This window comes from Novosphingobium sp. (assembly GCF_037133355.1).
Taxonomy (GTDB): Bacteria; Pseudomonadota; Alphaproteobacteria; order Sphingomonadales; family Sphingomonadaceae; genus Novosphingobium.
In genome coordinates, this window is the sequence record NZ_JBAXOI010000005.1 from 1 (window position 1) to 111425 (window position 111425).

The 111425-nt window shown below is 65.7% G+C and carries 112 protein-coding genes and 1 other RNA gene (1 of these 113 running past the window's edge); 48 read left to right on the forward strand and 65 right to left on the reverse strand.

Annotated features, from left to right (window positions below; all coding sequences use genetic code 11):
* Nucleotides 1-598: 598 nt before the first annotated feature.
* The 4 genes from WCL10_RS06545 (at nucleotide 599) to WCL10_RS06560 (ending at nucleotide 6213) form a co-directional block, all read left to right on the forward strand.
* Nucleotides 599-1651: a glycosyltransferase family A protein gene (locus WCL10_RS06545; RefSeq protein ID WP_336894840.1), complete on the forward strand. Its 1053-nt coding sequence runs from the start codon at nucleotides 599-601 to the stop codon at nucleotides 1649-1651.
* Nucleotides 1648-3171, forward strand: a complete 1524-nt coding sequence (locus WCL10_RS06550; RefSeq protein WP_336894841.1) for a lipopolysaccharide biosynthesis protein — start codon at nucleotides 1648-1650, stop codon at nucleotides 3169-3171. Before WCL10_RS06545 ends, WCL10_RS06550 begins: the two co-directional genes overlap by 4 nt.
* 81 nt (nucleotides 3172-3252) lie before the next feature.
* Complete coding sequence (locus WCL10_RS06555) at nucleotides 3253-4191, forward strand: retroviral-like aspartic protease family protein (RefSeq protein WP_336894842.1); 939 nt, start codon at nucleotides 3253-3255, stop codon at nucleotides 4189-4191.
* Between the two features lie 189 nt (nucleotides 4192-4380).
* Nucleotides 4381-6213 carry an ABC transporter ATP-binding protein/permease gene (locus WCL10_RS06560; RefSeq protein WP_336894843.1) on the forward strand — a complete coding sequence of 611 codons (1833 nt, stop codon included), beginning with the start codon at nucleotides 4381-4383 and terminating at the stop codon, nucleotides 6211-6213.
* On the opposite strand, the gene WCL10_RS06565 is transcribed toward WCL10_RS06560, so the two are convergent.
* Nucleotides 6194-6661 (reverse strand): N-acetyltransferase, encoded by a 468-nt coding sequence (locus WCL10_RS06565; protein WP_336894844.1) that lies wholly within the window; start codon nucleotides 6659-6661, stop codon nucleotides 6194-6196. The two genes, WCL10_RS06560 and WCL10_RS06565, sit on opposite strands and share 20 nt — an antisense overlap.
* Complete coding sequence (locus WCL10_RS06570) at nucleotides 6658-6858, reverse strand: DUF1737 domain-containing protein (RefSeq protein ID WP_336894845.1); 201 nt, start codon at nucleotides 6856-6858, stop codon at nucleotides 6658-6660. Before WCL10_RS06570 ends, WCL10_RS06565 begins: the two co-directional genes overlap by 4 nt.
* Before the next feature lie 94 nt (nucleotides 6859-6952).
* Here WCL10_RS06570 and WCL10_RS06575 point away from each other — a divergent pair, with 94 nt between their 5' ends.
* Complete coding sequence (locus WCL10_RS06575) at nucleotides 6953-8323, forward strand: peptide MFS transporter (RefSeq protein ID WP_336894846.1); 1371 nt, start codon at nucleotides 6953-6955, stop codon at nucleotides 8321-8323.
* Here the strand turns inward: WCL10_RS06575 and hslU are convergent.
* The 3 genes from hslU to bamE form a co-directional block, all read right to left on the reverse strand.
* Nucleotides 8320-9621, reverse strand: a complete 1302-nt coding sequence (gene hslU / locus WCL10_RS06580) for an ATP-dependent protease ATPase subunit HslU (protein WP_336894847.1) — start codon at nucleotides 9619-9621, stop codon at nucleotides 8320-8322. The genes WCL10_RS06575 and hslU overlap by 4 nt on opposite strands.
* A 65-nt stretch (nucleotides 9622-9686) precedes the next feature.
* Nucleotides 9687-10262: an ATP-dependent protease subunit HslV gene (gene hslV / locus WCL10_RS06585; RefSeq protein ID WP_336894848.1), complete on the reverse strand. Its 576-nt coding sequence runs from the start codon at nucleotides 10260-10262 to the stop codon at nucleotides 9687-9689.
* 44 nt (nucleotides 10263-10306) lie between these two features.
* Complete coding sequence (gene bamE, locus WCL10_RS06590; protein ID WP_336894849.1) at nucleotides 10307-10816, reverse strand: outer membrane protein assembly factor BamE; 510 nt, start codon at nucleotides 10814-10816, stop codon at nucleotides 10307-10309.
* A 195-nt stretch (nucleotides 10817-11011) separates the two neighbouring features.
* Between bamE and WCL10_RS06595 the strand changes: the two genes are divergently transcribed.
* The 3 genes from WCL10_RS06595 to WCL10_RS06605 all read left to right on the forward strand — a co-directional run bounded on the left by WCL10_RS06595 (nucleotide 11012) and on the right by WCL10_RS06605 (nucleotide 13639).
* A complete protein-coding gene (locus WCL10_RS06595) occupies nucleotides 11012-11527 on the forward strand; it encodes a ubiquinol-cytochrome C chaperone family protein (protein ID WP_336894850.1) in 516 nt (171 codons plus the stop codon).
* Nucleotides 11524-12051 (forward strand): DUF177 domain-containing protein, encoded by a 528-nt coding sequence (locus WCL10_RS06600; RefSeq protein WP_336894851.1) that lies wholly within the window; start codon nucleotides 11524-11526, stop codon nucleotides 12049-12051. The genes WCL10_RS06595 and WCL10_RS06600 overlap by 4 nt, the downstream gene beginning before the upstream one ends.
* Nucleotides 12052-12175: 124 nt before the next feature.
* Nucleotides 12176-13639 (forward strand): MATE family efflux transporter, encoded by a 1464-nt coding sequence (locus tag WCL10_RS06605; RefSeq protein ID WP_336894852.1) that lies wholly within the window; start codon nucleotides 12176-12178, stop codon nucleotides 13637-13639.
* 34 nt (nucleotides 13640-13673) lie between these two features.
* Here the strand turns inward: WCL10_RS06605 and WCL10_RS06610 are convergent, their stop codons facing one another.
* The 6 genes from WCL10_RS06610 to WCL10_RS06635 all read right to left on the reverse strand — a co-directional run bounded on the left by WCL10_RS06610 (nucleotide 13674) and on the right by WCL10_RS06635 (nucleotide 20818).
* The gene (locus WCL10_RS06610; RefSeq protein WP_336894853.1) at nucleotides 13674-14492 is read right to left on the reverse strand and encodes a glycoside hydrolase family 75 protein; all 819 of its coding nucleotides are present in this window, start codon (nucleotides 14490-14492) and stop codon (nucleotides 13674-13676) included.
* Between the two features lie 184 nt (nucleotides 14493-14676).
* Nucleotides 14677-16413: a DUF87 domain-containing protein gene (locus WCL10_RS06615; RefSeq protein WP_336894854.1), complete on the reverse strand. Its 1737-nt coding sequence runs from the start codon at nucleotides 16411-16413 to the stop codon at nucleotides 14677-14679.
* Nucleotides 16414-16542: 129 nt separating this feature from the next.
* Nucleotides 16543-17304, reverse strand: a complete 762-nt coding sequence (locus tag WCL10_RS06620) for a TIGR02186 family protein (RefSeq protein WP_336894855.1) — start codon at nucleotides 17302-17304, stop codon at nucleotides 16543-16545.
* Nucleotides 17301-18215: a sulfite exporter TauE/SafE family protein gene (locus WCL10_RS06625; protein WP_336894856.1), complete on the reverse strand. Its 915-nt coding sequence runs from the start codon at nucleotides 18213-18215 to the stop codon at nucleotides 17301-17303. Before WCL10_RS06625 ends, WCL10_RS06620 begins: the two co-directional genes overlap by 4 nt.
* Before the next feature lie 63 nt (nucleotides 18216-18278).
* Nucleotides 18279-19364: a hypothetical protein gene (locus WCL10_RS06630; protein ID WP_336894857.1), complete on the reverse strand. Its 1086-nt coding sequence runs from the start codon at nucleotides 19362-19364 to the stop codon at nucleotides 18279-18281.
* Nucleotides 19365-19438: 74 nt separating this feature from the next.
* On the reverse strand, nucleotides 19439-20818 hold the full coding sequence (locus WCL10_RS06635; protein ID WP_336894858.1) for a glycosyl transferase family protein: 1380 nt from the start codon (nucleotides 20816-20818) through the stop codon (nucleotides 19439-19441).
* Between the two features lie 101 nt (nucleotides 20819-20919).
* Between WCL10_RS06635 and nhaA the strand changes: the two genes are divergently transcribed.
* From nhaA to WCL10_RS06650, 3 genes are all read left to right on the forward strand, one after another.
* Nucleotides 20920-22092: a Na+/H+ antiporter NhaA gene (gene nhaA / locus WCL10_RS06640; RefSeq protein ID WP_336894859.1), complete on the forward strand. Its 1173-nt coding sequence runs from the start codon at nucleotides 20920-20922 to the stop codon at nucleotides 22090-22092.
* A 102-nt stretch (nucleotides 22093-22194) separates the two neighbouring features.
* Nucleotides 22195-22650: a DNA starvation/stationary phase protection protein gene (locus WCL10_RS06645; protein WP_336894860.1), complete on the forward strand. Its 456-nt coding sequence runs from the start codon at nucleotides 22195-22197 to the stop codon at nucleotides 22648-22650.
* A gap of 3 nt (nucleotides 22651-22653) precedes the next feature.
* Complete coding sequence (locus WCL10_RS06650) at nucleotides 22654-23151, forward strand: NUDIX domain-containing protein (RefSeq protein ID WP_336895068.1); 498 nt, start codon at nucleotides 22654-22656, stop codon at nucleotides 23149-23151.
* Here the strand turns inward: WCL10_RS06650 and dinB are convergent.
* Nucleotides 23140-24276, reverse strand: a complete 1137-nt coding sequence (dinB, locus tag WCL10_RS06655; protein WP_336894861.1) for a DNA polymerase IV — start codon at nucleotides 24274-24276, stop codon at nucleotides 23140-23142. The genes WCL10_RS06650 and dinB overlap by 12 nt on opposite strands.
* A 121-nt stretch (nucleotides 24277-24397) precedes the next feature.
* Between dinB and WCL10_RS06660 the strand changes: the two genes are divergently transcribed.
* Nucleotides 24398-25633 (forward strand): multidrug effflux MFS transporter, encoded by a 1236-nt coding sequence (locus WCL10_RS06660; RefSeq protein ID WP_336894862.1) that lies wholly within the window; start codon nucleotides 24398-24400, stop codon nucleotides 25631-25633.
* A gap of 15 nt (nucleotides 25634-25648) precedes the next feature.
* Here WCL10_RS06660 and WCL10_RS06665 read toward each other — a convergent pair whose 3' ends face one another.
* From WCL10_RS06665 to apaG, 3 genes are all read right to left on the reverse strand, one after another.
* On the reverse strand, nucleotides 25649-27568 hold the full coding sequence (locus WCL10_RS06665; protein WP_336894863.1) for an EAL domain-containing protein: 1920 nt from the start codon (nucleotides 27566-27568) through the stop codon (nucleotides 25649-25651).
* 187 nt (nucleotides 27569-27755) lie between these two features.
* Nucleotides 27756-28568: a LysR family transcriptional regulator gene (locus WCL10_RS06670; protein WP_336894864.1), complete on the reverse strand. Its 813-nt coding sequence runs from the start codon at nucleotides 28566-28568 to the stop codon at nucleotides 27756-27758.
* Between the two features lie 17 nt (nucleotides 28569-28585).
* Nucleotides 28586-28984 carry a Co2+/Mg2+ efflux protein ApaG gene (gene apaG, locus WCL10_RS06675; RefSeq protein ID WP_336894865.1) on the reverse strand — a complete coding sequence of 133 codons (399 nt, stop codon included), beginning with the start codon at nucleotides 28982-28984 and terminating at the stop codon, nucleotides 28586-28588.
* A gap of 113 nt (nucleotides 28985-29097) precedes the next feature.
* Here apaG and WCL10_RS06680 point away from each other — a divergent pair, with 113 nt between their 5' ends.
* The 3 genes from WCL10_RS06680 to WCL10_RS06690 are packed head-to-tail and all read left to right on the forward strand — an operon-like array spanning nucleotide 29098 to nucleotide 31918.
* Nucleotides 29098-29709 carry a recombination protein O N-terminal domain-containing protein gene (locus WCL10_RS06680; protein ID WP_336894866.1) on the forward strand — a complete coding sequence of 204 codons (612 nt, stop codon included), beginning with the start codon at nucleotides 29098-29100 and terminating at the stop codon, nucleotides 29707-29709.
* 20 nt (nucleotides 29710-29729) lie between these two features.
* Entirely contained in the window at nucleotides 29730-30785 is a 1056-nt protein-coding gene (gene leuB, locus WCL10_RS06685; RefSeq protein WP_336894867.1) for a 3-isopropylmalate dehydrogenase, read from the forward strand.
* A gap of 11 nt (nucleotides 30786-30796) precedes the next feature.
* Nucleotides 30797-31918, forward strand: coding sequence for a glycosyltransferase family 2 protein (locus WCL10_RS06690; RefSeq protein WP_336894868.1), 1122 nt, complete (start codon nucleotides 30797-30799; stop codon nucleotides 31916-31918).
* A 142-nt stretch (nucleotides 31919-32060) separates the two neighbouring features.
* On the opposite strand, the gene WCL10_RS06695 is transcribed toward WCL10_RS06690, so the two are convergent.
* Entirely contained in the window at nucleotides 32061-33368 is a 1308-nt protein-coding gene (locus WCL10_RS06695) for a phospholipid carrier-dependent glycosyltransferase (protein WP_336894869.1), read from the reverse strand.
* An 86-nt stretch (nucleotides 33369-33454) separates the two neighbouring features.
* Between WCL10_RS06695 and WCL10_RS06700 the strand changes: the two genes are divergently transcribed.
* A complete protein-coding gene (locus tag WCL10_RS06700; RefSeq protein WP_336894870.1) occupies nucleotides 33455-34663 on the forward strand; it encodes an aminotransferase class I/II-fold pyridoxal phosphate-dependent enzyme in 1209 nt (402 codons plus the stop codon).
* A 198-nt stretch (nucleotides 34664-34861) separates the two neighbouring features.
* Here the strand turns inward: WCL10_RS06700 and WCL10_RS06705 are convergent, their stop codons facing one another.
* From WCL10_RS06705 to WCL10_RS06715, 3 genes are all read right to left on the reverse strand, one after another.
* The gene (locus tag WCL10_RS06705) at nucleotides 34862-35110 is read right to left on the reverse strand and encodes an accessory factor UbiK family protein (RefSeq protein WP_336894871.1); all 249 of its coding nucleotides are present in this window, start codon (nucleotides 35108-35110) and stop codon (nucleotides 34862-34864) included.
* A gap of 80 nt (nucleotides 35111-35190) precedes the next feature.
* Complete coding sequence (locus WCL10_RS06710; RefSeq protein ID WP_336894872.1) at nucleotides 35191-35745, reverse strand: TspO/MBR family protein; 555 nt, start codon at nucleotides 35743-35745, stop codon at nucleotides 35191-35193.
* Between the two features lie 68 nt (nucleotides 35746-35813).
* Complete coding sequence (locus tag WCL10_RS06715; RefSeq protein ID WP_336894873.1) at nucleotides 35814-36626, reverse strand: TlyA family RNA methyltransferase; 813 nt, start codon at nucleotides 36624-36626, stop codon at nucleotides 35814-35816.
* 25 nt (nucleotides 36627-36651) lie between these two features.
* On the opposite strand from WCL10_RS06715, the gene WCL10_RS06720 reads away from it, so the two are divergent.
* From WCL10_RS06720 to WCL10_RS06730, 3 genes are all read left to right on the forward strand, one after another.
* Entirely contained in the window at nucleotides 36652-37242 is a 591-nt protein-coding gene (locus WCL10_RS06720; protein ID WP_336894874.1) for a hypothetical protein, read from the forward strand.
* A gap of 430 nt (nucleotides 37243-37672) precedes the next feature.
* Nucleotides 37673-38776, forward strand: coding sequence for a branched-chain amino acid aminotransferase (locus WCL10_RS06725; protein ID WP_336894875.1), 1104 nt, complete (start codon nucleotides 37673-37675; stop codon nucleotides 38774-38776).
* An 82-nt stretch (nucleotides 38777-38858) separates the two neighbouring features.
* Entirely contained in the window at nucleotides 38859-39767 is a 909-nt protein-coding gene (locus WCL10_RS06730) for an SDR family NAD(P)-dependent oxidoreductase (RefSeq protein ID WP_336894876.1), read from the forward strand.
* Between the two features lie 250 nt (nucleotides 39768-40017).
* On the opposite strand, the gene WCL10_RS06735 is transcribed toward WCL10_RS06730, so the two are convergent.
* Genes WCL10_RS06735 through WCL10_RS06750 form a run of 4 tightly spaced genes read right to left on the reverse strand, consistent with a single transcriptional unit; the run spans nucleotide 40018 to nucleotide 43071 of the window.
* Nucleotides 40018-40389: a DUF2794 domain-containing protein gene (locus tag WCL10_RS06735; protein WP_336895069.1), complete on the reverse strand. Its 372-nt coding sequence runs from the start codon at nucleotides 40387-40389 to the stop codon at nucleotides 40018-40020.
* Between the two features lie 5 nt (nucleotides 40390-40394).
* Nucleotides 40395-41120, reverse strand: coding sequence for a serine O-acetyltransferase EpsC (epsC, locus tag WCL10_RS06740; protein ID WP_336894877.1), 726 nt, complete (start codon nucleotides 41118-41120; stop codon nucleotides 40395-40397).
* Nucleotides 41121-41147: 27 nt separating this feature from the next.
* Nucleotides 41148-41774 (reverse strand): DnaA/Hda family protein, encoded by a 627-nt coding sequence (locus WCL10_RS06745; protein WP_336894878.1) that lies wholly within the window; start codon nucleotides 41772-41774, stop codon nucleotides 41148-41150.
* A gap of 16 nt (nucleotides 41775-41790) precedes the next feature.
* Nucleotides 41791-43071, reverse strand: coding sequence for a heavy-metal-associated domain-containing protein (locus WCL10_RS06750; protein WP_336894879.1), 1281 nt, complete (start codon nucleotides 43069-43071; stop codon nucleotides 41791-41793).
* A 107-nt stretch (nucleotides 43072-43178) separates the two neighbouring features.
* On the opposite strand from WCL10_RS06750, the gene purM reads away from it, so the two are divergent.
* The 3 genes from purM (at nucleotide 43179) to WCL10_RS06765 (ending at nucleotide 46575) form a co-directional block, all read left to right on the forward strand.
* Nucleotides 43179-44303 carry a phosphoribosylformylglycinamidine cyclo-ligase gene (purM, locus tag WCL10_RS06755; protein ID WP_336894880.1) on the forward strand — a complete coding sequence of 375 codons (1125 nt, stop codon included), beginning with the start codon at nucleotides 43179-43181 and terminating at the stop codon, nucleotides 44301-44303.
* 152 nt (nucleotides 44304-44455) lie between these two features.
* Nucleotides 44456-45397 (forward strand): phosphoribosylglycinamide formyltransferase, encoded by a 942-nt coding sequence (purN, locus tag WCL10_RS06760; protein ID WP_336894881.1) that lies wholly within the window; start codon nucleotides 44456-44458, stop codon nucleotides 45395-45397.
* Nucleotides 45398-45426: 29 nt separating this feature from the next.
* Nucleotides 45427-46575: an MFS transporter gene (locus WCL10_RS06765; protein ID WP_336894882.1), complete on the forward strand. Its 1149-nt coding sequence runs from the start codon at nucleotides 45427-45429 to the stop codon at nucleotides 46573-46575.
* Here WCL10_RS06765 and WCL10_RS06770 read toward each other — a convergent pair.
* Nucleotides 46572-46811, reverse strand: a complete 240-nt coding sequence (locus WCL10_RS06770) for a hypothetical protein (RefSeq protein WP_336894883.1) — start codon at nucleotides 46809-46811, stop codon at nucleotides 46572-46574. The two genes, WCL10_RS06765 and WCL10_RS06770, sit on opposite strands and share 4 nt — an antisense overlap.
* A 190-nt stretch (nucleotides 46812-47001) precedes the next feature.
* Between WCL10_RS06770 and WCL10_RS06775 the strand changes: the two genes are divergently transcribed.
* On the forward strand, nucleotides 47002-47967 hold the full coding sequence (locus WCL10_RS06775) for a hypothetical protein (RefSeq protein WP_336894884.1): 966 nt from the start codon (nucleotides 47002-47004) through the stop codon (nucleotides 47965-47967).
* A gap of 78 nt (nucleotides 47968-48045) precedes the next feature.
* Here the strand turns inward: WCL10_RS06775 and ndk are convergent, their stop codons facing one another.
* The 5 genes from ndk to WCL10_RS06800 all read right to left on the reverse strand — a co-directional run bounded on the left by ndk (nucleotide 48046) and on the right by WCL10_RS06800 (nucleotide 51859).
* Nucleotides 48046-48468 (reverse strand): nucleoside-diphosphate kinase, encoded by a 423-nt coding sequence (gene ndk / locus WCL10_RS06780; protein WP_336894885.1) that lies wholly within the window; start codon nucleotides 48466-48468, stop codon nucleotides 48046-48048.
* Nucleotides 48469-48554: 86 nt separating this feature from the next.
* A complete protein-coding gene (locus WCL10_RS06785; RefSeq protein WP_336895070.1) occupies nucleotides 48555-49004 on the reverse strand; it encodes a DNA polymerase III subunit chi in 450 nt (149 codons plus the stop codon).
* A gap of 10 nt (nucleotides 49005-49014) precedes the next feature.
* Nucleotides 49015-50253 (reverse strand): Xaa-Pro peptidase family protein, encoded by a 1239-nt coding sequence (locus WCL10_RS06790; RefSeq protein ID WP_336894886.1) that lies wholly within the window; start codon nucleotides 50251-50253, stop codon nucleotides 49015-49017.
* Nucleotides 50250-50402 carry a DUF2256 domain-containing protein gene (locus WCL10_RS06795; protein ID WP_336894887.1) on the reverse strand — a complete coding sequence of 51 codons (153 nt, stop codon included), beginning with the start codon at nucleotides 50400-50402 and terminating at the stop codon, nucleotides 50250-50252. Before WCL10_RS06795 ends, WCL10_RS06790 begins: the two co-directional genes overlap by 4 nt.
* The gene (locus tag WCL10_RS06800; protein ID WP_336894888.1) at nucleotides 50402-51859 is read right to left on the reverse strand and encodes a leucyl aminopeptidase; all 1458 of its coding nucleotides are present in this window, start codon (nucleotides 51857-51859) and stop codon (nucleotides 50402-50404) included. The genes WCL10_RS06795 and WCL10_RS06800 overlap by 1 nt, the downstream gene beginning before the upstream one ends.
* 101 nt (nucleotides 51860-51960) lie before the next feature.
* On the opposite strand from WCL10_RS06800, the gene lptD reads away from it, so the two are divergent.
* The 8 genes from lptD to WCL10_RS06840 all read left to right on the forward strand — a co-directional run bounded on the left by lptD (nucleotide 51961) and on the right by WCL10_RS06840 (nucleotide 61808).
* Nucleotides 51961-54258: an LPS assembly protein LptD gene (lptD, locus tag WCL10_RS06805; protein ID WP_336894889.1), complete on the forward strand. Its 2298-nt coding sequence runs from the start codon at nucleotides 51961-51963 to the stop codon at nucleotides 54256-54258.
* A 225-nt stretch (nucleotides 54259-54483) separates the two neighbouring features.
* Entirely contained in the window at nucleotides 54484-55866 is a 1383-nt protein-coding gene (locus WCL10_RS06810) for a peptidylprolyl isomerase (RefSeq protein ID WP_336894890.1), read from the forward strand.
* Nucleotides 55867-55881: 15 nt separating this feature from the next.
* Nucleotides 55882-56910, forward strand: a complete 1029-nt coding sequence (pdxA, locus tag WCL10_RS06815) for a 4-hydroxythreonine-4-phosphate dehydrogenase PdxA (protein WP_336894891.1) — start codon at nucleotides 55882-55884, stop codon at nucleotides 56908-56910.
* Between the two features lie 52 nt (nucleotides 56911-56962).
* Nucleotides 56963-57784, forward strand: a complete 822-nt coding sequence (gene rsmA / locus WCL10_RS06820) for a 16S rRNA (adenine(1518)-N(6)/adenine(1519)-N(6))-dimethyltransferase RsmA (RefSeq protein ID WP_336894892.1) — start codon at nucleotides 56963-56965, stop codon at nucleotides 57782-57784.
* A 104-nt stretch (nucleotides 57785-57888) separates the two neighbouring features.
* Nucleotides 57889-59094 carry a hydrolase gene (locus WCL10_RS06825; RefSeq protein WP_336894893.1) on the forward strand — a complete coding sequence of 402 codons (1206 nt, stop codon included), beginning with the start codon at nucleotides 57889-57891 and terminating at the stop codon, nucleotides 59092-59094.
* A gap of 5 nt (nucleotides 59095-59099) precedes the next feature.
* Nucleotides 59100-60131 carry an arginine N-succinyltransferase gene (locus WCL10_RS06830; RefSeq protein WP_336894894.1) on the forward strand — a complete coding sequence of 344 codons (1032 nt, stop codon included), beginning with the start codon at nucleotides 59100-59102 and terminating at the stop codon, nucleotides 60129-60131.
* A gap of 11 nt (nucleotides 60132-60142) precedes the next feature.
* Nucleotides 60143-61405 carry an N-succinylarginine dihydrolase gene (locus WCL10_RS06835; RefSeq protein ID WP_336894895.1) on the forward strand — a complete coding sequence of 421 codons (1263 nt, stop codon included), beginning with the start codon at nucleotides 60143-60145 and terminating at the stop codon, nucleotides 61403-61405.
* Nucleotides 61406-61550: 145 nt separating this feature from the next.
* A complete protein-coding gene (locus WCL10_RS06840) occupies nucleotides 61551-61808 on the forward strand; it encodes a hypothetical protein (RefSeq protein ID WP_336895071.1) in 258 nt (85 codons plus the stop codon).
* Between the two features lie 4 nt (nucleotides 61809-61812).
* Here the strand turns inward: WCL10_RS06840 and ssrA are convergent.
* Together ssrA and mscL are read right to left on the reverse strand one after the other, a co-directional pair.
* Nucleotides 61813-62217, reverse strand: a transfer-messenger RNA (tmRNA) gene (ssrA, locus tag WCL10_RS06845).
* 74 nt (nucleotides 62218-62291) lie between these two features.
* On the reverse strand, nucleotides 62292-62723 hold the full coding sequence (mscL, locus tag WCL10_RS06850; RefSeq protein ID WP_336895072.1) for a large conductance mechanosensitive channel protein MscL: 432 nt from the start codon (nucleotides 62721-62723) through the stop codon (nucleotides 62292-62294).
* A 169-nt stretch (nucleotides 62724-62892) separates the two neighbouring features.
* On the opposite strand from mscL, the gene WCL10_RS06855 reads away from it, so the two are divergent.
* From WCL10_RS06855 to WCL10_RS06880, 6 genes are read left to right on the forward strand one after another with little or no spacing between them, the layout of a single operon-like run.
* A complete protein-coding gene (locus WCL10_RS06855; protein ID WP_336895073.1) occupies nucleotides 62893-63564 on the forward strand; it encodes a LemA family protein in 672 nt (223 codons plus the stop codon).
* Nucleotides 63565-63586: 22 nt separating this feature from the next.
* Nucleotides 63587-64375, forward strand: a complete 789-nt coding sequence (locus WCL10_RS06860) for a TPM domain-containing protein (RefSeq protein ID WP_336894896.1) — start codon at nucleotides 63587-63589, stop codon at nucleotides 64373-64375.
* Between the two features lies 1 nt (nucleotide 64376).
* Nucleotides 64377-65045 carry a hypothetical protein gene (locus tag WCL10_RS06865; RefSeq protein WP_336894897.1) on the forward strand — a complete coding sequence of 223 codons (669 nt, stop codon included), beginning with the start codon at nucleotides 64377-64379 and terminating at the stop codon, nucleotides 65043-65045.
* Complete coding sequence (locus WCL10_RS06870) at nucleotides 65042-65590, forward strand: NUDIX hydrolase (RefSeq protein WP_336894898.1); 549 nt, start codon at nucleotides 65042-65044, stop codon at nucleotides 65588-65590. Before WCL10_RS06865 ends, WCL10_RS06870 begins: the two co-directional genes overlap by 4 nt.
* Before the next feature lie 18 nt (nucleotides 65591-65608).
* Nucleotides 65609-66388: an SDR family oxidoreductase gene (locus WCL10_RS06875; protein WP_336894899.1), complete on the forward strand. Its 780-nt coding sequence runs from the start codon at nucleotides 65609-65611 to the stop codon at nucleotides 66386-66388.
* A 26-nt stretch (nucleotides 66389-66414) separates the two neighbouring features.
* Nucleotides 66415-67254, forward strand: a complete 840-nt coding sequence (locus WCL10_RS06880; RefSeq protein ID WP_336894900.1) for a DMT family transporter — start codon at nucleotides 66415-66417, stop codon at nucleotides 67252-67254.
* A gap of 39 nt (nucleotides 67255-67293) precedes the next feature.
* Here the strand turns inward: WCL10_RS06880 and WCL10_RS06885 are convergent, their stop codons facing one another.
* From WCL10_RS06885 to WCL10_RS06900, 4 genes are all read right to left on the reverse strand, one after another.
* Complete coding sequence (locus tag WCL10_RS06885; RefSeq protein WP_336894901.1) at nucleotides 67294-67671, reverse strand: VOC family protein; 378 nt, start codon at nucleotides 67669-67671, stop codon at nucleotides 67294-67296.
* A gap of 17 nt (nucleotides 67672-67688) precedes the next feature.
* Nucleotides 67689-68801: an S-(hydroxymethyl)glutathione dehydrogenase/class III alcohol dehydrogenase gene (locus tag WCL10_RS06890; RefSeq protein WP_336894902.1), complete on the reverse strand. Its 1113-nt coding sequence runs from the start codon at nucleotides 68799-68801 to the stop codon at nucleotides 67689-67691.
* Between the two features lie 76 nt (nucleotides 68802-68877).
* Nucleotides 68878-70188, reverse strand: a complete 1311-nt coding sequence (locus WCL10_RS06895) for an MFS transporter (protein ID WP_336894903.1) — start codon at nucleotides 70186-70188, stop codon at nucleotides 68878-68880.
* Nucleotides 70189-70339: 151 nt separating this feature from the next.
* On the reverse strand, nucleotides 70340-70816 hold the full coding sequence (locus WCL10_RS06900) for a MarR family transcriptional regulator (RefSeq protein WP_336894904.1): 477 nt from the start codon (nucleotides 70814-70816) through the stop codon (nucleotides 70340-70342).
* A gap of 98 nt (nucleotides 70817-70914) precedes the next feature.
* Here WCL10_RS06900 and WCL10_RS06905 point away from each other — a divergent pair, with 98 nt between their 5' ends.
* The 7 genes from WCL10_RS06905 (at nucleotide 70915) to WCL10_RS06935 (ending at nucleotide 77219) form a co-directional block, all read left to right on the forward strand.
* Nucleotides 70915-72384 carry a carotenoid oxygenase family protein gene (locus WCL10_RS06905; RefSeq protein ID WP_336894905.1) on the forward strand — a complete coding sequence of 490 codons (1470 nt, stop codon included), beginning with the start codon at nucleotides 70915-70917 and terminating at the stop codon, nucleotides 72382-72384.
* 24 nt (nucleotides 72385-72408) lie between these two features.
* On the forward strand, nucleotides 72409-73134 hold the full coding sequence (locus tag WCL10_RS06910; RefSeq protein ID WP_336894906.1) for a hypothetical protein: 726 nt from the start codon (nucleotides 72409-72411) through the stop codon (nucleotides 73132-73134).
* 65 nt (nucleotides 73135-73199) lie between these two features.
* Nucleotides 73200-74426 (forward strand): serine hydrolase, encoded by a 1227-nt coding sequence (locus WCL10_RS06915; RefSeq protein WP_336894907.1) that lies wholly within the window; start codon nucleotides 73200-73202, stop codon nucleotides 74424-74426.
* Entirely contained in the window at nucleotides 74423-74884 is a 462-nt protein-coding gene (locus tag WCL10_RS06920) for a DUF3237 domain-containing protein (protein WP_336894908.1), read from the forward strand. Before WCL10_RS06915 ends, WCL10_RS06920 begins: the two co-directional genes overlap by 4 nt.
* 20 nt (nucleotides 74885-74904) lie before the next feature.
* On the forward strand, nucleotides 74905-75240 hold the full coding sequence (locus WCL10_RS06925) for a hypothetical protein (RefSeq protein ID WP_336894909.1): 336 nt from the start codon (nucleotides 74905-74907) through the stop codon (nucleotides 75238-75240).
* 93 nt (nucleotides 75241-75333) lie between these two features.
* Nucleotides 75334-76764 (forward strand): amidase family protein, encoded by a 1431-nt coding sequence (locus WCL10_RS06930; RefSeq protein WP_336894910.1) that lies wholly within the window; start codon nucleotides 75334-75336, stop codon nucleotides 76762-76764.
* Between the two features lie 47 nt (nucleotides 76765-76811).
* On the forward strand, nucleotides 76812-77219 hold the full coding sequence (locus WCL10_RS06935; RefSeq protein ID WP_336894911.1) for an ester cyclase: 408 nt from the start codon (nucleotides 76812-76814) through the stop codon (nucleotides 77217-77219).
* A 17-nt stretch (nucleotides 77220-77236) separates the two neighbouring features.
* Here the strand turns inward: WCL10_RS06935 and WCL10_RS06940 are convergent, their stop codons facing one another.
* From WCL10_RS06940 to WCL10_RS06970, 7 genes are all read right to left on the reverse strand, one after another.
* Complete coding sequence (locus tag WCL10_RS06940) at nucleotides 77237-77956, reverse strand: hypothetical protein (protein WP_336894912.1); 720 nt, start codon at nucleotides 77954-77956, stop codon at nucleotides 77237-77239.
* Between the two features lie 6 nt (nucleotides 77957-77962).
* Nucleotides 77963-79549: an MFS transporter gene (locus tag WCL10_RS06945; RefSeq protein ID WP_336894913.1), complete on the reverse strand. Its 1587-nt coding sequence runs from the start codon at nucleotides 79547-79549 to the stop codon at nucleotides 77963-77965.
* Nucleotides 79546-80391, reverse strand: coding sequence for an SDR family oxidoreductase (locus WCL10_RS06950; protein WP_336894914.1), 846 nt, complete (start codon nucleotides 80389-80391; stop codon nucleotides 79546-79548). The genes WCL10_RS06945 and WCL10_RS06950 overlap by 4 nt, the downstream gene beginning before the upstream one ends.
* 16 nt (nucleotides 80392-80407) lie before the next feature.
* Nucleotides 80408-81463, reverse strand: coding sequence for an amidohydrolase family protein (locus WCL10_RS06955; protein ID WP_336894915.1), 1056 nt, complete (start codon nucleotides 81461-81463; stop codon nucleotides 80408-80410).
* Between the two features lie 9 nt (nucleotides 81464-81472).
* A complete protein-coding gene (locus tag WCL10_RS06960) occupies nucleotides 81473-82903 on the reverse strand; it encodes an NAD-dependent succinate-semialdehyde dehydrogenase (RefSeq protein ID WP_336894916.1) in 1431 nt (476 codons plus the stop codon).
* 62 nt (nucleotides 82904-82965) lie between these two features.
* Complete coding sequence (locus WCL10_RS06965; protein ID WP_336894917.1) at nucleotides 82966-83706, reverse strand: nuclear transport factor 2 family protein; 741 nt, start codon at nucleotides 83704-83706, stop codon at nucleotides 82966-82968.
* A 55-nt stretch (nucleotides 83707-83761) separates the two neighbouring features.
* Nucleotides 83762-85174, reverse strand: coding sequence for an MFS transporter (locus tag WCL10_RS06970; RefSeq protein ID WP_336894918.1), 1413 nt, complete (start codon nucleotides 85172-85174; stop codon nucleotides 83762-83764).
* Between the two features lie 160 nt (nucleotides 85175-85334).
* Here WCL10_RS06970 and WCL10_RS06975 point away from each other — a divergent pair, with 160 nt between their 5' ends.
* On the forward strand, nucleotides 85335-86255 hold the full coding sequence (locus tag WCL10_RS06975; RefSeq protein WP_336894919.1) for an SDR family NAD(P)-dependent oxidoreductase: 921 nt from the start codon (nucleotides 85335-85337) through the stop codon (nucleotides 86253-86255).
* A gap of 110 nt (nucleotides 86256-86365) precedes the next feature.
* Nucleotides 86366-87286 carry an SDR family NAD(P)-dependent oxidoreductase gene (locus tag WCL10_RS06980; RefSeq protein WP_336894920.1) on the forward strand — a complete coding sequence of 307 codons (921 nt, stop codon included), beginning with the start codon at nucleotides 86366-86368 and terminating at the stop codon, nucleotides 87284-87286.
* A 100-nt stretch (nucleotides 87287-87386) separates the two neighbouring features.
* Here the strand turns inward: WCL10_RS06980 and WCL10_RS06985 are convergent, their stop codons facing one another.
* From WCL10_RS06985 to WCL10_RS06995, 3 genes are read right to left on the reverse strand one after another with little or no spacing between them, the layout of a single operon-like run.
* Entirely contained in the window at nucleotides 87387-88055 is a 669-nt protein-coding gene (locus tag WCL10_RS06985) for an alpha/beta fold hydrolase (protein WP_336894921.1), read from the reverse strand.
* Complete coding sequence (locus WCL10_RS06990) at nucleotides 88052-88933, reverse strand: methylenetetrahydrofolate reductase (RefSeq protein WP_336894922.1); 882 nt, start codon at nucleotides 88931-88933, stop codon at nucleotides 88052-88054. Before WCL10_RS06990 ends, WCL10_RS06985 begins: the two co-directional genes overlap by 4 nt.
* A gap of 59 nt (nucleotides 88934-88992) precedes the next feature.
* Nucleotides 88993-90390, reverse strand: a complete 1398-nt coding sequence (locus WCL10_RS06995) for an aminomethyl transferase family protein (protein WP_336894923.1) — start codon at nucleotides 90388-90390, stop codon at nucleotides 88993-88995.
* 156 nt (nucleotides 90391-90546) lie between these two features.
* On the opposite strand from WCL10_RS06995, the gene purU reads away from it, so the two are divergent.
* Nucleotides 90547-91401, forward strand: a complete 855-nt coding sequence (purU, locus tag WCL10_RS07000) for a formyltetrahydrofolate deformylase (RefSeq protein WP_336894924.1) — start codon at nucleotides 90547-90549, stop codon at nucleotides 91399-91401.
* A 12-nt stretch (nucleotides 91402-91413) separates the two neighbouring features.
* Here the strand turns inward: purU and WCL10_RS07005 are convergent, their stop codons facing one another.
* Entirely contained in the window at nucleotides 91414-91848 is a 435-nt protein-coding gene (locus WCL10_RS07005; protein WP_336894925.1) for a chlorite dismutase family protein, read from the reverse strand.
* Between the two features lie 213 nt (nucleotides 91849-92061).
* Between WCL10_RS07005 and WCL10_RS07010 the strand changes: the two genes are divergently transcribed.
* Nucleotides 92062-92463 carry a VOC family protein gene (locus WCL10_RS07010; protein WP_336894926.1) on the forward strand — a complete coding sequence of 134 codons (402 nt, stop codon included), beginning with the start codon at nucleotides 92062-92064 and terminating at the stop codon, nucleotides 92461-92463.
* Here WCL10_RS07010 and WCL10_RS07015 read toward each other — a convergent pair.
* The 19 genes from WCL10_RS07015 to WCL10_RS07105 form a co-directional block, all read right to left on the reverse strand.
* Nucleotides 92460-92858, reverse strand: coding sequence for an MAPEG family protein (locus WCL10_RS07015; protein ID WP_336894927.1), 399 nt, complete (start codon nucleotides 92856-92858; stop codon nucleotides 92460-92462). The two genes, WCL10_RS07010 and WCL10_RS07015, sit on opposite strands and share 4 nt — an antisense overlap.
* Before the next feature lie 11 nt (nucleotides 92859-92869).
* Complete coding sequence (locus WCL10_RS07020) at nucleotides 92870-93772, reverse strand: TauD/TfdA family dioxygenase (RefSeq protein ID WP_336894928.1); 903 nt, start codon at nucleotides 93770-93772, stop codon at nucleotides 92870-92872.
* Nucleotides 93773-93785: 13 nt separating this feature from the next.
* On the reverse strand, nucleotides 93786-94526 hold the full coding sequence (locus WCL10_RS07025; RefSeq protein WP_336894929.1) for an alpha/beta fold hydrolase: 741 nt from the start codon (nucleotides 94524-94526) through the stop codon (nucleotides 93786-93788).
* Nucleotides 94526-95302, reverse strand: coding sequence for a glutathione S-transferase family protein (locus WCL10_RS07030; RefSeq protein WP_336894930.1), 777 nt, complete (start codon nucleotides 95300-95302; stop codon nucleotides 94526-94528). The genes WCL10_RS07025 and WCL10_RS07030 overlap by 1 nt, the downstream gene beginning before the upstream one ends.
* Nucleotides 95303-95307: 5 nt before the next feature.
* Nucleotides 95308-96057, reverse strand: a complete 750-nt coding sequence (locus WCL10_RS07035; RefSeq protein ID WP_336894931.1) for an SDR family NAD(P)-dependent oxidoreductase — start codon at nucleotides 96055-96057, stop codon at nucleotides 95308-95310.
* Complete coding sequence (locus WCL10_RS07040; RefSeq protein WP_336894932.1) at nucleotides 96057-96521, reverse strand: protein tyrosine phosphatase family protein; 465 nt, start codon at nucleotides 96519-96521, stop codon at nucleotides 96057-96059. The genes WCL10_RS07035 and WCL10_RS07040 overlap by 1 nt, the downstream gene beginning before the upstream one ends.
* Nucleotides 96522-96526: 5 nt before the next feature.
* The gene (locus tag WCL10_RS07045; RefSeq protein ID WP_336894933.1) at nucleotides 96527-97396 is read right to left on the reverse strand and encodes an amidohydrolase family protein; all 870 of its coding nucleotides are present in this window, start codon (nucleotides 97394-97396) and stop codon (nucleotides 96527-96529) included.
* A complete protein-coding gene (locus WCL10_RS07050) occupies nucleotides 97393-98457 on the reverse strand; it encodes an aromatic ring-hydroxylating dioxygenase subunit alpha (RefSeq protein WP_336894934.1) in 1065 nt (354 codons plus the stop codon). The genes WCL10_RS07045 and WCL10_RS07050 overlap by 4 nt, the downstream gene beginning before the upstream one ends.
* 49 nt (nucleotides 98458-98506) lie before the next feature.
* Complete coding sequence (locus WCL10_RS07055) at nucleotides 98507-99931, reverse strand: aldehyde dehydrogenase family protein (RefSeq protein ID WP_336894935.1); 1425 nt, start codon at nucleotides 99929-99931, stop codon at nucleotides 98507-98509.
* A gap of 42 nt (nucleotides 99932-99973) precedes the next feature.
* Nucleotides 99974-102091, reverse strand: a complete 2118-nt coding sequence (locus WCL10_RS07060; protein WP_336894936.1) for a PQQ-dependent dehydrogenase, methanol/ethanol family — start codon at nucleotides 102089-102091, stop codon at nucleotides 99974-99976.
* 72 nt (nucleotides 102092-102163) lie between these two features.
* Nucleotides 102164-103729 (reverse strand): AMP-binding protein, encoded by a 1566-nt coding sequence (locus WCL10_RS07065; protein ID WP_336894937.1) that lies wholly within the window; start codon nucleotides 103727-103729, stop codon nucleotides 102164-102166.
* A 7-nt stretch (nucleotides 103730-103736) separates the two neighbouring features.
* The gene (locus tag WCL10_RS07070; RefSeq protein WP_336894938.1) at nucleotides 103737-104522 is read right to left on the reverse strand and encodes a glutathione S-transferase family protein; all 786 of its coding nucleotides are present in this window, start codon (nucleotides 104520-104522) and stop codon (nucleotides 103737-103739) included.
* On the reverse strand, nucleotides 104522-105289 hold the full coding sequence (locus tag WCL10_RS07075; protein WP_336894939.1) for a glutathione S-transferase family protein: 768 nt from the start codon (nucleotides 105287-105289) through the stop codon (nucleotides 104522-104524). Before WCL10_RS07075 ends, WCL10_RS07070 begins: the two co-directional genes overlap by 1 nt.
* Before the next feature lie 223 nt (nucleotides 105290-105512).
* Complete coding sequence (locus tag WCL10_RS07080) at nucleotides 105513-105875, reverse strand: hypothetical protein (RefSeq protein ID WP_336894940.1); 363 nt, start codon at nucleotides 105873-105875, stop codon at nucleotides 105513-105515.
* The gene (locus WCL10_RS07085; protein ID WP_336894941.1) at nucleotides 105875-106285 is read right to left on the reverse strand and encodes a cytochrome c; all 411 of its coding nucleotides are present in this window, start codon (nucleotides 106283-106285) and stop codon (nucleotides 105875-105877) included. The genes WCL10_RS07080 and WCL10_RS07085 overlap by 1 nt, the downstream gene beginning before the upstream one ends.
* Nucleotides 106282-107856 carry an FAD-binding oxidoreductase gene (locus tag WCL10_RS07090; RefSeq protein WP_336894942.1) on the reverse strand — a complete coding sequence of 525 codons (1575 nt, stop codon included), beginning with the start codon at nucleotides 107854-107856 and terminating at the stop codon, nucleotides 106282-106284. Before WCL10_RS07090 ends, WCL10_RS07085 begins: the two co-directional genes overlap by 4 nt.
* 79 nt (nucleotides 107857-107935) lie before the next feature.
* Nucleotides 107936-108433 carry a DUF3237 domain-containing protein gene (locus tag WCL10_RS07095; protein WP_336894943.1) on the reverse strand — a complete coding sequence of 166 codons (498 nt, stop codon included), beginning with the start codon at nucleotides 108431-108433 and terminating at the stop codon, nucleotides 107936-107938.
* 87 nt (nucleotides 108434-108520) lie between these two features.
* Nucleotides 108521-110704, reverse strand: a complete 2184-nt coding sequence (locus tag WCL10_RS07100) for a PQQ-dependent dehydrogenase, methanol/ethanol family (RefSeq protein ID WP_336894944.1) — start codon at nucleotides 110702-110704, stop codon at nucleotides 108521-108523.
* On the reverse strand, nucleotides 110689-111425 hold the 3' portion of the coding sequence (locus WCL10_RS07105; protein ID WP_336894945.1) for a hypothetical protein. The gene runs 121 nt beyond the window's last position; only the last 737 of its 858 coding nucleotides appear in the window; its start codon lies beyond the right edge, outside the window — the gene reads right to left on this strand; the stop codon is at nucleotides 110689-110691. The genes WCL10_RS07100 and WCL10_RS07105 overlap by 16 nt, the downstream gene beginning before the upstream one ends.

Here is a 111425-nt window from a genome sequence, read left to right on the forward strand (position 1 = left end):
ATGTGTTAGGCATGCCGCCAGCGTTCGTTCTGAGCCAGGATCAAACTCTCAAGTTTTGTCAAAATACCTTGCGGCACGGGTAAACCCGCAGACCGCACGATACCTAACTTCGGGAGCCGATACCTGCACTTGTCAAACGTATGGTTACGTTAGGACATGTTATGGCATCGACTTGGTTACCGGTGTTCGAAGCCCAAAGACCCTCGACACCGGGCGCCGTCGCCCACATGTCCCTTCATCTAAATCAACGATGTCAAAGAACCCACCAGACAGAATTTGGCGGACAACCAGTGTTCCCCGATTTTATCTACCGGGGGACTTGGTGTCCGACTATGTTGGCGACCGGTGGAGAGGAGCGTTTCAGCCCGTCCCTGCCGGTGAACGGGCATATATGGAGGGGGTTCCTGCCCGTCAACGGGATTTTGCATTTTTTTTGAAACAAGTCGCAAACCCCCCGGAAACAGGGGACTTTGCGATTGTTGCGCGCCCCTCCAAGTTCGTCTCACCGGCGAATCAGGCGAGAGAATCGCCAGAATCGGGTCCGACTCGGCTTTCGTAAGCCAATCCTTAAGCGCCCCGGGGCTAGTTCCGATGGCAGATGAACAGCGATTCCCTCCCCGTGCCCGGGCCTGCGTCTCCGCAAGGCCAGAAGGGCGCCCGTCCCGCGCGTCCACGCGTGGCGGTGATCCTGCCTGCCTATGGAGTCGCGCATCTGCTTGGCGAGGCGCTGACTTCTCTCCAGCGCCAGACATTCACCGCGTGGGAATGCATTGTCATTGATGACGGCGCGCCGGACGATGTCGCGGGGGCCGTCGCCCCGTTCCTTGCGGATCCGCGCATCCGTTTCATGGCCACTTCCAACCGCGGCGTTTCGGCTGCTCGCAACCGGGCGATTGCCGATGCGAGCGCTCCCCTTGTCGCGCTGCTCGATGGCGACGACCTGTTTCGACCGGACTATCTCGCCAACGTCGTCCCGATCCTCGAGGGCGATCACGATGTGCGGCTGGTCACCTGCAATGCACGCATTTTCGGCGCGGTCAGGCGGCCGCGCAATTGTGTCGAGCGCGGCCAGGCCACCTCGGGCAGCCTCGCCGACGTGCTCGACCGCTCGTTCAACGTCTATATCGGCAGCACCTTCCGCCGCGCCGATTTCGAGGCGATTGGCGGGTTCGATACTCGCATGGCGCAGTCGGAAGATTTCGACTTCTGGGTGCGGCTCATGCTGCTCGGCGGCACCGCCCGCTATATCGACGCAGTGCTGGGTGAGTACCGCGTCCGCCCTGGCAGCGCCTCGGCCAATGCCGGGCGCATGCTGCTCGGCAATATCCGCGCCTATGAAAAGGCCCGCGCCGCTCTGCCGGCAGACGCCCCCGAAGTCGCGCTGCTCGATCGCCTGCTTGGCGAAAGCCGCGCCGCGCTCGCGTTCGAGCACGCCATAGACTGCATCGTCGATGGCGACACATCCCGCGGCCTCATCGAACTGCGCGGCGTACGCGATCAGGTCGGCGGCCCGGTTTGGCAGGCCGCATTCACGCTCTGGACGCTCTTTCCCGCGCTCGCCCGCCCGATGCTGCGCTGGCGGCGACGGGCTCACAGCCGCGGCGCGGTCAACTCTGCAATGTTCCCCAGCTTCCTGGAGAGCGAGGGATGACCCGGACCGACCGCCTCATCGCCGAGCTTGCAGAGCAGCCGCCGGTGATGTCGGTGCGCACCGCTGCAGCCTGGGCGCTTGTTTCGCAATACACCTCCTTCGCGCTCCAGTTCGTCACCAGCATCGTGCTCGCGCGCTGGTTCATAACGCCCGCAGAGCTCGGCCTTTTCTCGATCGCCTTTGCAGCCGTCACGCTCGTCGCTTTCCTCCAGGACTTCGGCGTCACCCGCTACATCAACGGCGAGCGCGAGCTGACGGCGGACAAGCTCCATACCGCCTTCACCATCTCGGTCGTCTTCGCCTGGGGCATCGCGTTTCTCGCGATTCTTGCCTCGGGTCCGATTGCGGCCTTCTATCATGATCCCGCTATGCGACCGGTCGCGCTGGTTATCGCCTGCTCCTACCTCCTCGTGCCGCTTGCCATTGTGCCGCAGGCGACCTGCCAGCGCCGCATGGACTATCAGTCGAACACGATGATCGAAGTCGGCTCCGCGCTCGCCAATGCCGTAACCGCGATTACGCTTGCGGTGATGGGCTACGGCGCGCTCGCGCTGGCGTGGGGGGCCTTTGCGCAGCAGGGCGCCCGCCTGGTGGTGAGCCAGTGGCGCGCCGGGCTGATGCTGCCCTGGCCGCTTCGCCTTGAAGGCGCCGCACCTGTGTTCAAGCTCGGCGGCACCAACAGCGTGCTCTCGGTGTGCTACTCGATTACCGGGCGCGCGCCCGAACTCGTCATCGGCCGCCTTATCGACAATGCCGCTGTCGGCCTTTTCGCCCGCGCCTCGGGCCTCGCGCTGCAATTGCGCCTGCTCGTCGCAGGTGCGGTAACGGGTGTGTTCTACCCCGCCTTCCGCCGCGTGCGCGACAACGGCGAGCCGCTTGGGCCTCCTTACTTGCGCGTGGTCGCGGCCTATACCGGCGTCACCTGGCCGGCGATGGCGGGCATCGCGGTGTTGGCCGAGCCGATCATCCACCTCCTTTACGGGGAACGCTGGATCGCCGCAGCCCCGCTGCTGGGCTGGGTCGCGCTTTCCCAGCTCTGCTATGTCGCCCTGCCGCTCAACAGCGATCTGCCGCTGCTGCTGGACCGGATGCGGAGCCTTATCCGCCGCAACGTGATCGAAACCGCCGCCTCGATCCTGCTGCTGGCGCTCTCCGCCCCCTTTGGCCTGATCTGGGTGGCGATCTCGCGCTTTGCCCATGGCATCATCTTCATGGGCATCTATGCGCCGCTCATGCAAGACATGCTGGGCTTTCGCTGGCGTGATCTGGCGTTGATCTATCTGCGCAGTCTGCTCGTCACGGCCGCCGCCGTTGCCCCGGCGCTGGCCAGTTATGCCCTGTGGCAGCCTGCGGCCGAGGCGGGGGCGCTGCAGATGCTGACGACCTCCGGGCTTGGCGTGCTGTGCTGGCTCGTCACGCTGCGCCTTGCCGGGCACCCCCTGTTCGGCGAAATCATCGGCCTCCTCAGCGAAATCGTGATGAGCTTGCGCCAGCGCCGCGCCCAGCCTGCCGTCACCTGACCCCATTACGGCCCGAGCGCTGAACACTGATAGGCACAGCGCTCCGAAAGGCGTATGAAGCTTACTCAGGAGATGGAAGCCATGGCCCTTACGCCAATTCTCGCCTCCGGCGCGCTGGCGCTGGCCGCGCCCGCAGCCCTGCCAGCCGCCGTGCCCCCCGCAGGCGATGCCGCCACGGCCGTCGATGTCGTGCGCACCGATATAGACCGGCACGACCGCATGACCGTGCCCGTTCGCATCGGCCACCAAGGGGGTTCGGCGGGGCCTTTCGATTTCCTCGTCGATACCGGCGCCGAGCGCACCGTGCTTGCGCGCGACATCGCCCAGCGCCTGCGCCTGCCCACGTCCGGCCAGGGCCTCCTCATCGGCATAGCCGGCACGCAGAGTGTCGATCTGGTCGAGATAGAGGAGATCAACCTCGGCCGCCGCAGCTTCTACGGTCTCACCGCACCGCTGCTCGAAGGCTACAATATCGGCGCCGACGGGATCATCGGGCTCGACAGCCTGCAAGACCAGCGTGTGCTCCTCGATTTCGACAAGAAGCGCATGTCCATTGGCGATGCCATGCAGCTCGGCGGCAGCCGCGGTTTCGAGATCGTCGTTCAGGCTCGCCGCCGTTCCGGCCAGCTGATCATGACCAACGCGGTGATCGACGGCGTGCGCACCGATATCGTCATCGACACCGGCTCCGACACCTCGATCGGCAACCGCGCACTGCAAAAGGCGCTGGCCAAGCGCCGCAAGGGCGAGACCACACAGCTCCAGTCCGTCACCGGCCAGGTCATCACCGCTGATATCGCCATGGCCCGCACCTTGAAGCTCGGCACGATGACGATGAGCAACTCGATGATGGTCTTTGCCGATACCCCGGCCTTCGAGAAGCTCGAACTGGTCAAGCGCCCCGCGCTGTTCATGGGCATGAACCAGCTCAAACTGTTCCACCGCGTCGCCATCGATTTTGCGACCAAGCGGATACTCTTCGACCTGCCCAGCAGTGCGGAAATCCCTTTCCGGTTCTGAGGTCTGGGCCCGGCTCCCGCCACCAGGTCGCCGCCCACAAATCTGCTCACGCTGAGCCAGTCGAAGAGCGCTGCCGCACGCGCCGCGCCAGCATGGTTCGACAACCGCACCATGAGCGGGCTGGGTGAGAGTTCTCAAGGTAGCAGCATCAAGACTGGCGAAACGCGCCAAACCCCCTATCTGGGGGAAATGCCGCCAGATACCGCTACCGATCCGAACGCTCGCCACGATGGATGGCTGACGCTCAAGCGCTTCCTCCCCTACCTTTGGCCGAAGGACAATCCGGCGCTGCGCTGGCGCATTGTCGTCGCCAGCGCGCTGATCCTGCTCTCGACCGGCACCCAGCTTGCGCTGCCCTATCTGCTGAAGTGGGCGGTTGATGCGATGAACACCGGCCCGGGCTTCGTCGCCGGCCAGCGCTTGCCTGCATTCGTGATGCTCACCGTCCTCGCATACGCTGCCGGCCGACTCCTCGGTGTCGTGTTCGACAACTTGCGCAACATCGTGTTCGAGCGCGTCGGACAGGACGCGACCCGGGCGCTCGCCGAAAACGTCTTCGCCCGCCTCCACCGACTCTCGCTCAGGTTCCACCTCGCCCGCCGCACCGGTGAGGTCACCAAAGTGATCGAGCGCGGGACCAAGAGCATCGACACGATGCTCTACTTCATGCTGTTCAACATCGCGCCGACGATCCTGCAGCTGATCGTGGTCGCGATCATCTTCTATTTCACGTTCGGCTGGGGGCTCGTTGCCGCCACCGCCGTCGCTGTCGTCGCCTATATCTGGGTCACCCGCGCGATCACCGAATGGCGCAGCCACTTGCGCGAACGCATGAACCGGCTCGACGGGCAGGCGCTCAGCCGCGCGGTCGATTCGCTGCTCAACTACGAGACGGTGAAATACTTCGGCGCCGAAGCGCGCGAACAGGAGCGCTACGCCCGCGCCACCCGCGCCTATGCCGATGCTGCCGTCGCCAGCGAAAACAGCCTCGGCCTGCTCAACATCGCCCAGGCCTTCGTGGTCAACCTGCTCATGGCCGGCGCGCTCGCCTATACCGCGTGGGGCTGGTCGAAGGGCTGGTACACCGCAGGCCAGCTCGTCTTCGTGCAGACCTACCTCACCCAGCTGTTCCGCCCGCTCGACATGCTCGGCATGGTCTACCGCACGATCCGCCAGGGCCTGATCGACATGGCCGAGATGTTCCGCCTTATCGATACCGAAGTCGAAGTGGCCGATGCCCCCGGCGCGCCCGCGCTCGTGATCCGGCAGCCGAGCGTGGTCTTCGACAATGTCCTGTTCGGCTATGACCGCGACCGCACGATCCTCCACGGCCTCTCGTTCGAAGTGCCCGCCGGCAACCGCGTCGCCATCGTCGGCCCATCTGGCGCAGGCAAGAGCACCATCGCGCGCCTGCTATTCCGCTTCTATGATCCGTGGTCGGGCCGCATCCTGATCGACGGGCAGGATATCGCCAAAGTCACGCAGACCTCCCTGCGCGCCGCGCTCGGTATCGTCCCGCAAGACTCGGTGCTGTTCAACGATACCATCGGCTACAACATCGCCTATGGCCGCGAGGGCGCAACAACCGAGGACGTCGAGGCCGCCGTGCGCGGCGCGGCGATCACCGATCTCCTATCGCGCCTGCCCAAGGGCCTCGAAACCGAAGTCGGCGAACGCGGCCTCAAGCTTTCGGGCGGCGAAAAGCAGCGCGTCGCCATCGCCCGCACGCTGGTGAAAAACCCGCCGATCGTCCTGTTCGACGAAGCCACCAGCGCGCTCGACACCCGCACCGAGCAGGATATCCTCACCACCATGCGCGGCGTGGCAGACCAGCGCACCACCATCTCGATCGCGCACCGCCTCTCGACCATCGCCGATTCCGACCGCATCCTCGTGCTCGATCAGGGGCGGCTGGCGGAAAGCGGCAATCACACCGAACTGCTGCGCCGCGACGGACTCTACGCCGAAATGTGGAACCGGCAGGCCGCCGAAAGCGAAGATCTCAGCGAAGCCGCGGAGTGACGGGGATATCAAAGTGAAGCACTTCCTCGCGCTGCCCAAGCTTCTCATAGAGGGCGATGGCGGGGAGGTCCTCGTAGTCCGCCTGAACAAACGCGACATGACCACCGCCCGCGTTTGCAATGACGCAAAACGCATCGATCAGAGCCGTGGCAACACCCCGGCGGCGCATCGCGTCCGCCACACCAAGATCGTAAATGTAGAACTCGCTGCGGGCCTGTTCAAACTTTGCAAGCTCGTAACCCACAAGGGCGCCGGCCAGCCCCTGTCCGCTATCGGCCACAAGCGCCACGAACTCCCTGCGCGCTAACAGGCGAGCAAGATAGGCATCGTCGGGCGGCGTGCTCGCGTAGCTCTCCGGGTCGTCAAACACTTGCGCAAACAAGATGTTGACCGCCCGCAGCGTGGATCCATCGCAAGTTTGCAGCCGCCTGACGGAGACCGCGGTCACTTCACCACATCCGCCTCATGCCACACCACCGCCTGCGCCGCCTTCATGCAACCCGCTTCCTCGTCCCACGTGATCGAGGGCGAGCCATAAAGCCGCCAGCCCTGCTCCAGCGCTTCGGAAACCCGGTCGCAAAACGCGCGGTCATCCTTTCCGGTGAGGAGGCGGTAGATCGGGCGGTCTTCGGGGGTGGTGTACATGCCTGACCTATAGGGCAAGGCCATCCAGCCTGCATCACCATTCCTTGCAAAGCGCGCCGGTTCGTTCACCTTGCGCGGTCAGACGGGGAGCACAATGACGGTTCGGGCAACAAGCGAGCAAAACGGCGAACTCTTCGGCCAGCCCAAGGGCCTATGGGTCCTCGCCGGCACTGAACTGTGGGACCGCGTCTCGTTCCACGGCATGGTCGCCATGCTGGTGCTCTACATGACCGGCGACCTGCTGCTCGATCCTGCCCGCGTCGCCACGGTGATCGGCTTCCCGGCCTTCCGCGCCTTCCTCGAAAGCACCTCCGGCCCGCTCGGCCCCCAGGCGCTCGCGCTCCAGACCTTCGGCTACTACTACGCCTGCGTAACCGGCTTTCCCCTGCTTGGCGGCTGGATCGGCGACCGCATCACGGGCCGCAAGATTGCCGTCGGCAGCGGGGCGGCGATGATGACCATGGGCCACTTCGCCCTCGCCTTCGACCGCACGTTCCTCATCGCGCTCGTCCTCCTCATGTGCGGCGCAGGCCTCCTTCGCGGCAATCTCTCGGCGCAAGTCAAATCGCTCTACGCCGACGGCGACCCTCGCGAGGTCAACGCATTCCAGTACTACTATCTCGGCATCAATATCGGCGCCTCCGCCGCGCCGATCCTCAGCGGCAGCGTTGCGGCGATCTGGGGCTGGCATGCGGGCTTTGCGGTGGCGGGCTTCGGCATGCTGATCGGCCTCATGGTCTATCTCGGCGGCCAGGTCTGGCTTCCCGCCGAACAGCAGCACGCGCCCGCGCCCTCGGGCAAACGCCCGCCGCTGACCCCCGGAGAGCGCCGCCGCGTCCTCGGCCTGCTCCTGATCTGGCCGATGGTTGTGGGATACTGGATTGCGCAAGCCCAGATCTGGAACGTCTACAACATCTGGCTGCGCGACAGCGTGGACCTCGATGTGGGCGGCTTCACCGTCCCCGTCCCATGGTTCCAGTCGCTCGACGGCCTCGCGCCCGCGCTGTTCATCCCGCTCGTGCTGTGGATCTGGGCCCAGCAAGCCAAGCGCGGACGCGAACCCGATGTGCTCACCAAGCTGGCCATCGGCAGCATCATCTTCGGGCTCAGCGTCGCTCTGCTCGCGGCCGGACCGCTCCTCGCCAATATGGGCGGCCGCGCACCGATCGCACTCCCGCTGCTGTTCCATATCACATCAAACTTCGGCGCGATGTACTACGCCCCCGTGATCCTCGGCCTCTACGGCACCCGCGCCCCACAAAGCTTGCGCGGCACGCTGGTCGGCATCTGCATGCTCGCTGTAGCAGCCGGAAGCCTCATCAGCGGCTGGATGGGCGGGCTGTACGAAAGCATGGGCCCCGCCGGCTTCTGGCTGCTCAACGCCGCCATCTGCACCGGTGCGGGCCTTGGCATCCTGCTCGCCACACCGGTGCTGGGCCAACTGCTGGCGCAGGACGAAGCCTAGAGGATATACTTCGACAGGTCGGTATTCCCAGCCAACCCCGCCAGCTTGTCCGCCACATAGGCCGCATCGATCGTCACCGTCGTGCCGCGCCGATCCTCGGCCTCGAAGCTCACCTCTTCCAGCAGCTTCTCCATAACCGTCTGCAGCCGCCGCGCGCCGATGTTCTCGACGCTCTCGTTCACTTGCGCCGCGGTCCGCGCCACCGCGCGGATCGCATCGGGGGTGAAGTCCACCGTCACCTGCTCGGTGCCCAGAAGCGCCCGGTACTGCTCGACGAGGTTGGCCCGCGTCGAGGAGAGGATATGCACGAAGTCATCTTCGGAGAGCGCCGAAAGCTCCACCCGGATCGGCAAGCGCCCCTGCAATTCGGGCAGCATGTCGCTGGGCTTCGCCACATGGAACGCACCCGAGGCGATGAACAGCACGTGGTCTGTCTTCATCGGCCCGTACTTGGTCGCGACCGTCGTGCCCTCGATCAGCGGCAGCAGATCGCGCTGCACGCCCTCGCGGCTCACCGAACCGCCGCGCACGTCGCTGACGGCAATCTTGTCGATCTCGTCGATGAACACGATGCCGTTGGTCTCGGCATTGATCAGCGCCGCGCGCGCGACGTCGTCCTGATCCATCCGCTTCTCGGCCTCTTCGTCGACCAGCTTGTCCCAGGCATCCGCCACCCGCAGCTTGCGCCGCTTCAAGGGCTTCTGACCGAAGGCTTTGCCCATCATCTCGGAGAGGTTGATCATGCCGACCCCGCCGCCCATGCCCGGAATCTCCATAGGCTTGGACGGCGTGTCCTCCACCTCGATCTCGACCTCGACGTCGTTCATCGAGCCTTCGCCGATCCGCTGGCGAAAGCTTTCGCGCGTCGCCTCGCTGGCGCCATCGCCCACCAGCGCCTTCAGCAGCCGGTCCATCGCCGCCTTGCTCGCCGCCTCGCGCACGGCCTCGCGCCGCCGCTCCTTCTCGAGCCGCACCGCTTCTTCCACCAGATCGCGCGCGATCTGCTCCACATCGCGGCCGACGTAGCCAACCTCGGTGAACTTGGTCGCCTCGACCTTCACGAACGGCGCTTCTGCCAGCTTCGCCAGCCGGCGGCTGATCTCGGTCTTGCCGCAGCCCGTCGGCCCGATCATCAGGATGTTCTTCGGCGTCACCTCGTCGCGGAGTTCGGGCGACAGCTTCTGCCGCCGCCAGCGATTGCGCAGCGCGACGGCCACCGCCCGCTTCGCATCGGCCTGGCCGACAATATGCGCATCAAGCGCGGCAACAATGGCTTTGGGGGTAAGGCTTTCAATCATGGATTCTCTCACTCCCCTCCCGCTTGCGGGAGGGGTTGGGGGTGGGCAGGCGCGCAGTCGCGCACTCAGATCTCTTCCAGCGTCACGCGGTCATTGGTGAAGACGCACACCTCGGCCGCCACCTGCATGGCCCGCCGCGCGATCTTTTCCGCATCGTCCTCATAAGGATCGAGCGCCTTGGCCGCGGCCAGCGCATAGTTCCCGCCCGAGCCGATTGCCGCGATTCCGCCTTCGGGCTCCAGCACATCGCCGTTGCCGGTCAGGATCAGCATCGTCTCGGCATCCGCGACGATCATCAGCGCTTCGAGATTGCGCAGGTACTTGTCGGTCCGCCAGTCCTTGGCGAGTTCCACCGCGGCGCGCATCAGTTGGCCGCGGTGCTGCTCCAGCTTGCGCTCCAGCCGCTCGAACAGGGTGAAGGCATCCGCAGTCGCACCCGCGAACCCGGCGATGACCTTGCCTCGCCCTGCTTCATCCAAAGCGCCAATACGCCGCACTTTGCGCGCATTGGGCTTCATCACGGTGTTGCCCATGGAAACCTGCCCGTCACCGGCAATGACGGTGCGGCCGTTCTTCCTGACGCCGATGATCGTGGTGCCGTGCCACTGTACGAGCCCGTGGGCCGAATGTGTGTCGTTCATGAGCCCGATATGGGGGGCACAAAACGCGGTTCAAGCGGGCGCGCTCAGCTCCCGTTCGGGCCCGAACCGCCCGGCGCGCCACCCGGCCCGCCCGCCTGGCCCGGAATCGCACCGACAGAGCCGATATTGCCGAACAGGTCTTCGAAGAAGCTGCGCGTGCGGCCAAGCGTCGGCGTCTTGTGGCCATCGGGGTTGAGCGAGACGACTTTCTCCATCCCGCGCCGCTCCACGCTCGCCACGTTGCCCTTGGCGTCGAAGCTCACCATCAGCACGTTTTGCGCGCCGGTCGCGGGCCGCTTGAACGGCCGCTGCTTCGTGTCGATGGAGACATAGTACCAGATCTGCTTGCCGAACTCGCTCTTGAAGGTCGGCTGGCCAAGCGCGCGCTCGACCGAAAGGCGGTTGTCGATGCCCGGCTGCACCGAACCCGTCAGCGCCGGGTCGATCAGATAGCCGCGGTGGTCCTTGATGCTGGCACAGCCGCTCGCCATCAGCGCCAGCCCGCCCAGCACTGCCGCCGCACGCAGTCCCTTGATCCCGCCATTCCCTCGCATGCGTCACTCCGACTTCATCAGGCGCCCGGCCCGGCCTCTCGCCGTGCCCGATCGGGGCGTTTGCCAATTGGCAAGCGGACCCTATATCGCCACTGATCGCCTCGTGCCTTAAGGCGCACAAGGCATTCCTGCAATGGCGCTCCGGCTCTTTCCCTGTGCTGAACCGCGCCGCTCATTCGAGAAGGACGTACCCTCATGTCATTCCTCGCCCGCTTGTTCGGCGCCCGGCAGGATGATCGCGACACTGTGCGCGAGCTCTGGCACCGCACGGTCGCCATCGCGCGCGAGAAGGAATGGTATCGCGACTGCGGCGTCACCGACTCGCTCGCGGGCCGCTTCGACATGATCACACTTGTCCTCTCGCTCGTCATGCTGCGCATGGAACGCGAAGAGGCACTGATCGCCCCCAGCGCGCACCTCACCGAACTGTTTGTCGAGGATATGGACGGCCAGCTGCGCGAACAAGGCGTCGGCGATGTCGTCGTCGGCAAGCATATCGGCAAGCTCATGGGCACACTCGGCGGCCGCCTTGGGGCCTACCGTGAAGGCCTTGCCGGCGGCGAGGATGCGATGGCTGAGGCTGTGCGCCGCAATGTCACGCTCACCTCGGGCGCCGATCCGCTCTTCGTCGCCCAGCGCGCCCGCGCCTTTGCTGCCGGCCTTGCGCTCGTGCCGGGCTACCGCGTGCTGGCAGGAGAAATCGGGAGATGATCACACCCGGCGCCGCGCCAGAGTACAGCGTCATGGTCGATCTGCGCCAGATCACCGATGCGCCGCTCATGCTCGAACCCGATGAGGCCGCCCGCGAACGCCTCGCCGCCCGCTTCGCCATTACGGCCATTCCCGCGATGCAGGCCACGGTCCAGCTCCTGCGCGAAGGCGAGCGCGTCACCGCCAGCGGCCGCCTCACCGCCGACGTGATCCAGGCCTGCCGCGTCTCGGCCGAGGATTTCCCGGTCCATATCGACGAGCAGGTCCACCTGCGCTTCGTCCCCCCGGGAGGCGCAACGATCCCCGACGAGGAGATCGAACTCACCGCCGAAGACTGCGACGAGATCGTCTATGAAGGTACCGCCTTCGATCTCGGCGAAGCCCTCGCCCAGACCCTGGCACTCGCCATCGATCCTTTCGCCGAAGGCCCGAACGCCGAGAAGTTCCGCGCCGAGCACGGCCTAAACGATGAAGCCCCCACCGGCCCCTTCGCCGCCCTCGCCGCGCTGAAGAAGCAGGACTGATGCGCCCGCCCCAGATCAATCCTCCCCGTTTTCACGAAGCGCAAATGGCGAGGAGGACCGCCAGCGCGGCGGGTGGTGGAGGGGTAAATCCCGCCCTTTCAGCGTTGCAGAAGGCCGTAACACCATGACCGATCGCGCCCCGCAGCACGGCCCCCGCACCGGCCACCGCGATCTGACGCAGGGGCCCATACTTTCCACCCTGCTCATCTTCTCCGCGCCCACGCTCGCCTCGAACATCCTCCAAGCGCTCAACGGCTCGGTCAATTCGATCTGGGTGGGCCGCCTCCTGGGCGATAGTGCACTTGCCGCCACCGCGAACGCCAACGTCGTGATGTTCCTGCTCTTCGCCGCCGTGTTCGGCTTCGGCATGGCCGCCACCGTCAAGGTCGGCCAGGCCTTCGGCGCGGGCAATACCGATGCCGCGCGCCGCACGTTCGGCACTGCCATCGGCCTTTGCGTCGGCCTCTCGCTTGTGCTTGGGCCGCTGGGCTGGATCTTCACCCCGCATCTCCTCACGCTGATGCGCACCCCGCCCGAAATCTTCGCTTTCGCGCTCACTTACCTGCGCCTGATCTTCGTTGCGATGCCCGCCTCGACAATCACCGTGATCGTCGGGATGGGCCTCCGCGGCGCCGGCGACGCGCAGACCTCGCTGCGTTTCATGGTTGTTTCGGTCGTGCTCGACATAGCGCTCAACCCGCTGCTGATCGCCGGCTTCGGCCCGATCCCGCCGCTCGGCATCGCCGGCTCCGCGCTCGCCACCGCGATCGCCTCTTACGCCGCGATGCTCGGCCTTGTGGTCTATGTCTACGCAAGGAACCTCCCGCTGCGCCTGCGCGGCCGCGAACTTGCCTACCTCATCCCCCACGCCGCAGAGCTGCGCTACATCCTGATCAAGGGCCTCCCCATGGGCGCGCAGATGCTGATGATCTCGGCCTCGGGCCTCATCATGATCGGCCTCGTCAACCAGGAAGGCGCCATGCTGAGCGCGGCCTACGGCGCCTCGCTGCAAGTCTGGACCTACCTCCAGATGCCCGCCATGGCGATCTCCGCCGCGCTCAGCGCGATGGCTGCGCAGACCATCGGCGCGGGCCTCGCAAGCCGCCTAGGCAAGATCACCCGGGCCGGGCTCATCCTCAATATCTCGATCACCGGCACGCTCACGCTCCTGCTCCTCGCCTTCGATCGCCCGGTGCTGACGCTGTTCCTCGGTCCCACCAGCCCCGCGGTGGATGCCGCCCGCCACATCCAGTTCCTCGCCAGCTGGAGCTACGTGCTCTTCGGCATGACCATCGTCCTGTTCGGCACGATGCGCGCCGGCGGCGTGGTGCTCGTTCCCATCGCCGTTCTCGGTATCGCGATGTACCCCGTCCGCCTCGGCTTCTACGCCGCCGCCTACCCCGCACTCGGCCCCGACGCGCTTTGGCTCTCCTTCCCCGTCGGCTCCGCCGCCGCCGTCCTCATGGCCACAATCGCCTACCGCCGCCCCGGCTGGCGCCAGAAGGCCCGCGTGGTCGATCAGGACGAATGCAGCGAGGAATCACAGGCCGATGGGGATTGCTCGGGGCGGATGGCACCTGCGCTTTGAAGGTGTTTAGGCACCCCGCAGGCAGGAGGCGAAATCATGGCGCTCGCTGAAATTTCCGCAGAAACACCATTGCTCGATCCATTGCTGCGGACTGGATGGCGGCCAAATCGCTGACATTTATCTGCGATCGCTTTGAGTCGGGAAAGATGATGTACCCGACAGAGGGCAAACCTCGGCCTGAACCACCCCCGACAAGCTTTTTGCAGGGCACCTGATTGGCGACGACACACTGCGGATTCCCAAGATCCTCGTGCATCCGAAGACTTCCCTCTCCCAGCCGGAAACCTGGCCCTTGGTCTGCAACAATATCGGCAGAACATTTGTTACCCCTGACTGCGATGTTGAGATCACCAGTCGTTACGCCTGCATCCGTAGAAAAGGATACGCCCGCTCGATTTAGAGGAATAACAATGAAAGGCACTGCCTCTGCATCAACTGATTTACCAGTATCATCCCATTTCAGACTAGTCTCTGGTTGATTTGTTCCGGTCGCACTTTGAGAGAGCGGCGAGCCATCCGCATCAACCGATGCTTTTGAAATGAAAACGATCGTGCCGTCTGGAAACTTCCAGATTCCTTTCACCATGTTGGGATCGGTTGAGCATTTACGCCTTTTGGGCGGATTACCGTATTTCGGCAACGGCTTTCCATTAAATGTGTTTAATTTATCACAAACATCGTAGAGTTTTTTGTAGGTTTTCCCGGCGGCACCGCTGGCCTTTAGTTGTATCGCTTGGGCTGTATCGAGATTTTTGAACAGCCCGCCCAATTCAATACAATCGGTCGCTTGCGCCGGAGAACCGCTTACCATTAAGACAGTTCCCACAACTGCGGAAAAAAGGCCACGAATCATTAGGACCTCCCTGATTTTTTTCAGAATAGGCCTGATCGGGTTCGAAATCAATTCTGCGTAGGAGCCGAACTGGCAAAACAAACCGTTGCTTTTGCACTAGGCTGCTCTCTCACCATTCAGAAACGCCGCGCTATGATGAATTCTCAATCGTGGGCACGCCGAAACAAACCCATGATAATGCCACCTACCGCGACTGCGCCCGCCAGCGCTGCACCGTGCGCTCCACGGCCATTTCCTCACCGCCAGAACGCCCCCACAGTTCGGAGAACGACGGGTCGGCCGAGGCCGGACGCAGCGCCTGCGCAAGTTCGTCGAAAGCGACGCGGATCGGGATCGAGACGCCTTCACCGCAAATGATGCATTCCCGGTTGCGCAGCGCCGGGATCGAATCGAGGAAGCCGCGCGCTCCTTCGGGCATTGCCGCCTTAACGAAGGCCTGGTCGCGCTCGTTGTTGAGGCGCATGGCAATGATCGTGCCGCACTGGCTGAGCACGCCTTCGGCAAGGTCGGACGGGCGCTGCGTGATGAGGCCAAGCGAAACGCCGTACTTGCGGCCTTCCTTGGCGATGCGCGAAAGGATGCGGCCAACCGAGGAACCGTCGGTGTTCTTCTCCGCCGGCACGTAGCGATGCGCTTCCTCGCAGACCAGCAGGATCGGGCGGGTTTCCTCGTCGCGCGACCAGATCGCGTAGTCGAAAACGAGGCGCGAGAGCACCGCGACCACGGTGGACGTGACTTCGGAAGGCACGCCCGAGACGTCGATGATCGAGATCGGCTTGCCGTGCGAGGGCAGGCGGAAGACGCGGCCGATGAACTCGGCCATGGTATCGCCCACCAGCATGCCGGAGAACATGAACTGATACCGCGGATCGCCGCGCAGTTCCTCGATCTTGGTCTTGATGCGCTGATAGGGGACCGAGGTGTGGCCCTTGTCGAGCCGGCCCATCTCGTTCTGAAGAATGTTGATCAGCTCGGAGAGCAGATAGGGGATCGGCGAATCGACGGTGATCTTGCCGATCTGTTCGGCGAGCCGGTTCTTGTGCCGTGCTTGCAGCAGGCACTTCGCGAGGATGTCCGAATCGATCTGGCGGTCTGTGCCGGTCGAGGTGAGGAAGACCTCGCAGTGCTCCTCGAAATTCATCAGCCAGTAGGGCATGTTGAGGTTCGAGACGTCGAGCAGATGACCGGTGTTGCGGAAGGCCTGCATGTACTCGCCGTGCGGGTCGATCATCACGATGTGACCCTCGGGCGCCAGTTCGCAGATGCGGTGCAGAATGAGCGCCGCGCTGGTCGATTTGCCGGTGCCGGTCGAACCGAGCAGCGCGAAGTGCTTGCCCAGCAGCGCATCTACATAGAGCCCGGCGCGGATGTCGCGCGTGGGGAACACGGTGCCGATGGTGATATTCGTGCGCCCGTCCGAGGCGTAGATCTGGCGAAGGTCGGTGCTGGTTGCAGGATAGATCGGCGAGCCCGGGACAGGATAGCGCGTCACACCGCGGCGGAAACCGTAGATCTTGCCGGTCAGGCGCTCCTCGTCGCCCTCGCCAAGGAAGTCGACCTGCGCAATGATCACGCCGTCGTTGCCTGCGCTCATGTCCTGGCGCTGGGTGCGCACGCTGGCAAGCAGCCAGCCGCCACCGACGCGGATCTTGAGCTGGCTGCCGACTTGCCCAGCCAGCGAGATCGAGGGGTCGCCGTCGACCATGCATTCCTCGAGCCGGGTGAGATCGAGCGCGATCGAACTGCCCGCGCCCGAAACATCGAGCACGTAGCCGATGGGCCGGCGGGCGTTGTCGGCAGCGGCTGCCCGGGGCGTTCCCCGCACATCCGTTGTCACTGCCGGGCGCGCACCGTTTGCCGCGAGGTCGGCGGGCGTTGCCCTGCCTGCACTCTCTAGGCCATTGATGCTCATATCCGTCATCGCCACCTGATCCCTGCCCTGAACGGCATTGCTGAGATCAGACCTAACCTTCGACGGTTAAAAACTGGCTAATCATCCGGAATGGTCCCTGAGCCATACCAAGCCAAGCGCCGCATTTTCCGCCGCTGTTCAGACGAGCGCGAAGAGCCGGCCGGCGATCCATCCCATGGTCACGGAAACGAGCACGGCAAAGAGCCCGTAGAGGAACCCGTTGCGCTCGGCATTGTAGGCCACCAGCCGCTCGAAGCCTTCCTTGCGCACCGTCACGCGCGAAATTGCGGAGGCCACCACGCGCCCGTCGCGCACCGCGAAAGTCTCGGCGGTATATGTGCCCGTCTGTACGCTCGAGGGCAGCGAAATGCGCGCCTGGTAGAGCACCTGGCCGCTGATTTTCACCGCAGTCTCGTTCTGCTGGTAGAGCCCCTGCCGGCGCATGAGATCAACAAGACCATCCGAAAAGCGCTGCTGCTCGGTCGGATCGATCACACCCACCGGCGAGAGCTGCAGCCATTTGAGCCCCATCTCGTAGATCGCCGCGGTCTTGCCATCGACCAGTTGTGCGATCGGGCGCGATGAGGCCAGCGCATAGAAGCTGGGCGCAGAGCGGAATTCGGTTCCGCTGGCGTTGACCCAGATGCCCGCCACCTTGCGCTTCTCGCGCACCACGATCGAACGCGCCGGGCCTTCGAGCAGCACGACGATATCATAATCCCCCGCCGCGCGCGCACCCTCCGGCGTCAGGATGGCGCCGAACAGCAGCAGATCGGCCCCGGTAAAGCCCTGCCGCACCTGGATTTCGTGTTGCGAGATCTCGGGCACCAGGATCGGATCGCGTGCGCCCGTGAGCAGGAGCAGCGCCAGCACCAGCGCGGCGAGGCGGCCAGGCATCATTGCGCCACCACTGTATAGATCTCGTCCGGCCGGTAGCCGAGCCCGAGCGCCATGCGCACTGCAACCGCCAGCACGATGACCGCAAGGATCAGGCGCAGTTGCTCCGGCTTCGCCTTCTGCGCGAACTGCGCACCGATCTGCGCGCCGGTAACCGAGCCGATCAGCAGCAGCACCGCCAGCACGATATCGACCGCACGCGTGGTCAGCGCATGCATCATCGTCGTCGCCATCGTCACGAACAGGATCTGGAACAGCGAAGTGCCGACAACCACACCCGCCCCCATGCCCAGAATGTAGAGCATTGCCGGCACGAGGATGAAGCCGCCGCCGATGCCCATCAGCATCGTGAGAATGCCGGTGAACACCCCCAGCAGGAGCGGGGCGAGCGGCGAGATGTAGAGCCCGGAGCGATAGAAGCGCCAGCGCAGCGGCAGGCTGGCGACGATCGGATGGTGACGCCGCTTGCGCGCCGGGAGAGGCTTGCCGCTGCGCTCGGCGCGCAGTGCGCTCAGGCTTTCATGCGCCATCAGGCTGCCGATCCCGCCGAGCATCAGCACGTAAAGGATGTTGATCACCGTATCGATCTGGCCGAGCGCCTGGAGCAGGCGGAACAGCAGGGCGCCGATCCCCGTGCCGATCACCCCACCCGCCACCAGCACCGCCCCCATCTGGTAGTCGATGCCGCCGCGCCGGGCATGGGCAAAGGCACCCGAAACGCTCGCGCCCGTCACCTGGCTCGCGGCCGAAGCCGCCGCAACGGTGGGCGGCACGCCGTAGAAGATCAGCAGCGGGGTGGTGAGAAACCCGCCGCCCACACCAAACATGCCGGACAGAAGCCCGGTCAGCACGCCAAGCGCGGCGATGACGAGGCCGTTGACCGAAAGATTGGCGATAGGGAGGTAAACATCCATCCTGCGGGCAAGGCTAGCCGGTCCGGTCCGGCTTGGGAACGCTTGGGCGCCGATTTTTCCCGATCAGAATCCCGCCGAAAGCGTCAGTGCAGGGCCAGAGCCCGGCTGGGCGCGGCCGGCCACGCGAAAGCGCCAATCGGCCCCGATGCGCACGGCCATTCGGCGCGAGGACGGGCCGAACATGGTCCTCACCTCGATCCTGGGCCCGACATCGAGCCGCGCCGCGCCGCGCTGTCCGCCGCTCCACAGGCCGCCGCCCGCGCTCAACCGGAAACCGCGCAGCGGATCGGCGATGCGGCGCTGCACTGTGGCGGCAAGGTCATAGAATGCTGTGGCATCGCGCCCGCCCGCCCAGCCGCCTTGGGCATAGAACTCTCCATCAGCGCCGAGCGGCAAGCGCAGTGGAGGCAGCTCGGTCACCGCCATGACTACTGGCCGAGCCCTTGCCGGCCCGTTGCTTTCCTGCACTCTGAGCTCGCCCATCACCGCCAGCGGCAGGTGCCGCACCGGACGCAGCATGAGCCCGAATGCACTTTCCGACTGGCGGACCGGCCCGCCCAGCGCCGCTGAAATCCGCGCGTAGGCTTGTGGACGAAGCCCACTGCCCGGGGCGAGCGCATAGCGCAGCACGGCCCCGGCCTGACTGCCGCCATAGGACGCGGCGCCCGCCGCCAGCCCCGGTGCGCTGTCCGCGCCGCGGAGCAGGACCCAGCCATCGGCAGTCCATCGGGGTCGGGAAGCCTGACTGCGCCCGGGAAGAACTTTGAGCGGGACGAACGGCGGCGGCGGGGGGCGGGTCCCCCGCGCGCGAACCTTGCCGGCACAATCCTCGCTTGCGCAGGCCGCGGCGGCAACTGCGATCGGCAAGGCCGTTCCCTCGGCAGCAGCGGCAGACGATTGCCAAGCGGTCTTTACGCCCAAGCGTTGCAGCTCATCCGGCGCGGCGAGCGAGGCAAGGCCGGCGCGGTTTGGCGCCTCATGCGGGGCAAATTGCAGCGGCACCGGCGCGGCGGTGAGCGCCGTTTCGGGCGCTGGCCGCGCGGGGCGATTGGGCCGGCGGGCCCTTGGTGGATCGGCCACCTCGGCGGCAAAGTCGGGCTCGAGCGCAATGAATGTCATCCGCACGGCAATCCACATCGCGAGGATCATCGCCAGGGCAATGACCGGTTGCCCGCGCGGACCGCTGACCCGATTTCGGGCCGGCATCGGGGGCGCCGGCCGCGTCAGCGGACTGCGGCGAGTGCTGGGTGGCTGAGATGAATGGTGTGATCCCATTTCACCTTGCCGCTGTAGAGCGAGGCCAAGTAGGCAATGATCGCGCGGCGGCCCGCCATGATCGCGATCAAGTTGGCCAGCGGCATCCGCAGCACCGCCATGATCCCCTCACCCAGCGAGTACTCGTGCGCGGTGAATACTGCGCGGAACAGGCACCGCCAGGCGAGCGCTGTGAGGTTGACGATCAGCAGCAGCCGCAGCGCGGGATCGATCGGCTGCGGACGGTAGTGGCCAGACACGGTCGCAATGAACAGCACCGAGGAGATGATCAGCAGCAGGTAGGCCGCAGCGAGCACGATCGCCGTAAGCGGGGCGCGCCGGTCACGCAGCCGCATCCACAGCTCGAGCGGACGGGCATCCCACCCCAGCCGGTCCCAGCCCTGGAACGCGATTCCATGCATCCAGCGGGTCTTCTGCCGCACCGACGAGGCAAGCCCCGCCGGGAAGAACTCGCGCGTCGCCACCAGTCGGCCCTCGGAATCGCGCGTCCGTACAAACCGGGCGGCACCGCCGATCTGGTCGACAAGCAGGCCGCATTCGTAATCCTCGGTGAGGCATTCTGCGGCAAACGGCTCGGCCGATCCGCGCTGCGCCGCGATGGCATCGATCGAGGCGCGCGAGAAGGCGCAGCCCACCCCGGCCGAAGGCAGGCCCACGCCCAGCCAGTCGCGCACCACCATGGCCTTGCCGTGCGACTCGGCAAATTCGTCGCAATAGTGCCCCGCGATCCACGGCGATCCCGCCTGCGGTTCCGGCCGGACCGGCAGCTGGACAAAATCGGCATCGTCGAGCCCGCGATCGAGCAGCGCCAGCGCAGCGGGGTGAACCATGTCCTCGGCATCGTGGAGGATCACGCTGCGCGCGCGAAAGCCGCCGCGCGCCTCGTCCTCCTCCAGCGCATGATAGAGCCGGTTGAGACAGTCGGCCTTGGTTGTGGGGCCGACACAGTCATGCACCACGATGCGCAAACGCGGATCGCTCGCCGCGCCGACCATCGCGGCGAGCGTCGCCGCGTCGTTGCGATAGCATCCGGCGTAGACCCGCAGCTCCGCCTGCGGCCAGACTTTCAGGACGTGCGCGAGCATCGTGCCGACCACTGCCGCCTCCTGCCAGGCCGGCACGAGCACTGCGGCAACCCCGCGCAAGGGCGCATTGAAATCACTCGGTGCCCGGCCGGTTCGTACCTTTCCGGTGATGCGCAACCAGAGCCAGAGAAGGTCTATGCCAAGCTCATCAAGGGCGCCCACCGCGAACCAGATCGCAGCGAAAAGAAGGAGTTCATGCTCGGCGCGGCCGAGCCACTCCAATGCCGCGTAAGACGGCGTCATTGCCTTGCCCTCGCGCCCCGATCGGCACTAAACCCCTGCCTGAGGGATAGCCCCGAAAGCTTGTCGAGGCAACGACACCCGGCCGAAGGATTGGTTCGAAAATGGTTGGAATCCAAAGGCCTGGCGGGCAGAACAGCGCTCCCGCGTCAAGCGATGCGGCACCGGGTCTGGTGCTGATGGCCTGTGCGGCGCTGGCGCTCGTCCTGGCCAATTCGCCGCTCGCCCATGGCTGGCACGAACTCTTCGTCCACCCCCTGCCGTGGACCCCGGTCGCGCGGCTTTCCACTCTGCACGACTGGATCAACGATGCCGCCATGGCGGTGTTCTTCCTCGTCGTAGGGCTTGAGATAAAACGGGAATTCGTGATGGGCGCGCTGGCAGACAGCGCCCGGCGGCGCCTTCCGGTGATCGCGGCGATCGCGGGAATGGCGGTCCCTGCGCTGGTCTATCTGGCGATGACCTGGCCCGATCCCGCCCTGCGCGGCGGCTGGGCCATTCCCGCCGCGACCGATATCGCCTTCGCGCTCGGCGTGCTCGCGCTGCTGGGCAAGCGGGTGCCTCCAGCGGTCCGCCTGTTCCTGCTTACCGTCGCGGTGGTGGACGACATAGGTGCCATTGCGGTGATCGCGCTGTTCTACACCGCCGCTCTTGCGCCCAGCTGGCTTGCGCTGGCAGCGCTCGTGCTCGCGGCCATGGCGGCGTTGAACCGATTCGGTGTGCGCGCGCTGCCTCCCTATCTGGTGCTGGCTGCCGTTCTGTGGCTGGCGATCCTCCATTCGGGCATCCACGCGACCGTGGCCGGGGTGCTCGCCGCCTTCACGATCCCCACCGGGCTCGACCGGCACGGTGACAGCCCGCTGCTGCGGCTCGAGCATGCGCTGGTCGGCGTGAGCGGCTTCGTGATCGTGCCGCTGTTTGGCCTCGCCAATGCGGGCGTCGCACTGGGCGCGGGTGATCCGCTGGCCCCCTTGCCAATGGGCATCGCGCTCGGCCTGATTCTCGGCAAGCAAACGGGCGTGCTGCTGGCGGTTCTGGTCTGCGAGCGCGCCGGGATCGCCGCGCGGCCGGCGGGTGCGGGGCTGCTCCACTTGTGGGGCATGGCGCTGCTATGCGGCATAGGCTTCACCATGAGCCTGTTTATCGGCGCGCTCGCCTTTGCCAATGCTCCGGCGCTGGTCGAGGAAGCCAAACTCGGCGTGCTGGCGGGTTCGCTCATATCCGCGCTGGCCGGCGCCGCGCTGCTGCGCTTCGCCCCTCCGGCGAACCCGCACTGATCGAGCCAGGCGATCATGGAAACGCGCTATTTGCGCGAAACATCAATGCGCAAGTGATGTATGAACCGCTGCATACCCAGACTCGCAGGACAGGAAACCACCATGCCCGGTGACAACGCAGCCAAGGCCCTGATCGACACGCTCAATGGCCTCCTTGCCGATTACTTCGCGCTCTATCTCAAGACCAAGAACTACCACTGGCACGTCAAGGGCCCGCAGTTCCACGATCTGCACCTCCTGTTCGACACTCAGGCGACCGAGCTTTTTGCCCTGACCGATGTCATCGCCGAGCGCGTGCGCAAGAACGGCGGGCGGACGCTGACTTCGATCAGTTCGATCGGCGGACACACCGTGATCGCCGACGACGACAGCGCTGATGTCAATGCCATGGCCATGGTCGCCGCCCTTCGTGACGACAACGCCGCGCTCGTCACCCGCATCCGCGCAGCCAAGGCCGCCGCGACCGAGGCGGGTGACAACGCCACCGAAGGCATGGCCGACGACTGGACCGACCAGGCCCAGCAGCGGGTCTGGTTCCTGAGCTCGATCCTCGGCTGATTGGTGCTCTCGCGCCTGCCACCTCCGCTCCACCGTGCACTGCTGCGCCTCGCCCAGCCGGTCCGGCTGCGCTACTGGGGCCTGCTGCGGCGCGAAGTGCGCGGCTGCAATGTGCTTGCCTTCGATAGCGCGGGGCGGCTGCTGCTCGTGCGCCACAGCTATCACGAGCCCGATCGCTGGCTACTCCCTGGCGGCGGCCTCGCGCGGGGTGAGAACCCCGTCGCCACCGGCGCGCGCGAACTCGCCGAGGAGACCGGCTGCGTCCTCGAAAACGGCGTGTGGATAGGCACGGACCTGCGCGTGATGCCGGGCGGCTGGCGCAATCGGGTCGAGATTGTCACCGGGCATACCGGCTGCGTCCCCCGCGCCGACGGTCGCGAGATCGCCGAAACCGGCTTCTTCGCGCCGGACGCCTTGCCGCTGACCACTGGCGCCGTCGTCGAGGTGGCGCTCACGATCTGGCGGAAGCAGCGCGGCGAGCCGGTCCCGTCAGAACGGTAGGCTGCCCTGCCCCGCCGCGTCGGCACCAGCTGGCACCGGCACGCTCCCCTCGCCTTCAAGCGCCGAAAGCGTAAGGCCCATGAGCCGCACCGGCTGCGGCAGGGGCAGCACCCCGTCCAGCAGCGCGCGCGCCGCCTCTGCAAAAGTGGCAACATCCGCTACCGGCCCCGGCAGCGAGCGCGCACGGGTGATCGTGCGAAACTCGCTGTCCTTGAGCTTGAGCGTCACCGTCCGCCCCCGCGCGCCGCTGCGCTCGATCCGCTCCCACACGATCAGGATGATCCGCTCCAGCGCCTCACGCAGCGCGGGGCCGCTGCCGATGTCGCGCTCGAAGGTCCGCTCCCCGCCCACCGACTTGCGCGGCCGGTCGGCGCGCACGCGGCGTAGATCAATGGCCCTTGCAGCGCGGTAAAGGTAGTCGGCCTGGGCACCGAAATGCTGGCGCAGAAAGGCAAGGTCGCGCTGCAGGAGATCTGCGCCGGTCACGATCCCCAGCGCTTTCATCTTCTCCGCCCCGCGCGGCCCCACTCCGTGAAACCGGGCCACAGGCAGCCCCGCAACAAAGGCCGCGCCCTCGCCCGGGCGGATGACGCAGAGCCCGTCAGGCTTGTTCTGGTCGCTCGCCAGCTTGGCAAGGAACTTGTTGTACGAAACCCCGGCGCTTGCGGTCAGCCCCGTCTCGGCGCGGATGCGCTGGCGGATCAGTTCGGCAATGCGCGTCGCCGAACCGATCCCGCGCAGATCATCGGTCACGTCGAGATAGGCCTCGTCCAACGAGAGCGGCTCGACGTGCGGGGTGAAGTGCAGGAACACGCTGCGGATCTGGCGCGAGACCGCCTTGTACACCTCGAAGCGCGGCGGGCAGAACACGAGCTCCGGGCAAAGCCGCGCCGCACGCACCGAAGGCATCGCCGAGCGCACTCCGAACACCCGCGCCTCATAGCTCGCCGCCGCCACCACGCCCCGCGCCGAGGAGCCGCCGACTGCCACGGGCTTCCCTCTAAGCGCCGGATTGTCGCGCTGCTCCACGCTCGCAAAGAACGCGTCCATATCGATATGAATCACCTTGCGCAGACCGCTGGCGGTTTCCTCATCGTCAGGATCGGGGGGCGGCGCGGCGGACATTGCCCCATACTACCCCTTTTCGCAGTGCAGCATAAAGCGCTGGGAACGATCGCCGCACCGGCATATAGGCGGCGGGATGACGTCTGCCCCCACATCCCCCCGCACCGCTGCCCGATCCACCATGGGTCCGCGCGAATTCGTGGTGCTCATGGCGATGTCGATGGCGCTGCAGGCGCTGGCGATCGATGCCATGCTCCCCGCGCTGGGCCAGATCGCGACCGAGCTTGGCGTCACCGATCCAAACCAGCGCCAGCTGATCGTGGGCGTGTTCCTCATCTCCAGCGGCCTTGGCGCGCTGGTCCCGGGCTCGCTGGCTGATCGCTATGGCCGCCGCCCGGTTCTGCTGGGGAGCCTTGCGCTCTATATCCTGCTCTCGCTCGGCTGCGCGCTGGTCACCGATTTCAACACCTTGCTCGTGCTGCGCGCCTTGCAGGCCATCGGCAGCGCAGGGCTCACCGTGCTGCCCAGCGCGATCATCCGCGACCGGCATGGCGGCGATGCCATGGCACGGCAGATGTCGACGATCACGGTGATCTTCATGCTGGTCCCGATGGTCGCGCCCAGCATCGGGCTTGGCGTGCTCCTGTTCGCCGGCTGGCGCTGGATCTTCGCGCTGCTTGCCATCATGGGCCTTGTCGTGGGCCTGTGGGTCGCGCTGCGGCTCGAGGAAACACTCGATCCGGCCAATCGCCAGGAGATCCGCCCAGCGGCGATTGCAACCAACATGATTACTGCCGCCTCGAACCGCGCCTCTTTCGGCTACGTGATCGGCGCGGGCCTGATTCTCGGTGCGCTGTTCGGCTATGTGAACTGCGCGCAGCAACTGGTGGGCGAACATTTCGGGGCGGGCGCACTGTTCCCGCTGATCTTCGGTGCGACCGCGCTCGCCATGGCCTTCGCCAGCTTCTTCAATTCACGCATCGTCGAACGCTTTGGCGCGCGGCGTGTCTCGCATACCGCCGTGCTCGTCTCGATTTGCCTGAGCGTCCTGCAGGTCTGGCTCGCCAGCCGGCCGCAGGAATCGCTGATCGAGTTCATGCCAGTGATCGCGATCAACATCTGCATGGTCGGTTTCATCGGCGCCAACTTCGGCTCGATCGCGCTCCAGCCCTTCGCTCACATGGCGGGGGCGGCAAGCTCGGTGCAGGCGTTCCTGCGCATGGTGATCGGCTCCGGGCTCGGTATGGTCATCGGCCTCGCCTACGACAACACCGCGCGCCCGCTGGCGCTGGCGTTCCTCGGCTGCGGTCTCACCGCGCTGGTGCTGGTGCTGTGGAGCGAGCAGGGCCGCCTGTTCCGCCGCATCAACCCACCGGGCACGCCGCGCGAAGTCACGAGCCCGGACGTGCACTGCTGAAGCAGGCGTTCGCCCTCAGGCAACCGCCTGCGCATAGACCCGCAGCGCCTCAGCCGCGAGTTCGGGGCGGCCAAAGTGATAGCCCTGCATGAGGTGAATGCCGAGCGCCCGGGCCGCCGCGGCCTGCGCCTCGGTCTCCACGCCCTCGATCGAGCAGCCGATGCCCAGCTGCCAGGCCAATGCCACGATCATGCCGGTAACCGCCCGCGCGCCCGGATCGGTCGAAAGCGCGGCAGCCAGTTCGCGGTCAAGCTTGATCCGGTCGAGCGGCAGGTCGCGCAGCTGTGAAAGGCTCGACCAGCCCGCACCGAAATCGTCGAGCGCGATGCGGAAGCCCTTCTCGCGGAAGGCGATGAGCTGCGCCGCAGCGCGCCTGGGATCGAGCTGGAGCGCGCGCTCTGTCACCTCGAGCATGACCGACGCGGGGCTTGCCCCCGCCTCGATCACGATCTGCGCGATTGTCTCCGCAAATCCCTCGCGCACCACGTCGCGCGCGGCGAGGTTGATCGAGACCTCGAGCCCTGTCTCCCACGGGCGGCATTCGGCGAGCGTGCGGGCGAGCACGAGCCGGGTCAGCTCGCCGGTGCGCCCTGTCGCGTCGGCGATGGCGAGAAATTCGCCCGGCGCCTGCCACTCCACCCCGTCAGGCGACCAGCGAGCCAGCGCCTCCATGCCGACCACGCGGCTGGTACGGCAATCGTAAATCGGCTGGTAAAGCAGGCGCAGCCGTTCGCCGAGCGCGCAGTCGTTGAACTGGCGCATGACCGTGATCCGGCGCTGGAGCGCGACTTCGTCTTCCTCGCCAAAGAGCACGATTGCGCCGTCACCAAGTTCCTTGGCCTTGTAGAGCGCGGCGTCGGCACGTTCCAGACAGGTCGAGGCGGTGGTCCCCTTGACCCGGTGCAGCCCGATCGAACCGCAGAGCCTGAGCGTTGCGCCGTTGAAGGCAATCGGTTCGCGGATTGCAGCCGAAAGCGCGCGAGCCGCAACCATGACAGTCTCGGTATCGAAACTGCCGTCGAACAGGATGGCAAACTCGTCCCCGCCCAGCCGGCCATGTGCCGAAACCCCGGGAACCGAGCCGATCCTGAGGTTGACCGTGCTCAGCACGTGGTCGCCTGCGGCATGGCCATAGGTATCGTTCACATGCTTGAAGCCGTCGAGATCGAACAAGGCAAGCCAGGGCCGCATGGCATCGTCGGGGCCCGTAAGGTGCTCTTCGAGGCAGGCGAGAATGGCCCGCCGGTTGCGGCCACCGGTGAGGTGATCGACCGTTGCCTGCCGGTAATGCGCGCTTGCCAGTTCGGCGGTCTGGCGTTCGCGCCGCGCGAGCAGCTGGCGAGAGAGTTCAAGCCGGACGAAATCGCGGTGCTGGATATGAGTCATCGTGAGCAGGACCGCGGTTACGAAGACTTGCGCCAGCGCCATCGCCACCGCATCGGGATGGCCGGTCGCCAGCACGAACAGGCTCCAGGGCAGCGTGAAGGCAAGCCCCAGCCGCAGCGCGGTTTGCGGCGCATGGGCCATGCCGAGAATCGCCGCGAACATTGTCACCGCGATCACGAAATGCAGCAGTTCACGCTGCCCGGGATCGCCATAGGGGTAAAGCCCGAGCGACCAGGCCACGAAGACCAGCGCAGCCCAGCCGCCGAGCCGCTGCATCGCCTGGATATCGATGCGCAGCTGCTCGACCGGGCGGCGCGCCACGCGCGACGGGAGCCAGTAACGCGCGCGGCTGGCTGCCATCAGGACGATTACCGGCGCGACAAGCAGCAAGGCCAAGGGTGCGGCATGCAGGAAGCACCAGTCCACCAGCAGCGCGTTGAAGATCACCACAAGGTAGAGGAGTGGTGCCCGGTGCGAGACGCTCTGCGCATAGGCTTCGGTAAAGGCATCGCCGCGCCGTTGCTGCCAATGGCGGCCAAAGCAGCGCATGCTGAGCGCGCTCCTGCGCAGCCAGCGCCGTGCGCTTGCGCGCAAACCGGGGGGGGAACCACCTCTTGCCATCGCGGCGGTTTACGCTGGTGACAGTTAACGGCTTCTCAAGCCGGCGGAGCAAACATGCTCGAAAATGAACAATAAAATTGCCGAAACGGATGAATGGAAACGGTTTTGTAAGCCTTCAGCCGGCTTCACCGGTAAGCGCGGCGACCAGCGCCCTTACCTTTTTTTGCCGCCACTGTGGCAGTGGTGCGACAAGCCAATAGGCGCGACGGCACCGTTCCGGCGGCGCCAGCGCGGTCACCCGGCCTGCCGCGATCGCCCCTTCGGCCAGCATCACCGGCACGCGCGCTTTTCCCAGACCTGCCGCGGCGGCGCTGATTGCGGTGCCGCCATCGCCTACCGAAAACTGGGTCTCGCGCGCTTCCCCCTCGGGCGCCGGGTCACCAGGCCAAGCGATCCATGGCGCATCTGCGCCGCCCCCTGGCATGGTCACCACCTGCATCAGCGGTTCACCCAGCGCGAGACCTTCAAGATCGCCTGGCCCCTCCGCCCAGCGCACCGCAAGGTTGAGATTGGCCTCGGTAAAATCGAGATCACCGTCGCTTCCGACGAGCGCGAAACGCAGGCCCGGATTGGCGTGGCGGAAAGCAGCAAGGCGCGGGGAAAGCCACGCCGCAAAGAAATCGCGTGGGCAGGCCACTGTGTAGACATGGCTCGACTGGCCAGCCTGCATCGCCTGCACACCTTCCTCGAAACGCAGGAAGCCCTCGCGGATCGCATCGAGCCCGGCGCTGGCCTCGTCGGTCAGGACAAGACCCTTGGTAGTGCGGCGGAACAGCACGACACCAAGCAGGTCTTCCAGCGCGCGGATCTGCTGGCCCACTGCCGCCGGGGTAACCGCCAGCTCGTCTGCCGCGCGGGTGAAGGAAAGGTGCCGGGCTGCAGCGTCGAGCACGCGCAGACCGTTAAGCGGCAGGTGAGTGCGCTTCATGCCTGGATCGCCAAGCCTCAGTTGGCCGTGGCCGGAGCGGCGAGCGGGAAGTACGGTATCGCCACATCGACGATCGAACCATCGGCGCGCTGCATTGCGTAGTGGCCTTCCATGCTGCCCTGCGGCGTGCCGAGTGGACAGCCCGAGACGTAGTCATGCGCCTGGCCGGGCTGGAGCAATGGCTGCTCACCGACCACGCCCTCGCCGTCGACGAAGTTGATCATCCCGCGCCCGTCGGTGATGCGCCAGTGCCGCGTCAGCAGCCTGATCGGCTGGTCGCCGCCGTTCTCGATCCGGATGTGATAGACCCAGAACCATTTGCCGGCATCGATGCGCGACTGCTCCGGCAAAAAGTTGACAGCGACACGCACCGTCACCCCGGCCGTTATGGCGGCATGCTGGAAGAGCTGTTTCATGATTTGGAAGGTACCCCAGATCGTTCCCGGTTCCAACGGGGGATTCGCGTCGGAAGGCTGCTTGCTGCCCCGGACGTTTCACTCCAGACAGGCCGGGCCATGCCGGTCCCCCCATGCTCATAAGCGCCCCCGCCATCCTCTGCGCCTCGCGCGCCCACGGCGAACACGGCGCGGTGGTTCGGTTACTCACCGCAGACCATGGCCTGCTGGCCGCCTATGTCGCAGGCGCTCGGGGGCGGGTGCTGCGCCCGGTGCTGATCCCTGGCAATCTCGTCGAGGTGGAACTGCACGCCCGCACGCAGAGCCAGCTGCCCTCGGCCCGGCTCGAACTCGTCACCAGCCGGGGTCCTTGGCTGTCCGAACCGCTGGCGAGCGCCGCCATCGGCTGGGTCACGACGCTGACGGCGCAGGCCCTGCCCGAAGGCCAGCCCTTCCCCGCCCTGCACAGCGCGCTCGAAGCCGTGCTCGATGCCATCTGCCATGCCCCTTCGGCGCGCGGCTGGGCGCAGGCGCTGGCGGCGTTCGAGGCCCTGCTCCTGCGCGAGATCGGCTATGGCCACGCCCCTTTCCCACCGGGCGAGGAACCATGGGAGCGGCTGCTCGCCCGGCTCGACCGGCAGGGCCTGGCACTCGCCAAGCACCTGCTTGCCGATCCGCGCCGCGATGGTATGGCGGCGCGCGCGATCCTGCTCGACCGGTTGAAACGGATCGGCGGCGAGGCCTGAGATACCGAAGGGTGGATTTGATGAAGATTGCAGTTCTGCCGGGCGATGGCATCGGCACGGAAGTCACGCGCGAGGCCCTGCGCGTGCTGGATGCCCTCGAACTTGGCATCGAACGTGAAGAAGCGCTCGTCGGCGGCGCGGCCTATCACGCCACCGGCCATCCGCTCCCGCCTGAAACATTGGCCCTCGCTGAAGCATCGGACGGCGTCCTCTTCGGCGCGGTCGGCGATCCCACCTGCGATTCGCTGGAACGGCACCTCCGCCCCGAACAGGCCATCCTCGGCCTGCGCAAGGCGCTCACCCTGTTTGCCAACCTGCGTCCGGCCAAAGTCTTCTCTGGTCTCGAAGGCCACTCCGCGCTGCGCCCCGAAATCGCCGGCGCAATCGACCTGCTCATCGTGCGCGAACTCAACGGCGACGTCTATTTCGGCGAGAAGGGCTTCCGCACCACCGCTTCCGGCGAACGCGAAGGGTGGGACATGATGTCCTACAGCGAAAGCGAAGTGCGCCGTATCGCCCATGTCGCCTTCCGCGCGGCGCAAGGCCGGCGCGGGCGGCTGTGCTCGGTGGACAAGGCCAATGTGCTTGAAACCTCGCAGCTCTGGCGCGACGTCGTGATCGAAGTCGCCGCCGAATACCCCGATGTCGCGCTCGAACACATGTATGTCGACAACGCCGCGATGCAGCTGGTGAAGAGCCCAGGCCAGTTCGACGTTGTCGTCACCGGCAACCTGTTCGGCGACATTCTTTCCGATCAGGCAAGCATGTGCGTCGGCTCGATCGGCCTGCTCGCCTCCGCTTCGCTCGGCGCGCGCCAGACTGCATACGGTACTTTCGGCCTTTACGAGCCGATCCACGGTTCCGCACCCGATATCGCCGGCAAGGGCCTTGCCAATCCCATCGCCACGATCCTTTCGCTTGCCATGCTGCTGCGCCATTCGCTGGGCCTTGCCGCTGCGGCGGACCGCATCGAGGCGGCGGTGGCACGCACTCTGGCAGACGGCGTGCTCGGCCGCGATCTGGGCGGGAGCGCGGGCACCACAGAAATTGGTGACGCGGTGCTCGCAAGGCTGTAAGCGCGCCGTTCATGCTGCAACTCGCTGTCATTCTCCCCACCTTCAACGAGGCGAAGAACATCGCACCGATGGTCGAACGACTCTCGGCCGCGCTGGCGGGCCTTTCGTGGGAAGCGATCTTCGTCGACGACAACAGCCCCGATGGCACTGCCGAAGAGGCGCGCCGCATCGGCCGCACTGACCCGCGCGTGCGAGTGATCGAGCGGATCGGCCGGCGCGGCCTCGCCTCCGCCGCGATCGAGGGCATGTGCGCCACCGCCGCGCCCGTCGTCGCGGTGATGGACGCGGACCACCAGCATGATCCCGCGCTGCTTCCGGGCATGTATGCGGCAGTTGAAAGCGGCGACTATGATGTCGCCTATGCCTCGCGCTTTGCCGAGGGCGCAAGCACCGAGGCTTGGGGCCGGCCCGACCGCGTCAAGGCCTCCGGCCTTGCCAACCGCATCGCCCGCCGCGTGACGGGCGTGCAGCTTTCCGATCCGATGAGCGGCTTCTTCATGCTCCGCGCCGAAACGCTGCGCGCGGATGCGCACCGCCTCTCAGGCGTCGGCTTCAAGATCCTGCTCGACATTCTCGCCACGGTCGATGCACCGCTGCGCGTCAAGGAGTTCCCCATGCACTTCGCCGCCCGCGCCGAAGGCGAATCGAAGCTCGACCGCACGGTGGTGTTCGAATTCCTGATCGGGCTCTACGACAAGTGGCTGGGCCGCATCATTCCGACGCGTTTTGCCCTGTTCGGCACGATCGGTGCGCTTGGCGTGATCGTCCACATGGCGGTGCTGGCTTCGGTGCTCGGCGCGTTCGGGCAAAAGGTGCTCTACCACAACTGGTCGGACCAGATCGAATTCATCATCGCGCAGACCTCCGCGGCGGTCGTGGCGATGACGTTCAACTTCATGCTCAACAACGAGCTGACCTATGCCGACAAACGCCTGCGCGGCATGGTGCCGCTGCTGCGCGGCTGGGCCAAGTTCGCCATGACCTGCTCGGTCGGCCTCCTCGCAAATGTCGGCGCGGGCGCCGCGCTGATGCGCATGGGCTTCCACCCCTATCCGGCCGCCATCGTCGGCATCGTCGTCGGCTCCGTGTGGAACTTCGCGCTTTCGAGCAAGTTCGTCTGGGGCAAGTACTAAGGCCCCTCCGACCTGCCTTCGGCAGGCCACCTCCCCATTTGCACTTCGTGAAAATGGAGAGGGAAAACAAAGTCCTCTCCATTTTTGCGAAGCACAAATGGAGAGGTGGCAGCCCGCTAGGCTGCCGGAGGGGCTCTTCCCCCTACCGCCAGCTATCGAGCCAGGTATAATCCCGATACGAATTCTTCCCCGGCAGCGCCGCCGCCGAAAGGATGGGGTAGAACCCCACAAACAGCATCGCCGACAGCACCACGGTCAGCACGCCCGGCCAGCGCCGCCCCTGCTCCCACCACTTCGCCAGCGCCAACGCCAACGCCGCCATCAGGAACACGCTCGCCAGCGCATAGTGGTAGTAGAACTGCACCGGCTTGCCGTTGATCGCCCAGAATATCAGGCTCGCCACATAAAGGCCGACAACCGCCCCGCGCAGGCGGTCCCCGCGCCGGACCCCGGCCCACAGGCACAGCAGCAGCGCCGGCAGCCCGGCCAGCATCGTGAAGGGATTGCCGATCATCAGCACCCCGCGCTGCGCGCCGTCCCAGTTCGAATAGAAGAACCAGATCGGGCGGATGTTGAGCACCCATTGCCACCACCGGCTCATATAGAGGTGCGGCTTCACCACGCTGTCCTGCAGTTGCAGCATGTAGCCCTGCCACGGGATCAGCCCCTGCAAGGTCAGCGGCTGGACCTTGTAGAAGAAGGCCGGCGCAAACGTCGCGAAATAGGCCAGCAGCGGCACCGCGCCGAGCCACAGCGCCGCCTCGATCAGCGAAACTCCCGGAATTGGGCCCGCATCGCGCGCGATCAGGAACGCGCGCCGCCGCCCGGAAAGTGCCCACCAGCGGTCCCACGCGAACAGCAGCCCCGGCAGGGCCAGGATCGGCGCCCCGTTCCACTTGCCGCCTAGCGAGAGCCCCAGAAACACCCCGCAGAGCGCCAGATGGACGCGGCTCCCCTTGCGCCACGCCAGCGCGCCTTGCCAGAACGCCAGGGCCATCATGCTCGCCATGGACATATCGAGGATGGCGATGCGGCTCAGCACGAACCAGATGAAATTGGTCGCAAACAGGAGCCCGAACATCAGCGTTGCGGGGCGCGAGAGACTGGCCCACCACATCGCCCGCATCGCGGCAAAGAGCCCCAGCGTGCCGAGCAGCGCATTGGGCAGGCGCCAGCCAAACGGCCCGTCACCCACCAGCATCATGCCCAGCGCGATGAATTCCTTGCCCAGCAACGGATGCTCGGGATTGAGCCGGCTGGTCAGCGCGATCAGCCGACGCGCGGCGGGCAGATAATGGACCTCGTCGAACATCGTCCTCGTAGGCGTGCCCAGCCGGTGCAGCACCAGCACGAGAAAGCCGAGCGTGATCGCGATCACCCAGGCACGGGGATCACCTGAACGGTCACGGGGCCCGGTGAAAGGGGCAATGATGCGGGACAGCACGGTCATGGACCGGGCGCGCATACGCCACTTGCGCGCCAAAGGGCAATGGCGCGGCTTGCACCGCGCGACCGGCAAATCTAAGGCCCTCTCCCATGAAACGCTCTGCCGGCCAGGACCGCTCGATCACCGCCACGTGGCGCCCTGCAACCCAGGCCGTGCGCGGCGGCACCTGGCGTTCGGAAATGGGCGAAACATCCGAAGCCCTGTTCCTCACCTCGGGCTATTCCTACGACGACGCCGCCACCGTCGCCGCGCGCTTTGCCGGCGAGGAAGACGGCATGACCTATTCGCGCCTGCAGAACCCCACGGTGGCGATGCTGGAGGAGCGCATCGCCCTCCTCGAAGGCGCGGAGGCCTGCCGCGCGCAGGCAAGCGGCATGGCGGCCATGACCACTGCGCTCCTGTGCCAGCTTTCCGCCGGAGACCATGTTGTCGCCGCCAAGGCGGCATTCGGCTCGTGCCGCTGGCTGATCGACAATCTCCTGCCGCGCTTCGGCATCTCCGGCACCACGATCGATGCGGCCGACAATGCCGCGTGGGAAGCTGCGATCCGCCCGAATACCAAGGTGTTCTTCTTCGAAAGCCCGGCGAACCCGACGATGGACCTCGTCGATCTCGAGTACGTCTGCGGCCTCGCCCGCGCGCACGGCATCACCACGGTGGTCGACAACGCGTTCGCCACCAGTGCGCTCCAGCGCCCGCTCGATTTCGGCGCGGATGTCGTCGCTTATTCCGCCACGAAGATGATGGACGGGCAGGGCCGCGTGCTTGCCGGCGCGGTCTGCGGCTCGGCGGCCTTCATCAACGACAAGCTGCTGCCCTTCCAGCGCAACACCGGACCCAACTGCGCGCCGTTCAACGCCTGGGTCGTGCTCAAGGGCCTCGAAACACTGGACCTCAGAATCCGCCGCCAGAGCGAAAATGCCCTCAAGGTTGCGCAGTTTCTCGAGCCGCGTGTGCCGAGCTTGCGGTACCCCTTCCTCCCCAGCCATCCGCAACATGCGCTGGCGGTGAAGCAGATGCAGGCGGGCGGTTCGATCTTCAGCCTCGAGGTGCCCGGCGGCCGCGCACAGGCCCATGCCCTGCTCGATGCGCTGCAGCTCGTCGATATCTCGAACAACATCGGCGATTCGCGCTCGCTGATGTGCCACCCCGCCTCGACCACGCACCACGGCGTCGGCCCCGAAACCCGCGCCGACATGGGCGTGACCGAGGGGATGCTGCGGCTCAACGTGGGGCTGGAAGATCCGGACGACGTTATCGAGGATCTGGATCAGGCGCTGAGGGCGGCGGGGCTGTAAGGCAGCTCAAGGACGGTGCTTCTCGCAGAGACGCTAAGAGAAAAAAGAGCGCAGAGACGTTGATCGGAGCTCCGGCGTCAGCCGGAACACTGCAACACTGCCGAAATCATGAAAACGGCGTCGCCGCCCTGCACGACCTCTTCGCGGCCTTCTTTCCTCCCTCTGCGTCTCTGCGAGAAACACTGTCCTCGCGCAGCCTCACCCCTTGGCCGCAGCCTCCAGCGCCTCGATCCGTGCCTTAAGCGCATCGGCTTCCTCGCGCGCGGCGATCGCCATGTCCTTCACCACCTCGAATTCCTCGCGGCTGACGAAGTCCATGCCGCCGAAGGTTTCGCGCAGCTTCTCGCGCGCCGTCTCACCCGCCTCGCGGCCCATGCCGGCGAGTGTGCCGGCGGCGCTGTTGAGCAGCTTGACGAAATCGGCGATCATCGGGTTCTCGGTCTGCATAGCTGGGGCTTCCTGAACTGGTTATACCGCCGCAGATGGCCCTTCGCGCCCGCCAGTGCAAGGCGCACGCCGGGGCAAAGTCACAGCTCGATTTGCACCGCCGCGCCCGAACCTTCCGCCCCGTCCGCCTCGGGATTGAGCGCCAGGAACTGATAATTGAGCACCGAGGCAAAGCAGATCCATGCCAGATACGGGAGGACCAAAGCTCCGGCCAACGGGCGCACGCGCCAGAAGAGCGGGATCAGCAGCAGCGTCAGCAGGATCATCGCCGCGATCAGCCCCAGCGCCACGCTCATGCGGTGAAGGCCGAAGAACACCGGGCTCCACGCCAGGTTGATGAGGAACTGGATGATGAAAAGCCCCACCGCCACCCCGCGCCCCGGAGCGCCGCGCGCCGAGGCGACCATCGCCAGTGCGACGCCGAGCAGCACATAGAGCACCGACCAGACAATCCCGAAGGCCGCCGGGGGCGGATAGAGCGCCGGCTTCAGCAACGCGGCGAACCATGGATTGGAGGGCCCGGCTGCCGAGATACGTCCAGCTAGAAAGCCGAGCCCGAGCACGGTCGGGACCGTGAACAGCGACCAGCGCATCAGGCTGGCACGGAGCTGAGCGGGAGAGGCAAGATAGCGCATGGGTGCGAAAAGACTCTCAATGAACCGGGACGGATGATTAGCGCCGGATATTGGCGGCGCAAGGGCGGCTAGGCAATCGCCCCGGGAGTATCGTGCCGCGCTGGAACATACCGGGCAGATATGAGAAATTCCACGTTGCCTTCGGGCCCGGTGATCGGGCTGGTCGTGATCCCCTGCACCTCCCAGCCTTCGCCTTCCAGCCAGCCCTGCACTTCGCCGCAAACACGTTCGTGCAACGCGGCATCGCGCACCACTCCGCCCTTGCCGACCTCACCGCGTCCCACCTCGAACTGCGGCTTGATCAACGCCACCAGCCGCGTCGGCCGCGCGGCCAGCGCCAGCGGCACCTCCAGCACCTTGCGCAAGGCGATAAAGCTCGCGTCGCACACCACCCAAGTCGCTGGCCGATCGATCTGGACAGGTGTCAGAATGCGCGCGCTGGTCTGCTCGAGCACTGTCACGCGCGAGTCCTGCCGCAGCTTCCACGCCAGCTGATTGGTGCCCGAATCCACCGCAAAGACATGCTCCGCGCCGAGCGTGAGCAGCACATCGGTAAACCCGCCCGTTGAACTGCCGATATCCATCGCGGTCACCCCTGCCGGATCGAGCCCGAAATGCGCGATGGCGTGCGCGAGCTTGATCCCTCCGCGCGAAACCCAGGGATGATCGCGTCCGCGCACCTCGATCGGGGCATCGGGCGCGAGCGTATGCCCGGCCTTGGTCAGCTTGGTCTCCGCCGAATAGACATGCCCCGCCAGAATCAGCGCCTGCGCGCGGGCGCGGCTTTCCGCAAGGCCGCGCTCGACCAGCAACTGGTCGATGCGGACTTTCGCCTTGCCGGACAATTTGCCGGTGCCGTGTGCAGGGTGGCTTGAGGTCACCGCCGCTCTCTTCCATACCCGGGGCATGAAGATCAACCGCATGGCTCTGCTGCTCGTCGTGGTTTCCGGCATAGGCGGCTGCTCGTCCGCGCCGCCGCCGCCCGCACAGGGCGCGCCGCAGGCGGCTCCGGCAGAGGCGCCGCGGCCCCAGTACGTGCCTCCCGCGCCAAGACCCGCACCAGCGCCTCCCCCACGCGCCAGCGGGGCAAGCTGGCGCGACCTGCCGGCAACGCCCGGCAACTGGACCTACACCGCCGACAACACAGGCAGCACCGCGCGCTTCGGCCAGCCGGGTGCCCCACCGCTGCTCGTGCTGCGCTGCGACCGTGCCCGGCCTGCAGTGGTCCTGCAGCGCCCGGGCTTCGGTTCGGGGGAAGTTCCCGCAGCAATCACCACCAGCAGCACGCAGCGCCGGCTCTTCGCGGCCCCGGCCGGCGGCGCGGCAGCGGTGCAGAACGCGGCCATCCCCTTCGAGATCACGCTCGCCACCGCCGATCCGCTGCTTGATGCCATCGCCTTCAGCCGGGGGCGGTTCATGCTGGAGATGGGCGGCGCCGCGCCGTTGGTGCTGCCGGCGTGGTCCGAAATCGGGCGGGTGATCGAGGATTGTCGCTGAGCGCTGCGCCGCCTGGGAAACTTATCCACACCGCGAGCGCGAAGCCCCAATTCTGACCGCAAAAAAAATCAATGCAAGACTTGTTCTTGTCCCCGTGATGAATCACATTCCACCCAAGGCCGGAACAGGGCTGCAATCCTCCGGTCGAGCCGTTCACCAAGGCGGCAACTTTGGCTCAACAGCGCGAAAGGAGGTGATCCGATGTCTCATGGTTCAGCAGAGGGGTCGGCATTGCGCATCGCGGAGCATTATCGCTAGTTTGATCAAGCGATAAAGGCATCCGTGGGCGGCACTTCCGGCCGCTGACCATGCGAAGGGCCGCTTCCGATCGCCGGAAGCGGCCCTTCACATTTGTTCCAAATCCCTTGCCTTTCGCGCAATAATCGTTCACGGCGCGTCGCAGAGCTAACATTTCCAAAGGACCGCCCCGATGGCGACGCCCGAAACCGCTGCCCCGATTGCCTTCACCCACTTGCCCCACCCCGCCCCGATGGCGGCGGATGCGCGCGCGGACATTCTGGCGAACCCGGGCTTCGGCACGACCTTTTCCGATCACATGGTCTCGATCCTGTGGGACGAGACCAAAGGCTGGCACGATGCCGAAGTGCGCCCTTACGGCGCCATTGCGCTCGATCCCGCCGCAGCCGTGCTGCATTACGCGCAGGAAATCTTCGAGGGCCTCAAGGCCTATCGGCTGGCAGACGGCGGCATCGCGCTGTTCCGCCCCGAAGCGAACGCCGCGCGCTTCAACGCCTCGGCTGTGCGGCTCGCCATGCCGACCATTCCGGACGCCCTCTTCGTCCAGGCGGTCGAGGAACTCGTCAGGGCCGACAAGGACTGGTTCCCCACGGTCGACGGCGGCTCGCTGTACTTGCGCCCCTTCATGTTCGCGAGCGAGGCCTTCCTCGGCGTGCGCCCCTCGAAGCAGTACCGCTTCCTCGTGATCGCGAGCCCTGCGGGCAACTACTTCAAGTCGGGCGCCCCGGCCGTCTCGCTCTGGGTAAGCGACTACAGCCGCGCGGCTCCCGGGGGCACGGGCGCTGCCAAGTGCGGCGGCAACTATGCCGCCAGCCTCGTTCCCACCGCCGAAGCGTTCGCGCGTGGGCACGATCAGGTGCTGTTCCTCGATGCGGTCGAGCGCCAGTGGATCGAGGAACTGGGCGGCATGAACTTGTTCTTCGTCTTCGCCGACGGCTCGCTCGTCACGCCCCCCTTGGGCGGCACGATCCTCCCCGGCATCACCCGTGAGAGCCTGATCAAGCTCGCGCGCGAGGAAGGCCTCACTGTGCGCGAGGAGCGCTATTCGCTCGAGCAGTGGCGCGATGATGCCACTTCCGGCGCGCTCACCGAAACCTTCGCCTGCGGCACCGCCGCGGTCGTCACCCCCGTCGGCAAGGTCACCAGCGAGAACGAAAGCTTCGTGATCGGCAGCGGCGGCCCCGGTCAGGTCACGCAGAAGCTGCGGCAGCGGCTCGTCGCGATCCAGCGCGGCGAGGCCCCAGACAGCCACGGCTGGGTGCACCGCATCGGCTGATGCCGATATTGCCAAGCCTATCGGGCCATGGCATCGCGCGCGGCATTAATCGTCCGGTTAGGACGCAAGGGAGAGCTTCACCATGAGCATTTCGTTCAAGGACCGCGTCGCCATCGTCACCGGCGCAGGCGGCGGCATCGGCCGTGAGTATGCGCTGGAACTCGCGCGCCGCGGCGCCAAGGTCGTGGTCAACGATATCGGCGGCGCGCGCGACGGCACCGGCCATTCGGACGCTGCGCTTAAGGTCGTCGAAGAGATCAAGGCCTTTGGCGGCGAAGCAATGTCGAACGGCGGCTCGGTCACCGAATTCGAGCAGATGGCCGAAATGGTCGCCAAGGCCAAGGAGGCCTGGGGCGGCGTCCATATCCTCATCAACAACGCCGGCATCCTGCGCGACAAGAGCTTCACCAAGATGGACCCGGCGGACTTCGAGATGGTGGTCAAGGTCCACCTCATCGGCTCGGCCTTCGCCACCAAGGCCTGCTGGGACCTGATGCGCGAGCAGAACTATGGCCGCATCCTGATGACCGCTTCGTCCACCGGCCTCTTCGGCAATTTCGGCCAGGCCAACTACGGCGCCGCCAAGCTCGGCCTCGCGGGCCTGACCAAGACGCTCTACCTCGAGGGTGCCAAGAACAACATCAAGGTCAACACCCTCGCCCCCGTCGCCGCCACGCGCATGACCGAGGACATCTTCCCCGAGGCGGCCTTCAAGATGTTCGGCCCTGAAAACGTCGTCCCTGCGGCGCTGTTCCTCGTCTCGGACGATGCCCCCACCAACGCCATCGTCGGCGCTGGCGCGGGCGCCTATCACTCGGCGTGGGTCACGATGAACAAGGCCGTTGTCCTGCCGCAGAGCGAGCGCACAGTCGAAGGCTTCGCCGATCACTGGGCGCAGATTTCCGACCGCACGGGCGATTTCGTGCCGCAGTCGGGCGCAGAGCAGAGCCAGGCGATTCTGGTGCAGCTTCAGGCTGCGATGAAGGGCTGAAGCCTCGGCATCGGGGGCAGGCGCTGCGTGTCGCCCCCGCCAATTCCCCAAATGGCGTAACTTCGGCCCCAACACCCTTCGACAAGCTCAGGGTGAGGGGGAATTGGGGATTCAGATAAATGCCATCCCAACCTTCGTCATTGCGAGGAGCGTAGCGACGAAGCAATCCAGAGCGGTCGTGCACGGCGCTCTGGGTTGCTTCGCTGCGCTCGCAATGACGAAGGTTGGGGAATGACGGAATAGGCCCGCCTCAATCCTCAACCAACTTCAGCAGCCGCCGTTCCAGCGGAAACAGCACACCGGCAAGCTCATGCCCGCGCTTGAGCACTTGTCCCGCCTCGCCGTAAAGCGTCCACATGCCCTGCTTGCCGCGCAGCGCCGGGCGCTTCTCGATCCGTGCAGTCGGGCGCTCTGCGGTGCGGCGGAAGGCGGAGAAACTCGCCGCATCCTTGCCGAAATTCATCGCATAGTCGCGCCATTCCCCGGCGGCGACCATGCGGCCATAGAGATCGAGAATGCGCATCAGTTCCAGCCGGTCAAACGCGACCTGCGGCTCGCTGCGCGGATTGGGGAACGACAGTACCGTGGAGCCGCTGGCCCCGCCCGCATCGGCCCCGCCCATCACGCTCAGCTGCGGCTCCTGCGGCGCGGCCCGCCGCTTACCGGCGCTGGAGTGTTGGCCTCATCCGGTGCATTCTGCGCGAGCAGCGCCGCAACCTGCGCCTTCAAGAGCGCGACTTCGGCTTCCAGCTCATCCACCCGGCTGCCGCCGGTCGGCTCGCACGGCTCCTTGCAGGGCGTGCCATAGGGAATGAAGTCCTTGAGCCAGGTTTCGACCGGCACCAGCGTGGACCGCGCCTTGAGGCCCACCATGGTCGCGCCTTCAGGCACATCCTCGGTCACCACGGCATTGGCGCCGACGCGCGCGCGCGGCCCCACGGTGATCGGACCCAGGATCTGCGCGCCCGAACCGATGATCGCATTGTCGCACAGCGTCGGGTGGCGCTTGCCCGGCACGCCGTTGGCCGGATTGGTGCCGCCCAGCGTAACGCACTGGTAGATCGTCACATTGTCGCCAATCTCGGCCGTCTCGCCGATCACGGTAAAGCCGTGATCGATGAACAGATGCCGCCCGATCCTCGCACCGGGGTGAATGTCGATGCCCGTAAAGAAGCGCGCGAAATGGTTGACGAACCGGGCAAGGAAGAACAGCCGGCGCATGAACAGCCAGTGCGCAACACGATGCAGACCGACGGCGTGAAGCCCCGGATAAAGCAGGATTTCCCAGCGCGAGCGCGGCGCGGGATCGCGGGCGCGGATCGAGTCCAGATAGGCAGTGAGGCTTGCGAACATGATCGCGCTTTTCCCCCTTTTCCGCCGCTAAAGCAAGCGTGGCTGCCGCTCCGCCTCGGGCACCCCATGTACCCTTTCGGCCAGTGCGTCGCGTGCCAGCGATATGGTGACGGCTGCCTTACGCTCAAGAGACAGGCGATCAATTGTTTCAACCAGCGCCTCGGCGGCGGCATGGCTGCGTTCGATACGTGGCAGGACATAGGCCAACACAGCCTCGCCCAGCGCCAATCCGCGCCGCGCCGCGTGCGTTTCGACCAGCGCGCGCAAGAGCTCGTCGTCGGGTGCGCCGATCTCGATCATCAGCGCCGCGCCGAGGCGCGAGGCAAGATCGGGCAACGCCACCGCCCATGTCCCCGGCGCGCGGTTCGACACGATCAGTAAGGGCAGCCCCTCGGCCTGCGCGCGGTTCCAGCGGTGGAACAGCGCATCCTCGGGCAGGCTATCCGCATCGTCGAGCGCATCGCCCAGCCCACTCGCCGCAAACCAGCGCGCGAGCAAGCTCTTGCCCGAGCGTGCCGGCCCGGTCAGCACCGCAGCACGGTATGGCCAGGTAGCGGCCCCGGCGAGCGCCGCCAGCACCGGTTCGAGCGAGGCGCCGGTAAGCACCGTTTCGGCACTGGTGGCCGTCACCAAAGGCAGGGCAATCTGGCTCATCGCGGGCGCGCCGCCGCTACTTGCGGATGCTGAGCGCGCCGGCCCCTTGGGTCACGCGCCAGCCCTGTGCACGCAGGCCCGCTGCCAGTGCCTCGATGTCGCCGGCAAAGGTCACCCGCATCACCGAAGTGCCGCCGATCGCAAGGCTGGTGCTCGCCGCTTCCCGCACACCTTCTACCCGGCGCACCGCGGCAATCCCGGCATCGACCGCGGCCGCGTCGGGCGTGACGAATTGCACGGTGACCACGGTGGTCGGCACGGCTGCCGTAGTGGGTTGGGCATCGGGCCCTGCCGCCGTGGTCGCCGAAGGGGCGGGGCCGAGCTTCGCGACGATGCTCTGCACCAGCGCCGGATCGAGATCGGGCCGCATCGAGAGCGAGGGATCGGGCGCGAGCTGCCCGGCCGCCAGCGCGCCGGCGTAGATCCCGTCGAGCTTGGTGATCGCCTCCGCCAGCATTGCGGGGAGCTTGTCCTCGCTGGGTGCGGTCAGCTCGAAGCTGCCCAGGAACGTGTTGTCGGGCCCCCGCCGCGCGGTGAACGTGCCGCGCACCGGGCCACCGGGCCAGAGCCGCTCAAGCTTGGCCACGGGCATGATCACGTCCGCCGCACCAAACGAATCGAGCACCAGCCGCCACCAGTTGCGGCTGCGGCGACCGGTCTGCCCGGCGGTCAGCAGCAGCGAATCCGCGCCCGCACCGGCAGGGCGGACATAGTCGATCATGCTCGATCCGGTGCGAAACTCGGCCCAGGCCTTCTGCCAGGGGGTGCGGGTCTCGAACACCGAAGTGACTCCGCCCTGGATCAACACCGGGATGACGAGCAGCGGCGCCGAGTGAGCGATCTGGCCCTGCATGCCGAGGTAGCCGCTGGTGCGAGTGCGGTCGAAGATCACGCCCAGGGTAGCGATATAGCGGTGCGGGCCGATCTGCTCCCGCCCAACGACAACCGCCGAGACCATGCCGTCGATCGTCGCGTCATCAAGCGCAGGCGCCGAGCCGCCGCCGAGGCCGTTCGATGTCCAGAGCTTTTCCCAGGCGAGTCGCTGCGCCTTCCGCCACCCGGCGGCGCGCGCTTCGGTGGCCGTCTTGCCGGTGGTGTTGACCTCGATCCCGCTCACTTCGAAATCGCCGTTGCTGGCCACCGGCGCGATGCCGCGGTCGCCTTCGATCTGCGCATAGATCGCCGCCCCGCCGCCCGCGAGCGCAAGGCCAAGCGCAGCCACAAGCGCCAGACGCGTGCGGCGCGGCAGGGCTGGCCAGGCTGTCAGATACGGCAGGGTTGGGCGCAAGGCGGCCAAGGGAACTCCATCTGGGGACGCGGGCTTGCGCTGGCTTATGCGGATTGGCGCGCTTTTGCCCAAAGGCAAGTGGAAATCCAAGCGGGAAAGCGCTAGGCGCCTGCCCCATGGCTTCCATCGACGATCCGCAACAGCCCAATTCCCCCCAGGAATCCTATTCCTATGCCAAGGCCGGGGTGGACATTGCCGCTGGCAATGCCCTCGTCAAGGCGATCGGCCCGCTCGCCCGTGCCACCGCGCGTCCCGGGGCGGACGCCGAACTCGGCGGTTTCGGCGCGTTCTTCGATCTCAAGGCCGCAGGTTACAAGGACCCGCTGCTGGTTGCGGGCAATGATGGCGTCGGCACGAAGGTCAAACTCGCAATCGACCACGACCGGCATGACGCCATCGGCATCGACCTCGTCGCCATGTGCGTCAACGATCTCATTGTACAGGGCGCTGAGCCCTTGTTCTTCCTCGACTATTTCGCCACCGGCAAGCTTGATACAGGCGTTGCCGAGCGTGTGGTTGCCGGCATCGCCGAAGGCTGCCGCATGGCCGGCTGCGCCCTCATTGGCGGCGAGACCGCCGAAATGCCCGGCATGTACGGCCCCGGCGACTACGACCTCGCGGGCTTCTGCGTCGGCGCGGTCGAGCGCGGTGAGCAACTGACCGGAAGCCGCGTGGCGGAAGGCGACGCGCTGATCGGCCTCGCTTCTTCGGGCGTCCATTCGAACGGCTATTCGCTCGTGCGCCGCCTCGCTGCCGACAAGGGCTGGAAGTTGGACCGCCCCGCCCTATTCGACAACGAGCGCCTGCTGATCGACCACCTGATCGAGCCGACGCGCATCTATGTGAAGAGCCTGCTGCCCTTCATCCGCGCGGGCCGCATCCACGCGCTTGCCCATATCACCGGCGGCGGCCTCCTCGAAAACGTACCGCGCGTCCTGCCCAAGGGCCTCCATGCCCGCATCGACGCCGACGCTTGGGAACAGCCGCGCCTCATGGCCTTCCTTCAGGCGCAGGGCCAGATCGAGCCCGAGGAAATGGCCCGCACGTTCAATTGCGGCGTTGGCATGGTCCTCGCGGTGGCGCCGGACGAGGCGGCAGGCCTCATCGCCGATCTCATCGCAGCGGGCGAAACAGCTTTCCCCATCGGTGAAATCGTCGCGGGAGAGAAGGGCTGCACGGTCTACGGCAGTGCCGAGGCCTGGTCCGCTCGGGCCGCGTGGGAAGCGGTCCATGTCGGCTGACCAGATCCTCCCTATTTTTGCCGCAGGCACAAATGGGGAGGTGGCCCGCCGCAGGCGGGTCGGAGGGGTAAAGGTGTTGCAGAAGAACCCCTCCGTCAGCCCTGCGGGCTGCCACCTCCCCATTTGCACTTCGTGAAAATGGAGAGGACCTGATGACCGAACGTGCCAAAGTCGCCGTGTTCATCTCCGGCAGCGGCACCAACATGGCCGCGCTGCTCTATGCCAGCCGCCTTGCCGACTGTCCCTACGAGATCGTCCTCGTCCTCTCCAATAACCCCGATGCAGGCGGGCTCCAGTTGGCCGAAGCTGAAGGCATCCGCACTTTCGTCCTCCCTCACAAGGGGCTCCCCCGCGCGGAGCACGACGCTGCGATGGAAGCAGAAGTCCGCCGCGCCGGCGCGCTGTGGATCGCGCTTGCGGGCTATATGCGCATCCTCACGCCGGAGTTCGTCCAGCGCTGGGAAGGGCGGATGGTCAATATCCACCCCTCGCTCCTGCCCAAGTACACCGGCCTCCACACCCACGAGCGCGCCATTGCGGCGGGTGACACCCACGCCGGCTGCACCGTCCACCTCGTCACCGCCGATCTCGATGAAGGCCCGGTCCTCGGCCAGATCCCCGTCGCGATCCTCCCCGGCGACACCCCCGATAAACTCGCGTCGCGCGTCCTCTTCGCCGAACACCAGCTCTATTCGCGCTGCCTCGCCGAGCTGGTGACGCGCGAGACGGACCCGGCATGGCTCACCGCACAAGTCCGCACTCTCGCCATGGCCCTCCCCGAAGCAGAAGAGAGCCTAAGCCACGGCATGGCCTGCTTCGGCATCGTGAAGGGCAAGAAGTTCGCCTGGGTCAGCGCCGACCACCACGGCGATGGCAAGTGCGCGCTCCTCGTCAAGATCAGCGGGCCGGACGAGCAGGAACAGCTTATCGAAAGCGATCCCGATCGCTTCTACCGCCCCGCTTATTTCGGCGACGGGTGGATAGCTATTCGGCTTGACCTCGGCGACGTGGACTGGGACGACATTGGCGAATGGCTGCGTCGCTCGTGGCTGGCCGTGGCGCCGCGCAAGCTTGCGGCGATGATGGAATTCTGACCGCAGCCCCTGGCTGCCGGAGCCGCGCAATGCCCCCCATGCTTCTCACCCCCCTGCGCCGGCTTTATCTCCACTCCGGGCTGCAATCGTTTGTCGAGGCGGGCGGCGGGATCTTCGTTGCCGGTTTTCTCGTCAGCCGCGGGTTCTCCTTCCCTGCCGCACTCGCCAGCTTCGCCCTGATCGTCCTCTCGCGCCTTGCCTTGCGCGGCCTGGTTCTGCCGCTGGCGCTGCGTGCGGGGCTGCGCAGCGTGCTCCTCACCGGCATAGCGGTTCGCGCCGCCAGCTTTGTCATGCTGCCCTTCGTCCATGATGTGGGACCGCTCCTGGCGCTATTCCTCGCTGTCAGCGGCCTTGGCAGCGTGCTCTACTGGACGGCCTGGCACGCCTTCCTTCCCGCGCTCACCGAAACCGGGCGCGGCGGCCAGCAGGTCAGCGTGCAACAGGCGACCAGCGCGCTTGTCGGCATCGCCGCGCCCGCAATGGGCGGCCTGCTTCTGGCGCATGGCGGGCCGGACATGGCCTTCGCCATGATCGCGCTGCTCCAGCTCGCCAGCGCCCTTCCGCTTCTCGGCGCGCCCAATCCCGCAATCGACCCCGATGCCGTGCTCGAACCCGGCGTCGCGAGCTATGCGCGACGGCTCTATTTCAACGAGGGCTTTCATTCGGGCTGCGCAGTGGTGATCTGGAACCTCGCGCTCTTTGCGACGCTCGGCGAGCATTTCGACCAGTTCGGTGCGGCGATGGCCGCTGCAGGCGTGGCGGCAGCGGCCGGCAGTCTCATCGTCGGGCGCCTCATCGACGGCGGCCGTCCGCGCCATTCGCTGGTGATCGCCTATGGCGCCGCCGCGCTCGCGCTGGCCGCCAAGGGGACCGCGCTTGGCCACCCGCTGCTCGCCGTCGCGGCAACGGCTCTGGGCGCGCTTGTCGTTCCGATGACCAGCACCGCGATGCTTGCCCCGCTCTACGCCATGGCGCGGCAGGGGCCATGTCTCCTGCGCTTCTCGATGGCGAGCGAGGGCGGCTGGGATCTCGGCTGCGCGTCAGCCAGCCTAACCGCGGCAGCGCTGCTGGCGCTGGGTGCAGGCTTCCGCCTGCCGATCCTGCTCGGCCTCGCTGCGATTGCCGCCATGGCCTGGATGCTCGACCGCTGGTACGCACGGCGCCCGCAGGCCGCCTAGATTTCGCTGATTTCCACGAGAGGCCGGTCCTCGCGCGTGCCGCGATAGCGGGCGTCGGGCTCGCTTTCACCTGGCGAGATCACCACGTGATCGTCGTGCACCTCGAGCAAGGTGCCTACGAAGGGCATGCCCTCGAGGCTCCCCGTGACGCGGTAGCTCACATAGTCGCCCACCTTGAAAGTGGCGGGATCGAAATTGAATTCGAACGGGCAGGACCCGTCCCCCATGCCTAGCATTGCCAGCCTTCCTCAAATCCAAAGTGCCGACGGATTGCGCCGGCGGCCCCTGCCATAGCAAGCTCAAGCGGCCGGATCAGCCTTTTCCGGCGAGCTGAAGAACACGAGCGCGCCGCGCAAGCTGGTCATGATGATGGAACTGCAGCCTCCGGGACTCGACTTCGCTGCAGGCCCAACCTAGCCTGCCCCCATGCTTCGCACGTTGCTGGCCGGCCTTGCCGCACTCTCGCTCTGTCTCTCGACCGCGGCATCCGCCGCCGCCCCGGCAGGGTCGGAGCCCGATCAGCTGCCGATCCACGATCTGACCGGTGACTACACGCGCTTCTATCATGCAAGCATCGGCCAGCCGCCGGCCAATCGGGCTGCCGCATTTCGCAAGCTGATGGCCGAAAAGTTTCCGGGCTTCTTCACCGAAACCCGGCACGGAGCAACGGCAGCGCAATACGACGCGCTTGTCATCAAGGCGCTCGAAGCCTTTCCGAAAATCGAGACTCGCTTCACTGCGCGCGCTGCCGCACTGGGTCCCGCGCTCGCCGCCGCGATCGGGGATTTTCGGCGCACCTTCCCCGATGCAGGCCCGCTTCCGCCGACCTATCTCGTCCACAGCCTCGGCGAAATGGACGGCGGGACGCGCGAAATCGGTGGCAAGACCGTGCTGGTCTTCGGTGCCGACATGATCGCCCAGCTCCACCGCGAGGACGCCAACGAGCGCCCCTTTTTCGAGCATGAGCTGTTCCACACCTACCACGAGCCGCGTTTTGGCGACTGCAAGCCGATCTGGTGCGCGCTGTGGGAGGAAGGCCTCGCGACGTTTGTCGCCGACAAGCTCAATCCGGGCGCGAAGGACGACGAGTTGCTGCTGCCGATGGCCATGCGCCGGCAGATCGACGCAAAGCTTGCGGAGGCCGCCTGCGCCGTGCTGCAACGCGCGATGTCGGAGAAGCCTGGCGACTATTCGGCTCTGTTCAACAGCGACCGCAATCTGCCCGGCTTGCCCCAGCGCGCGGGGTATTACGTCGGCTACCTTGTCGCCAAAAGCCTTGCGGAAGGTCGAAGCTTGCCGGAGCTGGCACAGTGGGACCAGGCCGCTGCTCGTCCGCGCATACTCGCCGAGTTGGCGAAGATGGCGCCAAACTGCCCGGCAGCCGCTCCCTGATCGCGCGCGTTCAGCACCCTGCAACAAAAAAGGCCGCCAGATCGGCGGCCTTCTTCGTTCAGGTAAAGCCCGAAGGCCTCAGCCGACGATTTCTTCCGGCTTGAAGAAGTAGGCGATCTCGATCGCCGCGTTCTCATCCGAATCCGAACCGTGGACGGTGTTGGCCTCGATCGATTCGGCCAGTTCCTTGCGGATCGTGCCCGGCTCGGCATTGGCGGGGTTGGTCGCGCCCATCACGTCGCGGTTGCGCTGCATGGCGCTCTCGCCTTCCAGAACCTGCACAACAACCGGGCCCGAGATCATGAACTCGACCAGATCGTTGAAGAAGGGGCGCTCGCGGTGGACGGCGTAGAAGCCCTCGGCCTGCTCGCGGCTCATGTGGATGCGCTTCGAGGCAACGACGCGCAGGCCGGCTTCCTCGAGCATCTTGGTGACAGCGCCGGTCAGGTTGCGGCGCGTGGCATCGGGCTTGATGATCGAAAAGGTGCGGGTAACCGCCATGGGATGTTCCTTGCGTAGGGGGGAGGCTTATGGTTGGCCGCGCCCCTAGCCGGGAAATTGCTGCGCTGCAAGGTGGGTGGGGGGTATCAGCGCGGCCCCTCCAGCCATTTGCCGCCTTCCTGCCGCCAATACTTGCGCTCCACCCCCTCGCGCTTGCCCAGCATCCGCCAGCAGCCACGCGCATCGTCGATCCGCTCGGGCGGAAACAGCAGGAACACGCGCACGGGGCTGTCAAAGCCCTCGGCCATTTCGCGCCACACCCCGTCCGCCAGCGCCAGATAGCGCGCGCCATTTGCGGGTTCGGCGGCGGCGGAGAGCAGGATCGGCTGGCGCGCATCATGTTCGCCGCCCGCCGTGCCGTGGGCAAGAAAGCTCTCGGGCAGTCTCGCCCACAGCGCCTCGCTGATCCGGCCAAGCTGGCCTTCGTCCTCCGAGACCACCAGCAACCGCTCGCCCGCCGCCAGCGTCCCTTGCGCAAGGCGCGGAAGCACCAGTTCGGCCGGATCGCGCGAAAGCTGATAGAAATCGACGCGCACCGGACCGCGCTCAGATCGCATCGTCGAGCGAACGCGCGAGCGGCGTGAAGCTCTTCGGGCCCGTCTCGGTCATCACCCAGCAGTCCTCCAGCCGAATGCCGAATTCGCCCGGGATATAGAGCCCCGGCTCGTTCGAAAAGCACATGCCCGGCGCGAGCGGCGTCTGGTCATTGCCGACAAGGTAGGGACTCTCGTGCCCGTCCATCCCGATCCCATGCCCCGCGCGGTGTGGCAGGCCCGGCAGCGTGAAGCCCGGTCCCCAGCCCTCGCTCTCGTAAAACCGGCGAACCGCTGCATCGAGCGCGCTGACGGGCACGCCCAATTTTGCGGCGCCAAACACCATGTCCTGCCCGCGCCGCACCGTGTCCCACACCTTGCGCTGCCGCGCGGTCGGCTCGCCGAACACGAACGTGCGCGAGATATCGGACTGATAATCCTCGACAATGCAGCCGCAGTCCATCAGCACCACCGAGCCTTCGCGCACGGCCTGCGGCTCACGCGAACCGTGCGGAAAAGCGCTCGCCTCGTTCAGCAGGACCAGTGCGAAGTCGCTCGTTGCTCCCATGCGGCGAGTCGCCCTCTCGACCAGCGAACCGATATCCCGCGCCGTCATGCCCTTGCGCACCGAGCCACGGGCCTGGCGCATCGCTGTGAGCGTGATCGTGTTGGCACGTTCCATCAGCGCCAGTTCGGCAGGTGACTTGATCTGGCGGCAGGCATTCACCAGCGCCGCGCCAGACACGACTGCGAAGCGCCCCTCGCGCGCAAGCCCCTCGGTCACGAACACGCGGGTGGTCTGCTCCACCGCCACCGGCCCTGACCGCCCCTTGAGCGCATCGGCAATCAGCGCGAAAGGGCTCGCATCCTCGTGCCAGGTGCGCAGGTCCGCTGGCACCGCCAATGTCTCGCTCACCGACGGCGCCTCGAAAAACGGTGTCACCACAATCGGCTGACCCTGCGCCGGGATCACCGCCGCGGTAATCCGTTCTGAACGCGACCAGCGGATGCCGGTGAAGTAGGTGAGGCTGCTCCCGCTCTCGACCAGCAGCGCCGCGACGCCCTGCTCCTGCATCAGCCCCTGCACCTTGGCGATCCGCGCCAGTCGCTCCGCCCGAGTGATTGGCGCCGGCGCATCGATCATATCGCTCGAAGTCGGCATCGCCGCGCGCAGCGAAGCGGGCATGGCCGCCAGCGCCGCCGCACCGCCCGCGCCGGCCAGAACCCCGCGCCGCGACCAGCTCATCGTCATGCCACTTTGCCCTTCCCCATGCGGCAGCGGTCGGAACAGAACTTCACGTTGTCCCAATCGCGCTCCCACTTCTTGCGCCAGGTGAAGGGCAGACCGCAAGACGCGCAGACCTTGGTCGGCAGGTCCGCCTTGCGGCGCATCCTGGGCATCAGCTTTCGAGCACGTCGCGCACGTAGCGGTCGAGCAGGCGCACGCCAAAGCCCGTCGCGCCCTTTTCGTGCGTTGCCCCGGCCTTGTCGACCCAGACCGTCCCGGCGATATCGAGATGCGCCCACGCCACGCCCTTGTCGACATAGCGCTGGAGGAACTGCGCGGCGGTGATCGAGCCGCCATAGCGCGGACCCACGTTCTTCATGTCGGCGATCGGGCTGTCGATCAGCTTGTCGTAAGCCGGCCCCAGCGGGAAGCGCCACAGCGCGTCGCCGCTCGCCTTGCCGGCGGCATCGAGCTGGCCCGCGAGGAGATCGTCGTTGCAGAACATGCCGGCATGCTCATGCCCCAGCGAAACGATGATCGCGCCCGTCAACGTGGCGAGATCGACGATGGTCGCCGGGCTGTATTCCTTCTGCACCCAGGTCAACGCGTCGCACAGCACGAGGCGCCCTTCGGCATCGGTGTTGATGACCTCGACCGTCTGGCCCGACATCGTGGTGACGACATCGCCCGGCCGCTGCGCGGCGCCGTCGGGCATGTTCTCAACGAGGCCGCAGACGCCGATCACGTCGGCCTGCGCCTTGCGCTTCGCCAGCGCGAGCATAGTGCCCGCCACTGCGCCCGCGCCGCCCATGTCCCACTTCATGTCTTCCATGCCGGCGGCGGGCTTGATCGAGATGCCGCCGGTGTCGAACGTCACGCCCTTGCCGACGAATGCGGTCGGGCGCGCGCCTGCCTTGCCTTTCCAGCGCATCGCCAGGATCTTCGGCTCGCGCACCGAACCCTGCGCCACGCCGAGCAGCGCGCCCATGCCGAGCGCGGTCATCTCCGCAAGGCCGAGCACCACGATCTCGACGCCGGTGCCTTCAAGCCGCGCCTTGCAGCGTTCGACGAAGCTTTCGGGATAGATCACATTGGCCGGTTCGGTCACCAGTTCGCGCGTGAACTCAACGCCCTCGGCAATCGCCACCTCGGTTTCCCAGACCGCCTCGGTCCCTTCGGGCGCGCCGAAAACGGTGATCGTCGCGAGCGAAGGCTTCTGCTCGTCGCTGAGCTTGGTGCGGTAGACATCATGGCGCCAGGCGCGCAGCCGCGCGGCGAGCAGAACTGCAGCGGCTTCCTCGGCGCTCAGCGCGCTTCCGGTGAAATCGATGGCGAGTTCGGTCTCGCCCGAAGTCAGGTACTTCGCGGTCAGATTGCCGCCCGCGCGCTCCAGCGTCGCGATGCGGCCCGCCGCGCCCGGATCGCCGATCCCGGCAAAAGCGAGGCGTGCAACCGCGCCGCCGGCGGGCACCATGGCCTCGAACAGCTGCCCGGCCTTGCCGGTAAAGCGCGCCGCAGCGGCGGCCTCCCGCACCAGCAGGTCAGCGTCCGCGGGCAGGCCGTCCTGCGCGACAAGGCTGGCGACAAGGCGAGGGCGAGCCGTATCGACTGTGGCAAACTGGATGATCATTGCGGGCTCCTGCCGAAAAATGGGCACACCTCGGGGCCGGGCACCACCGAAGGCAAAATGTGGGTTTGCAGTTAGGCGGCGCCGGTGCGATAGGCAAGGCCATGCGAGCCCCCCCGCGGCCCCTGCCGCAAGCCTTGTCCCGATGCTTGCGGCGCCCGCGCGTCGCCGCGCTCCGCCCGGCTATTGCCGTGTTCGGCGCACTTTCGCTGGGCCTGGCGCAGGCCGCAGCGCAGCCCGTCGCCGCATTGCCCGAACCGGCCCCGCCCAAAGAGGCAGGCGAAAAGGGCGAAATCCGCTTCCAGGCCGACCGCGTCACCTATGCTGCCGACGCCGAAACGGTGACCGCCACCGGCAATGTCGTGCTGCGGCGCGATGAGCAGACCGTCCGCGCCGATGCGGTCACGTGGAACCGCAAGACCGGGTTGATCGAGGCGAGCGGCAATATCCGCTTCGTCGATGATGCGGGCAACGTGCTCTATACCGACAAGGTGGAACTGACCGATGCGCTGAAAGCCGGCGCGATCGAGGATCTGCTCCTCGTCATGCGCCAGGGCGGCCGCCTAGCCGCGCGCAGCGGCGAGCGCAGCACAAACGGCGACATGGTCCTCCACGACGCGGCCTTCTCCGGCTGCGCGGTGGAAGGGGAGGACGGCTGCGCCAAACGGCCAAGCTGGGAAGTCACCGCAGTCGCGGTCACCTACGACGCAAAGAAGCAGCGTGTGCACTACAAGGGCGCGCTGCTGCGCGTGTTCGGCCTGCCGCTGCTGCCGCTGCCAGGCCTGTCCCATACCTCCGACTTCCGCGCCGAAAGCGGCCTGCTGATCCCGGACGTGCGCTTCAGCGCGGCCAATGGCGCCGAAATCAGCGACACCTATTACTGGCGCCTCGCCAACAACAAGGACCTCGCGCTCACCGGCTACGTCTTCACCGGCGCTCTGCCGATGATCGCGGGGCGTTATCGCCAGCTCACCGACAAGGGCGCCTTCCAGGTCTCCAGCTACCTCACCCGGAGCGCGCGCATCAACGTGGGCGGCGGCAATGTCACCGATGCCAACGCGCAGGAGCAGGTCTTCCGCGGCTATTTCGAGGCGAACGGCCGCTTCCAGCTTTCCGAGAAGCTCAGCCTCTCGGGTTTTGGCCGCTATGCCAGCGACCGCACCTTCCTGCGCCGCTACGATATCAGCCGCGACGACCGGCTGCGCTCGACCATCAATCTCGAGCGGATCGACACGAACAGCTACTTCAGCCTCGCGGGCTGGGCGGTGCAGACGCTGCGCAGCGGCGATCGGCAGGGCCTTGTCCCCATTGCGCTACCCGCACTCGAATACCGCCGCCGCATCGTGCCCCCGCGCATCGGTGGAACGCTGGAACTCCAGGTCAACAGCCTCGCGCTCAGCCGCCCCGGAGGGCAGGACACGCAGCGCGCTTTTGCCAAGGCCCAGTGGGACCTGCGCACGATTACCGGCATGGGCCAGGAGATCACCTTCACCGGCCTCCTGCGCGGCGATGTCTACCACTCAAGCCAGAACGACCTCACCAGCACGGTGCAATATCGCGGGCTGCCAGGCTGGCAGAGCCGCGGCATCGCCGCTGCTGCAGTCGATGTGAAGTGGCCGCTGATCGGCGCGGCGCTTGGCGGCACGCAAGTCTTCACGCCGCGCGTCCAGTTCATCGCCATCCCGCACATCCGCAATCTTGCCGTCCCCAACGAGGATTCGCGCTCGGTCGAGCTTGAGGATTCCAACCTCTTCTCGCTGAACCGCTTCCCCGGCTACGACCGCATCGAGGACGGCCTGCGCGTGACCTATGGCGCCGACTGGCAGCTTACCCGCCCCGGCTGGCGGGTCTCGACCACGATCGGGCAGAGCTACCGCCTTTCGACCCAGCAGGTTCTCCTGCCCGACGGCACGGGCCTGTCCTCGCGCGTGTCCGATGTGGTCGGCCGCACCGACCTGCGCTTTCGCGACATCGTCCAGTTCACCCACCGCTTCAGGCTCGACAAGGACGGGTTGAAGCTGCGCCGCAACGAATTCGACGCGACGATCGGCAACCACCGCACTTATGCCGAGATCGGCTACCTGCGGCTCAACCGCAATATCCCCACGACCTTCGAGGATCTGCGCGACCGCGAGGAGCTGCGCCTTTCAGGCCGCGTGGCCTTTGCACGCAACTGGTCGGTGTTCGGCTCGGGCGTCGCCAACCTCACCCGGCGCGACGATGATCCGACCAAGACCTCGAACGGCTTCCAGATGCTGCGCCACCGGCTCGGCTTCGCCTATGCCGACGATTGCCTCGACCTCGCGCTCACCTGGCGGCGCGACTACATCACCACGGGCGATGCGACGAAGGGCAACACCATCCAGTTCAACATCTCGCTGCGAGGCCTCGGCACGCGCTAGGGCCAGATATCCTCTCCATTCTCACGCAGCAGAAATCGGGAGGCGGCAGCTCGCAAGGCCGACAGCGGGGTTCTTTTCCTCCGTTTTGCTTTCATCGGCGTTGCAATCGGGCTATCGCGGCGCCACTCACCTCGGGTTCAGCCGGACAATGCAAGCAGGAGGCCGCGTGGAAAGCATGCGGCCACATGGCACAGCAAGGCCAAGAGACAGGACCATCGGATTATCATGAAGACCGGGTTTCGCTTGTTTTCGGTTCCGGCGCGCGCCGCGCTCGCGCTGGGCATTCTGGCCGTCGCTGCCGCTCCGCTTGCCGGCACGCTCGCTCGCGCCCAGGAACTTGACGCCGGGGTCGAGCCCGCGCCTGCCGACGCGCTCAACTTGCCCACCAACCCCACGATCTTCGGCAAGGCCGATCCGCACGTGCGCCGCGCCACCGCGATCGTGAACGGCGAGATCGTCACCGGCACCGACGTGGACCAGCGCCTTGCACTCATCGTCAGTGCCAATGGCGGCAAGGTTCCGCCCGAGGAACTTGAGCGCCTTCACCTCCAGGTCCTGCGCAACCTGATCGACGAGACGCTGCAGATCCAGGAAGCCAAGGCCGCCAACATCGAGATCGACGAGGAGGAAGTGACGCAGACTTTCAACCGCGTCGCCCAGCAGAATTTCGGTCAGAACCCCGCCGCGCTCGAAAAGTATCTCACCTCGATCGGCTCGTCCTCCGCCTCGCTCAAGCGCCAGATCCGGGGTGAGCTTGCCTGGCAGCGCCTGCTGCGCCGCAACGTCCAGCCCTTCATCAACATCTCTGACGCCGAAGTGCGCGAAGTCATGGCTCGCCTGAACGCGGCCAAGGGCACCGAGGAATACCACCTCGCCGAGATCTATCTCGCCGCCTCGGCGGAAGCCAAGCCGCAGGTCCTCGCAAACGCGCAGAAGATCATCGAACAGCTCAAGGCCGGCGGCAGCTTCGTCGCCTATGCCCGCCAGTATTCGCAATCATCGACGGCAGCGGTGGGCGGCGATCTCGGCTGGGTCCGCCTTGCGCAGCTTCCGGCTGAACTGGGAACGCCCGCCGCCCAGATGGCTCCCGGCCAGCTCGTCGGGCCGGTCGAACTGCCGTCCGGCTATTCGATCATCTACCTCATCGACAAGCGGCAGGTCCTCACCGCCGATCCGCGCGATGCGGTGCTCAGCCTCAAGCAGATCTCGATCAGCTTCCCCAAGGGCACGCTGGAAAAGGACGCAGCGGGCAAGGCTGCAGAGTTCGCCAAGATGGTCAAGGACATCAAGGGCTGCGGTGCGGCGGAAGCTGCTGCCGCCCCGCTCGGCGCGTCGGTCGTGGCCAACGACCAGATCCGTGTGAAGGACCTGCCCACCGCGCTGCAGGACACGATCCTCAAGCTCTCGGTGGGCGAAACCACCCCGCCCTTCGGCTCGATCGAGGACGGCGTGCGCGTGCTCATGCTTTGCGGACGCGATGATCCCAAGGTCGACGCCGGTCCCAGCTTCGAGGCGATCCAGTCGCAGATGGAGGACGAGCGGGTGAACAAGCGCGCGCAGACCTATCTGCGCGACCTGCGGCGCGACGCGGTCATCGAATACAACTGAGCCGGGGGGACGACCATGCCCCCGCCTTCCGCGCCCGCCCCCCTGCTGCCCATCGCCATCAGTCTCGGCGATCCCGCCGGCATCGGCCCCGAACTGATCGCTGCGGCCTGGGCAGTGCGTGACGCAGAAGGCCTGCCGCCGTTCTTTGCCGTGGGCAACCGCGCGCTGGTCGAGGCCGCCGCCCACAGCCGCGGCCTTGCCTTTCCCGTAGTGGCCATTTCCGCGCCGGACGAAGCCGCCGCCGTCTTCCCTCACGCGCTTCCCGTGCTTGATGTCGGCGCCTGCCCTTACACCCCCGGCCAGCCCGACGATGCCGGTGCCGCGCTCGCCCTGCGCGCGCTCGAAATCGCGACCGCGCTGGTCCGTCAGGGTGCGGCGGCGGCGCTCGTCACCGGCCCCATCGCCAAGAGCCGCCTCGCACACATCGGCTTTCGCCAGCCGGGCCAGACCGAGTTCGTCGCCGAGGCCTGCGGGATCACCGCCGAAAACGCCGTGATGATGCTTGCCGGCCCCAACTTGCGCGTCGTTCCCATCACCGTCCACGTCGCGCTGCGTGATGTGCCGTTCCTGCTTTCCGCCGAACTCATCCGCAGCCGCAGCGCGATTGCCGCCGCCGCGCTGACCCGCGATTTCGGCGTCGCCCACCCCCGCCTCGCCATCGCCGCGCTCAACCCGCACGCGGGCGAAGACGGCCGCATGGGCACCGAGGACAGCGCCGTGATCGCCCCCGCCGTTGCGGCACTGCGCGAAGCCGGCATCGACGCGCGCGGCCCTCTTCCCGCCGACACCATGTTCCACGCCGAGGCGCGCGCAACCTATGACGCGGCCATCTGCATGTACCACGATCAGGCACTCATCCCGATCAAGGTCCTCGATTTCGACGAGGGCGTGAACGTCACGCTCGGCCTGCCCATCGTGCGCACCTCGCCTGATCACGGCACCGCCTTCGGCATCGCCGGCAAGGGCATCGCCCGCCCCGGCGCCACCATCGCCGCCATCCGCATGGCCGGCCAATGCGCCGCCCGGAGAGCCGCCGCGGGATGAATACCCTTATGAGATCCGCTCAGGCTGAGCTTGTCGAAGCCCCTCGCAAGCCATGACCGACCTCCCCCCTCTGCGGGAAGTCGTCCAGCGCCACGGCCTCATCGCCACCAAGGCCCTGGGCCAGAACTTCCTCTTCGATGAACAGCTCCTCGCCCGCATCGCCGCCGTCCCCGGCGACCTGAAGGGCGAGAACGTCCTCGAAGTCGGCCCCGGCCCCGGCGGCCTCACCCGCGCGCTCCTGCGCCGCGGTGCGCAGGTCACCGCCGTGGAAATGGACCGCCGCTGCCTCCCCGCGCTTGCCGAACTGGCAGAGGCCTTCCCCGGCCAGCTCCGCGTGATCGAGGGCGACGCGATGAAGATCGCCCCTGCCGATCTGTTCGAGACGCCTTGGCACATCGTCGCCAACCTGCCCTACAATGTCGGCACGGCGCTCTTCACCGGTTGGCTTTCCGGACCAAGCTGGCCGCCGGCGTGGCGCAGCCTTACCCTCATGTTCCAGCAGGAAGTCGCCGAACGCATCGTCGCTGCCCCCGATACCGACGCCTACGGCCGCCTCGCCGTTCTAGCGCAGTGGCGCAGCAAACCCCGCATAGCCATGCGCGTCCACCGCAGCGCCTTCACCCCGCCGCCCAAGGTCATGTCGGCGATTATCCATGTCGAACCCGCCGCGATGCCCGAGGGTGTCTCGGCCAGAATGCTCGAACGCGTCACCGAGGCCGCCTTTGGCCAGCGGAGAAAGATGCTGCGCCAGAGCCTCAAGGGCCTGCCCGGCGCGCTAGGCGCCCTCGAAGCACTGGACATCGATCCCCAGCGCCGCGCCGAAACGCTGAGCGTTGCCGACTTCGTCGCCATCGCGCGGATGCTCACGACCTAGATCCTCCCGGTAGGTGGCCCGCCAAAGGCGGGTCGGAGGGGTAAGTCCTCCCCGGAACCGGGCAGGGGTTCACCCCGGCGCGCGGGCAGGCTAGAGCGGGGGCAATGGGAACACTTGCCGCCACCGAGGCCGCCCTCGTCGAGGGGATCGATGCCGCTGCCATGCTCGCAAACGTCGAGGCATGGTGCGCCATCAACACTGGCACGCGCAACCTTGATGGCCTCGCCCGGCAAGCTGCGCTTCTCGCCGATGCCTTTGCCGCGCTGCCGGGCGAAGTTAGCCTCGTTCCCGCCGCCCCGGTCGAAGCGATTGCCGCCGATGGGCGCGCGGTCCAGATCGAGCACGGCGCGCATGTGGTCCTCTCGGTCCGCCCCGATGCCACCCGCCGCTATCTCCTGACCGGCCACATGGACACGGTCTACCCGGCCGACCACCCCTTTCAGACGCTCACCTGGCTGGATGACGAAACCCTCGGCGGCCCCGGCACCGCTGACATGAAAGGCGGCATCGCCGTCATCCTCGCGGCGCTGAAAGCCTTCGAGGCGAGCCCGCAGGCCGCCACCGTCGGCTATGACGTGATGATCAATTCGGACGAGGAAACCGGCAGCCTCGCCTCCGCGCCCCTTATCGCCGAGCTCGCGCGCGGCAAGGCGGCGGCGCTGACCTATGAACCCTCCGCCCTCCCCGACGGCACCCTTGCCGGCGCGCGCGGTGGCAGCGGGAACTACAGCGCAATCGTGACGGGCCGCTCCGCCCACGCCGGGCGCAACCCGGAGGATGGCCGCAACGCCCTCGTCGCCGCTGCCGATCTCGCGCTCGGGCTCAAGGCGCTCTCGGGTGACGGCCTCGCCATCAATCCCGCCCGCATCGATGGCGGCTCGGCCAACAATGTCGTGCCCGACCACGCCGTGCTGCGCTTCAACATCCGCCCGCGCAGCGAGGCAGACGCCGCCCGCTTCGCCGCCGCGATCGGCCCGCTGCTGCGCGAAGTCGAGTTGGCGCACGAGGTTTCCATCCACCTCCACGGCGGGATCAGCCGCCCGCCCAAGCCGCTGACGGCAGAGGCGGAGGCGCTGTTCGAGCTTGTCCGCCGCTGCGGCGCAGCGCTCGGCCAGCCGATCCGCTGGCAGGCTTCCGGCGGGGTGTGTGATGGCAACAATATCGCCGCGCTCGGCGTGCCCGTGGTCGATACCATGGGCGTTCGCGGTGGGGCGATCCACTCGCCGCAGGAATACATGATCGTGCCGTCGCTGGCCGAACGGGCCGCGCTTTCGGCGCTCGTGCTGCACCGGCTTTCCGGAGGGGAATAAGCACCATGACCCACGTCATCCGCGCGGCCCGCGCCGCTGATCTCGAGCATCTTTACGAGATGGCGAAGCTGACCGGCGGCGGGTTCACCAACCTGCCGCCAGACCGCCGCGCGCTTACCGCCAAGCTGGAGCGCGCCGCCGCGGCCTTCGCGAACACCGAGGACGGCGACGCCGAAACCCAGCGCGACGAACTCTTCGTCCTGATTCTCGAGGATGCAGCCACGGGCGAAGTGCGCGGCACCTGCCAGATCTTCACCCGTGTCGGGCAAACCTGGCCGTTTTATTCCTATCGCCACGCCACGCTCACCCAGCATTCAAAGGAGCTGGGCCGCACGTTTCGCGCCGAGATGCTGAACCTCGTCACCGACCTTGAGGGATCGAGCGAAGTCGGCGGCCTGTTCCTCCATCCCGGCGAGCGCGCTGGCGGCCTCGGCATGCTGCTCGCACGCAGCCGCTATCTGTTCATTGCCATGCACCGCAAACGCTTCGCTGACCGCATCCTCGCCGAACTGCGGGGCGTGATCGACGAACGCGGCGGCTCGCCCTTCTGGGACGGCGTTGCCGGCCGCTTCTTCGGGATGAACTTCCAGGATGCGGACTATTTCAACGCGATCAACGGCAACCAGTTCATCGCCGATCTGATGCCGAAGCATCCTGTCTACATCGCCATGTTGCCCGAAACCGCGCGCTCCGCCATCGGCCTGCCGCACCCCAGCGGCCGCGCGGCGATGCGTATGCTGGAAACCGAGGGCTTCGCTGCCGAGGGCTATATCGATATCTTCGACGGTGGCCCCACGATGACCGCGCGCACCGACCGCGTGCGCTCGATCGCCGAGGCGAAGATGGTGCCTGTCACCGCGGTTCGCGCGGCGGACGAGACCGCCGCGCGTGCGCTCGTCGCAACCGGTCACCTCGCCGATTTCCGCTGCACTTTCGCGCGCATCACCCCCGACGGCGAAGGTGTCGCGCTTGATCCCGATGCCGCGCAGGCGCTTGGGGTCGGAACGGGCGATACCGTGTGGCACGTGGCGCGCTGAAGGACCTTATCATGAGCACTCTGGTCGAGATCAACTTCGACGGCATCGTCGGTCCGAGCCACAACTACGCCGGGCTCAGCCTTGGCAACCTCGCCTCGGCGCGGCACGGCGGCAATGTCTCCTATCCCCGGGCGGCCGCGCTGCAGGGCCTTGGCAAGATGCGCCACAACATCGGCCTCGGCCTTGCGCAAGGCCTCCTCTGCCCGCTGCCGCGCCCCAACCACGGCTTCCTCGGCGCGCTGGGGCTGACCGAACCTGCGGACGAGACCGAGCGCCGCCTGCGCGCCGCCGCCTGGTCCGCCAGTTCGATGTGGACCGCCAACGCCGCCACTGTCTCCCCAGCCCCCGATACGGCAGACGGGCGCTGCCACCTGACGGCCGCGAACCTCGTCACCATGCCCCACCGCTCGCAGGAATGGCCTGATACGGTGCGCCAGCTGCGCCTCGCCTTTGCCGATAGCGCGCACTTCGCGGTCCACGATGCGGTTCCCGCCTGCTTCGGCGATGAAGGCGCGGCCAATCATATGCGCATGGGCGCTACCCACGCCGCGCCGGGCCTCGAAATCTTCGTCTACGGCAAGCCGGGAGGCGCTTTCCCCGCACGCCAGCACGAGCAGGCCAGCCGCGCCGTTGCCCGGCTGCATGGGCTCGATCCGGCGCGCTGCCTGTTCGTCGAGCAGTCGGGCGAAGCCATCGCGGCGGGCGCGTTCCACAACGACGTGGTCGCCGTTGCCAACGAGCGGGTGCTCTTTACTCACGAACAGGCCTTCGCCGATCCCGAAGGCACTTACGCCGCGATCCGCGCAGCGCTGCCCGAGGCGGAAGTCGTGGTGGTTCCGGCCAGCGCCGTCAGCCTGGCCGACGCGATCGCCAGTTACCTGTTCAACGCGCAGCTTCTTACCCTGCCCGGCGGCGAGATGGGCCTTGTCATCCCGCTCGAGGCCTGGGAGCACCCGGCAGTGCGCGGCTGGCTGGATGGCATGCTTGCCTCGAACGGGCCGATCCGCCGCGTGCTTCCGGTCGATGTGCGCCAGTCGATGGCCAACGGCGGCGGCCCAGCTTGCCTGCGCCTGAGGGTTGTCGCCGATCCTGCCACTGTCGATCCGCGCTTCCTGCTCAATGATGCGCGGGTGGACATGTTGGAAAAGGTCGTCGCCACGCACTGGCCCGAACAGATCGATCCCGCAGATTTGGGCCGCGACTCTCTGGCAAGCAGCGTGATCGCCGCGCGCTCCGCCCTGCTCGCCGCGCTGGGTCTGGGCGAGCTGGCCTGAAACGGTACAGGGGCGTTAACCCTGCCTTTACCATGGCCTGTCGCCATGCTTTACAAAGGGCATGCTATGAAAGGCCTTGGGCCGCCTGTTTGCTGATCTGGCACGAAGGTTGCGGAGTAGTGTGGCGATGCGAAAGAAAACCTCCCTGCTGCGCAAATTCAGCCGCCTGTTCGTGATCAAGAACCGGTTCGAGGCGAGCGCGATCATCTACGCGCTGGCGCTGGGCTCGGCGGAGCGAGGCCACATCTATCTGTCGCAGTATCCGGGCTTCGGCGGCAAGCTGCTGTTCCTCGCCAGCTGCCTTGCCGTGTTCATGGCCGGCGCCAAGATCATGGACGCGATGAAGTACGAGCGCGAAGCCAGAGCCCAACTGCTGCCCGCAAAGGCCGATCCGGAATTGTAGGGAAAGTGGAGGCGTTTCTGTTGCCCGGTACGCCTCCAAACCGCTGAATTCCCTTCTGTTGCCCGGTGGGTTCAACCGCGCTTTAGCTTTGTAAGATCAGGCCGTTAAGCCGTCAGATTACGCCGCGAGAGCGAGTGCTTCGTTGTCGTTGGCACTTGTGGGTTTTGAGCCTTTAACGGGTTACTCAGCCCGGACGAAAATACCGCTTTTCAACACACGTCGATCCTAGTTCGGCCCCATCAACACCCCTGCGACAACAGGGCCCGGCCTGTTCCAGCCGGTGGTGATGGTGGAGCCGCCGGGTACCGCCCCCGGGTCCGCTGCGCCTATTGTACGGTACAATTTATCGTCATATCCGGCCGAAGCCGGCACGAGCGATATAGGCATGGCGCGCGGGGAATGGAAGGGGCCGTCTGGCCGGCCCCCGGCCCCTCCCTCCTTCGACAGGCTCAGGATGAGCGGAAGGGGACAAAGGCGCGATCGTCAGGCCTTCTTCAGCGCGTCGCGGATCTCGGTGAGCAGATCGACCTCGCTCGGCCCGGCAGGTGCGGGCGCTTCGGCTGGTTTCGCCGGCGCCATCTTGTTGGCCGCACGCACGATCTGGAAGATCACGAAGGCCATGAGCACGAAGCTGATCACCGCGGTGACGAAGGCGCCGTAGCCCAGCATCGGCACGCCGGCCGCCTTGAGCGCGGCATAGTCGGTCTGCGATCCCGTGTAGCTTTCCGGCACCGCGCCCAGCAACACGAACTTGTTGGTGAAATTGACCCCGCCCGTCACGAAGCCGATCACCGGCATGATCAGGTCCTCGGTCAGCGAGGTGACGATCTTGCCGAACGCCGCGCCGATGATCACACCCACTGCCAGATCCAGCACGTTGCCGCGCGCGACGAAATCCCGGAACTCTCCCATCATGCCCATGGTCATTATCTCCTGTAAGGCATTCACACCCGCGTGCTTCCTGCCATCTGCAAACCTTTGCAACAAGAGGGCCTCTGCCGCCGCCCTTGAACGGGCCCGGCGACCCGCTACATAACGGACACGTCCACTGCCGATAGGGAACCTTACGCCGATGGCTGCCTCCATGCTTGCCCGCTTTTCCCGTTTCGCTTTCGCTGCCGTTGCCGCGGCAGGCCTCGCCAGCTGCGGGTTCAACTCGATCCCGACTGCCGAGGAGAACGCCAAGGCCAAGTGGGCCGACGTGCAGAACCAGTACCAGCGCCGCTCCGACCTGATCCCCAATCTGGTCGCGACTGTGAAGGGCTATGCCAAGCAGGAACAGGACACGCTTACCAAGGTGACCGAAGCACGCGCCAAGGCGACCTCGATCCAGATTTCCGCCGCCGACGTGACCGATCCCGACAAGATCGCTGCCTACCAGGCTGCACAGGGCCAGCTCAGCCAGGGCCTTGGCCGCCTGCTCGCCTCGGTTGAGGCCTACCCTGACCTCAAGTCGAACCAGAACTTCCTCGCCCTGCAGAGCCAGCTTGAAGGCACCGAGAACCGCATCGCGGTCGCCCGGCGCGATTACAACGAGGCAGTTCAGGCCTACAACACCACGATCCGGACCTTCCCGGCGATCATCGGCGCCAAGGTGATCTATGGCTCCAAGCCGATGGTGCCCTTTGCCGCGACCACCCCCGGCGCGGATACGGCACCGGCGGTGAACTTCGACGGACCTGCTGCGGCTCCGGCGGCGGCCCCTGCTGCCAATGACAACGCCGCCGCCCAGGCGAGCAAGGCGGCCACGAACTGAGCCGGGGCGCGGAGCCCCGCCGATGAAACGCCTTGTCCTTTTACTGCTCGCGGCGCTGGCCCTCATCTCTGGGCCAGCGCTCGCGCAAACCTTCCCCAAGCTCACCGGCCGCGTGGTCGACGATGCGCATCTGCTTTCGGCTGAGCAGGCCGCCGCGATCGATGCCAAGCTGGCGGCGCTGGAAACGCAGTCGCAGCGGCAGATGGTCGTGGTCACGCTGCCGAGCCTCGAAGGCTACGAGATCGAGGACTACGGCTACCGGCTCGGCCGCGCCTGGGGTATCGGCGACAAGCAGCGCAATGACGGCCTGCTGCTGATCGTCGCGCCCAATGAACGAAAGGTGCGGATCGAGGCCGGCTATGGCCTTGAGGGGATCATCACCGATGCGCTTTCCAGCGTGATCATCAGCCGCGAAGTTGTGCCCCGCTTCAAGGCGAACGACTATCCCGGCGGCATTGCGGCGGCGACCGACCAGCTTGTCGCCCAGCTGCAATTGCCCGAGGACGAGGCGCGCAAGGTCGCGGCAAATGCGGCGGCCGAGGCGAAGAAGGCCAAGGGTCCCCGCTTCGATGCCGGCACGGTCGTGTTCCTCGTAATCTTCTTCTTTTTCTTCGTCCTACCGTTCCTGCGCGCGATGCGCGGCGGTGGGCGGCGTTATGGCGCGCCGGGCGTGATGATCTTCCCCTCGGGCGGCTGGGGCGGTGGCGGCTCCGACTGGGGCGGCGGCGGCGGATCGGACTGGGGCGGTGGCGGCGGCTTTTCGGGCGGCGGCGGCAGCTTCGGCGGCGGCGGCTCTTCGGGGAGCTGGTGACATGCTGAAGGATACTGACCGCCAGAAGATCGCCGAGGCCGTGGCCGCAGCCGAACTGGCGAGTGCGGGCGAGATCGTGACGATCGTGACCCCGCAGTCCGATAGCTACCGCGATGTCGCGCTCGCCTGGTCGATATCGATCGCCTTCCTCGCGCTTGCCGCGCTGGAACTGGCGCCAGCGTTCTACCTCGGCCTGATCGAGCGACTGCTTGGCCTCTGGGCGCATGAGTGGGCGCCGCGTGCGGTGCTGGGCATCGCGCTTACGGTTGCGGTGATCAAGTTCCTCGCCATGCTGCTGCTCATGGCCTGGCGGCCCCTGCGGTTTGCGCTCACGCCTGCGCCGATCAAGTCCGCCCGTGTCCATGCCCGCGCGCTCACCTGCTTCCGCATCGGCGCGGAGGGGCGCACCACCGGGCGCACCGGCATTCTCATCTACCTCTCGATGGCCGAACACCGCGCCGAGATCATCGCGGATGAAGCCATCGCCAGCAAAGTCACGCCCGAAGTCTGGGGCGATGCCATGCATGCGCTGCTGACCGAAATCCGCGCCGGGCGCTTGGGCGACGGCATGGTTGCGGCGATTGGCAAAGTCGGCGCGGTGCTCGCCGAGCACCTTCCGCGCGCGGAGGATGACCAGAACGAACTGCCGGACCGGGTGATCGAAGTATGAGCCTTGAAGACGAGTACCGCGACGAGCCCGAAGTGACGCAGTGGCAAGGCCGCTTCATCGCCGCCAAGACGCGTGGGCGCTGGGAATACGTCAGCCGCGCGCGGGGCATCAAGGCGGCGGTGATCCTTGCCTTCACGCCCGAGGACGAGGTCGTTCTGGTCGAGCAGTTCCGCATCCCGCTGGGGCGCCCCTGCATCGAGCTGCCCGCAGGCTTGATCGGCGACGATGACGGCGGCGAGGACGAAGATGCCGCGACTGCCGCGATCCGCGAGTTGGAAGAAGAAACCGGCTATCACGCCGCGCGTATGGAAAACCTCGGCGAGTTCTATTCGAGCCCCGGGATGGTGAGCGAGGCCTTCACGCTGTTCCGCGCCTATGACCTCACGCGCGTCGGCGCGGGCGGCGGGGTTGAGGGTGAAGGGATTACCGTCCACCACGTACCGCGCGCCGGGATCGCCGAATTCATCGCGGCCAGGCGCGCAGAAGGTTATGGCATCGACGTCCGCCTTCTCATGCTGCTAAGCCCGGCCTGGCTAAGAGCATAAACGAGAGGATTGGGGCTGATGGGCAGGGTTTCGGGCAAGCTGGCGCTGGTGACCGGCGCGGCACAAGGGCTGGGCGCAGCCCATGCGCATCTGCTGGCGCAAGAAGGCGCCCGCGTGCTGCTGACGGACATCAACGGCGATGGCGCTGCCGCGCAGGCCGAGGCGATCAATGCCGAATTCGGCGCAGGCACCGCCTTTGCCATGCGGCACGACGTGACCAGCGCGGACGACTGGGACGCCGCCATTGCAATGGCAGCGGACAAGCTCGGCGGGCTTTCGGTGCTGGTCAACAACGCTGGCGTGGGCGTGCGCGGTGACATCGAGACCTGCACGCTGGAAGACTGGCACCGCGGCTTTGCGATCAACGTCGATTCGGTGTTCCTTGGCTGCCAGAAGGCGCTGCCGCTCCTCAAGGACAACCAGCCCGGCTCGATCATCAACATCAGCTCGATCGCGGGCCTCATCGCCTCGCACACCATGCCCGGCTACAACGCCAGCAAGGCAGCGGTGTGGATGCTGACCAAGTCGGTCGCGCTCTACTGCGCCAAGCGCGGGTGGGACATCCGCTGCAATTCGGTCCACCCGACTTTCGTCGATACGCCGATCCTCGATGGCATCAGCAAGAACGCCGGAATCGAGAAGGACGTGGTCATGGGCAAGCTCGCCCGCCAGATCCCGCTCGGCCGCGTGGGCGAACCCATCGATATCGCGCAAGGCGTGCTCTATCTGGCGAGTGACGAAAGCCGCTTCATGACCGGCGCGGAGCTGAAACTGGACGGCGGCATCTCGGCGATGTGAGCGGGCCCCGCGCGGGTCACTGAACCATGATCGACCTGCCGGTCTTCGGCCTCATCCTGTTCGCCGCCTCGCTCCATGCGAGCTGGAACGCGTTCCTCAAAGGGAGTGGGGATACCCTGCTCTCCGCCACGCTGGTGATGGGCGGCGCGGCGCTGATCGCGATTGTCGCGCTGCCGTTCCTGCCGGTGCCTGCCCGGGCCAGTTGGCCATATCTGGCGGTCTCGGCACTGCTGCAAGTCAGCTATCTCGTGCTCCTGGTCCGGATATACCGTGTGGTCGACATGAGCCTGGCCTATCCGCTGATGCGCGGTAGCGCGCCGCTGACAGTAGCGCTGATCAGCACGCTGTGGCTGCATGAGGCGCTGCCCGGACTGGCATGGATCGGCATTGCCACGATCTGCTTCGGCATCCTGACCATGGCGCTAGGCGCGCGCGGAGCGCTGAGCGCGAAGGGCCTCGCCGCGACGCTCACCAATGCCGCGATCATCGCCTCCTACACGCTGATCGACGGTGTGGGCGCACGGGCCTCGGGCACCCCGGCGGCCTATACGCTGTGGCTTTCGCTGCTGACCGGCCTTGCCATGATGGGCTGGGCGATCACCGCGCGCGGCGGCGCGCTCGTAAGCTATGCGCGCCGAACCTGGCATTTGGGGCTGATCGGCGGGCTGGGCACGATCGTTTCGTACACTATCGCGCTCTGGGCGATGACCATGGCGCCCATCGCGATGGTCGCGGCGCTGCGCGAGACCTCGATCCTGTTTGCGACCGCAATCTCGGCGTTCATCCTGCGGGAGCGGGTTGGCCCGGCGCGGTTCGCGGCAGCAGCGATCATCGCCAGTGGGGCGATGCTGCTGCGCCTTGCCTGAGGCCGCCACGCAGGCGGCCCCAGGGGCGTTTCATCTTGATCAGGCGTTCGGGTTCGGCGCGAAGGCGCAGATCTTGTTGCCATCCGTATCGCGCAGATAAGCGCCGTACTGCTTGCCGGGCGCGTTTTCACGCACGCCCGGAGGGCCTTCGCAAGTGCCGCCGTTGGCGAGACCTGCCGCGTGGAAGGCATCGACTTCGTCAAAGGTCTTGGCGGCAAAGCCCTGCGTGAAGCCATTCGACCAGGTATGCGCCTCGCCGTTGGCCGGTGTGCGCACCATCAGTGCACCGGTGGCGGCTGGGAACAGCGTGCCATTCGGCAGCGGCACTGCCTGATAGCCAAGCGCGCCCATCACCGCAGTGTAGAACGCGCGCGACTTTTCGATGTCGTTGGTGCCGAGAACGGTATGGGTAAACATGATTTCTCTTTCTCTGCTCAGAATACCACGACCGAACGGATCGACTTGCCGGCGTGCATCAGATCGAACGCGGTGTTGATTTCCTCGAGGCCCATGACGTGGGTGATCATCGGATCGATCTCGATCTTGCCCTGCATGTACATGTCGACGATCTTGGGCACATCGGTGCGGCCCTTGGCGCCGCCGAACGCCGTGCCGCGCCAGTTGCGGCCCGTGACGAGCTGGAACGGACGCGTGCTGATTTCCTTGCCGGCCTCGGCCACGCCGATGATGATCGAGGTGCCCCAGCCGCGGTGGCAGGCTTCGAGCGCGGTGCGCATCACTTCGGTGTTGCCGGTGGCATCGAAGGTGTAGTCCGCGCCGCCGTCGGTCAGCGCGACGATGGCCGCAACCGTCTCCTCACGGCTCATGCCCTTGGTGTTGAGGAAGTCGGTCATGCCGAACTTGCGGCCCCATTCCTCGCGGTCCGGGTTGATATCGACACCGACGATCTTGTTGGCACCGGCAAGCCGCGCGCCCTGGATCACGTTGAGGCCGATGCCGCCGAGGCCGAAGACCACGACGTTGTCGCCAACCTGGACCTTGGCGGTGTTGATCACCGCGCCGACGCCCGTGGTCACGCCGCAGCCGATGTAGCAGCTCGACTGGAACGGCGCGTCTTCACGGATCTTGGCGACCGCGATTTCAGGGAGGACGGTAAAGTTCGAGAAGGTGCTGCAGCCCATGTAGTGGAAGATGGTCTGGCCCTTGTAGCTGAACCGGCTGGTGCCGTCCGGCATCAGGCCCTTGCCCTGCGTGGCGCGGATCGCGGTGCACAGGTTGGTCTTGCCCGAGAGGCAGCTTTTGCACTGGCGGCATTCCGGCGTGTAGAGCGGGATCACGTGATCGCCGGGCTTCACGCTGGTCACACCCGCACCCACTTCGCGCACGATACCGGCGCCTTCATGGCCGAGCACGCTCGGGAAGATGCCCTCGCTGTCGAACCCGTCGAGCGTATAGGCATCGGTGTGGCAGATGCCGGTGGCCATGATCTCGACCAGCACTTCGCCGGCCTTGGGGCCTTCAAGGTCGAGCTCGACGATTTCGAGCGGCTTCTTGGCTTCGAACGCAACGGCGGCGCGGGTCTTCATGGGCTTGTCCTCCCCGGGGAAAATGTCTGCCCTGCCGATAGGCAAAGCAGGGCCTCTGTTCAATCGGGTTCGCGGCTCAATCAGCCTCTCTAAGGGCAAGCATGAGCATTAGCGCTGCGGCCATGACCGAACCGCATGCCATGATCGCCGAAACGGAGAACAGGTTGAGGCCGCCCGCAGTGAACAGCGTGCCCGCCAGGATCGGCGATCCCGCCGAACCGATGCGGCCCGCACCGATTGCAAAGCCCGTGCCGGTGGCGCGCACATGCGCCGGGAAGCCGTGGGCAAAGGCGCTGTAGAAGCCGACAATCGCGGCATTGGTGGCAAAGCCGGTGCAGAACACTGCAAAGCGCCAACCCACCAGCGTGGTGTCGCTGCCGCCAAGCCCGAACACCGCAACCGCCGCCGCACCCAGCAGCAGCATGACGATGGTCGGCCACTTGATCCCGAAGCGGTGCATCAGGAAGCCGAACAACGCACCGCCAGTCGCCCCGCCGATATTCGCCCAGACCAGCACGCTGGCGGCCTCGGGTGCAGCGAAACCGAAGTCCGCCACGATCTTGGGCGACCATTTGAGGATATAGTAAAAGGTGATCGCGTGGAGCGAATAGCCGATGGTGAGCACCATGGTCGTGCCGATGAGTCCGGGCTTCAGGATATCAAGCACACTTGCCTTGCTGTCACGCGCATCGACCGGCGGCAGTTCCTCGATTCCCGGCAGGCTGAGCTTGGCCATCGAGGCGTTGATCCGCGCCAGCGCACCCTCGGGCCGCCGGGCCAGCAGGTAGGCCGGGGTTTCGGGCACGAAGAACCAGATCAGCGGAATGAACACCACCGTGGCGATTGCGCCGAATTCGAACACCACGCGCCAGTCGCCGCTTTTCAGCAGCAGCGCCGCAATGGTACCGCCGATGGTCGCGCCCAAGGGATAGCCGATCACCATCAGCGACATCGCCAGGCTGCGGCCCTTGCTGCTCGAAAGCTCCGCTGTCACCGCGTTGATCGCCGCCAGCATTCCGCCAATGCCGAGGCCGGTGATGAAACGCCAGAGCCCGAGGATCTGGGGATTTTGCGCGGTTGTCGCCAGCGCCATGCCGCCGGCCATGACCACAAGGCAGCCCAGCATCGTCGGGCGGCGGCCGAACTTGTCCGCCGCGCCGCCAAGCAGGATCGAGCCGACGCCCATCCCGACAAGCTCCATCGCCAGCACCACGCCCAAGGCGTCGCGCGCGATGCCCCATTCCTTGGCGATCCCCGGCGCGGCAAAGGCGCTGGACAGCACATCGAACCCGTCGAGCGCGTTCAACGCGATCATCAGCACGACGGCGATCCATTGCGCCGCGCTCATCGGCGTGCTGCGAATGATCTCGCGCGGATCGGTGTTCATCATCATTCTCCCCGAGGACATCGCTGTCCGATTTTTTCTTCGTCACCCCGGACTTGATCCGGGGTCCCGCTCATTGCCGCCCAAGCCGCGCCCGCTTTCAAAAGCGGGACCCAGGATCAAGTCCGGGGTGACGGGTGTGTGTAGGTCGCCATTATTCGTGAATGCGTGAAAGCAGTTCGATCAGCTGGCGCACTTCCTTGTCGCTGAAGCGGCTCTTTACCCAGGCTTCGTGCTCGGCAATCGCGGTCTTTGCGCGTGCCAGCATGGCCTTGCCCGGTTCTTCGAGGAACAGCGCCTGCTTGCGCCCGTCCTGGTCCGAGCGGTCGCGCCGCAGGAAGTGCTTGGCCTGCAGGCGGTTGATGATCGCCATCGTCGTCGCGCGGTCCATGCGCAGACGCTGCGCCAGATCGGTCTGCGCGATGCCGGGGTGATCATCGACCAGCCACAGCACAGAAACCTGCTTCTGCGTGAGATCGAGGTCGGTGAAGGTTTCGGTGAAGTGGCGCAGGCAGGCCCCATGCGCGAGGCGGATGTGAAAGCCCAGAATGTCCTTGATCGCGCCGATATCGGCTTCGCCGTCCGGCGGCGGCGGTGCTGTCACCACATCGGCAAACTTGTCCTTGATCAATGCCGCATCCCCATCGGCGCCCTTAGTTGCGCCTTGCCTATTCGTTAGCAACACTTACAATCACACCCCAAGCAAAATCGCGCAAGAGAGGACCTGCCATGGCCCAATTCCCCTCCAGCCCAAGCTTCACCGGGTTCAACACACCTTCGCGGATCGAGGCGGACATTGCCGATCTCGCGCACGAAGGAACGATCCCGCCAGAGCTAAACGGCGCGTTCTTCCGCGTCCAGCCCGACCCGCAATTTCCTCCGCGTCTGGGCGACGATATTGCCTTCAACGGCGATGGCATGATCACGCGTTTCCACATCCACGACGGCCAGGTCGATTTTTCCCAGCGCTGGGCGAAGACTGACAAGTGGAAGCTGGAGAAAGCCGCAGGCAAGGGCCTGTTCGGCGCCTACCGCAATCCGCTGACCGACGATGAGAGCGTCAAGGACGCGATTCGCGGCACGGCCAACACCAACGCTTTCGTCTTTGGCGGCAAGCTCTGGGCCTTGAAGGAGGACAGCCCCGCGCTCGTGATGGACCCGGCGACGATGGAAACCGCAGGTTACGAGAAGTTCGGCGGCAAGATGACCGGCCAGACCTTCACCGCGCACCCCAAGGTCGATCCGAAGACCGGGAACATGGTCGCCATCGGCTATGCCGCAAGCGGCCTGTGCACCGACGACGTGACCTACATGGAAGTAAGCCCCGAAGGCGAGCTCGTCCGCGAGGTTTGGTTCAAGGCGCCCTACTACTGCATGATGCACGATTTCGGGATCACCGAGGATTACCTCGTCCTCCATATCGTCCCCTCGATCGGCAGCTGGGAACGGCTTGAACAAGGCAAGCCGCACTTCGGCTTCGATACGACGATGCCGGTCTACCTGGGCGTCATCCCCCGCCGCGACGGGGTGACGGACGCGGATATCCGCTGGTTCAAGCGGGGCAACTGCTTCGCCAGCCACGTGCTCAACGCCTGGCAGGAAGGCAGCAAGGTCCACTTCGTGACCTGCGAGGCGAAGAACAACATGTTCCCCTTCTTCCCCGACGTCCACGGCGCGCCGTTCAACGGGATGGAAGCGATGAGCTACCCGACCGACTGGGTGGTCGACATGGCCAGCAACGGCGAGGACTTCGCCGAAATCAACAAGCTCTCCGATTCGATGGGCGAGTTTCCCCGCATCGACGACCGCTTCACCGGCCAGAAGACGCGCCACGGCTGGTTCCTCGAGATGGACGTCCGCCGCCCGGTGGAACTCAAAGGCGGCAGTGCAGGCGGGCTCATCATGAACTGCCTGTTCCACAAGGACCTCGAAACCGGCGCCGAGCAGCACTGGTGGTGCGGCCCCGTCTCCTCGCTTCAGGAACCCTGCTTCGTCCCCCGCAGCAAGACTGCGCCTGAAGGCGACGGCTGGATCGTGCAGGTCTGCAACCGGCTGGAGGAACATCGCAGCGACTTCCTGATTTTCGAAGCCCTCGACATCGCCAAGGGCCCGGTCGCGACGGTGCAGATCCCCATCCGCTTGCGCTTTGGCCTCCATGGCAACTGGGCAGATGCGGACCAGATCGGGCTTGCAGCCTAGCACCTTCCGCTACAGTCTGGCGGGATGAGCGAGACACCCCAAGCAAGCCCGCCGCCCGCCAGCACCAATCCGGCAAGGCCCGTGTGGACATGGGTGGTATGGCTGTTCGCAGCCATAGGCCTGCTTGCCGCGATCGCGATACTCTGGCTGATGGCGGTTCTCTTCGGCTGGAGATTGGACCAGCGGCAGCAGGCCGTGGTTGCCAAGGCAGGTGAAGAGCGCCTGTTCAAGGTGGACGATGTTGCGCCGCTAAGTGGAACCAACCTCGTCGTGATCAGGATCGGCCTGCTTGAGGGCGGCGGAAAGATCAGCTCCGGCTATGGGCAAGAGCTGCGCAACGTGCTCCTGCTGGATTCGAGGACCGGAGTCTCAAGGCGGCTCCTGGCCGACAACACGCAAGAGATTTCAAACCTGCGCTTTCTTCCCGGTGGAGATGACGTTGAACGGCTCGCTTTCGCGGTGCGGGAGCGAAAAACGGATGACCACAAGCCAGAGGTCCCGCCTCGCTATATCGTGTTCCAACTCACCCAGCCGGATCACCGCGACAAGGGCTCGAGCCTGATGGTCAGCCCCGTTGCTGCAGGAAGCCCGGTCGCGATTTTGCAAGGCATCGACCGGATCGACCACTTCGATATGGTGGACGCGACACACGCGTCGCTCATTATCCGCAAGCGCGGCCAGCTCCACTTCATCGTGGTCGATCTCGAAGCGCGCCGCGTCACCGAGGACCATCCCATCGACATCGGCTGAAACCCCTTTCCCGCTCCCTCGGTTATTGCTATTCTACATAACAATAACCGGAGAGAGGAAGTCTGATGTCCCTGCGCCTATGGCATGCCGTTCTGGCTGCAAGCGTTGCCCTTGCCCCCGTGGCTGCCGCCGCGCAGTCGGCTCCTGCCGGTCCCTCCGCTGCCGTCATCTCCATGCGCGAGCAGTGGCTCAACCCGGCGGTCAACAGCTTCACCTTCCGCGATACCGACAAGGTCTTCGAAAGCCGCAGCGTGCCGCGCTCGGGCCCGGTCTGGCCGCTTGTTGCCGGCGCACCGCTTGCCATGCCCGCGCACAGCACCGGCAGCATGGTCATGGGCTATGATGGCTGGGCGGACCGCACCTTCACCAATGCCCTGCTGGTGATGAAGAACGGCAAGGTGGTCTTCGAAAACTACCGCAACAAGTCGGATGCCGCGACGCACTTCATCTCGTTCTCGATGGCCAAGACGATCACTGCACTGCTCGTCGGCATTGCACTCGATGAGCACAAGATCCGCTCGCTCGACGACAAGGCGGGGGATTATGTCCCCGAACTCAAGGCTGGCGGCTATGGCGATGCCACGATCCGCCAGATCCTCCAGATGCGCTCGGGCGTCGATTATGAGGAGCGCTACGATTTCGGCGCGAATCCCAGCCTTGCCGCGACGATCCATACGAACGCGATCGTGCGCAACCAGATGCGCTTTGCCGATCCTGCCATGACCATCGGCAAGAAGACCGCGCCCGGCAGCACCTTCAACTACGCTACGCTCGACACCGCCGTGCTCGGCTGGATTCTGGAGCGCGCGACGGGCGAGAAACTGGAGGCCTATACCGCCAGCCGCCTCTGGGGTCCGCTGGGGGCCGAGACCGACGCATTCTGGATGGCCGACGGCCCGCCGGGCACGGGCCGCGCGCTCAACGGCATGGGCTACAACGCCGTCCTGCGCGATTTTGCGCGGCTCGGGCAGCTCATGCTCGATGGCGGCAAGGCGAACGGCAAGCAGGTCGTACCCGCAGGCTGGGTGGGCCAGATGACTACGATGATCCCCTTTCCCACCGACTCCGGCCGCAAGACCGAGTTCAAGGGCTATGGCTTCCAGACCTGGCAGGTGGACAGCGAACCCGGCGCGTTCAGCGCTGTGGGCCTTGCCGGGCAGTTCATCTATGTCCACCCGCAGACACGCACGGTGATCGTCAAGCTCAGCTACAACCCGCCGGTCGAGCCCGAGTGGCTGACCCCGGAAGTGCTCAGCTACTTCCACGCCATCGTGCGCACCCCCGCACCATGATCAAGCCGGACCTCGAATTCGTCTACGAGGCGACCGGCGATCTCGAACCGCCGATCCCCATCGGCACGACCTATGACGGCACGCGGCGGATCATCCCGATCGTCGGCGGCGGGCGGGTAGAGGGACCGCGGATCAAGGGCAAGCTGATCGGCAACGCGGCGGACTGGCAACTCACCCGCAGCGACGGTGTGACCGTGGCCGATGCGATCTACGCGCTCGAAACCGACGACGGCGTCATCATCCAGATCCGCAACCGCGGCCTGCGCCACGGCCCGCCCGAGGTCATGGCCCGGCTCGTGGCAGGCGAGGAGGTCGATCCTGCCGCCTACTACTTCCGCACCGTGCCCGAATTCATCGCGCCTGAGGGGCCCTACGACTGGATGAACCGCTCGATCTTCATCTGCTCGGGCGCTCGCTATCCCTTGGGCATCAAGCTCTGGGTGTGGCGCGTCCTCTAAACCCGCGCTAAAGCGGGCCCATGGCGAGAAAGCATTCCAAGGGCGGGTGGCGAGACGACGAGGACGAGGCAGCAGAGGCTCCGCCCCCGCCGCCGTGCTGGCTCTGCGGCCGACCCTGCGGCTCAACCATTGTCTGGCATCACCCCGTGCCCAAGAGCCGGGGCGGGCGCGATACCGTGCCGATGCACGCGATCTGCCAGAACACGCTGATCACCAACTTCACCAATTCCGAATTGCAGCGCGCCGGGATGGATGTGGAGCAGTTGCTGGCCAACCCCACGATCCGCAAGTTTGTCGACTGGGTGGCCAACAAGGATCCCGATTTCAACGCGAGCATCGCGAAGAAAGGGCGCTGACACGCCAGGGCCTGAACCCGCAACATAGTCATTGCGGCGGCATCCGTTCAGCCTAAACTTCACGAACAAAAATCTGTTCGGGAGAGTCCTGTCATGCCGATCACCGAATACGCAGACCATGATGCCCTGGGGCTCGCAGCCCTCGTGCAAGGCGGCGCGGTCTCGCCGCTGGAACTGGTTGATACCGCTATCTCGCTGGTCGAGCGGCACAACCCCGCGCTCAATGCGGTGATCTGGACGATGTACGACCGTGCGCGCGAGACCGCCCGTTCCGCGCCCACCGATGGCACATTCGCGGGCGTGCCGTTTCTGCTCAAGGACATTCTGGGCGGCATGGCCGGTGTGCCGACACGCGATGGTTCGCGGATCAACCCCGGCGTGCCCGCTGCGCACAACAGCGAACTGGTCAATCGTTTCCTCAAGGCGGGCCTTATCCCGCTGGGCAAGACCAACGTCCCGGAATTCGGCCTAGTCGGGACGACCGAATCTAAGCTGCACGGCCCGGCGCGCAATCCTTGGAACACCGCACATTCGACCGGCGGCTCCTCAGGCGGCGCGGGCGCGGCGGTTGCGAGCGGCATGGTGCCCGTTGCCCACGCCAACGATGGCGGCGGTTCGATCCGCATTCCGGCTTCGTGCTGCGGCCTCGTCGGCCTCAAACCCACGCGTGCGCGCAATCCGGCGGGCCCGGACGCCGGCGATGTCTACAACGGGCTCATTGCCGAGCACATCGTTAGCCGATCGGTGCGCGATACCGCAGCCATGCTTGACGTGACGTCCGGACCCGATCTGGGCGATCCCTACTATGCGCCGCCCGCGCCGCAGTCGTTCCTCGCTGCGGCGCAGATCGCGCCCAAGGGGCTGCGCATCGCAGTCACCCGCACCTTGCTGGATGGACGCCCGCTGCATCCCGATTGCCTTGCCGCGGTCGATGCGGCGGCCGCACTCTGTGCGGAACTCGGCCACCATATCGAGGAGGCGATGCCGGCGCTTTCGCCCGAAGCGATGACCATGCCCTTCTTCACGATCTGGGCGAGCGGCCTTGCCATGCAGATCGACGGACTGATCGCTGCGCACGGCGGCACGGCGGACCTCGATCATCTCGAGGGGCTTACACTCGGGCTTTACCGGATGGGCCAGCAGATCACGGCGGCGCAATACATGAGCGCACACCTCGCGTTTCAGAGCATGGGCCGCGCGCTGGCGGCTTGGCAACAGAGCTTCGACATGTGGCTGACCCCGACCCTTGGCGGTCCGCCCATGCCCTTGGGCACGATGAATTTCGATCTTACCGATCCGATGGCAGCCTACGCGCCGGTGCTCGACTATACGCCCTTCACGCCGATCCAGAACGCGACCGGCCAGCCGGGGGTCAGTCTGCCGCTCCACTGGAATGCAGCGGGGCTGCCCGTCGGTGTCCAGTTCGCAGGGCGATTTGGCGATGAGGCTGGGCTGCTAGCCCTCGCCATGCAGCTTGAGGCCGCCGCGCCATGGTCGGGCCGGCGACCCCCGATCTGGGGCTGAGCATTGCAGAGGCGCGGCTTTCGGAAGGCTGCTGTTTGGAGAACGCCATGACCGTCCACCACCTCGTCAGCAGTTTCTACGGCCGCGTCTGGAACGCGGGCGAACGCGCCGCGCTCGACGATCTTGTCACCGACGACTTCCGCTTTCAGGGCTCGCTCGGCGCGCCGGTCATCGGGCGCGACGCGTTCTGGGGCATGGTCAGCTTCGTGCGCGGAGCGCTGTCGGACTACAACTGCACCATCGTGACCTGCGTGAGCGAGGGTGATCAGGCCTTTGCCCGGATGCGGTTCGCCGGGACCCATAGCGCCGCATTCCGTGGGCACGAGCCGAGCGGACGCCGTGTGGAATGGCAAGGCGCGGCCTTGTTCGACTTTGCGGGGGAGCGGATCGCGGCGCTGTGGGTCCTGAGCGACACGGCCGCGCTTGATGCGGCCCTCGCGCAGAAGGCGGACTGAACAGGCTTCGCTGCGGCTCAGGGAGCGGACAGCACTCCATCGATCCCGGCATCGGCTTCGGGCGGGATCACATGGCCGCCGGCGAAAGTCTGCAAACGCACCGCAAGCCCGGCATCGCGCAGCGCGGGCACGATCGTGCCTTCAGTGAAAGCAAGCGGCAATACGGTATCGGCGCGGCCGTGCAGCACGATCACCGTGCGGCGGCGGGCGGGCGAGGCCGCGTGGGTCGCAAGGCCCGGTGCAACCGCGATCACCGCCGCATAGGACGTCTTGCGCGCCGTGCCATAGGCCAGGGCAAAGCTCGCGCCGTCCGAAAAGCCGAGCAGCACGCGGCGCGCGGGGTCGGTCTGGACCACCGCGGCGAGCGCCGCCCCCGCCGCCGCGATCCGCGCGCCATCGGGCGAACCCGCGTAGCGATAGACCCCGCCCAGCGCCGATGGGCCAAGCATGCTCGCCATGCCGGCGCGCGAAACCACATCCCAGGTTGCGCCGCGCGATTTCGGCGCGAGCAGCACCAGGCCGAGCTTGTCGGCATCAGCCTGAAACCGCGCGATCATGGCATCACCCGCCTGCCCTGCGCCATGCAGCAACACCACCAGCGGCGCGGACTCTCTGGCAGTGGCGGGAACGTAGGCCAGCGCGCCATCGGGCAAATTCAGCACTGCGCGCGGCGCCGGCTGCGCGCTGGCCATCGGCGTCAGCGCCAGACAGAGCACCGCCACAACCGTAGTCCGCACGGCGCCTTATCCCGCCGCGTTCACCAGCAGCGCCGCCTCGTCGCGCACCGCCCGCCGCCCGATCAGCACCATCAGCACCATGATCGGGATCGCTGCGGCATTGATGCTCAGCATGGCAAAGCGCAGATCACCTGTCGCGTCGGACAGGAGCCCCACCACATAGGGGCCGATGCCAAGGCCAAGGATCGTCATGACCAGAAGATAGAGACTGGACGTGAGCCCGCGCATCCGGGGCAATACCTGATCGTACATTATCGCATAGAGCGGCGGCATCCACCCGGTCAGCACAAAGCTGTAAGGCAGGAAGCGCCACAGGAACTGGTCGGCGTCGGGTGCAGTATAGACCCAGAACGACATCAACGGCGAAAGCCCCATCGCCAGCATGGCGACGCCCGCGCGGCCGGTGCCGGGATAGCGCTTCTGCAGCCAGTCCGAAAGCGGCCCCCACGCCAGCGGGCCGATGATCCCCATACCCGCCGAAAGCAGCCCGAACTTGAGCGCGGTTTCCTGCATCGAGAGGTGGTAGGTGCGGATGATGAAGGTCGGGTTGAAGGCCATCATCCCGTAGTTGATGATCGACTGCAGCATGCCCACGGCCATGCACATCATCAGCGTCGGCGATCCCCGGATCACCCGGCTCGCCTGCGGATCGGAGAGGCTGATGCCCTGCACAAGGTTCACGATCACCACGAGGCCGAGGCCGATCACGCTCCATTGCAAGGCGTGCGGGTTGATCGAAGCGCCTGCCAGCACCAGCGGCGGGCGCGGGGAAATCGCGGTGCTGAGCATGGTCAGCCCGATCATCGCCGCCGTGATCAGGCCTATGGCGAGGAGGTTGCGCCCCACCATGGCCGCGCTCGCCGCACGGGCGCGCATCACGATCCAGTGGAAGCCGGGAGTCACCGCACCGAGCATCTCGAGGCTGGCCGTGAAGGGGCGCGGATCGGGGGGCGTCGCGATGCCATCCATCACGCCGCGCTCCGGCTCGCGCAGGAACCACAGGAAAATCGCCAGCACAAATCCGGGCGCAGCCGCCACGAGGAACGCGAACTGCCAACCCTTCAGCTTCGCGCCGGGATAGGCGACATCCCATCCGTGTGCCGCCAGCCCGCCAAGGATGAGCGAGCCGCCAAGGCCCAGCGCAATGGCCGAGGCCATGACCGCCATGACGAAGCCGCGGCGCTGGCGCGGCCAGTAGTCGTAGATCAGCGAGGTGCCCGCAGGCGACGTCGCCGCCTCACCGATCCCGACGCCGAGGCGCGAGAGCGCGAGCAGTGCAAAGCTCGTCGTCAGCCCCGCCAGACCCGTCGCCGCCGACCAGAACAGGATGCTGATTGCGAGCAGCTTCGTGCGCACCCAGCCGTCGGCGAGCCGCCCCACCGGCAGCGAAAACAGCGCATAGAACAGCGCGAAAACGGTGCCATAAAGCAGCCCCATCTCGGCATCGCCGACACCGAGGTCCTTCTTGATCGCAGGCGCGAGGATCGCGAGGATCTGCCGGTCGAGCAGGCTCATCGCCTGCGTCAACGCAAGGATCACCAGCGCGTAATAGCCACCCTTGGCGACGGCAGTCGGGAGAGCGGGGGTGTTCAAGCCAGCGCAACCGCGATGGTAACGGCAATCGGCGTGGTCGGCCGTCCGACCAGGCGCGAGAGGCTGCGGCTGTCGTCGAACAGCTGGTCGTGGCTGGTGGCATAGCTGGAGTTCGCGAGCATGTCGGCCAGCCAATCAGGCAGGCCCACACCCTTGAGCGCAGCGGCATATTCGGCCTGGGTCATGTTCACATAGGCCACTGGCTTGCCGGCAATGCGCGCAACATGCCCGGCAAACTCGGCCATCGTGTAGCTTTCATCGCCAGCGAGCTCGTAAACATCGCCCGCCGCGCCGCTCACCAGCGCCGCCACCGCGCCTGCGGCCAGATCGGCGCGCGAGGCGGAGGAAATGCGTCCCTCGCCTGCCGCGCCGATGATCGCACCGTGCTCGATCGAAGGGGCAAGCGAGCCTGTGTAGTTCTCGTTGTACCAGCCGTTGCGCAGCAGGATGTGGGGGACACCGCTGGCGGCCAGTGCGGCTTCCGTATCGCGGTGCTCGCCCGCAAGACCGATCGTCGAGGTGGGCGCGTGGAGGATCGAGGTATAGGCGATGAGGCCCACACCCGCCGCCTTGGCCGCATCGATCACCGCCTGATGCTGCGCCGAGCGCTTGCCGACTTCGTTGGCGGAAATCAGCAGCAGCCGGTCCACGCCGGCCAGCGCCGCCGGATCGGCCGCGTCATAGTCGAATGCGCGCACAGTCACACCGGTGGCCGCCAGATCGGCGAGCTTGGCCGGATTGCGCACCAGCGCGACCACGTTCGCGGCACCGACTTGTGCCACCAGTTCGGGCAGCACCAGCTGGCCCAGTTGCCCCGAAGCCCCTGCAACGGCGTAGATCATCGCGTATCTCCTGCCTTCAGAGTTTGAACCAGCGCTCGGCGTTGGTCTGGTAGAACTTCTTCTTGAGCTCAGGCGCCATGTCCATCGCGTCCATCGCACGGACTTCGTCGGCCACGTACTGGTAGGGATAGTCCATGGCATACATCACCCGGTCCTCGCCCACCACCTCCTGGCAGAACTTGATCGCCGGCTCCCACGCCATGCCGGAATTGGTGATCAGCACATTGCTGCGCATGTATTCGGCGATGGTCTTTTTGAGCGGCTTCATCCGCTCATAGCGCTGCGAACGAACGCCCGCCTGGTGCATGTAGTCCAGCCGGTAGAGCCAATAAGGCAGCGCCTCTCCCATATGGCCGACCATGATCTGCAGGTCCGGGTACTTGTCGAAGATGCCGATGGTGATCAGGCGCAGCAGGTGCATCCCCGTCTCCACACCGAAGCCGAAGATCGCCCCGTCGAGCCCCGCTTCGAGCATCGGGCCGATCATGCTGTCGGGCGATGTGGCAGGGTGGATATAGAGCGGCTGCCCCACATCCACGAGCGCCCGGAAGATCGGATCGAACTTCGGGTCGTCCAGATATTCGCCTTGCGTGTGGCTGTTGATCTGGATGCCCTTGAAGCCCAGTTCGCTGGCACCCCGACGGATCTCCCCCGCCGACCATTCCGGATCCTGCGGCGCCACTGCGCCAAGGCCGATGAAGCGGTCGGGATACTTCTCGCAGGCCGCGGCCAGCGTATCGTTGGCGCGTGTCGCGATGCCCTTGGCCTCATCCACATCGAGCATCGGCTGAACGCCGGGCGAAGTAAGGGCAAGGATCGCCTTGTCGATGCCGGTCGCGTCCATGTCGGCCAGCCGCCGCTCGCCCAGATCGAGCAGGCGCTCCATGATCTGCATCGCGCGTTCGGAAGGGCTGGTGGCGTAGAAGCCCCAGAGCGAGACCATGCCCTTGTCCGCCGTGCCGTCGCGGATCATGCGCAGGAACACGTCGATCTGTTCCTGCGTGGCGAAGGCTTCCTCGGTGGCGATTCGCAGATAACCCTGCCCGCCGCCGGTCTTGAGATCGTCGCTCATTTCGCTGTCCTATCCCTCGTGAACCGCTTTGGTCACCATGCAGGCGAGCACGCCTTCCGGCCCATCCTCCGCCCCATGGCCCGACCAGCGCACGCCGCCAAAGGGCGAATCCGCACCGGCAATCATGTTGGTATTGATGCCCACCATCCCCGCCTCGATCTCGCGCGCAAGGCGCTGCTGGCGCTTGCCATCGGTGGTCCAAGCAAAGGCCGCGAGGCCATAGGGCAGGCGGTTCGCCTCTGTGATCATCGCCTCCTCGCCGGCATAAGCATTGATCAGCGCGACCGGGCCGAACGGCTCCTCATTCATGATCAGCGCATCCAGCGGAATGTCCGAAAGCACCGACGGTGCATAGAAGAACCCGGCGTTGCCGACCCGCTCGCCGCCCGTATGGAGCCGGGCGCCGCGCGAGACAGCATCGCCGATCAGCCGGTCCATCGCCTCGGGCCGGCGCGGATTGGCCATCGGGCCCATGCGGGTGGTGTCGTCCAGACCATTGCCGACGGTGATGGTCCTTGCCCGCTCGGCAAAGGCATCCCGGAAGCGGTCGTAGACGCTTTCCTCAACGATAAACCGGGTCGGGCTCACGCAGACCTGCCCGGCGTTGCGATACTTCTGCGTTACGACCGTATCGAGCACCCGGTCGAGGTCCGCATCACCAAACACCAGCACCGGGCCGTGTCCGCCCAGTTCCATCGTTGTGCGCTTCATGTCGTCGGCAGCGAGCTTGGCGAGGTGCTTGCCCACCACCGTCGAGCCGGTGAAGCTGAGCTTGCGGATTATGGGCGAGCCCAGCAGGTGCCGGCTGACTTCATGGGGCACACCGAACACCGCCTGCGCGACTTCGGGCGGCAGCCCGGCATCGAGCAGGCATTGCAGCACGCCCAGTGCCGAAGCCGGGGTTTCCTCTGCCGACTTCAGGATCACCGAACAGCCCGCCGCAATCGGCGCCCCGAGCTTGCGCCCCGGGTTGCCCAGCGGAAAATTCCATGGCGCAAAGGCCGCGACCGGGCCGACCGGCTCATGCGTCACGGTCGAGCGCATGCCCTCCGGACGGACAAGCGCGCGGCCATAGATCCGGAACACTTCGCCCGCGTAGAACTGGAACAGGCCAACGTTCATCAGGACTTCGATGCGCGATTCCGCCAGCGGCTTGCCCTGCTCCAGCGTGGCGATCCGCGCGAGATCCTCCTGCCGCTCAAGCAGGAGCCGCGCCGCACCCTGCAGCACGGCTGCGCGCTGCTGCGGTGTCGACTTGCGCCACAGCTTGAAGCCGCGCTGCGCGGTTTCCAGCGCGCGGTCGAGATCGGCAGGCTCGGCCAGCGGCAGTTCGCCGATCGTCTCCCCCGTCGCGGGATTGACCACGGCATGCGTGCGCCGCCCGCCGCCGAAGACGCGCTCCCCGGCGATGATCATGTGAAGCGATGGATAGGCAGTCACGTCTGGGTCTCCAGTGATTCGTCCCCCCCTCCCGCTTGCGGGAGGGGCCGGGGGTGGGCCTGTTACCCCTTCGCGGCATTCTCGCGGTCGATATCACCCTGCCAGCGCTGCGCCACGATTTCCTCGCCCGTCACCGGATGCTTCATATGGAAGGGCATCAGCTTGTGCGTCGGCCAGAGCCAGTGGTCGGTGATCAGTTCGTCCGGGCCGGTCGGGTCTTCCGGATAGGTCACCTTGGGGAACGGCACGTATTCGGGCTTGGTGTTGGCCCAGCCGGTTTCGAAATCGGCGTGCCACTGCGGCATGTAGTTGAGCACGTGGATGCGCCAGATGCCGTCCACCTTCTTGTAGGTGTTCTCGTAAATTCCGCCTTCCCACCACTGGCGCGCCTTGAGGTGGGGGGCATCGCCTTCATAGTCCTTGTGGCGCCCGGCCTGCATCATCGAACGAGCGCGGCCAAAGGCGATCTCGCCGCCGGGCTGCACATTGATGATATCCTGCAACTGCGGGTGATCGAGCAGGAAGCCGTCGATCGGTCCGTTGTTGCCATAGGTGAAGCGCTTCTGGAACCGCTCGCAATAGAGCCGCCGCACGCCGTCGCGGGTCTTCCAGATGCCACCGAAGAAGCGGACTTCGCCATCCTCGGTGAAGAGGTCGGCGGTCTCGTTGTAGAGGCACTTGTCGATCAGATAGCCGTAGAGGTGCTGCAGCTTGCGGATATCAAGCTCGTCCTCGCGCACGGTGAGGCGGGCTTCGAGTTCGGCCAGCTTGCCTTCCAGCGCGGCGATACGGTCATCAGACATCATGCGTCTCCCAATTAGTTTGTACTACTAACAATCTTCGCTGCGTGCGGCGCTGTCAACGCCCTTCGGCTTCAAGCCGCTCCACTTCCTCGCGGTAGGGCTTTATCGCGCGGACCATGAGCAAGGTGGCGAGTGGCAGCAGCGTGCCTGCGGTGATCAGCAGCGCTTTCCACAATTGCTGCGGATCACCCACGATCACATCCTGCACGCGCCCCACCACGAAGCTGCCCATCGCGCCGAAGAAGGTGAACATGAAGAGGTAGAAAGCCGTCACCTGCCCGCGCATGGCATTGGGCGCCACGCGCTGCACCGCCGCGTTCTGCGGTACCGCGCCCGCAAGGCCGAACATGCCCGAGATGCCGAACAGGATCATCGAGTCCCAGGCCGTGGGCATCAGGATCGCAGCGATGGAACTGACAGTCGTCCCGGCAAAGCAGATTGCGGCAGCGCGCACGTTGGCGTCCTTGTGGCGCTTGGCCAGCCATTCGACCAGCACACTGCCCAGCACAAGGCCAGAAAGCGAGCCCGCCAGCACCGTAACGCTGAGCGCCGCGCCGATCTGCGCCTCGTTCCAACCGAACGTGCGCACCATGAAGGGCACGCGCCAGAACTGCAGCCCGAAGACCTCGACCGCGCTCAGTGCCAGAGCGCCGAACAGGGGATAATAGACGCGCGGCTTGGCATTGATCGCGCGCAGCGCGTCGAGCCCCATGAAGGTGAGCACTCGCCGCCCCAGCCCGGCGTGCTGCGGCACTTGCGGCGCATCGGGCGCGGGGGCAAGGCGCGCGGGCTCCTGCACTGTCAGGAACAGCAGCCCCACCAGAAGGCCGGGCAGGCCCATGAAGATGAGTATCCACTGCCAGCCACGAATGGTGAGCGGCCCCAGCACGGTCGGCGCCCAGTTTGCCGACATGACCACCAGCATGCCCCCGATCAACGGCCCCAGCACTGTGCCGCCGATAAAGCCGAACTGCAGCAATGCGAAGGCGCGGGTCAGCTTCTTGGGCGGGAAGGCATCGGCCAGCAGCGAGTACGAAGACGGCGCATGGGCCGATCCTCCCGCCGCGAGGAACACCCGGCTGCCGACGAACTGGACGAACGTCTGGGCGAATCCGCCGAGCGAGATGATCAGCCCAACCATTGCCGCACCGCCAGCAAGCACATATTTGCGCGGATAAATGTCGGCGAGCCGCGCCAGCGGAATGCCGACGAAGAGGTAACAGATGATGCTCGCCGGACCCGCGAGGAAGCCCAGCTGCGAATCAGTGAGGCCGAAGTCGTGCTTGATCCGCTCGGCCAGCATGCCGAACGTCACCGCGTCGAAGAAGGTCATGAAGGTTGCGAGCACGATCACCGTGAGCGCCCAGTAGGCCGAGCCCGTCGAGGGCCAATCGCGCGCCGGTGCAGCGGGCGCACCATCCTGCCCGAACGCCTCTCCCGGTTCCGCTATCGGCGTCGGCCCAGCCATCGTCACTCCTCTCGCCCGGCGGCCACGCGTTGGATTCGCGGGGCCCTTTTTCGTCTCGAACATTTGTTAGTCTTGCATACAATCTCGGCGTGGTGAATAGAAAAGGCAGCAAGACATTCGCCAGGCCCGGAAAAGGGGCCGGCACCCCAGGAGAGCGAGCATGCAGAACCTCCCCGGCAAGACAGCATTCATCACAGGCGGCGCCAGCGGTATCGGCCTTGGCATCGCCAAGGCGCTGCTGGGCGCGGGCATGAATGTGGCCATCGCAGATATCCGCGACGACCACCTTGCTGCGGCGCAAGCCGAAATGGCAGGCGACGACAAGGTGCTGCCGCTGAAGCTCGACGTGACCGACCGCGCCGCCTTCGCCGCCGCCGCGGATGCCACAGAGGCGAAGTTCGGCAAGATCCACGTGCTGTGCAACAATGCCGGCGTCGCGGTCGTCGGGCCAACCGAACTTGCGACCTTTGCCGATTGGGATTGGGTCATGGGCGTCAACGTGGGCGGCACGATCAACGGCATCGTCACGATCCTGCCGCGCATTCTGGCGCACGGCGAAGGCGGACACATCGTCGCCACCGCCTCGATGTCGGCACTCGTGCCCGTTGGCGGCACCACGATCTATTCCTCGGGCAAGGCCGCCGTCACCTCGATGATGGAGTGCATGCGCCCCGAACTCGAATCGCGCGGCGTGATCTGCTCCGCGTTCTGCCCCGGCGCGGTGCAATCGAACATCGCCGAAGCAGGCAAGACGCGCCCCGCGGAACTTGCCGAAACCGGCTACGCCGAAGCCGACAAGCGCCGCGCTTCGGGCGGGAACTTCATGCACCTCTACCAGACCAAGGAAGAGGTGGGTGAGCGCGTGCTGCAGGGCATCCTCAACGACGAGCTCTACATTCTCACCCACAGCGAATTCCTCACCGGCGTGCGCGAGCGCGGCGAGGCAACCACGGCGGCGGTGCAGACGCACCTTCCCGAGAACGACGAATACAAGCAGACCTTCGCGATGCTGTTCCGCAACCCGGCGATCACCGCCGAGATCGCGCGGCAGGATGTGCTCAAGGCCGCACGCGGCGGCTAGCTTAGTCCCCCTCCCGTTTACGGGAGGGGTTAGGGGTGGGCCCACCCACACACATCATTTGCAAGGGAGAGGCCCACCCCCGGCCCCTCCCGTAAACGGGAGGGGAGACCATGAAGAACTTCGCAGGCCGCACCGCATTCGTCACCGGGGGCGCCAACGGCGTCGGCATCGGGCTGGTCCGCCAGCTGCTCAACGAAGGTTGCAAGGTCGCCATTGCCGATATCCGGCAGGACTCGATCGACAAGGCCCTCGCCAGCCTCGACAACCGCGAGGTCATGGGCGTCCAGCTCGATGTCGCCAGCCGCGATGGCTTCAAGGCCGCGGCAGACGAGGTCGAGGCGAAGTTCGGCCCCGTCTCGATCCTGTGCAACAACGCGGGCGTCAACTTGTTCCAGCCGATCGAGGAAAGCTCCTTCGACGATTGGGACTGGCTGATGGGCGTGAACCTCCACGGCGTGATCAACGGGGTCATGACCTTCGTGCCGCGCATGGTCGAGCGCATCAAGGCGGGCGAGCAGAAGGGCGGCCACGTCGTCAACACCGCCTCGATGGCAGCCTTCCTCGCTGCAGGCACGCCCGGCATCTACAACACCACCAAGTTTGCGGTGCGCGGCCTTTCAGAGTCGCTGCACTACTCGCTGCTGCAGTACGAAATCGGCGTCTCGGTGCTCTGCCCCGGCCTGGTGAAAAGCTACATCTACGCCAGCGATGATATCCGCCCCGATGAACTCAAGGGCGCGATGAAGCCGGTCAATTCCGAAGCAGTCGAGCGCCTCGCCGGCATTCACGAATTCGGCATGGAGCCCGATGTGATCGGGGCGAGAGTGATCGAGGCGATGAAGGCCAACCGCCTCCACATTTTCAGCCATCCCGACCACAAGGAAGAACTGCGCGAGATCTTTGCCGAGATCATCGGCGAATATCAGGACTATCCGAAGGACCCGGGCCACGACCAGCGCGTGGCGTTCGAGAAGTTCCGGCGTGATGCCTTCGCGGAAGCACGGCGCAAATCGCGCGAGGCGAAGTTTTAGGGCAGGCTGCTACAGACCCCGTTCGTGTCGAGCGAAGTCGAGACACAAGACGCCGCGCTCGGTGTCTCGACTTCGCTCGACACGAACGGGAATAGAGCGATCAATCGCAGGTCAGCAGGATCTGCAGCGTCTGCTCCGGCTGGTCGCCCATCACGTCGTGGCTGGCCTTGGCCTCGTGGTATTCCCAGCCCTTCTCGCTAGTCACCCGCGCCACGAACTTGCGGAACGGCGTCGGCTCCCAGGCATTGGCGAAGACATAGATGCGGCGGCCCACCTTGGCTTCCTCGCCGGTGAACTTCACTGCTTCCAGCAAGGTCAGCAGCGGATGCGGCGAAAGCCCCGGATGCTCGAGTCCCGGCAGCGGCGCGACCGCGGCGGGGGTGAACTTCTGGCTGCCGATATAGTGATTGTGCTCGAATTCGCCGGTGAGGTCCCATAGCGACTGCCCGTCCTGCGGCAGGAAGGCATCGAGATAGACCAGCGCGGTGATCCTTGCGCCGAGCCGCGTCGCCACGCCGGTCACGATCATCCCGCCATAGGAATGGCCGACCAGCACGAACCTGTCGAAGCCGGCCGAGGCGATCTGGTTCACCACATCGTCGATATGCGTCGTCAGTGTGATGCCTGGATAAAACTCGCTCTTGCGCGTGCCGAGCCCGGTCAGTTGTGCCAGCACCACGCGGTGCCCGGCGGCGCGCAGTTCGCGGGCCAAGCGGTCGTAGCCCCAGCTTCCGCCCCAGGCACCATGGACCAAAACGTAGTCTGTCATGCCGGAATTCCGTGCTTCGCGTTGTAGCTCTTGATCCACTCAAGCGTTTTCACCATCCCGCCGAAGGGATAGAAGTGCAGCCGCACCCGGCCATGCTGCGGGCCCAGCCCTGCAGCAAACGCATCGACAAGCTTGTCCGGCCCAGCGCTGCCGAGCAGGTTCGTGACGGAGATCCCGTACTTGCGCAGCACCGAAGTCGAGGCGCCGACACCGCAGCGCGCGGCGAACGCCAGCAGCCGCTTGATCCCCGCCGGTCCCGGCACCCCGATCCGCACCGGGGCATCGATGCCCAGCGCGCGCAGCTTCAGCAGCCAGGCGAGAAATGCGTCCGGATCGAAGCCGAACTGCGTCACGATCAGCGGCGCCATGCCGCGCGCCTCGATCTCGCTGGTCTTCTTCACCAGCACGTCCCAGCACTCCTGCTCGGTCATGTTGGGATGGCCATCCGGATGCCCGCCGATACCGATGGCCTTGATCCCGCTGCGCTCGAATGCACCGGTGGCGATCAGCGCCGAGGTGTCGAAGTAGGGCCCGACGGGCGCAGGCGGATCACCTGCCACGATAAACGCGCGGGAAACCCCCGCCTGCTCGACCACGGCTTTCAGATAGCCTTCGAAATCGTCTTCCGAAGTGATCCGCCGCGCGGAGAAATGCGGCATCGGCTCGAAGCCCAACTCGCGCACCGCAATTGTCGCCTTGACCCGCGCACCAACATCCTCGCCAGGCAGGAACGTCACCGCAATCGGCGTTTCGGCCGGAATCAGCGGCGCAGCATCGCGCAGCGAAGCCTCGTCTTTCGCGGTCATTTCAAGGCTGAAGCCGTCGGTCACACCGAGCGGCGGCTTGTCCCAATTGGGATGAATCAACGCTGCAGCCATGGTTGGCCCTCAGTTCGAAAGGGAGCCCCTCCCCCGCAACGAGGGAGGGGCAACGTGCCTCAGCGCCCCGTGCGCCAGCCTTCGGCGTAGTTTTCACGCGCCACGCGGCTGTAAGGCACCGAGGAGACGATCGCGCGGACTTCGATCTGCTTGTGCGGTTCGACCGTGGTCTTGCGCGTGCCGCCGTTCTCTTCACCCCAGACCACGCGCACTTCGGTGCCGACCGGGATTTCCGGATCGACCGTGGCGAGCGAAAGCGCCTGCTTCTCGTTGTAGGAATAGCCGGTGAACATCGAAACGCCGACCGTCTTGCCGCCCGCATCAACCACGCGGTCGTAGTTGGACGAGGCATAGTTCGCCAGCGGCACGTCGAAGAACTTGTACTGGTCGCCGTCCGGGTTGAACAGCGAAGCGGTGATCTTCGCAATGTCCTCGGGGTTCCACGCCAGCGTCACCTTCTTGCGCTGCTCGGCGGGGTTCAGGGCTTCAAGCGCCTCGCGGCCATGGAAATCGTGGTCGAACTTGACGAACGGGCCGTAACCCAGCTCCCACGGGTTGAGGTAGTAGTCCTCGATGTTGTCCGAGACGAACGAGCCGCCGATCGAACCGGTCGCTTCATAGCTGTCGGCGCCAAGCCACTCGCGGAAGCCCTTGAGCTTCTCGCCGGTGTAGATCGCCGGCAGCGGCGAGGGGATCCAGCCGCTTTCGAGCGTGTTCGAGGGATAGGCGCGGCTGCCGCAAGCGATCAGGCCGAATTCCTTGCCCGCCTCGAGGATCGCGGCGCGGATTTCTTCCTGCTCTGCGTAAGGACCCCAGATCTCAAGGCCCGGCGCGCCCGACATGCCGTGGCGCAGCGTGCGCACGGTCTTGCCGGCAATGTTCATCGTGCTCATGTTGAAGAACTTTAGCTGCTCCAGCGGCCCGCCGTGCAGCTTCTCGATCACGTTCCACGCCTGCGGACCCTGGATCTGGAAGCGCCATTCCTTGCGCGTCACGGGCTTGCCCATCGGGCGCATCGGCGAACGGTCATCCAGCTCGATCTCGACATCGTAGCCACCCGTCGCACCGTGATAGCGCAGCCAGTTCGAAGCCGGCGCGCGGCCGACATAGGTGAAGCTTTCCTCTTCTTCCCAGAAGATGATGCCATCGCCGATCACGTGGCCATAAGGCGTCGTCGGCACATACTGCTTGGCCTTGTTGACCGCCCAGCCCTTCGAGCTGTTGATCATCGTGTCCGAGAGCAGCTTGCCCGCATCCTTGCCGCGAATGTAGAGGTTCACCATGTGGTGCGACTGGTCGAACAGCACGGCCGAGTGCTGCCAGGCCCACTGCTCGCTGCGCCAGTTGGAGAATTCCGGCGCCACCACCGGATAGACATAGGCCCCAAGCTGCGAATTGCGCAGCATTTCAACGATATTGCTTTGGCCCTGAAGGACCTCTTCGAGGTTCGCTGCCATGCCTTCTCTCCCGATCAAAAATGGCTGGTTGAATTTTGTATGCAACACATACAATATCGGGACAGATTCGCAATGCCAAATTGTGCAGCCCCCATGCACTGCTGGCCGACAACGCGCGCGCGCCCTATGAGGCCCGCGCCACTGAGGAGAGACTGAATGACTGCACCGCTGATCCTGACGCTGTCCTGCGAGGACAAGCCCGGAATCGTGGCCCGAGTGACCGGCAACCTCTACGAAGCCGGCGCCAATATTCTCGAAGCCCAACAGTTCGACGACACCGAAAGCGGCCGCTTCTTCATGCGCGTCGTGCTCGATGCGGGCACCGGAAACGGCGACACCCTGCGCTCCGCCTTTGCCCCCGTGGCCGAGCAGTTCGGCATGGAATGGACCCTGCGCGACTCATCGCAAAAGCGCCGCACCGTGCTCATGGTCAGCAAGTTCGACCACTGCCTCGGCGATCTGCTCTATCGCACCCGCATCGGCGAATTGCCGATGGAAGTGGTCGCGATCATCGGCAACCACCCCAAGGAAGCGCTCACCATCACCCTGCTGGGCGACGTGCCCTACCACCACCTGCCGATCACCAAGGACACCAAGCCGCAGCAGGAAGCGCAGGTCAAAGCCATCGTCACCGAAACCGGCGCCGAGCTCGTGGTGCTTGCGCGCTACATGCAGATCCTCTCGGACGACATGGCCTCGTTCCTCAACGGCAAGTGCATCAATATCCACCACTCGTTCCTGCCGAGCTTCAAGGGCGCCAAGCCCTATCACCAGGCCCATGCGCGCGGCGTGAAGATGATCGGCGCGACTGGCCACTACGTCACGACCGACCTCGATGAAGGCCCGATCATTCACCAGGACGTCGAAACGGTGACTCACGCCGACACGCCGGAAGACCTCGTCCGCAAGGGCCGCGATGTCGAACGCCGCGTGCTGGCCGAGGCGGTGCGCCTGCACCTGGAGGACCGCGCGCTGCTCAACGGCACCAAGACGGTGGTGTTCCGCAGCTGATGGCGGCCTGCATCAGGCGCGAGTAAGTCGGATGTCGACCTCGCGCTCGACGTAGCCCCATTCCTCGCTCGCACGCAGTTCCACCAGCAGCCTGTCGAACGCAGACTCGTCCTCGGGCGCGTACTCGAACCAGGTCAGGAAATCGAACGGCTCGCCCAGATCGCGAGAATGATAAAGCGCGCGCGCGACGGGCCGGACATAGGGCAGGCCGATTGAATGGTGCTTCGCCCGACGGAAGACGCCGATGCGCTCATCCTGTGCAAGCGCCCACCAGGCCGCGCTCTTGGTGATAGGGATCAGCGCGGCGCGAGTCGCTTCCGGACGGCCGAGCCCCGATTGCACGGCGCGAAGCTCCGTCACTCCCTCCTGCGAGGTATAGCGCAAGTTGCTCGCCGTCCCTCGCAGCATCCAGCCATCGCCATCCTCTGCGCGCGAGACCGCGCTCATGCGCAAAGCGGGTACCTTAGGCAGGCTCTCCCCGCGCACAGGGTGGATGTCGGTGATTTGCCATGGCCCAAAGGGCCCGGCGATGAATGAGGTTGGTTGCAGTGCCATGCGGTGACATTCGCAATCGTCACCCCGCCGGTTACAGGACCCCGCGCGTTGCGTTGATCCGATCCGGTGCTTATGCTGCGCGCAGGTTTCGGCAAGGAGCAGGCAATGCAGGTCAACTGGCTCGATCACGTCAACGTGATCACCGACAAGCTCGACGAGACTGCCGAGTTCTACAAGGCGCTGCTGAACCTCGAACGCCGCAACGCCCCGCCCCCGCTGACGCCCGAAAACGCGCAGTGGATGTACGACGTTGGCGGCAAGGCCATCGTCCACATCAATTCGGTCGATTGCCCCCGCGCCTTCGACCGCCACGTCGAACCTGGCGCGCTGACGGGCGCGGTGCACCATGTCGCTCTCAACTGCTCGGGCTATGACGAACTGATGGAGCGCGTCGGCGCGCTCGGCACGCCTTTCCAGCTCAACACTGTGGACTCCATCGGCTTGCGCCAGATTTTCGTGAGCGATCCCAACAACGTCCTGCTGGAACTCAATTTCTTCGGGAACTAGACAAAAGGCGAGACTAGCAGCCCAAAGATACCGAACGTCGCAATGTTCCAGAACAGCGAGCGCACCAACGGGACACCCCAGACGTAGAGCACCGAATAGCCCAATCGCCCGGCCAGATAGGCGATAACTGCGCCTCGGGTCAGTGCACCATGGACTCCCGCCAGTTCGATCACCGCGACCCCTGCGACGAAGAACGGAAAAGTTTCCATATAGTTGCGAAAATTGCGCCCGAGCCTGCCCGGAACAACGCCAAGTTCGGGCATAACTTCGTCGCGCGGACTGGCCGCCCACCTAAGACCATACTGCCAGTTGGCCGACTGCGCAGCAGCCACCAACTGGACGAAACCCCAGATTGTTGCGGCAATGGTAGCTTTCAATTCGAAATCGAGCGTCACGCCACCTCCCCCTACTCCGGCCGCTCCCCCGCCATTGTCGTGCGGTACATTTCCCGCCGGAACCCGTCGTAATCGTTCGGCGCCAGATGCAGCGCGGCGCGGTTGTCCCACATCGCGATCATGCCGGGTTCCCAGCGCAGGCGGCAGGTGAAGCCCGCCTGTGTGATATGCCGCGTCAGCATGTCGAGGATCGGGCGGCTCTCCGCCTCGGTCATACCCTCGATGCCCGAGGCATAGACTTCGTCGACATAGAGCGACGGCAGCCCGGTGAACGGGTGCGTGCGCACCAGCGGGTGGAAATTGCCGTCGAGCGCCGCATTGCGGCGATCGTCGTTGGCAAAGGCCATCGGCTTGCTGTTTGCTTTCTCATGCGTCGCCACGTTCGCCTCGGCCGCCATGTGCACCTTCAGCGGCCGCAGCATCGCCTGCATCGCCGGGCTCAGCATGCGCCAGGCAAGCTGCGTATCGGCCCAGGTTGTGTCCCCGCCATAAGGCGGCACTTGCACCGAGCGCAGGATCGTCACCGAGGGCGGCTCGTCGAGAAACGGCGAATCCGTATGCCAGCCGCTGCCGAACAGCGCCTTGGTCTTGGTGTCCGCTTCCTTGATCAGCGGATGGACATTGCGGTGCCCCTCGACCCCTTGCGTATAGGCATCGACCGCAAAGGGCCCGAAGCGCGCGCTGAATACCTCGTGCTCCGAATGCGTGAGGCTCTGGTCCCTGAGGAACACCATCTTGTGCCGCCACAACGCATCGCGGATCTCGTCAAAGGCCTCGGGCAGCAGATCATGCCCCAGCCGCACACCGGTGATCTCCGCGCCCATTGCGGCGGTCAGCGGATGCGCGGTGATGTGCTGATACTCGCGCGCCGCGTTGTCGAAATCGCCCTGGGGGCTCAGCCTTACTTCGCGCATTGCTTCATCTCCATCAGGCGGGAATCGCACGCTCGAGCGCATCGGCCAGTTCCACCGGGCGCGAGAGATAGGGGCTGTGATCGGCGTCCAGAGTCACCACCCGTGCGCCGGGCGACATCGCCTGCATGCGGCGCTGGCTGCTGATCGGGATCGTCCGGTCCTCGGTGCACTCGACATAGGTACGCGGCAGGCTGCCCCAGCGCTCGGGGGTGAGCGCGAGAGTTTCCGAGCGAGGCCCATGCGGCTCCGCAACCAGCTTCGGCAGCACTCCGGCCACCAGATCGGGCGGCGAAAGCTGAGCGAAGACCGGCCCAGCACGCGCAGGATCGACCACCGTGGCGATCCCGCCATGCACCTTGCTGATAATCGAGTCGAAATCGGGGTTGGGCTCTTCCAGCGCCTTGAACTCGGCACGTGAGGCGCCTGACGGCAGCATCATCGCGCAGATGTAGACGAGTGCATCCATCGCCGCCGGATCTCGCTCAGCCGCCGTGCTGACCACCAGCCCGCCGCGCGAATGCCCCGCCAGCACCACCGGCGCACCGCCCAGCGCGGCTTTCAGATCGCGGCAATGCTGCGCAGCAAACTCGCCCCAGTCGGCAAGCGTGAGGGCAGCCATTTCCTCCGCCGTGCCGCCCATCGCTGGCAGCGTGGGCGCCAAAACGGTATGCCCGCGCGCGCGCAGCAAATCCGCCACTGGATCAAAACACCAGCCGCCGTGCCACGAACCATGAATCAGAACGAACCCAGCCATCAGCGCACATGCCCCGACCAGGTGCGCAGGCCCGGCGCGGTGCGGTCCTCGCTCTTCAAAGCCGCCGCCATCCCCGGCCGCGCCGTCACCCGCTCGCGCCATTCAACGAGGCGCGGTGCGCGCTTGGCGATTTCCAGGTCGGGGAACATACGCTCCACCATCATCCCGCAGTGCGAATAGAAATTGATATCCGCCAGCGTATAGGTCTCGCCGGCCAGCCATGGCGTTTCGGCCAGCTGCTTCTCGACCTTGTCGACCGCGTATTCGATCTTGGCCGTGGCATTCGCGAGATCGGCCTCGGAAAAGCCCGAACGCGCCGTCGCCCACTTCTTGCGCTGATCAGGCAGTGGGATGTTCTCCAAAAGCTTCTCGAATTCGCCGCTCTCGATGTTGCGGGCGATCACCCCCACCATCCGGTGCCAGCCGTGCATCGAGACGAAGTTCATCACTTGCTCGTCGACGAACTTGTTCCAGTACCGCATCCGCGCCGCGCCGACCGCATCGCGCGGACGCAGCGGCCCATCTGCCGGCTGGGCATTGGGAAACACGTCTTCCAGATACTCGTTGATCACCGTGGTGTGCGTGATGATCGTGCCGTCGTGATCGAGCACCGGCACCTGCCCTTCGGGATTGATCGCGGTGAACCACGGCTGGTGCTGCTCGAACTTGTGCAGATCGACGTAGATGCTCTCGTAGTCCAGCCCCTTCTCCTTGAGCGGGGCCATCGACTTGAGCGAATTGGCCAGCGGTTCGGCGTGATAGTATCTGAGCGTCATGGCGATCACCTGATAGCGAGGGTTCCCAGCACGCCGCCATCGACCGCCCAGGACTGGCCAGTGACATGCGATGCGGCGGGAGAAAGCAGGAAAGCAGCGACTTCGGCGGTCTCTGCCGCGCTGCCCAGCCGCTGTTGCGGCACATTGGTGGCGAGCCCGCCGAGCTGTTCGGGCGGCACACCTTCGAGCAGCGGGGTGTGGATAAACCCGGGGACAAGGCAGTTGACGCGCACGCCATGCGCCGCGCCTTCGAGCGCAGCCGCGCGCGCAAGGCCCAGCACCGCGTGCTTGCTCATCACATAGCCCACGTTCATCGCCATGCCGCGTTCGGAAGCAAGGCTGCCGGTGATCAGGATCGCCCCCTGCCCGCGCACCTTCATCGCGGGCAGCACATGGCGCACCGCCCAGAACGGCGCCTGCATATTGACCGCCATCAGCGCATCGAACGCCTCGTCCGAATAGGCTTCGAGTGGCGCAAACGTCCCCCCCGTGCCGGCGTTTAGAAACAGCGCATCGATGGGGCCATGCTGCGCCACCGCGCTGTCGAGCGCGGCAATCAGCTGGTCCTGCCGCCCGACATCGGCCGCAGCCCAGCCCGCCCCCGCGCCCAGTTCAGCGCACAGGTCTGCCAGCAGCTCGCCGCGCCGTGCGATCAGCGTCACTCGCGCCCCGCCGCGCATCACCCGTTCGGCAGTCGCGCGCCCGATCCCGGTCGAAGCCCCGGTGATCACCACATGCTGGCCGTTGAAATCCATCAGAACGCCTTTGGTGCGACAAACTCGGCCCAAACGGCCCATTCAGGCTTATCCGCCGCATCGGGCACCCATTGCTGCGCCATCAGCGCACGTGCCTCCGCTTCGGGCATCCCGGCGTGATCGCGGTGCAGTCGGTAGAAAAACGCGGAGACGCGCCAGTTCATGATGCAATGCACATGAACCGGCTTTGGCCCTTGCTCGATCGCTTCCCTGAACGCAGCAAAATGTGCTTCATCCGGCGCGTCGAACGGCACCGGAATGTGGGTATAGGCTACGCCAGCCTCGGCAAGCTTGCCCGCCTCGTTGGCCAGCGCGTCGGGATGGCTGTCGAGCGCCAGGTTGATGACATGCTGCACGCCGATCTCTGCGAGGCGTGCAACGTCCGCATCCTCGATCCGTCCAGAGGTCGTAATCTCCTCGCCCAACCGCTGCCAGCCCCGAATATCGGCCGGATCCACCGCCACCACGCTCAGCCCAGACCGAGCACGCGCAGCGCGTTGTCCTTCATGATGCCGGGCATGACTTCGTCCTTGAAGCCGACCTTGAGTGCCGCATCGATCCACTTTTGCGGATGGATCAGCGGGAAGTCGGACCCGAACAGCATCTTCGATTTGAGCTGCGTGTTGGCATACTGGATTATCTGCGGCGCGAAATACTTCGGCGACCAGCCCGAAAGGTCGATGAAAACGTTGTCCTTGTGCAGCGCCATCGAAAGGCTCTCGTCCACCCAAGGCCACGAGGGATGCGCGAGGATCACCTTCATGTCAGGGAAATCCGCCGCGACGTCATCGACGAGGATTGGCTGGCCATACTTGAGCCGCACGCCCGCGCCGCCGCGCATGCCGGTGCCCATGCCCGAATGGCCGGTGTGGAAGATCGCCGGCAGCCCGTATTCGGCAATCACTTCATAGATCGGATAGCCCACGCGCGCTGCCGGTTCGATGTTCTGCATGATGTGGTGGAACTTGAAGCCCTTGACCCCGTAGTTCTCGATCAGGTCCCGCGCCTCGCGCGCGCCCATCTTGCCCTTGTGCGGGTCGATCGAGGCGAACGCCATGCAGATATCGTCGTTCTTCGCGGCGAATTCCGCCACTTCGTAGTTCGAGATGCGCTTGGCGCCGATGCCGCTCTCGCAGTCGACCGTGAAGATGCAGAAAGCAATCTGCTGCTCGCGGTAGATGTCCGCGATCTCGGGCATCTTGGGCCGCTCGCGCGGCGCCTTGAAATAGGCCGATGCCGCATCGAAGAACTTGCCCATCACCGGGTCTTCCGGATCGTGGCAGGAAACCTCGGCGTGAACGTGGACGTCGATGGCCTTGATTTTGGTGATGTCGATCACGCAGCAGACTCCAGTTCGGAAGGATTGTCGCGGGCCAGTCGCTCGACCAGCCGGTTGTAGAGCGTCACGGCGCGATCGTGCGCGGTGGGCATGATTTTCGGATCAGGCGTCGCGGCAATCACGCGTTGCTGCGCCTCGATCATGGTCTTGTCTTCGGCAAAGGCCTGCCCGGCCATGGCCATCATCATGTCGCGCTTGGCAGCATCGCCATGGCGGCAATGCGGACCCCACGAAAAGAAATAGCGTGCCGTGCGTGGCCCGGTGGACGTGACGGCCTGGCTGGTAAAATTGAGCCCCGACAGCGCTTCGTCCATCGCTGGCACCCCATCGCCCAGCCGCGCGGCGGTGCCTTCCGGATAATTCGCCGACCACATCAGCAGCACGCCGGGCACGAGGAAATCATAGGTCTGGTACATCTCGACCGGCACATCATGCGGATTGCGCCAGTTTCCTACCGCGGCCGGAAGCCAGCGGGTCACGCGCACGCCGCGATCGAGCATGGTGATCCTTGGCTGATGCATGGCGAATTCCGGACCCGCCTGAAAGCTGCGCGCATGCACATAGGTCAAATGGCTGAAATCGAGCAGATTGTCGCAGATCAGCCCGGCGTCGGCGGCATAGTCCAGATGGCCGTGCCCAAGAATCCAGTCGGGATCCGAAGTGCCCACCGCAAGCGGGATCAAGGCTTCATCCGCCAGCGCGGGATCGCCCATCCACACCCAGATCCAGTCGTGCCGGTCTGCCACCGGATAGCTGCGCACTCGGGCCTTGGCCGGGATCAGATCCTGGCCCGGGATTTCTACCACGCCGCCGTCCGGTGCGAACAGCAGGCCATGGTACATGCAGCGCAGATTCTCGCCCTCGCAGCGCCCCAGTGAAAGCGGCGCAAGGCGGTGAACGCAGCGGTCTTCCAGCGCCCGGATGGCTCCCGATGCAGTCCGCCAGATGACCACCGGCTCGCCGAGGATCGAAATGGCAAAGGGCTTTTCCGCCGCAATATCGCAGCTCCACGCCGCGACATGCCACGCATTGCGGACATGGATCACAGGATCAGCTCCCAAGGCAGGGCCCCGCTGCGCACTTGTCGCGCAGCAGGGGCCCGCCCGGACATCAGACCAGCGCGTCCTTCTTGACGGTGATCACCTGGCTGTAGGTGAACTCCTTCAGGCCTTCGATGCCGTATTCGGCGCCGAAGCCGGACTGCTTGTGGCCGCCGAAGGGCGCAAACGGCGAGAGGTGGAGGAACTCGTTGATCCACACCGTGCCGGTTTCGAGCTGCTCGGCGATCTTCACGCCGCGGTCGGTGTCCTTGGTCCAGACTGCACCGGCCAAGCCGTATTCCGAGTTGTTTGCGCGCGCGATCACTTCGTCGTCGCTGGAGAACTTCATCAGCGGCATGACCGGGCCGAACTGCTCCTCGGCAACGATCCGCGCGTCTTCGGGCGGGTTGTCGAGGATGGTGATCGGCACGTAGTAGCCCGAGCCTGAAGGATCAACATCGCCGCCGACGAGGAACTTGTAGCCGTTGGTCTTGGCGTCCTCGATCAGCTCGCACACGCGGTCGAACTGCTTCTTGTTCTGGATCGGTCCCACGCCGGTGCCCTGCTCGGAACCGTCGCCCACCTTCACGTTCTTCGCGTACTCGGCAATCGCCGCGCTCAGTTCGTCGTAGATGTCTTCGTGGATGTAGATGCGCTTCGCGGCAACGCAGATCTGGCCCGCGTTGGTGAAGCTCGACCAGAACAGCTGCTCGGCCACCTTGGCGACGTCGGCATCGGGCAGCACGATCGAGGCGTCGTTGCCGCCGAGCTCGAGCGTGATGCGCTTGAGGTCCTTCGAGGCGCCTTCCATGATCTTCTTGCCGGTCGCGGTCGAGCCGGTGAAGGTGATCTTGTCGATATCCGGGTGCGCGGTGATCATCGGGCCCAGCGCGTCTTCACCGGTGATGATGTTGACGACGCCGGCGGGGACGATGTCCTTGATCAGCTCGGCAAACTTGAGCGTGGTCAGCGGCGTGAACGGCGAGGGCTTGAGCACGATCGTGCAGCCCGAAAGGATCGCCGGGGCGATCTTCTGAACTGCCATCAGCAGCGGGAAGTTCCACGGCACAATGCCGCCAACCACGCCGACCGGCACGCGGCGGGTGCGGCTGAAGCGGGTGTCGCTGTCTTCGTTGACGGTCTCTTCGAGCGTCAGGGTCGACTGCGCGTTCATCATCGCAGAGCAGCCACCGATTTCGAACTGGGCCTGCTGGTGCGGCTTGCCCTGTTCGGCGGTGAGGAGGCGGTAGAGCTCCTCGAAGTTGGCGTCGATCGCGGCGGCCATCTTCTGGATCACCACGCGGCGATCATCGACCGGGGTCTTCGACCAGGTCTTGAAGGCGCGGCGGGCAGCAGCCACGGCGCGGTCAAGCTCCTCGGCGCCGCAAGCCGGCACCTGGCCGATGACCTGCTCGTTGGCAGGGTTCACCACGTCGAGCGCGGTCGCGGTGGTGACGAGTTCGCCGTCGATCAGATTGGGATAGAGTTGAGTCATGTTTCTCTCCGTCGTGCGATTGTTCTGAGTGATAGCATTTCCTCAGCGCGATGCCAGCGACTTGTCCTCGTTGGCGCGCTTGATGAGATACATGCGGATGGCCTCCGCGTCAGGTGCCTTAAGCGCGGATTTGAACGAAACCATGCCAAGCTCGTGCAGCTGGCCGCCGAGCACGACGGCCTTGAGCGCCTCGGGCGACCCGATCGTGCCTGAATGGCGCAAGTCGGGGTTGAGTCCGCCCGAAACCGCGGCATCACCGTGGCACACGCTGCAGTAGCGGGCATAGAGCGCCCCGCCATGAGTCGCCTGCGCGACGGTGCCAGTGAAGGCAGGCGGATCGAGCACCATCTCGTTCATCGGCGGCGGCGCAGGGAGTTGGCCCTTGGCGCCGAGCTTGAACACCAGCAGGCGGCTGATGTTGCGCACGCCGCCCGACTTGTTGGCAAGGACGCCGGTCGCGATATCCCAGACGCCGCCCCAGCCGACAAGGATCGCGACGTACTGCTCGCCGTCCACGGCATAAGTCATCGGCGCGGCGATGATCCCGGTCTGCGCCGGGAACGACCACAGCTTCTGGCCCTTGTCGGCGGTATAGGCCACGAACTCGCCCGCAGCCGTGCCCTGGAACACGAGGTTGCCGGCAGTCGAAAGCACGCCGCCGTTCGACGGGCCGACCAGATCGACCTTCCAGGCCGGCTTCCGGTTCGCGACATCCCACGCGACGAGCTGGCCGGTGGTCATCGCCTTGAACTGCGCCTGGATCTTGAGATCGGCGGGCATCGCGACCTTCGCGCCGTCGGTGCCGGTCTGGAAGCCGATATCGGTCGGCTTCCAGCCTGTGGCTGCAGCATAGGGGAAACCGGCGAGGTTGGTCGGGATGTAGAGGTAGCCGGTCTTCGGGCTATAGCTCTGCGGCTGCCAGCTGTGTGCACCGACCGCGCCCGGCAGGCTGACGAAGGGCTTGCCGGTCTTTTCATAGCGCGCGTCGGGGTTGATCGTCGGGCGCCCGGTCTCGGGATCGATGGCGGTTGCCCAGTTCACCGGCACCCACGGCGTGGCCGAGAGGAACTTGCCGGTCTTCACGTCGAGCACATAGACGTGCCCGTTCTTGGGCGCGTGCATGGCAACGTGGCGCTTCTCGCCGCCGATATTCACGTCGGCAATGGTGATCTGCTGGTCGGAATCGAAGTCCCAGCGGTCCTCAGGGGTCTCCTGGAAGTGCCAGGCGTATTCGCCCGTATCGGCATTCACCGCGACGATCGAGGAGGTGTAGAGGCTGTCACCGGCACGGCCGTTTGCCGCCGGGTTCCAAGGCTCGGCATTGCCAGTGCCGAAGAGGACAAGGTTGGTCTCGGGATCGTAGGTGATCGAATCCCACACGGTGCCCCCGCCGCCGAGCTCCCACCACTTGTTGCCCCAGGTCTTGGCCGCCGCTTCATGCGCCGCCTTGTTGACGCCTTCGACGCCAAAGCCCTTGCCCGGGTTGCCGGGCACGGTGTTGAAGCGCCATACCTCCTTGCCGGTCTCGGGATCATAGGCCGAAAGGTAGCCGCGCGCCTTGTACTCCGAGCCCGCCGCGCCGATCAGCACGCGGCCCTTCACGATGCGCGGCGCGCCGGTGATGGTGTAGCTGCTCTGATTGGGAACCGTCACTTTGTCCCACAGGACTTTGCCCGTCTTCTGGTCGAGCGCGATCAGCCGGCCATCGAGTGCTGCAACGAAGAGCTTGTCGCCATAGAGCGCAACGCCCCGGTTCACTGCGTCGCAGCAGGTGCGCACCAGCGTCTCGCGCGGCACCTTGGGATCATAGGACCACAGCGGCTTGCCGGTCTTGGCGTCGTAAGCCTTGACCATCGACCAGGCAGTCGTGACGTAGAGCACACCGTCATGCACCAAGGGCGTGGCTTCCTGCCCGCGCGCGGTATCCATGTCAGCCGACCAGGCAAGGCCCAGCTGATCGACGTTGTATTCGTTCACCAGCGTCAGCGGCGAATAGCGCTGCTCGGCATAGTCGTGGCCATAGCTCAGCCATTCACCAGCGGGCACGTTGCGCAGCATGGCTTCGGTAACCCCGGCCATTGCCCCGGATTGGGCGACAGCCCCAACCGAAAGCGCCAGAACCGATGCCATGGCCAGCTTGCGAACAAACGAAACGCGCATACCTCTTCACCCTCTTCTGCCTGCCCGGCGAGACCCCGGATCGCTTTAATCGCCTGCTTAAACCACCCCGCGTCAATTCACCATACGCTGCGCATCGCCCCAGTATTTTTTGCGCAGGTCCTTCTTGTCCATCTTTCCCGCCGCGGTGCGCGGAATGGCATCGACAAATTCTACCGATTTCGGGGCCTTGACCCCGCCGAGCCGCTGCTTGGCATAGGCGATGATTTCCTCGCCGGTGATGCCCTCCGCAACAACCACGGCGTGCACCTGCTCGCCCCACTTCTCGTGGGGAATGCCGAACACGCAGGCCTCGCGCACCGCCGCCAATTCCGTGACAGCAGCCTCGACTTCGGCAGTGAAGACGTTGAACCCGCCCGAGACGACCATGTCCTTCTTGCGGTCGACAATATAGAGATAGCCGTCCGCATCGAACTTGCCGACGTCACCCGTGTGGTGCCAGCCGAACTTGCGGATCTCGGCAGTCTCTTCCGGCTTCTCGAAGTACGAATGCGTCACGAGCGCCCCGCGCACGCAGATTTCGCCAGCCTCGCCGAGCGGCATGTGGTTGCCGTCGTCGTCCATCAAGGTGACCTTGATCGAGCGAGTCGGCTTGCCGCAAGAGGCGAGCTTTTCCGGCGCTTCCTTGGCGAAACGCGCCACGTCCTCGGGCGGGAACCAGGCGACGATCATCGGGCACTCGACCTGGCCATAAGCCTGGCACATGCACGGCCCGAAGATGTCGACCGCCTGCCGCAGCTTCTCGGGGCTGCAGGGCGAACCGACGAGGATGAAGATCTTAAGGCTCGAATAATCGTGCTTCCCGATCTCGGGGCTTGCCAGACACTGATACATCGCCGTCGGGGGCAGGTACATGTGCGTGACCTTGTACTCCGCGATGGTGCGCAGCACGTCCTCGGCGTCGAAGCCGGGCAGGATCACCTGTGTCGCGCCCAAGCTCAGCGTCGACAGCGCGATCGGCCCTGCCGCATGGGTGATCGGCGCCGAGACCAGCGCTACGGGCGAATCGGTACGCCCGCCCATGCCGTCGGCAGCGGTCTCGATCATCGTGCCCCATCCGAGGTTGGTGACATTGGCGCCCTTCGAAGGCCCCGTCGTGCCGCCGGTCGGGAAGATGCCGACCATGTCCATCAGATTGCCGAAGGCATCGGTCTCGGGCTCGACGAAATCGGCCACGCTCACCCCGGCCATGAATTCCTCGAGGCTCGGATCATCGCCCATGCGCTGATCAAGGCACACGAAGTGCTGGAGCGTGGGGCACAAGTCCTTCAGCTGCTGCACCTCGTCTGCCTTCGACGAATGATAGACCAGCCACTTCAGCCGCACATAATTGATATAGGCAGCATTGGCGTCGATCGCGTTGCGCGTGTTGACCGGGATCCATTTGCCGTTGGCACGCCACATCGCCAGCACCGCCACGAGCAGCATGCCATCGTTCGGGCCATAGAACCCGAGCAGGTCCTGATTCTCGAACCCGCCTTTCTGCAGCGCGGCGGCGATGCGTTCGGAAAGCGCCTTGGTCTCGGCAAAGGTCAGCTTGAGGCCGCTTTCGGTGTCGATGATCGCAAGGCGCGAAGGATCGCGATCATGGCCGCGGTCGAAGTAGTCGATGGCACGCATTGTGCGGTTATCCCCAACGGTTGATTTCAGGCCCCGGGGCCCAGGAACGAAGCGGCTCGGCGTGGTTCGCCAGAGCCAGAGCGGCAACGACACATGGCCGCGCGGCAACACGCGCCAGCCACGCAGCAGTCAAAGGCGCGGCGACAAAGCTTTCGGGCCGGATCAGTTCCATCCCCGCAAGCCAGCTGTAGGTGACAAGATCGGCGATGGAAAAGTCGCCCATCAGGAATTCGCGGCCGTCCGCCAGCTTGTCCTCGCAGCGCGCGGCGGCCTGATCGACCTTGGCCTCGCTGTCCGCAACATGCGCGGCATCCACGGCACCATCGTGCAGCGCCTGCCAGCGCGCGCGCAAATCGTCCGAAACGACCGAGGCGGAGAGCGCGGCAAAATCATCGGCCGGGATGGCCGCGATGCTCGCCTGCGAATTGGCGAGATTGCCCAGCAGTGCCGCCGCCGGCGAAAGCCGCTCGGTGATCTGGCGGCACCACATCAGCATTTCCCAGTGGGCGTAAGGATCATCGGGCTGGAGCCCGCAGCCTCCCGCCAGCTCGTCGAGATATTGCGCGAGGAACACCGATTCGGTCATCGCCTCGCCGTTCACAACGAGCACCGGCCCTTCGCCCTCGATGCCGAGGTCGATCGCCAGCGGCTCGGCAATACCCGGAAGCTTGTGCCGTGCGCCGCCAAGGAGGTCGATCGGCTGGCATGGAGTATCGAGCCCGCTTTCGACCAGCGCCGCCAGCACGGTCAGCGAAGCGCCATTGGGCTCACCGTGATAGAGAACAGCGTCCATCAGACGATCCCTTCCATCACGAGGCTATAGCGTGCGGCAAGGTCAGTCTTGCCCATCGCCCAGGTGCGCTTCACCGCATCGCGCTCATAGACGCGCTTCAGCCAGCGCATGATGTTGGGCGTCTTTTCCCGGCTGGCGAGATCGGGCTGCGACAGCGGCAACGAATAGGTCGAATTGAAGATATTGATATCGGCAAGGCTGTACGCATCCGAGCCGACATAATCGCGCTTGCCGAGCTCTTCCTCCAGCTTCGCGATCCCCAGCGCCACGCGGCGGCGGCTTTCGGCCATTTCGCTTTCGGAAAAGTCCCCGTTGATCGCCTTGCGCCACGCGACGCGGCGTTCAGGCAGCGGAATGCGGTCAATCGCGGCAGCCAGTTCTTCGGGATCGCGCTTTCTCACCATCGGCCCGACGAACACGCTCCAGCCGATCATCGAGAAACTGGGGCCAAGCCACTGGTCCATGAATTTCATCCACCAGCGCACCCGCCAGGCGTCCTGCGCATCGGCGGGCATCAGCTCCGGCCCCGCAAACGCGGCGTTCACGTATTCCATGATCGCGGTGCTCTCGGTGAGCACGCGGCTCCCATAGGTCATCGCCGGGATCGTCCCCTGCGGGTTGACCGCGAGGTACTCGGGCTTGTGCTGATCGAACTGCAGCATGTCGATGTAATGGCTGGCAAAGGGCACGCCCTTTTCCATCAGCGCGAGCATCGGCTTGCCCGAATTGGCGTTGGGCTCCCAGTGGTAGAGCGTAACGTCAGTCATGCTGCGCCAGTGATTCTATGGGGGACCATGGCAACAAAGCTCTCTCCCGACTCCGCCCGAGCGGAACTGATTGTTAGTGTTGCTTACTAAATCAGCCCGCCCGACGGTTCAAGCATTCCTGCCCGCAGAGGCAGGTGCAGACCACGCTTAGGCGGTCCCGGCGCCGCGCGCTAAATGCTGCGCGGGGAGAGAATTTCACCTGGTGGCATCGCCCTTCACGCCCTCAACGCGCGACCATGCTCCAGCGCAGCAAGCCATCGTGCCCGGAAAGCGGCGCCGAAGCCCGCGTCTCGGCCCTGCGGCGCAAGCCCTGTTCTTCCAGAAGCCCGCGCAGCACGGTCCAGTCACTCCACCGCGTCAGCCCCTCGACCCGCGTCGCTCCGGCAAGTGCTGCCTGCACCTCGCGCAGCGAAAGGCGGGCGAGATCAATCCCCTGCCCGCCCGCAAAGCTCGCGGATTCGGCCAGACGGCTGTCATAGACGACCACCGCGACCACCCCGGCCGCAGCCCCTGCCGCCACCGGGATGGCAGCCGCTGCGCCGGCAAGCGCTCCGCCCTTCAGCAGCCCGCGCCGCGTTGCCCGCATCAGCCCGCCTTCCCGAGATACTTCGACACCGCCTCGAGCTCGGCCTCGGTCACATCGACCTTGGTCTGCGCCGGCATCGCGCCCTTGCCCATGCGGACCACGGTCTTCACATAGTCCGCCGTCAGGTCAGTGCGGTTGGCGAGCAGGCCCTTGTCCGGCGTCTCGCCCATCATCATGCGCTGCTTCGTCAGCAGGTTCGTGCCCATGCCGCCGACCAGGTGGCAGTATCCGCAATGCACCTCGAACAGCACCTTGCCGTCCCCGCCCGGCTTCAACCGATCACCCGCAGGCAATTCGGGCCGCAGCATATAGGGCGGCATCATCATTGGCGGCGGATCAGCGAGAACGGCGCCACCACACGTCACAACCAGCGCGGCAACCAGCACCGCGCGCGAAACAAACCTGCTCATGCCTTGCCTCCCCGCTGCGCCGCATAGGCGGCCGGCCAGATCCCCTGCTTGCCCGGCGCGATCACGCCATTGGGATCGAGCGCGTTCTTCACCTTCTCGGTCATCCGCCGCAGCGCGCTGTTGTTGAACCCGAAGGTATCGGCCACCGGATCCATCCAGCCCAGATGCGTGCGGTATTCGCCGTAGCCCGCCTTCGCCGTCTCGCTGATCAAGGCATTGAACAGGTTACGCATATTGGCGACCATTTCCGGCTGGTCGCGGTCGTACATCAGCATGTTGATATTGTTGGCAAAGCGCCCACCGATGGTGAAGCTGGCGTAGAAATCGACATCGTGATCGGCGATGATTTTCCGGCTGCGCTTCAACTGGTCCATCACATGCTGGCCCGTTGCGGGCACAACCGGCGAAAAGCCCATATGCGCCCCGCGCCCGCCGATCCAGTCGGACATCTGCAGCGGCACGGCCGAAGGCACGCCCATGGTCGTCTCGTACTGGCCGATGGGATCGCCGGTGCGCCACCAATGCTCGGCGGGCGCGGCATCCAAGTGCCGATTCATCGCCGCCTTGACCACTTCGGCCCGCGCCTTGACCACCGGCTCTTCGCCGTAGAGCCGCAGCGCCACCTGCCAGTAGCCCAGCTTGTACTGCTTGAGCAGCTCGGCCACCCGCCACTCGGGGATCGCGCCGGGCTTGTCCCAGAAGTCCTTGCGCTGACCCTTGAGCACCATCTTGCCCAGCCACGAAGGCACGAACACGTTCTGGTCGATCAGGCCGGAAATCTTGAGCGGCGCGATCGTGTCGATCACCCAGGCGATGTCTTCCTCGTTCGGGATGTCCCACACGAGTTCAAGGCTGGTCTCGGGCGCGGGCTGCAACCACACGCCCGCCTTGGTCACCACGCCAAGGTTCGATTGCGTGAACGCCAGATCGAACGTCGGCCCATAGCTGAATGGGAACAAGTGCCACGAGGGGTTGCCATCCATCGCGCCCATGCCGGTGCGCACCAGATCGCCATCAGGCAGCACCGCCTCGATCCCGCAGAGATTGCGCGCGTGCAGGCCATACGACGTATAACCAATGCCGTGATCGAGCGCGTTGCCCAGCACCGACCCCCAGGCGTTGCCCGGAACCGAAAGCCACAGCGGCGCCTTGGTGCGCTGGATCGCATCGTAGAGATCGAAGAAGCCCACGCCCGGCTCGACCACGCAATATGAAAGCTTGCTGTCGAGCTCGAGGATCTTGTTCATCCGGCCCAGATCAAGCACGATCGAGCCCGCCAGGCGCGGCGCGGCGGCGCCATACCCCAGGTTCTTGCCGCGCGCGACCGGCCAGAGCGGCGTCTTGTGCTCGTTCGCCAGCCGCACGATCGCGCGCACTTCCTCGACCGACGCCGGCGCAATCGCGGCACCGGCGGGCCATTCCTCGGAAGAGCCCGGAGCATAGACATCCGAATAGGCATCGCGGTCGGCATCACTCGCCATGACCCAGTCCTTGCCAACAACACCCGCCGAGGCGGTGAGCATGGCATCGAACGTTCTGGGGCTGACGCGGGGTGGCAGGTGCAGCTTCACCGGCGGTAATCTCCCATGCTTATTTTCTACCAATTGTTATCGTTGTGCCGCGAAGGCGCGCCCGCGTCAAGGCGCCGCGTCAGGTGAGGGCATAATACCGGACGTGATTCCCATCCGGCCGCCGCTCGCCAACGCCGATGAACACATGCCGCGTGAGCCAGTCGTGCGGCCCCTTGCTCGTCTCGAAGGTCGGCTGCGCGCGCAGGTAGTATTCGGCATGCGGTACCGGCGCGCCGCCCGCGAAGGCCCAATTGCGCAGCCGCTCCATCGTCCCAGGCTCGCGGCCCCAGAGGAACCCCTTGTTCTGCATATAGATCAGCGTGCCGTCATCGACCTCGAGCATGTAGCGCGCATCAAACACCGCGGTATCATCGGGCCGGAAGAAGGCATAATCGCCCCCCGAATTGGGCACCGCCTTGCCTTTGAGGCGCGGCCCTTCGAACTCGCCATCATCGACATAGACGGCGCTGCGCATGCCCCCCGTCGGCACGTCGGGAACCACCTGCACGCGGGTGAACCGCAAGGTGCAGGCAAAGGCAAACTCCAGCCGGGGGTTATCGAGCGTCGAGAAATCCATGGTTTGCCTCTCCAAATCACCCATTCACCCCACCCCGTTCATTCCAAGCTGGCCGGGTGGGGTTCAAAAAATGGGGACAGTCCCCATTTAATAATTGCTCAAGATCGTCAGGCTCGGCCCATCCAGCGGCTTTCCGGCCTTCTGCTTCGCCAGCTCGTCGCTGCGCGTCTGCTTCTGCAAATCGATCAGATAGGCATGGATCGCATCCGCATCGCCGGGCGAGAGCACATCATCCCAGCGCGGCATACCGCCCGGCACCAAGGCACCCTCCAGCACGATCTGACGGAACATGCCGTGCGTCCCCCGCTGCATGCGCCTGAGGTCCGGCGTGATCGAGCGATGCCGGTTGGCATGGCAGATCGCGCAATTGCCAAAGAACAGCCCCTGCCCGCGCGCAATCGTCTGAGCCGTCACGCCCGGCGCCTGTGCCGGCGGTTCGGGCGCGACTTCGAGCGGCGGCAGCAGCGGTGGTTGTTCGACCGTGCCGCCGCCCAGCCGGAACACCAGTAGCCGGTTGGCATTGCCCCGGTCATAGGCGGCGGAATAGCGCGGCACGAACGGGAAACCGCCGCCGCCCCACCCGGCCATGACGGCGATGTACTGTACCCCGTTCACTTCATAGGTCATCGGCGCGGCCATGATCGGCGTGCCGGTCTCGATCTGCTTGATGACCTTGCCAGACTCGGCATCGCGCACAAACAACGTACCGCCAACATTGCCGTGAATAAGCAGGCCCGAAGCCGTCGTCAGCACGCCTGCGCGGTCCTGCCATCCCGCCGTATCGGCTGACCATACCGTCTTGCCGGTCAGCGGTTCGATCGCCCGGATCTGCGCCTTGCCCGGATCGCGCAGCGCCTCGGCATAGGCGGGCAGCGCGCGCACCGCATCGGCCATCGGTGGTGGCAGGCTGCCCAGCGCTTCTTTCACATCGGGCGTGAAGATCAGCGCCGCGTCATTGTTCAGCCCCCGCGCCTTCAAGGGCTTCTGCCCCGGCGTCATGAACATGAGATTCCCCATGTCGAGCACCGCCGCATAATAGAGCCCGGTCGCCGGATCGAACGAAGCAGGATGCCAGTTGCGCGCGCCCGGGGTCGCCGGAAACACGATCTTCGGCCCATCGGTATAGTCGCTCGCAGCCCGGTCGAGGATCGGGCGGCCCGTGGCGGGGTCGATCCCCTTGGCCCAGTTCATCCGCGCGATCGGATTGGCCTTGAGCAGCTTTCCGCTCGCCCGGTCGAGCACATAGAGAAAGCCGTTCTTGGGCGCATGGAGGATCACCGAACGATCCTGCCCATCGACCTTGAGGTGAGTCAGGATCAGTGGCTGAGTCGAGGTGAAGTCCCAGTCGTCGCCCGGCGTTTCCTGATAGTGCCAGACCATCCAGCCTGTTTTGGGATCCAGGGCAACGAGGCTGCCAAGATAGAGATTGTCACCCCCCGCCGGGCTGCGCTTGGATGTTGCATAGGGCCCGCCATTGCCCGTGCCGACGAGCAGATACCCCGTCTCCGGATCAAACGCGATCGCATCCCAGGGCGCCCCGCCGCCGCCGATGTCCCAGCGGCTCTTCGGGTCCCAGGTCTTGAGCGCAGCTTCAAGCTCCGGCGTCTCCTGCGGTCCCAATGCCGGATCATGGGGCACGACATGCCAGCGCCAGCGCAGCTTGCCCGTCTCCAGATCGAGCGCCGTCACATAACCACGCACATCATATTCCGCACCGGCCATGCCGATCACGACGACATCGCCCGCGATCTCCGGCGCACCGGTCGAATTGTCGCCCTTCTTGCGGTCCTCGATGAAGTCGCTCTTCCAGACGACGCCGCCGGTCTTGGCATCCAGCGCATAGAGCCAGCCATCAAGCGTTGCGACATAGACCTTGCCGCGCCCAACCACGACGCCGCGGTTGACCATATCGCAGCACGCCGTGCGGTTGAGCTGCATGTCGACGTCCGGCTCGAAAACCCAGAGCTGCTTGCCCGTTGCGGCATCGAACGCATAGGCCCGCCCGGCCACGCCCGAGGTATAGAGCACCCCGCCGACCATGACCGGCGTCGCTTCCATCCCGCGCATGGTGCCAAGCTCGGCCTGCCAGGCGAGGCCCAGCATGCTGACATTCTGCGCATTGATCTGTGTCAGCGCCGAATGATGCGTCTTGCCTGCATCCCCGCCCGGGCTGGTCCATTCAGACCCCGCCCCCACCATCGGCGGCGCGGCGCCAAGCGCGCAGGCTGCCAGCGCGGCAAAGACAATCCGCCGGATCACAGCGCGACCCACGGGCTCGGCATCCGGTAGGGCACCGTGATGAAATTGGCCTCGATCTGCTCGATCATCCCGTGGTCGATCTTGAACAGCTCCGAGATATAGAAACTGTGCGGCCGCCGCACCGGGCTTTTCACCGTGCGCCCGTCGGTCAGCTGATATTCGTCGATCCGCCCCGAATGGTCGATGAAGCCATAGGCCAGCACCAGCCCGCGCTCCTCGTCCACCAAAGGAAACCGCCGCGCCCGCAAGTCGTCGTCATAGCGGTAGTTGCCCATGCGGAACTGCTCCTCGCAGCCCATCGCCGAGACCGGCACGATCTTGGCAAATTCGGGATTGCGCGTGGTTTGCACCCCGTTTTCCACGCGGTTGCAATCAGGATGGAACCTGGTGTGGATCGTCCCGTCGTTGCGCTGGAGCGTGTCGAAATAGCCGTTCGACAGCGCCACCATTTCCGCGCGGGACACCGGGGAGACGACTTCGCGGTGCAGGATAGGCTTGTCCCAATAGCGCGGGTTCTCGAACTTGATGCCACTGTCCGATTGCCGCACAATCAGCATCTCGCACTCGGCGATCTGCCCGGCGTCGTTGATCTGCAGCCGCAGCGTGAAGGCGGATTCCTCGATCGCCTCGATCACCGTTCCGAAGTACCCGACCTGGCCGGTTTGCACATCAGCGAAGCGCAGTTGGTAATCGCCCAGCTTCTGGATCGTGCCCCAGACGCCGTCGCCGATCT

Bases quoted from the DNA above. Each gene is read 5' to 3' on its own strand.
- WCL10_RS06545 (WP_336894840.1), top strand. From the start codon at position 599: ATGAACAGCGATTCCCTCCCCGTGCCCGGGCCTGCGTCTCCGCAAGGC.
- WCL10_RS06550 (WP_336894841.1), top strand. From the start codon at position 1,648: ATGACCCGGACCGACCGCCTCATCGCCGAGCTTGCAGAGCAGCCGCCG.
- WCL10_RS06555 (WP_336894842.1), top strand. From the start codon at position 3,253: ATGGCCCTTACGCCAATTCTCGCCTCCGGCGCGCTGGCGCTGGCCGCG.
- WCL10_RS06560 (WP_336894843.1), top strand. From the start codon at position 4,381: ATGCCGCCAGATACCGCTACCGATCCGAACGCTCGCCACGATGGATGG.
- WCL10_RS06570 (WP_336894845.1), bottom strand. From the start codon at position 6,858: ATGTACACCACCCCCGAAGACCGCCCGATCTACCGCCTCCTCACCGGA.
- WCL10_RS06575 (WP_336894846.1), top strand. From the start codon at position 6,953: ATGACGGTTCGGGCAACAAGCGAGCAAAACGGCGAACTCTTCGGCCAG.
- hslU (WP_336894847.1), bottom strand. From the start codon at position 9,621: ATGATTGAAAGCCTTACCCCCAAAGCCATTGTTGCCGCGCTTGATGCG.
- hslV (WP_336894848.1), bottom strand. From the start codon at position 10,262: ATGAACGACACACATTCGGCCCACGGGCTCGTACAGTGGCACGGCACC.
- bamE (WP_336894849.1), bottom strand. From the start codon at position 10,816: ATGCGAGGGAATGGCGGGATCAAGGGACTGCGTGCGGCGGCAGTGCTG.
- WCL10_RS06595 (WP_336894850.1), top strand. From the start codon at position 11,012: ATGTCATTCCTCGCCCGCTTGTTCGGCGCCCGGCAGGATGATCGCGAC.
- WCL10_RS06600 (WP_336894851.1), top strand. From the start codon at position 11,524: ATGATCACACCCGGCGCCGCGCCAGAGTACAGCGTCATGGTCGATCTG.
- WCL10_RS06605 (WP_336894852.1), top strand. From the start codon at position 12,176: ATGACCGATCGCGCCCCGCAGCACGGCCCCCGCACCGGCCACCGCGAT.
- WCL10_RS06610 (WP_336894853.1), bottom strand. From the start codon at position 14,492: ATGATTCGTGGCCTTTTTTCCGCAGTTGTGGGAACTGTCTTAATGGTA.
- WCL10_RS06615 (WP_336894854.1), bottom strand. From the start codon at position 16,413: ATGACGGATATGAGCATCAATGGCCTAGAGAGTGCAGGCAGGGCAACG.
- WCL10_RS06620 (WP_336894855.1), bottom strand. From the start codon at position 17,304: ATGATGCCTGGCCGCCTCGCCGCGCTGGTGCTGGCGCTGCTCCTGCTC.
- WCL10_RS06625 (WP_336894856.1), bottom strand. From the start codon at position 18,215: ATGGATGTTTACCTCCCTATCGCCAATCTTTCGGTCAACGGCCTCGTC.
- WCL10_RS06630 (WP_336894857.1), bottom strand. From the start codon at position 19,364: ATGATCCTCGCGATGTGGATTGCCGTGCGGATGACATTCATTGCGCTC.
- WCL10_RS06635 (WP_336894858.1), bottom strand. From the start codon at position 20,818: ATGACGCCGTCTTACGCGGCATTGGAGTGGCTCGGCCGCGCCGAGCAT.
- nhaA (WP_336894859.1), top strand. From the start codon at position 20,920: ATGGTTGGAATCCAAAGGCCTGGCGGGCAGAACAGCGCTCCCGCGTCA.
- WCL10_RS06645 (WP_336894860.1), top strand. From the start codon at position 22,195: ATGCCCGGTGACAACGCAGCCAAGGCCCTGATCGACACGCTCAATGGC.
- dinB (WP_336894861.1), bottom strand. From the start codon at position 24,276: ATGTCCGCCGCGCCGCCCCCCGATCCTGACGATGAGGAAACCGCCAGC.
- WCL10_RS06660 (WP_336894862.1), top strand. From the start codon at position 24,398: ATGGGTCCGCGCGAATTCGTGGTGCTCATGGCGATGTCGATGGCGCTG.
- WCL10_RS06665 (WP_336894863.1), bottom strand. From the start codon at position 27,568: ATGCGCTGCTTTGGCCGCCATTGGCAGCAACGGCGCGGCGATGCCTTT.
- WCL10_RS06670 (WP_336894864.1), bottom strand. From the start codon at position 28,568: ATGAAGCGCACTCACCTGCCGCTTAACGGTCTGCGCGTGCTCGACGCT.
- apaG (WP_336894865.1), bottom strand. From the start codon at position 28,984: ATGAAACAGCTCTTCCAGCATGCCGCCATAACGGCCGGGGTGACGGTG.
- WCL10_RS06680 (WP_336894866.1), top strand. From the start codon at position 29,098: ATGCTCATAAGCGCCCCCGCCATCCTCTGCGCCTCGCGCGCCCACGGC.
- leuB (WP_336894867.1), top strand. From the start codon at position 29,730: ATGAAGATTGCAGTTCTGCCGGGCGATGGCATCGGCACGGAAGTCACG.
- WCL10_RS06690 (WP_336894868.1), top strand. From the start codon at position 30,797: ATGCTGCAACTCGCTGTCATTCTCCCCACCTTCAACGAGGCGAAGAAC.
- WCL10_RS06695 (WP_336894869.1), bottom strand. From the start codon at position 33,368: ATGACCGTGCTGTCCCGCATCATTGCCCCTTTCACCGGGCCCCGTGAC.
- WCL10_RS06700 (WP_336894870.1), top strand. From the start codon at position 33,455: ATGAAACGCTCTGCCGGCCAGGACCGCTCGATCACCGCCACGTGGCGC.
- WCL10_RS06705 (WP_336894871.1), bottom strand. From the start codon at position 35,110: ATGCAGACCGAGAACCCGATGATCGCCGATTTCGTCAAGCTGCTCAAC.
- WCL10_RS06710 (WP_336894872.1), bottom strand. From the start codon at position 35,745: ATGCGCTATCTTGCCTCTCCCGCTCAGCTCCGTGCCAGCCTGATGCGC.
- WCL10_RS06720 (WP_336894874.1), top strand. From the start codon at position 36,652: ATGAAGATCAACCGCATGGCTCTGCTGCTCGTCGTGGTTTCCGGCATA.
- WCL10_RS06725 (WP_336894875.1), top strand. From the start codon at position 37,673: ATGGCGACGCCCGAAACCGCTGCCCCGATTGCCTTCACCCACTTGCCC.
- WCL10_RS06730 (WP_336894876.1), top strand. From the start codon at position 38,859: ATGAGCATTTCGTTCAAGGACCGCGTCGCCATCGTCACCGGCGCAGGC.
- WCL10_RS06735 (WP_336895069.1), bottom strand. From the start codon at position 40,389: ATGGGCGGGGCCGATGCGGGCGGGGCCAGCGGCTCCACGGTACTGTCG.
- epsC (WP_336894877.1), bottom strand. From the start codon at position 41,120: ATGTTCGCAAGCCTCACTGCCTATCTGGACTCGATCCGCGCCCGCGAT.
- WCL10_RS06745 (WP_336894878.1), bottom strand. From the start codon at position 41,774: ATGAGCCAGATTGCCCTGCCTTTGGTGACGGCCACCAGTGCCGAAACG.
- purM (WP_336894880.1), top strand. From the start codon at position 43,179: ATGGCTTCCATCGACGATCCGCAACAGCCCAATTCCCCCCAGGAATCC.
- purN (WP_336894881.1), top strand. From the start codon at position 44,456: ATGACCGAACGTGCCAAAGTCGCCGTGTTCATCTCCGGCAGCGGCACC.
- WCL10_RS06765 (WP_336894882.1), top strand. From the start codon at position 45,427: ATGCCCCCCATGCTTCTCACCCCCCTGCGCCGGCTTTATCTCCACTCC.
- WCL10_RS06770 (WP_336894883.1), bottom strand. From the start codon at position 46,811: ATGCTAGGCATGGGGGACGGGTCCTGCCCGTTCGAATTCAATTTCGAT.
- WCL10_RS06775 (WP_336894884.1), top strand. From the start codon at position 47,002: ATGCTTCGCACGTTGCTGGCCGGCCTTGCCGCACTCTCGCTCTGTCTC.
- ndk (WP_336894885.1), bottom strand. From the start codon at position 48,468: ATGGCGGTTACCCGCACCTTTTCGATCATCAAGCCCGATGCCACGCGC.
- WCL10_RS06790 (WP_336894886.1), bottom strand. From the start codon at position 50,253: ATGACGATGAGCTGGTCGCGGCGCGGGGTTCTGGCCGGCGCGGGCGGT.
- WCL10_RS06795 (WP_336894887.1), bottom strand. From the start codon at position 50,402: ATGCCCAGGATGCGCCGCAAGGCGGACCTGCCGACCAAGGTCTGCGCG.
- WCL10_RS06800 (WP_336894888.1), bottom strand. From the start codon at position 51,859: ATGATCATCCAGTTTGCCACAGTCGATACGGCTCGCCCTCGCCTTGTC.
- lptD (WP_336894889.1), top strand. From the start codon at position 51,961: ATGCGAGCCCCCCCGCGGCCCCTGCCGCAAGCCTTGTCCCGATGCTTG.
- WCL10_RS06810 (WP_336894890.1), top strand. From the start codon at position 54,484: ATGAAGACCGGGTTTCGCTTGTTTTCGGTTCCGGCGCGCGCCGCGCTC.
- pdxA (WP_336894891.1), top strand. From the start codon at position 55,882: ATGCCCCCGCCTTCCGCGCCCGCCCCCCTGCTGCCCATCGCCATCAGT.
- rsmA (WP_336894892.1), top strand. From the start codon at position 56,963: ATGACCGACCTCCCCCCTCTGCGGGAAGTCGTCCAGCGCCACGGCCTC.
- WCL10_RS06825 (WP_336894893.1), top strand. From the start codon at position 57,889: ATGGGAACACTTGCCGCCACCGAGGCCGCCCTCGTCGAGGGGATCGAT.
- WCL10_RS06830 (WP_336894894.1), top strand. From the start codon at position 59,100: ATGACCCACGTCATCCGCGCGGCCCGCGCCGCTGATCTCGAGCATCTT.
- WCL10_RS06835 (WP_336894895.1), top strand. From the start codon at position 60,143: ATGAGCACTCTGGTCGAGATCAACTTCGACGGCATCGTCGGTCCGAGC.
- mscL (WP_336895072.1), bottom strand. From the start codon at position 62,723: ATGATGGGAGAGTTCCGGGATTTCGTCGCGCGCGGCAACGTGCTGGAT.
- WCL10_RS06855 (WP_336895073.1), top strand. From the start codon at position 62,893: ATGCTTGCCCGCTTTTCCCGTTTCGCTTTCGCTGCCGTTGCCGCGGCA.
- WCL10_RS06860 (WP_336894896.1), top strand. From the start codon at position 63,587: ATGAAACGCCTTGTCCTTTTACTGCTCGCGGCGCTGGCCCTCATCTCT.
- WCL10_RS06865 (WP_336894897.1), top strand. From the start codon at position 64,377: ATGCTGAAGGATACTGACCGCCAGAAGATCGCCGAGGCCGTGGCCGCA.
- WCL10_RS06870 (WP_336894898.1), top strand. From the start codon at position 65,042: ATGAGCCTTGAAGACGAGTACCGCGACGAGCCCGAAGTGACGCAGTGG.
- WCL10_RS06875 (WP_336894899.1), top strand. From the start codon at position 65,609: ATGGGCAGGGTTTCGGGCAAGCTGGCGCTGGTGACCGGCGCGGCACAA.
- WCL10_RS06880 (WP_336894900.1), top strand. From the start codon at position 66,415: ATGATCGACCTGCCGGTCTTCGGCCTCATCCTGTTCGCCGCCTCGCTC.
- WCL10_RS06885 (WP_336894901.1), bottom strand. From the start codon at position 67,671: ATGTTTACCCATACCGTTCTCGGCACCAACGACATCGAAAAGTCGCGC.
- WCL10_RS06890 (WP_336894902.1), bottom strand. From the start codon at position 68,801: ATGAAGACCCGCGCCGCCGTTGCGTTCGAAGCCAAGAAGCCGCTCGAA.
- WCL10_RS06895 (WP_336894903.1), bottom strand. From the start codon at position 70,188: ATGAACACCGATCCGCGCGAGATCATTCGCAGCACGCCGATGAGCGCG.
- WCL10_RS06905 (WP_336894905.1), top strand. From the start codon at position 70,915: ATGGCCCAATTCCCCTCCAGCCCAAGCTTCACCGGGTTCAACACACCT.
- WCL10_RS06910 (WP_336894906.1), top strand. From the start codon at position 72,409: ATGAGCGAGACACCCCAAGCAAGCCCGCCGCCCGCCAGCACCAATCCG.
- WCL10_RS06915 (WP_336894907.1), top strand. From the start codon at position 73,200: ATGTCCCTGCGCCTATGGCATGCCGTTCTGGCTGCAAGCGTTGCCCTT.
- WCL10_RS06920 (WP_336894908.1), top strand. From the start codon at position 74,423: ATGATCAAGCCGGACCTCGAATTCGTCTACGAGGCGACCGGCGATCTC.
- WCL10_RS06925 (WP_336894909.1), top strand. From the start codon at position 74,905: ATGGCGAGAAAGCATTCCAAGGGCGGGTGGCGAGACGACGAGGACGAG.
- WCL10_RS06930 (WP_336894910.1), top strand. From the start codon at position 75,334: ATGCCGATCACCGAATACGCAGACCATGATGCCCTGGGGCTCGCAGCC.
- WCL10_RS06935 (WP_336894911.1), top strand. From the start codon at position 76,812: ATGACCGTCCACCACCTCGTCAGCAGTTTCTACGGCCGCGTCTGGAAC.
- WCL10_RS06950 (WP_336894914.1), bottom strand. From the start codon at position 80,391: ATGATCTACGCCGTTGCAGGGGCTTCGGGGCAACTGGGCCAGCTGGTG.
- WCL10_RS06955 (WP_336894915.1), bottom strand. From the start codon at position 81,463: ATGAGCGACGATCTCAAGACCGGCGGCGGGCAGGGTTATCTGCGAATC.
- WCL10_RS06965 (WP_336894917.1), bottom strand. From the start codon at position 83,706: ATGTCTGATGACCGTATCGCCGCGCTGGAAGGCAAGCTGGCCGAACTC.
- WCL10_RS06970 (WP_336894918.1), bottom strand. From the start codon at position 85,174: ATGGCTGGGCCGACGCCGATAGCGGAACCGGGAGAGGCGTTCGGGCAG.
- WCL10_RS06975 (WP_336894919.1), top strand. From the start codon at position 85,335: ATGCAGAACCTCCCCGGCAAGACAGCATTCATCACAGGCGGCGCCAGC.
- WCL10_RS06980 (WP_336894920.1), top strand. From the start codon at position 86,366: ATGAAGAACTTCGCAGGCCGCACCGCATTCGTCACCGGGGGCGCCAAC.
- WCL10_RS06985 (WP_336894921.1), bottom strand. From the start codon at position 88,055: ATGACAGACTACGTTTTGGTCCATGGTGCCTGGGGCGGAAGCTGGGGC.
- WCL10_RS06990 (WP_336894922.1), bottom strand. From the start codon at position 88,933: ATGGCTGCAGCGTTGATTCATCCCAATTGGGACAAGCCGCCGCTCGGT.
- WCL10_RS06995 (WP_336894923.1), bottom strand. From the start codon at position 90,390: ATGGCAGCGAACCTCGAAGAGGTCCTTCAGGGCCAAAGCAATATCGTT.
- purU (WP_336894924.1), top strand. From the start codon at position 90,547: ATGACTGCACCGCTGATCCTGACGCTGTCCTGCGAGGACAAGCCCGGA.
- WCL10_RS07005 (WP_336894925.1), bottom strand. From the start codon at position 91,848: ATGAGCGCGGTCTCGCGCGCAGAGGATGGCGATGGCTGGATGCTGCGA.
- WCL10_RS07010 (WP_336894926.1), top strand. From the start codon at position 92,062: ATGCAGGTCAACTGGCTCGATCACGTCAACGTGATCACCGACAAGCTC.
- WCL10_RS07020 (WP_336894928.1), bottom strand. From the start codon at position 93,772: ATGCGCGAAGTAAGGCTGAGCCCCCAGGGCGATTTCGACAACGCGGCG.
- WCL10_RS07025 (WP_336894929.1), bottom strand. From the start codon at position 94,526: ATGGCTGGGTTCGTTCTGATTCATGGTTCGTGGCACGGCGGCTGGTGT.
- WCL10_RS07030 (WP_336894930.1), bottom strand. From the start codon at position 95,302: ATGACGCTCAGATACTATCACGCCGAACCGCTGGCCAATTCGCTCAAG.
- WCL10_RS07035 (WP_336894931.1), bottom strand. From the start codon at position 96,057: ATGGATTTCAACGGCCAGCATGTGGTGATCACCGGGGCTTCGACCGGG.
- WCL10_RS07055 (WP_336894935.1), bottom strand. From the start codon at position 99,931: ATGACTCAACTCTATCCCAATCTGATCGACGGCGAACTCGTCACCACC.
- WCL10_RS07060 (WP_336894936.1), bottom strand. From the start codon at position 102,091: ATGCGCGTTTCGTTTGTTCGCAAGCTGGCCATGGCATCGGTTCTGGCG.
- WCL10_RS07065 (WP_336894937.1), bottom strand. From the start codon at position 103,729: ATGCGTGCCATCGACTACTTCGACCGCGGCCATGATCGCGATCCTTCG.
- WCL10_RS07070 (WP_336894938.1), bottom strand. From the start codon at position 104,522: ATGGACGCTGTTCTCTATCACGGTGAGCCCAATGGCGCTTCGCTGACC.
- WCL10_RS07075 (WP_336894939.1), bottom strand. From the start codon at position 105,289: ATGACTGACGTTACGCTCTACCACTGGGAGCCCAACGCCAATTCGGGC.
- WCL10_RS07080 (WP_336894940.1), bottom strand. From the start codon at position 105,875: ATGCGGGCAACGCGGCGCGGGCTGCTGAAGGGCGGAGCGCTTGCCGGC.
- WCL10_RS07085 (WP_336894941.1), bottom strand. From the start codon at position 106,285: ATGAGCAGGTTTGTTTCGCGCGCGGTGCTGGTTGCCGCGCTGGTTGTG.
- WCL10_RS07095 (WP_336894943.1), bottom strand. From the start codon at position 108,433: ATGGATTTCTCGACGCTCGATAACCCCCGGCTGGAGTTTGCCTTTGCC.